Raw genomic sequence first — 115343 nt, 5'->3', positions numbered from 1 at the left:
CTACTGGTTTATGGACCGTTCAAATATCAAGGGGAATATACCAGCGACAGTAATGCCAGTTTTGATTCCTGGCTTAAAGCCCGGGACCCGGTCAGTGGGATCAGAGATTTTGAAGTTGTTAATGGCTATGCGATAACCGGCGGACTTGAGCTGCTGGAAGATAATGCCATGCCGGCCAATAATCAGATGCTCGTGTGGCGCAAGCAATAGCTCCCGGACACTCTTGATTACTTGCCGCACTGCATTATTGCGCGGCATCGGTACTTGCACGGAAGAATCCTCTTCAGGATTTCTTAAATGGCAATAGTTTACTGGCTTCCTGTCGATAGCGCTGCACGTAGCTCTGCTCCTGTTCAAGAAATTCTTCTATGGCATTTGCAAAGTCTGCATGTCGTATCCAATGGTTCGATACCGTTCTGATAGGTTCGAACCCTCTTTGTATCTTGTGTTCTCCCTGGGCGCCGGCATCAAACTGTTCGAGTCCGTGTCGTATGCAATAGTCAATTCCCTGGTAGAAACAGGTTTCAAAATGCAGAAACTGGTACTCTTCCAGCGAACCCCAGTAACGACCGAAAACTCGACGATCGTCGCGAAAAAAGAGTGCTCCGGCAATAACCTGTTCACCCAGAGTCGCCTGCACCAGGAAAAGATTCTCAGGCATGGTTTTACCGATTTGCACAAAGAATTCTTCACTGAGGTATCCCTGCATGCCACGAACCATGTAGGTGCTCTGGTAAAAAACGAAGAAATGTTTCCATTGTATCGGGGTTATATCTGCTCCACCGACGATGGAGAAAGAAATTCCCTGATCACTGACGGACTGCCGCTCTTTGCGGATATTTTTCCGCTTTCGGGAACTGAGTGCGTTAAGGAAATCACCGAAGCAGGAGTACCCCCGGTTGAACCAATGAAACTGGGTGCCTTCTCTGGTCAGCATGCCATTTTCAGCCAGAGTCTCGCTTTCTGACTCGGTAGGGAACAGAACATGCCATGAGGAGAGGTTCGTCTCTTCGGCATGGTGTCGAATAACATCGGCCAGCAGCGGGATCAGCTGCTTTTTAGAGAGATCCTCCCGTACCAGAAAGCGTGGCCCAACACTGGGAGTGAACGGAATCGCGGTCAGCAACTTCGGATAGTAAGGGATACTATGAGTTCGGTAAGCATCAGCCCAGGACCAGTCAAACACGTATTCCCCGTAAGAATTGCTTTTCCGGTATAGCAGCACCAGGGCGGCCAGGCTCTGCTGCTTATCCCAGACAGCCAGATGCCAGGGCTGCCACCCTGTTGCCTCGGTGGTACAACCGGTATTCTCCAGCGCCCAGATAAATTCATATCTAAGAAAAGGACTGGCCTTGCCGGCCAGTCGGTTCCAGTCTTCACTGCTGATCTCAACGAGACTGCTCAGGAACCTGAATTGAAAATCTTCTGTTTTCACCGCTGCGGACAAAACCTACGCCTGTATTCAAAGTCCATCCTGACCCCAAGACTACCCGTTCTTCCTGGGCTACTGCGCGGTATTGAATTCATCGGCGGTCCAAATTACTCGGCCTTGTAATCGTCGTCAAGAATACCCTTTTCTTTCAACGTTTTTACCAGCTTTTCCGTTCTCACAAGCGCAACCACCCCGACCAGGGAGAAGCAGAACGCTGCTGCTGCCAAACCTTCCATATCCGTTTCCTTTTGAATTGCTTATCGTAATTATTCTACCGTAACCGATTTCGCAAGGTTGCGGGGCTGATCTACATCCGTGCCTTTCAGAATGGCAACGTGATAGGCAAGCAGTTGCAGGGGAATTACAAAAATAATCGGATCGAGAATATCCGGTGATGTTGGAACGTGGATGACCTTGCAGTTTTTATCCCCTTCATAACCGATGCTTTCATCCGCAAAGACGAACAGTTTCCCGCCTCTGGCACTGACTTCTGCCAGATTCGCTTTCAGTTTGCCGAGCAATTCATTGTTTGGGGCTACCGCTATAACCGGCATGTTGCTGTCTACCAGTGCGAGAGGGCCATGTTTAAGCTCACCCGCCGGATAGGCTTCGGCGTGGATATAGGAGATTTCCTTGAGTTTAAGCGCTCCCTCTTTCGCCACGGGGTATTGAATGCCCCGTCCCAGGAACAGCGCGTGCTGTTTATCCGCAAACCTCTGGGAGAGTTTCTTGATTTCCCTATCCAGCTTAAGGGTGTTGCTAACCAGTTCCGGCAGTTTACGTAACTTGCGCACGATGCGCGCTTCCGCTTTCTCGCTGAGTCCGGTTCGACGACCAAGACAGATTGCCAACAGCAATAGCAGGCAAAGCTGAGTAGTAAATGCCTTGGTTGAAGCAACCCCTATCTCCCGTCCGGCATGAGTGAGTAAACAGAAATCGGATTCTCTGACCAGGCTGCTGGTAGCGACATTACAGATTGCGAATGTCGCCTGGTAGCCGGATTCATTGGCAAATCGTAAAGCCGCCAGGGTATCGGCGGTTTCGCCGGACTGGGAGATGCTGACGAAAAGAGTGCCAGGTTGCACTATCACATCCCGATAGCGGTAGTCGCTGGCTATATCAACCTGGCAGGGAATCCGGCCGATACTCTCGAGCCAGTATTTGGCCACCTGGCCGGCCAGAAAACTGGTACCACAGGCCACGATCTGAACATTTTTTATCTTGTCGAAGATACCCGGGGCGGTGACGCCAAACGCCTCTTCCAGTACCCGGCTGTTGCTTATGCGACCATCCAGCGTGTCCTTTATGGCGACTGGTTGTTCGTAGATTTCTTTGAGCATATAGTGACTGAAGGCGCCTTTGTCTGCTTCGGCCTGCTTGCTGCTTATGTTAGTGACCTTTCGGTTTACTTTTCGATTTTTGTTCCAGACCTCGATGCTGTCCGTCCTGATCCTGGCGATGTCCCCTTCTTCCAGGAACATAAACCTGTCTGTAACCTGCCCTAAGGCCAGGGGATCGGAAGCGACAAAGTTTTCGCCAATCCCTATTCCTATAACCAGTGGGCTGCCGCTTCGGGTGACAATAATCTGATCCGGTGTTTCCAGATCGATGACACAAATTCCGTAAGCGCCATCCAGGACTTTTATCGACTCTTTGACTGACTCCAGAAGTTCTACCTTACCGCCCTTCCTGTTTTTATGTATCAGGTGCGCAATGACTTCAGTATCGGTTTCCGTCTCAAACTTGTAACCGTCTTTCTTCAACTCACTTCGAAGCTTTTCATAGTTTTCAATGATGCCATTGTGGACCAGGGCAATCTGATTATTGGATGTATGTGGGTGAGCGTTCTTTACCGTAGGTTTACCGTGGGTCGCCCAGCGCGTATGTGCAATCCCCAGGTTGCCCCGTTTACTGCTGCGGGCAACCTGACTGACCAGCTTCTCAACTTTGCCGACTGCTTTAATAAAACTGAGTTTCGGTTTCTCGGTGTTAATGAGCGCAAGACCGGCAGAATCATAACCCCGGTATTCCAGTCTTTTGAGACCTTCGATTAAAATCTCCGACACTTCCCGCTGCGAAATCGCTCCTACTATCCCACACATACCAGTTACCCGAGTTTAGAAAATTACTGTTTTTTGACTGGTCGCTTCCAGCCGCTGATGTTTCTTTGCTTGCCTCGCCCTACAGCCAGTTCACCCTCGGAAACATCGGCATTGATTGTTGAACCGGCCGCGACAAAAGCACCATCCGCTATGGCGACCGGTGCAACCAGTGTACTGTTTGAACCAATGAAAACGTTGCTGCCAATGATGCATCGGTGTTTGTTGGCGCCATCGTAATTACAGAAGATTGTTCCGGCGCCAACGTTAACTGATTCACCCAACTCTGCATCGCCAACGTAGGCAAAGTGATTTGCCTTGGATCCTCTGCCGAGAACAGAGTTCTTTACCTCTACAAAATTGCCCACCCTGACGTTGTCAGCAAGTCTGCTTCCCGGCCGGATTCTGGCAAAAGGCCCAACACTACAATGATCGGCTATTTCCGCACTCTCTATAACCGAGTTGGCGAGTATACTGCTATTCTCTCCTATCGAGGCATCCTTAATAGTGACGTTTGGCCCTATTGTGACATTGTCACCAAGGCTGACCCTGCCTTCGAACAGTGCATTGATATCTATAAAAACGTCCTTGCCGCAAGTGAGTTCTCCTCTCAGGTCGAACCTGGCTGGATCCGCCAGGGTCACACCCTGTTTCATGAGCTGTTCGGCTGATTGCTTCTGATAGTGTCGTTCCAGCCGCGATAGTTGAAGTTTGTCGTTCACACCCAGCACTTCGAATTCGTCGTCTATAATCCGGGTATAAATATCACACCCCTCTGCTACCGCCATGGCAATCACATCTGTCAGGTAATATTCACCCTGGTTATTGTTATTCCCCAGTTTGTTCAGCCAGGTGTCCAGTTTTTCAGCCGGAAGAACCATGATGCCACTGTTAATTTCGGTAATTGCCCGCTCCGCTTCGTTGGCGTCCTTTTCTTCCACGATCGCCGTTACCCGGTGTTCGTCGTCACGGATGATCCGCCCCAGACCGGTTGGATTGGAAGTATTGAGAGTAAGCAGCGCCACGGTATCCGGACTGGCGTGTTGGATAAGCTCAGCCAGGCTTTCAGCCCGGATCAGCGGCACATCACCACACAGTACGAGTACTTTATCCTGCGCCGATGTCTCAATAAGGGCCATGGCCTGTGCTACGGCATGGCCGGTACCCAATTGTTGTTCCTGGGTAACCCAGATCAAATCTGGCTGCCCGGCAAAATGCGCAATTACGGACTCGGCCCCATGGCCAATAACGACATGAAGCTTTATAGACGACAATGATCTGGCCGTCTCTACTACGTGTTCCAGCATGGGTTTACCGCCCAATTCGTGCAATACCTTGGGCCGGTCTGAATTCATCCGGGTTCCTTTCCCGGCTGCGAGGATGACAACATTAACAGTCATTTTTTAACTCTTTACAATAACTTGTTGATTTGGCTTAAAAGCTTTTGGAAATACCCCAACAGAATAGCAAAAAAAAAGGTAGCTATTGCTACCTTTTTTGTGTCGCGGTTCCGCTTTTTAACAGAAGTTTACTTCCGCATCTGGCGAAGCGCTCGCAGTTGGGCAGCGGCTTCCGCCAATTGTGCGGCGGCCCGACCGTATTCGAAGTCGGCGGCCTGTTCAGCCATAGCTCTTTCAGCATCAGCCTTCGCTTCCAGAGCAGCGGCTTCATCCACATCGTGTGCTCGCAGGGCCGTATCGGCCAACAAAGAAACAATGCCGCGCTGAACTTCCAGATAGCCACCTGAAACATAGAAGACTTCTTCTTCTCCACCAGGTAACACGACTCTTACAGGGCCGGGATTCAAACCAGTCAACAACGGCGCGTGGCCTGGTGCTATACCCAGATCACCCATTGTTCCGGCGGCCACAACCATCTCAACCAGCCCGGAAAAAATGCTTTTCTCCGCACTTACGATGTCACAGTGCATTGTCATAGCCATAGTCTGATTCTCACCGTACTGGGTTAGGATTTCTTGAGTTTCTCAGCTTTCTCAACCGCTTCCTCAATGGTACCGACCATGCTGAAAGCCTGTTCTGGCAGGTGGTCGTAGTCGCCTTTAAGAATACCCTGGAAACCCGCGATAGTATCTTTAAGTGAAACATACTTGCCTGGCTGGTTGGTAAATACTTCGGCCACCGTAAAAGGTTGCGAGAGGAACTGGGAAATACGTCTGGCGCGGGAAACGATCAACTTGTCCTCTTCGGAAAGTTCATCCATACCCAGAATCGCGATGATGTCTTTCAGTTCCTTGTAGCGCTGCAATACGGTCTGTACACCACGCGCTGTATCATAATGCTCGTTGCCGATGACCAGCGGATCCAGCTGTCGAGAGGTGGAATCCAGTGGGTCCACCGCCGGATAAATACCGAGCGATGCGATATCCCGGGACAGTACCACCGTCGCGTCAAGGTGAGCAAATGTTGTCGCTGGTGAGGGGTCAGTGAGGTCGTCAGCCGGTACATAAACCGCTTGAATCGATGTAATGGAGCCAGTTTTGGTTGAAGTAATGCGCTCCTGAAGAGCACCCATTTCTTCCGCCAGTGTCGGCTGGTAACCTACCGCAGAAGGCATACGACCAAGCAACGCCGATACCTCGGTACCCGCCAGAGTGTAACGGTAGATGTTGTCGACGAAGAACAGTACATCACGCCCTTCATCACGGAATTTCTCGGCCATGGTCAAGCCGGTCAGGGCAACCCGGAGGCGGTTGCCGGGTGGCTCATTCATCTGGCCGTAAACCATCGATACCTTTGATTCGCCTTCCAGGTTAACAACGCCGGATTCCTGCATCTCGTAATAGAAGTCGTTACCTTCCCGGGTGCGCTCTCCCACGCCGGCGAATACGGACAACCCTGAGTGAGCCTTGGCAATGTTATTGATGAGCTCCATCATATTTACGGTCTTGCCTACACCGGCACCACCGAACAAGCCAACCTTACCGCCCTTCGCAAACGGGCAGACCAGATCGATAACCTTGATGCCGGTTTCCAGCAATTCATTGGTAGCAGACAGCTCTTCGTAAGTTGGTGCGTCACGGTGAATAGGCATTCTTTCCTTTTCACCGATCGGGCCTCGCTCATCAATGGGCCGACCCAGTACATCCATTATTCTGCCCAGAGTTTCGTGACCGACCGGCACAGAAACCGGAGCGCCAGTATCAGCGACGTTCAGACCTCGCTTGAGTCCCTCGGTGGAACCCAGTGCAATTGTTCGGACCACACCGTCGCCCAACTGCTGCTGAACTTCCAGGGTAATCTCGGTGTTGTCCACCGTCAGGGCATCATAAACCTGGGGAACCGCATCACGTGGGAATTCCACGTCAATTACAGCACCAATGATTTGAACGATTCGACCGCTACTCATGTCCGGTTCCTCTTAACTTGTCGCAATCTTGCTAGTCTTTGAATTCGAAATTCTTTTACAAATGAACCGCTATACGGCGGCCGCACCACTGACAATTTCCGAAAGCTCCTGGGTAATGGAAGCCTGACGTGCCTTGTTGTATACCAGTTCCATCCCTTCAATAAGATCGCCGGCGTTATCAGTTGCGTTCTTCATGGCGATCATTCGAGCGGCCTGTTCACAGGCGGCGTTTTCAACCACTGCCTGGTAAACCTGCGATTCCATGTAGCGCAGCAGCAGGCCATCCAGCAATTCCTTGGCATCCGGCTCGTACAGGTAGTCCCAGTGGTGCTGCAGATCAGCATCATCAGAAGGTAACAGTGGCAGAAGCTGCAGTACCGTCGGTTCCTGAGTCATGGTGTTAACGAAGTTGTTATAGACGATCATCAGCTTGTCGATCTCTTCGTTATCGAACTTGTCCAGCATCACCTTGACGGCGCCGATCACATCGGAAACTTCCGGTGCGTCGCCTATGCCGCGCTGGGAAGCGACCACCCTGCCGCCGTAACTCTGGAAGAAAGCGGCCGCCTTTGCACCGATTACGCAGATATCAATTTCGACGCCCTGGTCTGCCCAGGCTTTCATGGAGATCACGGTCTTTTTGAAAGCATTGACATTAAGACCACCGCAAAGGCCACGATCCGTGGAAACAACGATGTAGCCTACGCGCTTGATCTCCCGGGTATCGAAATACTGGTGCTTGTATTCCGGAGACGAGTTGGCTACGTGTCCCACCACCGAGCGAATGCGTTGGGAATACGGTTTGCCAAGCTGCATGCGGTCCTGCGCCTTGCGCATTTTGCTGGCCGCGACCATTTCCATGGCGCTTGTGATCTTCTGTGTATTTTTTACACTGGAGATCTTCTTACGTATTTCTTTTCCACCTGCCATCGGGAGCTGTTGCCTTTCTAGTAACTGTTATCTGTCAGTGAACTCTCAGTAAACGCTTTTTATTAATAAAGCTATTGCTTTACTATTTTTATGTTCAGCGCCTTACCAGCTGTTGCTGGACTTGAACTTTTCGATCGCTGCCTTGTACTGACCCTCAATGTCACCGTTCCAGTCACCTGTCTCGTTGACCTGCTTCAGCAGGGCAGCATGCTCACCGTTCATATAAGAAAGCAGCGCCGATTCGAAATCCAGTACCTTGTTCAGTTCCACGTCCTTGAGGTATCCCTCATTCGCGGCATACAGTGAAACACCCATTTCGGCTACCGAAAGAGGGGAATACTGCTTCTGCTTCATCAATTCGGTTACGCGCTGACCATGCTCGAGCTGGGCACGGGTTGCATCATCCAGATCAGAGGCAAACTGGGCAAATGCTGCAAGCTCCCGGTACTGGGCGAGGGCGATACGAATACCACCGCCGAGCTTTTTAATGATCTTGGTCTGTGCTGCACCACCCACTCGAGAAACGGAAATACCCGGGTTCATCGCTGGTCGTATACCCGAGTTGAACAGGTCCGTTTCCAGGAAGATCTGCCCGTCGGTAATGGAGATCACGTTGGTCGGTACGAACGCCGAAACGTCCCCGGCCTGTGTTTCAATGATGGGAAGCGCTGTCAGTGATCCCGTTTTACCCTTGACTTCACCGTTGGTAAATTGTTCAACGTAGTTAGCGTTTACTCGCGCTGCACGCTCCAATAGGCGGGAGTGCAAGTAGAAAACGTCACCGGGATAAGCCTCTCGACCCGGCGGTCGGCGAAGCAGCAGGGAAATCTGTCGGTAGGCCCAGGCCTGCTTGGTCAGATCGTCGTAGATGATCAGCGCGTCTTCGCCACGATCCCGGTAGTACTCACCCATGGAGCAACCGGAATAGGGGGCTATAAACTGCATGGAAGCAGGATCAGAGGCTGTCGCGGCTACCACAATGGTGTATTCCATGGCGCCGTGTTCTTCGAGCTTGTTTACCACGTTGGCAACCGAGGAGGCTTTCTGGCCTACGGCCACGTAGATACATTTGATGCCCTTGCCCTTCTGGTTAATGATGGCGTCTACCGCGATAGCGGTCTTACCTACCTGGCGGTCACCAATAATCAATTCCCGCTGACCACGACCGATTGGAGTCATGGCATCGATAGACTTAAGGCCCGTTTGAACGGGTTGATCCACCGATTTACGGGCGATAACACCTGGCGCCACTTTTTCGATCGGGTCGCTATGCTTGGAGTTGATCGGACCCTTGCCGTCTATGGGTTTACCCAGTGCATCAACAACCCGGCCTTCCAGCTCCGGCCCTACCGGCACTTCGAGAATTCGACCCGTGCAGCGACAAGTCTGGCCTTCAGACAAGCTCAGGTAGTCGCCCAAAACCACAGCACCTACTGAGTCTCGCTCCAGGTTCAGAGCCATACCGTAGATACCGCCTTCAAATTCGATCATCTCGCCGTACATCACGTCGGCCAGTCCATGAATGCGGATAATACCGTCAGAGACGCTGACGATAGTGCCTTCATTTTTGGCCTGCACCGATACATCCAGCGATGAGATACGCTGCTTGATAATTTCACTGATTTCGGATGGATTCAGTTGTTGCATGCTTGGTTCCTTTGTTCCCGACCTGTTCAGGAATTTATAGATTCGGCTAGTTTAGCCAACTTACCCCGGACCGAACTGTCAATCACGGTATCCCCCGCTCGGATAAGGGCTCCGCCGATAAGGGATTGGTCTACCCGGGTGGAAAGCCTGATTTCGCGCTGCAGGCGATCCTTCAGTGCCACGGCCAGTGCGCTGGATACTTCTGAACTGATGTCGAAGGCTGTTGTAACTTCTACATCCAGCGATTTTTCCTGGTTGGCCTTAAGTAATTCGTAGAGCTCGGAAATTTCGGGCAGCAAAGTCAGACGCTTGTTTTCTGCCAGTAGGCTGATCAGGTTCCTGCCTTTGTCACTCAATCCTTCACCGCACAGGGCAATGAATGCCTGGGACGACTGTTCCGCGGACAGGGAAGGTGTCGCCAGAAAAGACTTAACCTCCGCATTCTCGATCAGTGCGGCCGCCTTGCCGAGAGATTCGGACCAGCTCACCAGGTCGTTATCCGCCAACGCCACCTCGAAAGCCGCCTTCGCATAGGGTCTTGCCAATGTAGTCAGTTCAGCCATAGTTTTCTGCCGTTACAGCTCGTCGGCGAGCTTACTGAGCATCTCCTCGTTGGCTGCCTGATCGATAGACTTCTGCAGGATTTTCTCAGCACCGGCGATGGCGATTGAGGCAACCTGCGCACGGAGGTGTTCCTTCGCGCGGTTGATTTCCTGTTCAATCTCAGCCTGAGCTCCAGCGATAATCCGCTTTCCTTCTTCCCGCGCCTGTTCCTTGGCTTCGTCAATTATCTGTGCAGCCCGTTTGTTGGCGCTGTCGATAATTTCGGCTGCCTCGACCTTGGCTTCCTTCATTTGCTCCGTGGACCGGGCCTGAGCCAGCTCCAGGTCTTTCTGTGCTCGAGTCGCTGCTTCCAGACCTTCGGCGATTTTCCTTTTACGCTCATCCAGGACATTGGCAAATAACGGCCACACTTTGTTCTGGCAAAACCACCAGAAAACAAAGAAGGCAATTGATTGACCAACAATGGTAAGGGTTATATCCACAGCGCTTTCTCCCGCTTGTCAGAGCAGTGTATTTAGCCGGCGAGTTGTCCCAGGAACGGGTTGGCAAAAGTAAACCACATACCGATACCGATACCGATCATGGTGATCGCGTCGATAAGACCTGCCACCAGGAACATGCTGCCTTGCAGTTTGGGAGCCATCTCAGGCTGACGGGCAGAACCTTCAAGGAACTTGCCTCCCAGGATACCGAAGCCTATAGCTGTGCCCAGTGCGCCCAGACCGAGCAGCCAGAACACGCCGATGACCGTTGACGCGAGAATAATTTCCATTGTTTCCTCCAGGTTTTCTTCAGTTCAGAAGTATGCAGTGAATCAGTGAGATGGTGAGTCATGCGCGGCATTCAAATACACGATGGTAAGCATCATGAACACGAAGGCCTGCAGTGGCACCACGAGAATGTGGAAAACCGCCCAGATAAAGTGGAACGGCAGTTGATAAAGACCAAGTAACCCTGCGATAACCAGGAACAGAAGCTCGCCGGCATAGAGATTGCCGAACAATCGCAGTCCGAGAGAGATAGGCTTGGCCAGCAGGGTCGGGATTTCTATCAAGAGGTTGAACGGCATCATCCACTTGCCGAAGGGGTGGAAAGCCAGTTCGCTGAGGAACCCGCCCAGACCCTTGTTCTTGATACTGTAATAAATAATCAGAATAAATACGCTGAAAGACATGCCCAGGGTAACGTTGGGGTCGGTAGTAGGTACTACCTTGAAGGACATGTGCTCCTGGCCGAAAAATGTGCCGACCCAGGCAGCAAGGCCGGGTAACCAGTCAACCGGTACCAGGTCCATGGAATTCATCAGGATAATCCAGACAAATATCGTCAATGCCAACGGCGCGATAGTTGGATTCTTGTGGTCGAAGCCTTCCTGGACCCGGTTGTCCACGAATTCGAAAATATTTTCAACAAAGTTCTGCACACCGTTGGGGACATCCGCCGTCGCCTTTTTCCCGACATGACGGAAAAACAGCAAGGCGCCACCGCCAAGCAGAAAAGACCAAGCCATCACGTCCACATGGAACGCCATGAAACCCATTTCCTTGGCTTCTTCTATAGTGTGTGCAAATCCCCAGTGGCCGTCTGGATGGCGGCCAAAGGTTAAATAGGAAAGGTGATGCTGGATATATTCCTGAACAGTCTGTTCAGCGCCATGTTCCAGTCCGTGTTCGAGGCCTGCCGATTCCGCCATTGTTGACTCTGCGTCTCTCTCGTTTACAGTAATCTAGCCATTATTACTATTGGGACTGTAATTAATCAGTCCCGACATCATGGTGCCGCAAAACTGCACCACTACAAACCCGCTGATCAGGGCAATCTCATTGATCGTGGTTACCAGGGTAAACGTCAAGGCAAACAGTATTATGGTAATACCCAGTTTGCCGAAGTACCCTTTTCTAAAGCTTTTTACAACTTTATCCGCGTTTCTTGCGCCACGATACCGGAAAGCCTGCACAGCAAAGTACGCGTTGGGCAAGGCGCTGACCAGCCCTCCGATCAGGATCGAGTAAGCTGCTACGACATTCGAAAAGACCAGGAATGTTAGCGCCATCAAGGCTGTCGCTACCAGCTGCGCCACGATAATGCGGTGGACTGGCGGGGGCTTCAAATTGGACATGATCGCTATGCGGTAGACCCTGATTTGCAACCCCGTTTCGCTGGCAGAATCAGCCTCCCATTTACAGCGGCGATCTCCAAAGAACGCGCATTATAGGGACTTTAATTCCCCTAATCAACACAGAGGAAACTTCATTTGATATGGCCGAGGATACCCTCGAGCTCATCCAGACTGTTGTATTTTAGAATAAGTTTTCCGCGCCCCTTGGCCGTGTGCTGAATAAGCACCTTGGCACCAAGGCGGGATGACAGATCTTCTTCCAGATTTTTGATATCCGGGTCAGTAACCGGTTTGTTGTGCTTTCCGCCGGAACCGGCCAGCAGGCGGCGCACCAGGGATTCGGTCTGACGTACTGAAAGCCCTTTGCCGACCACGGTTCTGGCGGTCTCGGACTGCTGCAGTTCCGGCAACGACAGCAGTGCCCGGGCATGCCCCATCTCCAGATCGCCGTGTTCCAGCATCCTGCGCACATCCGGGTTGAGCCCGATCAACCGCATAAGGTTGGTGACTGTAGCCCGGGATTTACCGACGGCGTCAGCCACTTCCTGCTGAGTCAGTTCGAATTCGTCCTGCAGTCTCTTTAAAGCAAGAGCCTCTTCTATAGGGTTAAGGTTTTCCCGCTGTATGTTCTCGATCAGCGACATGGCAATTGCCGATTCGTCGCTCACCTCTTTGATGATGGCGGGAATAGAGTGCAACCCCGCTAATTGCGTGGCTCTCCAGCGCCGTTCGCCAGCGATGATCTCATAGCGATTCGGGCCTACTGGCCGCACTACGATGGGCTGCATAACCCCCTGCCGCTTGATGGAATTGGCCAGCTCCTCCAGCGTGGTTTCATGCATATCGGTCCGCGGCTGATATTTACCGGGCTGGATCAGGTCGACAGGGATGTTTTTAAGATCAGCGTTTTCATCGCGGCCGGTCCCGGTCCCAGCCGCAATAGGGGAATCAGGGCCGTCCGAAGAAAGGCCTTTGGCGACAGCCGACTCAGCACTGTCCTGCCGCGACACATTGCTGCTGCCAGTTTTGGACAGCAGCGCATCAAGGCCTCGTCCCAGTTTTTTCTTCGCTGTCATGCTGTTGTTACCGTTGAGCCTCTGCTCTTATCCGTTTTACCAGGCGTCTCAGATCCAGCCGCTCAGGCTGCTGGCTGCTCCGCCCTGTCTGCCTTATCCGCCCGTCGCAGCACTTCCCCGGCCACCGCCAGATAGGCGATTGCCCCGCGGGACTGCCGATCGTACTTCAATACCGGTAATCCATAACTGGGAGCCTCTGCCAGACGCACATTTCGGGGTACCACAGTACGGTATACGATATCGCCAAAATGGGTGAACAGCTGGCTGTTTACTTCTGTTGTCAGCTTGTTGCGCGGATCATACATGGTTCGCAGGATTCCTTCTATTTTAAGCCCTGGATTGAGGCTGTCCCGTATGGCATTCACTGTATCCATTAGCGCTGACAGTCCTTCCAGCGCATAATATTCGCACTGCATGGGAATCAAGACACCGTCAGCAGCAACCATGGCATTAATGGTCAGCATGTTCAGGGAGGGAGGGCAATCGATCACAACAAAATCGTAGCAGTCTCGCACAGCGTCGATAATCTGCCTTAAACGCTGTTCCCGCTGATCGAATTGCAGTAATTCAACTTCGGCGGCTGTCAGGTCGCCGTTGGAGGGGATAAGGTCGTATCCTAACCCTTCGGGTTTGACCACTACCTGGTCAAAACTGGCTCGCCCTGTTAACAGTTCATAAATGGAGAGTTCCAGGGAATTCTTATCGATGCCACTACCAGTGGTCGCGTTACCCTGTGGATCAAGGTCGATCAATAGAACTTTCTTGCGGGTTTCCTGTAAAGAAGCGGACAGGTTAACGGAGGTCGTTGTTTTGCCCACGCCACCTTTCTGATTTGTAACTGCTAATACCTTTGCCACTCTATCAAGCTCCACCGCACCACTCGGCAGGGTTTTCCGCCGGGGTTCAGCCTTTATCTATCGGCCAACCCGCTGGAAATTATTCAACCATATCCCGGGTAGCCGGCAACGGGATCTCAATCAGATAGCGGGATTCATTAACCCCCGGCACCGTCAACTCGACGGCTCGAGAAACCTCAACACCGGCAGGCAATTCCTCTATTTCTTCGCCAGGATAGGAACCCTTCATGGCCAGAAGGACCCCGTTCCCACCAGCCACAGGGCTTGAAAGCTGAACAAGTTTGTTCAGGGAGGCAAACGCCCGACTGATCACAATATCAATTTGACTGGGACATTGATAGTCTTCGATTCGCTTATTTTCCACTGTCACATTGGTCAGATTCAGCGCCAATTTTACCTGAAAAAGGAATCTGGTTTTTTTGCCATTGCTGTCCAGCAGGATTAATTGTTTGTCTGGATTAAAGATCGCAAGCGGAATCCCGGGCAAGCCGGCGCCAGAACCGATATCGAGAACTACTGCCGCAGTGGACAGGTAAGGGGAAACAGACAGGCAGTCCAGGACATGGCGCGTAACCATCTGCCGCGGGTCTTTGATCCCGCTGAGATTAAAAGCCCGATTCCATTTATCAAGCAGGGCCAGGTATTTCTCCAGCAGGACCAACCGGTCGCCGCCGGGATCCAGACCCAGACGGCGGATTCCTGTTTCCAGCTGCTCTTGTAAAGCTGTGCCTGTCAGCTTTCAGTCCCCATCAGCTTACTTTCCTGTTTACTGACTGGTACTTTTTCAAGTAGATCAACAACAGGGAGATTGCCGCCGGGGTCATGCCGGGAATACGGGCGGCGCGGCCTATATTTTCCGGTCGAGCCGCCTCCAGCTTCTGTTTCAGTTCATTGGACAGACCCTGCATCTGCTGATAATCAAAGTCTCCGGGCAGGGCTGTGTCTTCCTGCCGCTTGAGTTTCTCTATTTCGCCCTGTTGCCTGTCTATATAGCCCTGATACTTGATCTGGATCTCCACCTGCTGGGCAACCTGCTCGCTGTCTATCCAGGGGGCATGAGATTCTCCCAGCGTCGACTGCAGTCCCCGATAACTGACACCTGGTCGGGCCAGCAGATCAACGAGGTTGTATTCGCGACTGATAGGTTTTTCCAATAGCGGCTCTATCTGCGTGGCCGGCAAGGTAGCCGGCTGAATCCAGATAGCTCGTAACCTGCTCAATTCCCTGTCCACCGACTCCCTCTTTGTGCAGAAAACCTGCCAGCGGTGATCGTCCACCAGTCCCAGTTCCCTGCCTGTTTCCGTGAGACGCAGATCGGCATTATCCTCGCGCAGGGTCAGGCGATACTCGGCGCGACTGGTAAACATACGATAAGGCTCGTTAGTTCCCAGCGTAATCAGGTCGTCAACCAGCACACCCAGGTAGGCCTGGTCTCTGCGCGGGCACCAGGACTCTTTACCCTGGACCGCCAGTGCGGCATTGATACCCGCCAACAGACCTTGTGCAGCTGCTTCTTCATAACCCGTGGTGCCGTTTATCTGACCGGCAAAGTACAGGCCCTCTATATACCGGGTCTCCAGCGAATAATGCAGATCCCTGGGATCGAAAAAATCGTATTCGATCGCATAACCCGGCCTGGTAATGTGGGCGTTTTCAAATCCGCGGATCTGCCTCAGCATGGCTACCTGCACGTCATAAGGCAGACTGGTGGAAATTCCATTGGGGTAGAGCTCATGGGTGTTCAACCCTTCCGGCTCAACAAAAATCTGGTGCGAGTTCTTGTCAGCGAAGCGCATCACCTTGTCTTCAATAGAAGGGCAGTAACGCGGACCGACACCTTCGATGACCCCGGTATACATGGGAGAACGATCCAGCCCCCCGCGAATAATAGCGTGGCATTTCTCATTGGTTGCGGTGATAAAACAGGGAACCTGCCTGGGATGATCCTGTTCTTTTCCAAGGAACGACATAACCGGCAATGGCGAATCACCGTACTGAACAGTCATCACTGAAAAATCCACTGTCCTGGCATCGACCCTGGGTGGTGTTCCTGTTTTCAAGCGCTCGACACGGAAAGGTAATTCTCGCAGGCGTTGAGACAGAGCTATAGACGGGGGGTCGCCAGCCCTGCCACCGGAGGAGTTTTGCATGCCGATATGAATACGTCCGCCAAGAAAGGTACCCGTAGTCAAAATAACCTTTTTGGCCTTTATCTTCAGACCCATCTGGGTAACGACACCGCTGACCCTGTTACCTTCCAGCAACAGATCGTCCACTGCCTGTTGGAAAATCTGCAGATTGGGCTGGTTTTCCAGTATTTCTCGAATGGCCGCCTTGTAGAGCACACGATCTGCCTGGGCCCGTGTTGCCCGGACGGCGGGGCCTTTGCTGGCATTGAGCACTCGGAACTGGATACCGGCCCTGTCTGCAGCCAGCGCCATGGCTCCTCCCAGGGCATCGATCTCGCGAACCAGGTGGCTCTTGCCTATACCGCCAATAGCCGGGTTACAGGACATCTGCCCGAGGGTTTCGATGTTGTGTGTGATCAGCAAGGTTTTGACACCGGCGCGCGCTGAGGCCAGCGCAGCCTCTGTACCGGCATGTCCGCCTCCGACAACGATAACATCGACTGTTTGGTTAAAATCCATGGCAGTTCAGACTAAGTTCCAAAGGGTGGCTGTTAAGCAGGCCGGTAAGTATACGCTTTCGCTGCATTGAGACAATACCGACAGGACCTGGTATTCAGCTCGATCGTTGCACTAAGAAATAAAACTCAGCATTACTTATTTAAAATAAGTAGTTATATAAGTATAGGTAGTAAATCAGAGATAGATACAGTAGTTATAGGGACCCCACCTTTCTGTTGATAACGCCTTATTTTCTTTAATTTACAGAGAGTTGTCTATTGACTAAAGCGTTTGAAAAAGCCTGTTTAAAATGCGTATCGTGACTGTATGGAATGTGGGTAAAAAAACTCCCGCTGAAAACAGATCAGTTATCCCTGTTCATTCATAACGCTGTCCACAGCGAGGGTGGCTTTACTCACAACTTGCTAAGAAAATGTTTTTCCATGGCCTGCCTCTGACTATCCTGTGTATTGACGGTGGATTCGGGCTGGGAATTGTTACGCTGCCGGAGTAATAGGCTTCTTAAGGAACCTCTGATGAATTGCTAAACTCAGAGTATTCTGTCATTTACCGATACAGAAACTGGAAAATATCTGGCCCAGCAGATCGTCGCTGGTCACCTTCCCGGTTATTTCACCGAGGTGATTCTGAGCCTGGCGCAGATCCTCCGCCACCAGTTCCAGGTGATTGCGCGCTTGCAGTTGCATCAGCGCAGAGTCGAGAAACTCTTGCGCCTGGCCTAAGGCTCTCATGTGCCGCTCCCTGGCCATAAAGCTGCCTTCTTCACCGCTAGTAAAGCCGACTGCCTGTTTCAACCTGCCGCGCAAGGTTTCCAGACCCAGACCGGTTTTAGCCGAGACACTGACAAATTGAATCTCCTCGTTATTGATCCGATACCTATCGGAATCAACAGAGGCAGCAGTGGGCAATAGATCGATCTTGTTCAATATCAGCAGTAACCTGTGGTTTTTGAGGACAGAAAGGGGCAGGCGGGTTTCAGTAAACAGGCGCTCCAGGTAGCCCTTGTCACGGATCAGGGCCTGACTGTCCACTACCAGCAGGACCAGGTCTGAATCCTCAATTGCCCGCAGTGCTCTCTTGATACCTTCCTGTTCCACCAGGTCCTGGCTGCTTCGCAAGCCGGCGGTATCGATAATATGGGCTGGTATTCCGTCTATATCGATCAATTCGCGCAGCGTATCCCTGGTGGTGCCCGGGATATCGGTGACGATGGCCGACTCCTGGCCAGACAAGGCGTTGAGCAGGCTGGATTTACCTGCATTGGGATAGCCGGCAATAGCGACTTTGATCCCTTCCTGGAGAAGGGTGCCTACCCTGGCCTGCCTGAAGACAGCCGCGGTTTGAGCGATGACGGCCTGCAGTTTCTCTTCAGTACCGCCCTGGGTGATGAAATCAATATCTTCATCAGTAAAATCGATGGCGGCCTCTATAAAGACCCGCAACGCAGTGATATTGGTGACCAGCTCGTCAATACAGCGGGAAAATTCGCCAGTCAGTGTTCGATAGGCAGATCTGGCAGCCTGTTCGGTATTGGCATTGATGAGATCGGCGATGGCCTCTATCTGTGTCAGATCCATCTTACCGTTAAGGAATGCCCGTTCCGAAAATTCACCGGGTCTGGCTATCCTGCAACCGAAGTCCAATGTCACTTTCAACAACCGGTTCAAAACGAATGTGCCGCCATGGCCCTGGAGTTCCAGAACATCTTCACCGGTAAATGAGTGAGGGGATTTGAAAAACAGGGCGATGCCCTTGTCAATGGATTCTGAATTCCGGTCGAAAAATTCAGTAAAGTACGCTTTTCTTGGCTCCGGTTTGAAACCCAGTATAAGTTCTGTCAGCGCGGCGCATAGAGGGCCTGAAACTCTGACAATACCGATACCGCTACGCCCGGGCGGCGTAGCGATAGCACTGATCGTATCACTGTTCGTGATCGTCATAGGAAGGGATCACAAGGGTTTTTTATCCAGGGTCCGGTATTCAGGCCTTGGCTTTTCCTTCGGCGTAGGCAGCTTCTATTTTTCGCGTTATGTACCACTGCTGGGCCATACCGAGGAGGCTGTTTACCAGCCAGTAAAGTACCAGGCCGGCGGGAAACCAGAGGAAGAAAACTGTCATGATTACCGGCATGAATTTCATCACCTTGGCTTGCATGGGGTCGCCGGGGGTCGGGCTCAGGCTGGTCTGCAGGAACATTGATGCGCCCATTAATAACGGCAGTACAAAGAACGGATCCATGACGGACAGGTCTTCAATCCAGAGAAAGAACGGGGCATGCCGAAGTTCGACACTGCGCATCAGCATCCAGTACAGTGCAATGAAAACCGGCATCTGAACCAGCATGGGCAGACAGCCGCCAAAAGGATTGATCTTCTCCTTTTTATAGAGCTCCATGGTAGCTTTCTGCAGTTTGACCTTGTCGTCACCATAGGATTCTTTTAGTTGTTGTACCTTGGGCATTATGCGGCGCATTCCTGCCATGGACTTGTACTGGGTCTCTGACAGTTTATAAAAGATCCCTTTTACTAATATGGTGAGCAGGATGATCGCTATTCCATAGTTGCCGACTATGGGTTCAATGTGGGTAAGAAGCCAGTATATCGGTGAGGCGAGAAACCAGAGTATGCCGTAGTCGATTGTCAGGTTAAGGTTTGGTGCCAGTTCCGCCAGCTGGTTCTGATCTGTCGGTCCGGCGTAGAACCTGACGGTTTCGCTGGCAGTGGAGCCAGGTTCAACATTGAATGACGGGCTGACGAATCCACCTATATATTGATTGTTGCTGTTTTTTCGCGTTGAAAAATTATTGCGCTGGTCCTGGTTGGGTATCCAGGCAGTAATAAAGTAGTGTTGACTGAAGGCAATCCAGCCGCCGGTCGTGTCTATGGGCTGCACACCATCGTCTACATCGTCAAAATCAATCTTGATATAAGGATCGTCTTCTGAGGTTGCCGCAAACCCCAGAAACGTGCGTGAAAAGCCTCCCGCGTCACTTGGATCGGGAAAACCGTCTCGCTTGATCTGACCGAAAAAATTAGCTTGCCAGGCAGATGGACCGTTGTTGGTAACCTGGTAAGTAACGTCGATCACATGGCTGCCGCGGGTAAAGCTGAAACGCTTGATAACGTCGACCCCGGTTCCGGTCGAAGTAATCAGTTCGACTGAGAGGCGGTCCTGGTCAGCATTCATCGTATAAGCAGTCTGGGTGGACTGATAAGTGGCCCGGCTGTTTGAATCTACGCCGTTTGTACCGATCAGGCCGGACTGGGCCACGTAACTGCGGGACGGGTCGTTCTGAAGCAGGACAAAGGGCTCGTCCGGGTTGTCCAGTTCACGCAGGTGATCAAGCAATGCCAGGTAGACGATGTCTCCGCCATTGAGATCGATGTTCAGTCTCAACGTGTCTGTTGTGACGCTGACAATCCTTGACCCATTGGTTGTTGTCACGGTCTGCGGGGCAATGGGTGTAGAACTGTTGCCTGGCTGAGCTGCCTGGGCTGTCTGGGCAGGGGGAATCTGAGTCGGAATGTCCTCCAGGGCTTCTGAGGCGGTTCCGCTTTCAGGCAGGTCCGCGAGATTGGCAGCTGGCTGACTGACAGGTTCTGGAATCTGGTTGGGGTAGTCTTCGTTCCAGGCCAGCAGCATGAGATAGGAGACTACGGCCAGGGCGGCGTAAAGAAAGAATCTGGATAGGTCCATGATGACTTTATTTCCCAGTAACTGTTTCTTGTTCACCAGGCGTGGAACCTGGAACCGGATCGTAGCCCCCTTCATGCCAGGGGTGACAACGGGTAATGCGTCGGGTTCCCAGGGCTATGCCTTTACCAAGGCCATGGAGCTGAATGGCTTCCTTGGTATATTGCGAGCAGCTGGGATAAAAACGACAGCGAGAGCCGAAGAAAATGCTGATTCCGACCTGATAGAAAGAGATAAGTTTTATGACAAGTCTGTTTATCATCGAGAGGTCTTTGCCCAGCCTTTTCAGTCGCGTCGATTTTGGGGATTAGCCTTGGATTTTTTAATCAGGTCTAGCCACAACTGCTGGATTATTTCGTCGATCTGCCGGTTTTCTAACGGGTTCATGTTACTGCGCGCAAGAATAACGATGTCGAGGCCGCGGAGCAAATCCTGATTCAAGCGAAAAGAGGTTCTCAGTAATCGCTTGATCCGGTTTCTCTGAACAGCTTTAGGCAGGTGCTTTTTACCAATTACCAGGCCCACCCGGCCGTGTTCCAGTTGATTGTCACGGGCCAGTATCAGGAAGTAGCGATTGGAGACTTTGTAGCTTGCGTTGCCGAAAACTGCTTTGAACTGACTGGCATCAAGAAGCCTGAGCTTTCTGGGAAAGCCATAGCCAGGCACAGTAATCGGATTCCGTGGTTGGAGATTGACGGATTTTAAGCCGAAAGTCTGGCACGGCCTTTGGCTCGACGTCGCTTTATAACGAGCCTGCCGCCTTTGGTAGCCATTCTGGCACGGAAACCGTGCGTACGTGCTCGCTTGAGTACACTGGGTTGAAATGTTCGTTTCATGTTCTGGGTTCCAGTAAGTCGCTTTACAGAAGGTGAAGCCTCGCTGTAAAAAGGAGGGCGAATTCTATTGGTTTTGTGGGCAACTTGCAATCCTTGGCGAATTTCCGAGAGGATCCAGACAGCGTGTTGCCCGTGATTCTTATGGTCATAATAGAAACATGTTATCCACAGGTTATTAAGCCAGGATTTTTTCTTAATAGTGGAAAAATTTAAGACTGTATTTATCGAGCCTTTTTTCCTTTAGTTAATTAACTTATTGAATTAAATGAATAAATATAACTATCCAAGAGACACAAAGAATCGTCAGGGCTGTGGATAAGATTTTTGCGGTTGAGTTAGAATTGCATCCCTTCAGTTACCAATAAGAAAAACTTCTTAGAACACTATCGGGGAAGGCTACAGTGCTGGCAGTTAAATGGCAGAGTTGCATAGAAACGTTAAAAGATGAGCTTCCCCTTCAACAGTTCAATACCTGGATAAGACCCTTAAGAATAGAGGTGGATTCGCAATCGCTGACTCTGATTGCGCCTAACCGGTTTGTGAGGGACTGGGTTGAGGAAAAGTATAAGCAGCGTATCGAAGAATTGTTGAAGCGAGAAAGCAACGAGAAGAATATCGTCGTATTTGTCTCTGATAAGCGGGTGGATAGCACGGTTAACGGGTTTACAGCCCCGCAGCAGCGGGTTGCAGTTGAAACTTCAGAGCATCGATCGAATGAATTCGACGAGACGCCTCTGGCTGATGTCGGAGAGGCCCTGGATATCACTGACGGTCAAGGTCAGCTAGCAGAGCCGGTTCCGGGGGCAAACACAGGAATAACGCCGGCCAGGACCAGTCGACGTTCATTGATTGCCGGTAAAATCAGCCACAAGAGCAAGCTGAACAGCGACAGCACGTTCGATAATTTCATCGTCGGTAAATCGAATCAGCTTGCCCGGGCCGCGGCTTTACAGGTAGCCCAAAACCCCGGCAATGCCTATAACCCACTATTTATCTACGGGGGTGTGGGGCTGGGTAAGACACACCTGATGCATGCTATCGGTAACTACCTGTTACAGAGAAAACCCGACGCAAAGATTGTCTACCTGCACTCCGAGACCTTTGTGGCAACGATGGTAACGGCGCTGCAATTGAATGCGATCAGCGAATTCAAGCGGTTTTATCGATCAGTCGATGCGCTGTTGATTGATGACATTCAGTTTTTTGCTGGAAAGGAGCGTTCTCAGGAGGAATTTTTCCATACCTTTAACGCACTGCTGGAGGGTGGCCAGCAGATTATCTTGACCTGTGATAGATACCATAAGGAAATCAATGGCCTGGAGGAAAGGCTCAAGTCAAGATTCGGGTGGGGATTGACGGTTGCTGTGGAACCGCCAGAGCTTGAAACGAGGGCCGCAATTCTGATCAAGAAAGCCGCTCTCGTTCAGGTCGAACTGCCCAGCGAGGCGGCGATGTATATTGCCCAGCGGCTTCGCTCTAATGTGCGGGAACTGGAAGGTGCTCTGAAAAAAGTTATTGCCCATTCAAACTTTGTCGGCAAGCCCATCAACCTGGAACTTATCAAAGAAGCCTTGAAAGACTTGTTCGCCTTGCAGGACAAGATGGTATCAATTGACAACATACAGCGGTCCGTGGCCGAGTACTACAAGATTAAAATGGGTGATATGTTGTCAAAAAGAAGAAATCGCTCTGTGGCAAGACCAAGGCAGGTAGCCATGTCACTGTCGAAAGAATTGACTAACCACAGCCTTCCGGAAATCGGCGATGCTTTTGGTGGAAGAGACCATACAACTGTACTGCATGCCTGTCGCCAGATTAGTAAACTCAGGCAAACCACCACTGACATTGAGGAAGACTACAACAATCTGTTGCGAACATTGTCCGGATAGTAGTTATTTAGAAATTCACTAGATAAAGAGAAAAAACATGCGATTCACCGTTTCCAGGGATGCTTTGCTTAAACCCCTTCAACTGGTCAGTGGGGTGGTAGAGAGACGACAGACCTTGCCTGTTCTTGCCAATATTCTTCTGGTATTGAAGGATGAAGAACTTTCGCTCACCGGGACGGATCTTGAGGTTGAACTGGTTGGGCGAGTCCAGGTGGATCCCGGTGGGGATTCTGGCGCCGCAACAGTTCCCGCGCGGAAGCTGGTTGATATTTGTAAATCGCTCGCTGACGGCTCGGTTCTGGATTTTTCCCAAGCAGATGACAAGGTTGTTATTAAATCAGGGCGCAGCCGATTTACTCTGGCCACTCTGCCAGCTTCAGAGTTCCCTGTTACTGAGGATGAGACTGGGACTTCCTCAGTAACAGTGGAACAACATAAATTGAAGGAGTTGTTGGACAGCACCAGTTTTGCCATGGCGCAGCAGGATGTGCGCTACTACCTCAACGGTATGTTATTCGAGGTAGCGCCTGACTACCTGCGAGTTGTTGCTACCGATGGTCATCGTCTTGCCATGCAAACTATTACCCTGACTAATGAGGCAGATGGGCCGCAACAGCTTATTCTGCCTCGTAAAGGAATCATGGAATTGTCACGACTCATCAGCGAAGGTGAGGGTGAAATAACCTTGGTTTTCGGTAGTAACCATATCCGGGCCCGGATGAGAGATTTCACTTTTACGTCCAAGCTGGTGGACGGCAAATTTCCGGACTATAACCGGGTACTTCCCAAGGGTGGTAACAAAAGTGTTATAGGAGACCGTAAGGATTTGCGCCAGGCTTTTTCAAGAGTATCGATTCTTTCGAATGAAAAATATCGTGGTGTGAGGCTCATTCTTAGCAATGGTGAGCTGAAGATTCTGGCAAATAATCCGGAGCAGGAAGAAGCCGAGGAAGTTGTCTCTGTGGACTATGCGGGGGACCCGTTAGAAATAGGTTTTAATGTCAGCTACCTGATTGATGTGCTTACTGCATTGAATACCGCAAAAGTCAGGCTGACACTTTCTGATCCCAATAGCAGTGCTCTACTCGAAGCGGAAGACGGTGAACCGTCGGAAGCGCTTTATGTGGTAATGCCAATGCGGCTTTAGAGCAGCAAAGGCAAGGTTAAGGAAGGGTCCGGGAAGTCTTCGGCTTCCCCTTCCCGCCTTTCGTCATGTCTGGGTTAATTGCCTTGATTTCCATTCAGTTAACGCTTGCGAGCGGGCATGTCCACATTTCAGCGCCTAGAGTTCAGTCAGTTTCGAAATATAGAAAAACTCACTTTAACGGCAGACCCGTGCGTAAATCTGATTTTTGGCGCTAATGGCAGCGGTAAAACCAGTATTCTTGAAGCTATTCACCTTCTGGCTACAGGAAAGTCCTTTCGGAGTACCAAGACTGCCCCGCTGATTAACCATGTCTCTAACGAACTTACAGTATTCGCCGCGCTCGCTGGCGGGGTGAATATTGGTATGCAGAAGTTCCGGAACCAGAAGCCGGTTCTTAAGTTACAGGGGGAAAAACAACCCAACTGGGTTGAAGTGGCCAGGCTACTCCCCGTTCAGGTGTTGGATTCAACCACTTTTCGATTGCTCGAAGGTAGTCCTCGAGAACGACGACGTTTTCTGGATTGGGGTGTGTTTCACGTGGAACCATCGTTTGTGGAACACTGGAGAAACAGTCGGAAATGCCTGGCCAATCGCAACTATCTGCTTAAATCCAATCGGCCGGACAGAGATCAATTACGCGCATGGAATGCCGAATTGGCAAGAGAAGCAGAGCAGGTGGATAGAGCCAGAGCACGCTATTTTGACCATTTCCTGCCAGTTTTTACCAGTGTTCTCAAGGAGATCACTACCCTCACCGATTTAACTTTGCAATATCGTCGAGGATGGGACGCCGACCTGGGTCTAATGGATGTTCTGAGCAGGAATGAAAGCCAGGATATCAGGAGCGGTATTACACAGAATGGCCCTCACCGTGCCGATATAATAGTGAAGCAGGGAGGGGTAGCGGCAAGTGAAGTGCTTTCCAGGGGGCAACAAAAAATGCTGGTTAGTGCGTTAAAGTTGGCCCAGGGAGTGATTCAGTCTGAGACAGAGAACAGACGTTGTGTTTTCCTGGTGGATGACCTGCCTGCCGAGTTGGATGAGGCCAATCGCGGCAGTATCTGTCGGTTCCTGCAGAAGATGGGAGGACAGGTTTTTCTAACCTGTGTTGATGACTCCACTCTAAAATATTCCCTTGATTGGGAGGCTTCAGTGACTAAGTTCCACGTGGAACATGGTAAAATCAGCCACTAAGTTTGAATCAGTTCTCGAGGTAATTAATGAGCAACGAATCCAGCTACACGTCGGACAGCATCAAGGTTTTAAAAGGTTTGGATGCTGTCCGCAAACGACCGGGCATGTACATCGGCGATACCGACGACGGCACGGGGTTGCACCACATGGTTTTCGAGCTCGTTGATAACTCTATCGATGAGGCTTTGGCGGGTCATTGTGACCAAATTGATGTCACCATACATTTGGGAGAGACTGTAACGGTAACAGACAACGGACGTGGTATCCCTACCGAAATGCATAAGGAAGGCGTCTCCGCGGCAGAGGTCATTATGACCGTCCTACATGCTGGCGGTAAGTTTGATGACAACAGTTATAAGGTGTCCGGGGGACTCCACGGCGTCGGAGTCTCTGTGGTCAATGCTCTTTCCGAAGAGCTTACCCTGACTATTCGTCGGAACGGTAAGGTACACGAGCAGATTTACCGCCATGGTGTTCCGGACGCCCCACTTGCTGTCGTGGGGGATACAACCAGAACTGGCACAGAATGTACATTCAAACCCTCTAAAGAAACTTTCTCCAATGTGGAGTTTCACTTTGAAATACTCGCCAAGAAGCTGCGGGAATTGGCTTTCCTCAATGCTGGCGTATCCATCCGGCTAACTGACGAGCGGACCGGTAAAGCGGAAGTTTACAAATACGACGGTGGCCTCCGGGCATTTATTGAGTACCTGAATATTAATAAATCCACTATCAATAAGATGTTTTACTTCAGGTCGGAGCGAGAGGACGACGGCATCACCGTTGAAGTTGCGTTGCAGTGGAACGACTCCTACCAGGAAAACATTTTCGCCTATACCAATAACATCCCACAGAAGGATGGCGGTACTCACCTGGCTGGGTTCCGCGCCGCACTGACAAGGGTGCTGAATAATTACATTGATAAAGAGGTGTCATCAAAGAAAGGTAAAGAGGTAAATACCACCGGGGATGACGCCAGGGAGGGGCTGACAGCAGTAATTTCAGTGAAGGTGCCGGATCCCAAGTTCTCTTCTCAAACAAAAGATAAACTGGTTTCCTCAGAGGTAAAGTCCGTGGTGGAACAGGAGATGGCCAGCTATTTTACTGACTATCTGCTGGAAAATCCCCATGAGTCCAAGCTGATAGTTGGAAAAATCATTGATGCTGCGCGAGCTCGTGAAGCTGCCAGAAAGGCCAGGGAGATGACTCGTCGTAAGGGTGCTCTGGACGTGGCTGGCCTACCCGGCAAGCTGGCGGATTGTCAGGAAAAAGATCCTTCCTTGTCAGAAATATACATAGTGGAGGGCGATTCCGCGGGCGGTTCCGCAAAACAGGGTAGAAATAGAAAGAACCAGGCTATCCTGCCACTCAAGGGTAAGATTTTGAACGTTGAAAAGGCCCGCTTTGACAAAATGCTGAGTTCCGCGGAGATTGGCACACTGATTAAGGCATTGGGCTGTGGTATCGGTAACGAAGATTTCAACCCAGATAGCTTGCGTTACCACAGTATCATTATCATGACAGATGCCGATGTGGATGGTTCTCACATCAGGACATTGCTGCTGACATTCTTTTTTCGTCAAATGCGGGAACTGGTTGAGAGAGGGCACATTTTTATCGCCCAGCCGCCGTTATACAAGGTTCGTAAAGGCAAGCAAGAGCAATACCTGAAAGACGATGTAGAGCTCGCAGCGTATCAGACCCAGGTGGCGCTGGATGGAGCCAGCCTCTATATCAGTAAAAACTCCCCACCAATATCCGGGGATTCCCTGGAATCCATCGTTAAGGAATACAATGATGCTCACGCCATCGTCAATCGCTTGGGCAGGTTCTACCCGGCAGAGGTACTGGAATCGATGATCTATACTCCGCCGCTTACCGAAGAGATCCTTTCCGATAGGAACAAAGCCCAGGCCTGGATTGAGGAACTGGTCGAAAAACTAGCCGAAAAGAAGCCGCAAGTAAGCACTTACTATACGCTTAAGCTCAAAGAAGACGAGGAAAGGCACATATTCTTACCGGAGGCCGTACTGAATCTTCATGGCTTGCAGAAATCTTTTGCATTCAGCCGGGATTTTTTCAGTTCAGGAGAATACCGAGCATTAACCCGTCTGGGTAAAACCTTGGATGGACTCCTGGAAGCGGGTGCCTACGTTCAGCGGGGTGAGAAGACCCGGGAAGTTTCATCCTTCGATGAGGCCATACAGTGGCTGATCGCCGACGCCATGAAGGGGCACTACCTGCAGCGTTATAAAGGGCTTGGAGAAATGAATCCCGATCAGTTATGGGAGACAACAATGGACCCGGAAAACCGGCGCATGTTACAGGTAACTATTGAAGATGCTATCGGTGCTGATCAGTTGTTTACAACACTGATGGGAGACCAGGTAGAACCCCGTAGGGAATTTATCGAGGCCAATGCCCTGTCAGTTCAAAACCTGGATATTTGACAATAAGTTATCAATCAAACCTCGCTGGGGCTGAAAGCAATATGTTGTCGCGTCCACTGTTCGACTTGAGCTGTGAGGCCTGAGCTATCGGCATTCCGGGTACTCAGTGGCATGCCTATATAGACATGAATGGTACCGGGAAGTTTTAAAAATCTGTGGGCTGGCCAGCAATGTCCGGAATCATGGGCAATGGGCAGAATACGAACACCCGCTGCTATTGCCAGCTTAGCCCCGCTGCGAGAATATTTTTTTATCTTTCCTGGTAGTGCCCGTGTTCCCTCCGGGAAAATAAATACCGACCTGCCGCCTTCGAGCCGGTCCCGGCCCTGCGTGAGAATAGACCGGCTGGCCTCGTGAAGTTTGCTGCGGTCAATGGCGATCGGTTTCACCAGTCGCATTGCCCAGCCATAGACGGGAATGGCCAGAAGCTCTTTTTTCAATATCGGGCAGATCGGTGCCAGGTGTCGATAAACAAACATGGTTTCCCATTCGCTCTGATGATTTGCCAGGACGACAACTGGTTCGTCAGGGATGTTGTCAAGACCTTCTATCCGATAGGTTATTCCGCAACTGAAACGCAACCAGCCAAGCATCAGACTGCACCACAATTTGTGAAACAGATGCCGTTTAGAATCAGGAAACAACCAGACCAGTAACAGGGAGGCAAACGATAGAATAACGGTAACTACTATGTAACCGGCATAAAAACACAGGGACCTCATGAACAGGCTCAATTTCTTCATCCGCTCGTATGCTCTGTCAATACCTTAACCGCTTCCCGCAAATCCGCCACAACAGTGACATCTGACAACTCGGCGGGATCGCTGGTTTCGAGAGTCTGTCTGCCCTTACCTGTCAAAACCAGTATAGGCCGGCAACCTGCGTTACGCGCTGCCTGTAGGTCTTTCAGACTGTCACCCACAAAAGGTACCCCCTGTAAAGATACCTCAAATTCGCTGGCAATCTGTGTCAGTAAACCCGGTTGGGGTTTTCGGCATCCACAACCCTGATCGGGTCCGTGAGGACAAAAAAAGACACCATCGATAAGCCCTCCCGATTCTTCAGCCAGGTTACACATTTTCTGATGGATGCGCGCCAGTGTATAAAGATCGAACAGTCCCCGGGCGACACCGGACTGGTTGGTAGCAACGGCTACCTTGAAGCCGTATTCGTGAAGCCTGGCAATCGCCTCCAGACTTCCCTCGATCGGTAACCATTCCTCAGGGGACTTGATATAGCTATCGGAATCCTGGTTGATTACACCGTCTCTATCCAGAATGACCAACTTCACGCAATTGCCCCGAAAAGGTTAGAAGATCAACAGGCAGAAAGCCTGCTAGGACTGGTGCAGGCAGGAGATATCAGCTACCTGGAGGAACAGGGCTCGTAAGCGAAATAACAGAGCAATACGATTGTGCCTTAGCTCCATGTTGTCATCCATGACCATTACTTCATCAAAGAATCTATCCACTGGCTCCTTGAGAGCAGCCAGTTTTTCCAGCCCACTCTGATACTCCCGGTTTTTGAAATACGGAGTCACTTCGCCCACTTTCTCGTCAAGTATAATGCAAAGCGCCTTCTCTGCTTCAGCCTCGAACAGGGTTTCTTCTACTGTGTAAGCCGACACGTCACCTCCTACATCTTTAAGAATATTAGCCACCCTTTTATTAGCGCTGGAGAGAGCTGTAGCCTCAGGCAGTGAACGGAAATGATTCACGGCGAGAATTCGGCTATCAAAATCCAAAGGTCTGGAAGGCTTGAGTGCCAGAACTGATTGATAAACATCTACAGAGATGCCTTTTTCCTGGTACCAGAATCGAAACCGCTCCAGGAAAAATTCAAAAACCTGTTGACCAACGAGAGGCTCAGGGTTCAGGAACGAAAAGTTTTTTACTGCTTCATCAATGCAGTTCTCTAGATCCAGATCCAGCTTTTTCTCCACAAGTATTCTTAGAATCCCGATGGCAGCGCGACGCAAAGCGAAGGGATCTTTTGAGCCTGTAGGCGGCTGACCAATGACAAACAACCCGACCACCGTGTCGATTTTTTCCGCCAGGGACAGAATGCTCCCCGTCAATGTCTCCGGAAGGCTGTCTCCGGCGTGTCTTGGCATGTACTGCTCATTCAATGCCGCCGCAACTTCGGCGTCCTCACCATCGTGCAGGGCATAGTAAGATCCCATGATACCCTGCAGTTCGGCGAACTCCCCGACCATGTTGGTCACCAGATCACATTTGGCCAGCAGAGCTGCTCTTTCGCAAAGCGACGGATTGCCGCCAAGGTGGTTTGCGATTGTTTTGGAGAGAAATGCAACCCGCGTGGATTTTTCGAAAACAGTTCCAAGTTTCTGTTGAAAGACTATTTGTTGAAGGCGACCCCGACGGCTCTCCAGGGTTTCTTTCCTGTCTGTCTGAAAAAAGAAATCTGCGTCAGCCAGGCGAGGCCTTATCACCCGCTCATTACCCTCAATGACCTGGGAAGGGTCAGTACTTTGCAGATTGCTGACGGCAATAAAATTTGGTAGCAGCTCGCCGTTTGCATTGGTCAGGTAAAAACACTTCTGGTGAGTGGTCAACGAAGAGACCAGCGCCTCTGCAGGAATTTCCAGAAACCGACGGTCGAATTGACCGGTGAGTGCGACGGGCCACTCTACCAGGCTGGTTACTTCGTCCAGTAACGCCTCGTCAATCTGCACAACCGCTTTCAGCTTCTCTGCCTCAGCGCCGACCAGCGCGCGGATCTTTTCTTTTCTGTCTTCAAAATCCGCTACTACAAAACCGGTTTTTTCCAGTAACGATGCGTATTCAGATGGCTCACCGATCTCTATCCTATCGGGATGGTGGAACCGATGGCCGAACGTAAAACGGTCGGCGGACTTCCCCAAAATTGTCGCGGGCACAGTTTCAGTGCCAAATAAAAGCAAAACCCAGTGAGCTGGCCTGACAAACTCTACTCTGGAGCTCCCCCATCGCATTCTTTTTGGAATAGGCAGTTTTGAAAGCGCAGTGGCCACGATATCCGGAATGAGAGAAGCAGTGGCTTTTCCTTTCACATGGGAGCGGAACAGCAGCTTTGTGACGCCGTCCTTTTCACCCTGTTCAAGATCCTTTACCTCTGCATTGCAGGAGCGAGCGAAACCCTCGGCTGCGCGTGAGGGATTCCCATCGGCATCAAACGCTGCTTCCAGTGCAGGACCGAATCTCTCAACATCCTTGTCCGGCTGCGAAGTGATCAGATTCCTCACCAGTACAGCAAGTCGCCTGGGTGTCGCAAACCATTCAATTGAAGTGAAGGTCAACTGCTCGGACGAAAGGCCATCTTCAATGCCGGCCCGAAAGGCAAGGGCCAAAGATTTGAGCGCCTTGGGTGGGAGCTCTTCGGTGCCGATTTCTACCAGTAAATCTTTCTGAGACATCTTAGGTACAACCTGGAATGGATGGTTCAATTATCAAGAAATTCTTTGCGCAGCGATTCGGGCGCCAGTGGGAAGCCAAGTTTTTTACGACTTTCGAAATAGGCTTCTGCGACCATCCGGGAGAGCGACCTGACCCGCAGGATAAACCGCTGCCTTTCGGTTACCGAAATGGCCTGACGGGCATCGAGCAGGTTGAAATAATGGGACGCTTTCAGCACTTGTTCGTAAGCCGGCAGAGCCAGTCCACTTTCGATCAGCTTCTGGCACTGTGCCTCACAGTCATCGAAATAACGGAACAGCAATGTTGTATCTGCCTGTTCGAAATTATAGGCGGACATTTCAACTTCATTCTGTTTGAAGACGTCCCCATAGGTGACGACGCCGTTGGGCCCGTTCGTCCACACGATGTCGTAAATACTGTTGACGCCTTGCAGGTACATGGCAATTCTCTCAATCCCGTAGGTTATCTCGCCACTAACCGGAAAGCAGTCGAGTCCCCCGACCTGCTGAAAATAGGTAAATTGCGTTACTTCCATGCCATTAAGCCAGACTTCCCAACCCAGACCCCAGGCTCCCAACGTTGGAGACTCCCAGTTGTCCTCCACGAAACGAATGTCGTGAACAGATGTATCTATACCGAGACTTTTCAGAGAGGCAAGATACAAGTCCTGGATGTTATCGGGAGACGGTTTCAGGATTACCTGAAACTGGTAATAGTGCTGCAGGCGATTGGGGTTTTCACCATAGCGGCCGTCCGTAGGACGCCGACAGGGCTGCACGTAGGCTGTGTTCCAGGTTTCCGGGCCGATTGATCGAAGAAACGTGGCAGGATGAAACGTGCCGGCCCCAACCTCTATGTCCAGAGGCTGCAGCACTACGCAACCGTAATCCGCCCAATACTGTTGTAAGGCGAGAATAAGTCCTTGAAAGGTTTTCAGATCTGGCTGACTGCTCATTCAGAATTCCTGGAGCCGTTATCGGAAATGGGTACCTGGTTGTAAAAAAGGGCTGCAATTATGCTCGATTCCATTAAACATATCTATACCAGCGGGCGGCGCAGGCCATGTCGCAGGTCAGGGGACAAGTTGTTTGTACCGGGATTTTATGGTTCTATTCAGCCACAATTGAAAGGGCCGGGACTGGTTTCCGATTGTCAGCGCTTTTGCGGGCTTAGGCGAAACAACCTCTCTGCCCTTTAACTGCCTTGCCGGGCGACAAACAGCCTCCTACGCAAGCTGAATAGTTATCAACAGACTCCAGTACAGGTGTTGTCATAGACCGTTTGAAGTTCATAGTAGCCCGCTGTCTGTTACAGTTGTGCGCCTGGCTGCCGCTCAGCGTAGTGCAGGGGGTCGCCAGTTTTATCGGTACGGTGATGAATCTCTTTCCGACCCGGATGCGAGAAACCACGCGCCTGAACCTGCGCCAGTGTTTTCCGTCACTGGGTGAAAAGGAAATTCAGACACTTGCGGCGCGAAGCCTTCGGGAAACGGCGAAAACAGCACTCGAGATGAGTAAATGCTGGTTATTGCCCCTGGAAAGAGTATTGAATCTGATTCAGGATGTAGAGGGTGAGGAGATTCTCGAGAAAGCTAGGCGCCACGGCAAGGGCGTCATTCTGCTGGCACCGCATCTGGGCAACTGGGAGGTGTTCGGTTATTTCTTTACTGAACAAATTCCCTCCACTTTCATGTATCAGCCACCCAAGAACCTGTACTTTGATCAACTGATAAAATCTGCCCGCAGTCGTGGTCAGGCACGGCTGGCCCCGACCAATCGCCAGGGCGTGGCTATTCTGCTTAAAGCGCTCAACCGGGGCGAGCTGGTCGGGGTTTTACCCGATCAGGAACCCCCAGAGGAGGGTGGGGAATTTGCTGATTTTTTTAACACACCGGCTCTGACCATGACGCTGGTGTCCCGGCTGGTAGCACGAACCGGTGCCAGAGTAATCTGCGGGTTTGCTGATCGTCTGCCCGGAGGCATGGGCTATCGACTCAAGATTATCGAGGCAGACCCGGCGATCTATGATCCTGATCTGCAACGCTCGGTACAAGGCTTGAACAGAACTGTTGAGCGTTGCGTCAATCAGGCCGTTGATCAATACCAGTGGGAATACAAAAGGTTCAAGCGCAGGCCCGATGGATCGCGTCTGTATCGCTGACCAGGCGTGTACTGAGCTCCAAAAGGGGCAAAGTTCCGCTGCTGCGCGACAGGGAAGCCGAACCGGCTATTTACGCCAGAATGTCGGTGTAAACAGCACCAGCAGAGTAAAAACCTCCAATCGCCCCATCAACATGGCGAGACACAGAATCCATTTGGCAGCTACGGGAAGTTCCCCGTAATTAAGCGCGACATTCTCCAGGCCGGGCCCCAGATTGTTGATACAGGCACCCACGGCGCTGAAAGCCGTAATAATATCCAGCCCGGTCGCCAGCAGTGCCAGCAGCATGGCCATGAAAACCATGACGTAAACTGCGAAAAATCCCCATACTGCTTCTACTACCCGGCCTGGAACGGCAGTTTTGCCAAGTTTGATGGGAATCTCGGCTCTTGGATGAATCAATCGCTGAACTTCCCGCAGGCCCTGCTTGAAGATCAGCAGTATGCGCACCACCTTCATGCCGCCACCCGTGGACCCGGCACAGGCACCAATGATTGCGGCATAGAAAAGCAGATAAGGCAGGAAAGAAGGCCAGGAACTGAAGTCTGCCGAGGTAAAACCTGTCGTTGTGGCAATGGAAACGACCTGAAAAAGCCCTTTGACAAACGCCTCTGCCGGTTCATAGCTGCCGGTAAAGCTGAGAACGGAAATAGTTATCAGTGAAACCAGTAACAGGATGAAGGCATAAAATCGCAGTTCCGGGTCTGCCAGATAATGACGAAAGCTTCGCCGCCCCCAGGCCGTAAAATGCAGGGCGAAATTGATGCCGGCGATAAACATGAAAACCACCGCCACCAGTTCCACCGCAGGGCTGTTGAAGTACGCGATACTGGCATCATGGGTGGAAAACCCGCCGATAGCGATGGTTGCAAAACTGTGAGTGATCGCATCAAACAGATTCATTCCCACCACCCAGTAGGCAAGTGCGCACATGACCGTCAAGGCCAGATAGATATACCAGAGGGCTTTGGCTGTCTCTGCCAGTCGCGGCACCAGTTTGTTGTCTTTTACCGGCCCCGGGCTTTCGGCACGGTATAACTGCATACCCCCAATACCAAGCATTGGCAGGACGGCAACCGCGAGAGCGACGATTCCCATGCCACCGAGCCATTGCAATTGCTGGCGATAAAAAAGTATCGACTTCGGCAGATCATCGATGCCGCTTATGACGGTCGCCCCCGTCGTGGTGAGGCCGGAAAGAGACTCAAAAATCGCATCGGTCGCGGATAGCATGAGTTCCGGTGAAAATAGAAATGGCAGGCAACCGAATGTACCAAGTACCGCCCAGAAAAGGGTTACAATCAGGAACCCATCCCGGGTGTGAAGATCCTGCCTGGAACGAAAGGTCAGTAAAAAGAGAAGCAAACCCACGCTGAATGTTATGACCAGGGGGGCGCCGAATTCAAGATAAGTATTTTCCCGGTAAATTAAAGCCACTATTATCGGTGGCACATTACTGAGAAAGCTGAAAAGCATCAGCAGGATGCCGAGTATCTTTATTATTATTGAAAAATGCATACCGTCCTAAAAGAAGCTGAAGCCTACCTGGAATAAACGTTCTACTTCCGGTATCTGCTTACGGTCTACCAGAAAGAGGATGACGTGGTCGTCGGATTCCACGACGATATCATCATGAGCAATAAGCACCTGCTCGTTTCTGACGATCGCACCAATTGTAGCCCCTTCAGGCAATTCAATTTCTTCAATCGCCCTGCCTACAACTTTTGAGGAATGTGGATCCCCGTGGGCGATGGCTTCCATCGCCTCGGCTGCGCCGCGCCGCAGTGAATGGACATTGACGACGTCTCCGCGTCGAACATGGGCCAGCAGGCTGCCGATGGTCGCCTGTTGAGGGGATATAGCAATATCGATCTCGCCGCCCTGAACGAGATCCACATAGGCCGGGTTGTTGATCAGGCACATGGTCTTTCTGGCGCCCAGACGTTTCGCCAGCAGAGAGGACATGATATTCGCTTCATCGTCATTGGTCAGCGCAAGGAACACATCGGTGTCCTCGATATTTTCCTCAACCAGCAGTTCGCCTTGCGAGCATTCGCCGTTCAGAACGATGGCCTTATTAAGCGTTTCCGAGAGAAAGACACAGCGTTCTTTGTTGCGCTCGATGACCTTCACCTGGTAGCGTTTTTCCAGGTCCTCGGCGAGCCGTAAACCAATGTTGCCCCCTCCGGCTATCATCACCCGGCGGTACGGTTTGTCCATGCGGCGCAGTTCGCTGATTACCGCACGAATGTCATTCCTGGCGGCGATCAGGAAAACTTCATCATCCGCCTCGATAACCGTGGCTCCTTCAGGAATTATGGGTCTATCCCGTCGGAAAATAGCCGCCACCCGGGTATCAACGGAAGGCATGTGTTGTCTCAGCAGGCGTATTTCCTGGCCTACCAGCGGTCCACCATAGTGAGCCTTGACGGCGACTAACTGTACTTTTCCGTCGGCAAAGTCCAGAACCTGCAGCGAACCGGGCAGGTCAATGAGCCGGCTTATGTAATCGGAGACGATATGTTCCGGGCTAATGACGACATCCACTGCGATCCCATCCTGTCCACTGAGCAGCTTGTCGCTGACCAGGTAGGCAGTGGAGCGCAGGCGGCAGATTTTCTTCGGGGTATGGAACAGAGAATAAGCTACCCGGCAGGCGACCATGTTGATCTCGTCGCTTTCTGTCACAGCGATAATCATGTCGGCGTCTTCGCCCCCTGCCTGCTCCAGCACATCGGGGTGGGAAGGCATGCCGGTGATCGTTCCGATATCAATGGAATCTTTCAGTTCGCGCAGCTTGTTGACATCGGTATCAACCACGGTGATGTCATTACGTTCATTGGCGAGAGTCTCTGCCAGTGTCGATCCGACCTGGTTGGCGCCAAGAATAATTATTTTCATGTCTCGTGTCCTGTCCAGCTAACTCGCACACACTCGGCATGCCAGACAACAGTCCTGTGAGTTATTGCCGATGAGGGTCCGGGATGGCCGGAAACTGGGTGCACCCCGCACTATTCCCTGCGGTTTCTCTATTGGGAGTTCTCGCCGAGAGTCCCTGGTATTGACAGCCATCACTTCGCGGCCGTTACCGATTTTTTCAGCACCGCGAAATAGAAGCCGTCAGGTCCCTCCGGATCGGGAAGAAGCTGCCTGCCAAATTCACATTCTACTCCCCAATCGGCCTGAATGGCTTGATGTTTAGCATCCTGACACTGGTGCAGAAAGCGCCCTATAGTGTCCTGATTTTCCTGCCGGAGGACGGAACAGGTGGTATAGAGCATCAGGCCACCTGGTTCCAGGCAGCTCCAGAGACTGTTAAGCAGCACCTGCTGAAGATCGGCCAGCCGCGCTACGTCAGCCTCGGCGCGCAGTAACTTTATGTCCGGGTGGCGACGGATTACGCCTGTTGCAGAGCACGGTGCGTCGAGCAGAATACGCTGGTAAGGACTACCGTCCCACCAGTCTTCAAGCGCAGAGGCATCCGCCACTTTGACTTCGGCCCGCAGTTGCAGGCGCTGCAGATTCTGCTCGATACTGCGGGCTCGATTCCCCTCGATATCTACCGCGGTCAGGGTTGTCAGTAAAGGCTCACTCTCAAGGCAGTGAGCTGTTTTCCCGCCTGGAGCAGCACAGGCATCGAGCACCCGCTGGCCCGGGCTGAGTTCCAGCAGTGCGGGGACCAACTGGGAAGCCTCATCCTGAACACTGACCAGACCGTCCAGGAATCCCGGCAGTTTGTCCACCAGGCAGGGAGAATGAAGATAAATGGCGCTGCCAGCAAGCTGCCCGGGGCGCGCGCTGATACCTTCCTTCTCCAGCATCTGCAGGTAGTCAGTCGTGCTGATCCTGGAGATATTGACCCGCAGGGTCATCGGGGGGCGTTGATTATTGGCATTGAGAATAAGCTGCCAGTGTTCAGGCCAGTCATCCTTGAGCCGATTAATTAACCAGCGGGGATGCAGAAACCGCACTTCTTCCGGGCCCTGATCAAGGGACTGCTGCCACTCGGGTCTGGCATCCACCAGCTTACGAAGAATACTGTTGACCAGCCCTCCGGCCCAGGGTTTCTTGAGCAGCCGGGTGGCCTGTACCGACTCGTTGACTGCGGCGTGGTCCGGTATCCGCATGCAGTAAATCTGGTAGGCGCCGGCTAACAGCAGGGCGTACAGGTCCCGGTCCTTGGCTCGCAAAGGTTTTGTCAGCCGCTTATCCACCGCCTGCTGCAACGCAGAATAATACCGACAGACGCCGTAGCACATTTCCTGAATCAGCGCCGCGTCATCAAGGCCGTCACTATTGCTCGGCTGGCTGCCCAGCGATCCGCTACCGGACAGGAGCCGGCCAAGAATGCGTGCGGCAGCGGCCCGGGACCGGGCTCCGTTGCTCATCAGCGGGCCGTTGCAAGGCTGCTGAGCCGGGTGCCTGGCTGCAGAAGCTGCTGCCTCGCGTTCAAAAGGTCACGAATGGATACCGGGTTTTTCCCCGGCAGCTGGACAATTGATACCAGCAGCCGGCCCTCGCCGCAGCTCACCCGCATGCCTTCCTGGCTGAGGCTGGTGATTTCACCCGGTGCCGCAGTCTGCCCGCCGGATTCAGGCCTGGCTTCCAGGAGCCGCAGGCGGGTGTCGCCCACAAAGCAATAGGCGGGCTGACGACCGATGCCGGCGCGAATCTGCCGGTCAATCTGGCTGGCCGGGCCGTGCCAGTCGATCAGCGCTTCGGACTTGTCCAGTTTGGCTGCGTAAGTGCTGAGATGATCCTGCTGGGGCTCCGCTTTGTCCTGGAGTGCTGTAATATTATCCAACGCATAAGGCAGCGCTTCAGCTCCAGCTTCAATGAGTTTTTGCTCCAGTGACACCCGCGTGTCGGTAGCTTCTATGGGGACGGCCCGGCGTAACAGCATGTCTCCGGTATCCAGCCCGGCATCCATTTGCATTATGGTGATACCTGTTTCACTGTCTCCGGCCAGCAATGCCCTTTCGATCGGTGCGGCGCCCCGCCAGCGGGGCAGCAGGGACGCATGGACATTGATACAGCCAAGGCGGGGAATCTGCAGAATAGCCGGCGGCAGGATCAATCCGTAGGCCACAACGACCAGCAGGTCCGGCTCCAGATCCCTCAGACCCTGCTGGGCCTCCGGTGTTTTCAGGGAAACCGGCTGTCTGACCGGGATTGAGTGCGCCTCGGCCAGGCTCTTCACCGGGCTGGGGACCAGCTTCTTGCCCCGGCCGGCGGGGCGGTCGGGCTGTGTATAGACCGCCAAAACAGCGTGGGGACCGCCCAGTAGCGATGCCAGATGTCTGGCCGCGAATTCCGGTGTGCCGGCGAAAACTAGTTTGAGCGGCGGCATCGTCAAGCGGTGTTCTTGTGTTCTTTTTCCAGCTTCTGCCGGATTCGGTTCCGCTTCAGGGTGCTGAGATAGTCGACAAACAGCTTACCGTTCAGGTGATCTATCTCGTGCTGGATACAGGTGGCCAACAGCCCGTTTGCCGGCAGTTCGAATTGTTCGCCGTCCGCATTCTGGGCGGTGATAATAATCTCCCTGGGCCGGCATACGGTTTCATAAAAACCAGGTACCGATAGGCAGCCCTCATCGTATTCCGACACCTGGTCGTCAATTACTTTGAAATCTGGATTAATAAAGACTTGAGGACTATCTTTATTTTCCGATAAGTCTATTACGAGCAGGCGTTTATGCACGTTAACCTGAGTGGCGGCCAGGCCGATACCCTCAGCCTTGTACATGGTCTCGAGCATGTCTTCGATCAGCTGCCTGAGATCTGCGTCGAACACGGTTACCGGCTTCGCGACAATACGAAGTCGTGGATCGGGGAATTCAAGTATTTGTAAGGCTGCCATAGGTATAAGAGATATTTGATCAATAAAGAGGCCCTGGGTCCGGCCTGTCAATCCGATAATTTGGTTCTGTGAACTGGGACCGGTTCTGATTATACCTTATTGCTAAGATAATCAGCCTCGCAGCCCGTGGAAATTAAGCTATGAAGAGTCAATTGAGCAAAATTCTAGCCGCACTTGTAGTCGCTAGTCTGCTGGTACCCATTAATACGGCCAATGGGCAGGTTAGTTCAGTATTTGTGCGCAATTATCCACAAAGTTATACCGTGCAGGAAGGCGACACGATCCGGCAAATTGCCAGCAAGTTTCTGATAAATCCCGCAGATTGGTCCAATTTCTGGCAGCCTACCCCGTTTCTGGATAACGACCGGGACCTCCGTGGAGGAGACATTGTCCGGGTTGAGTTCATCAATGGTCGGGCCAGGCTCGTAGCCCAGCGGGGCAACCTGCGGATGCAGCGCCTGGAGCCGCAGATGCGGGTTGTCGGGGTAACCAGTGAAATCCCTGCGATTCCCCTGGAAGACATCCAGGCCAGTTTCACCAACAACCGCATCCTGTTGCGTGAGGTTTATGAATCCGCGCCCCATATCGTTTCACCCCAGGGCAACAAGCTGGTGATCGGAACTGGTGACGAAATTTACGCCCGTGGCGACTGGCCGGCTCAGGTCACCAGCTTTCAGATCTATCGGGAACTCAGAGAATTCAGCGACCCGGAAGATCGCAGTATCAACTCTGTGGAATTGTTGACTGTGGGCAGCGCCTCACTGGTGAGCGAGGAGTCCGAAGGAATCAAGCGGCTGCGCATCACCCGCAGCAGTGAAGAGATTAAAGTCGGCGACCGGTTGCTGGTTGGTGAAGAGCTGCGATTCAACTCCGAAATCTACCCCAGCGAGCCGGGCCGCGATATGAGTGGCCGGATTCTGGCCATGACCAGCACTGAGCGGATGGCTTCCCAGCTGGATACAGTGCTGGTTGATATTGGTGGCAGAGACGGGTTGAATCCAGGCGATATACTGGCGATCAGGCAGGTTGGTGAGCAGATTGTCGATGACACAGACCGGGAGAAAAAACCCTTTTTTCAAAGGCTTTTCGCTGTCGCTTCCAACCAGACCATAGAAATGCCTGGACAGGAAGTGGGTACGGTGCTGGTGTACCGGGTGTTCGACCACCTCAGCTACGGGTTGATTCTGACCAGTAGTGAGCCTGCCAGGCTGGGTGACATGGTGGTCAATCCCTGAGTAAGATCGATCAGGGGTTCGATCTCAAAAACCCCTGCCAAAGTTTCTGTCACGATCAGGGAAGATCACGATGGCTACACCTCTGCAATTGCAGTACCTGCAATTGTTCCACTTCGATGGGTTTCCCTATAACACCTACGCACGTCTGATTGGACAATTGGGGTCCATGGCGGCGCTGCGAGATGCCGATACTGAGATTTTTCTGCAGTCGGGTATTGAAGAATCCTGGCGCGAGGTGATCCTTGGTTGCCTGGATAGTGCACCCGCCAGCGTTAACAAGCACGTTTGCCCGACCCTGAGTTGGCTTGACAGAGATGCTCAACACGCGCTGGTCTGCTACGAAGATCCTGCCTACCCTGCTCTGCTGAAAGAACTCGACTGTCCGCCACCACTGCTTTTCGTGATCGGTGATACGACTCAGCTGGGGACCCCGCAGATCGCGATTATAGGCAGCCGCAAAGCCAGTAGAAACGGGAGCCAGATAGCCCACTGGCTGGCCCGTGAGCTGGCTGGTCTGGGTCTGACTATTACCAGCGGCCTTGCCGCCGGAATCGATAGTCAGGCCCACCAGGGTGCGCTGGCAGCTGGCGGGCATACCCTCGCTCTGATGGGCACCGGGGTCGACCGTATCTACCCAGGTCATAATCAGGCGCTGGCCAGGCGAATCTCCCGATGTGGCGCGTTGATTTCCGAGTTTCCTTTGGGCACACCGCCCATGGCCGGCAATTTTCCCCAGCGCAACCGCCTGATAGCCGGTCTCAGTCTGGGGGTTGTCGTTGTCGAGGCCGCGCCAAAGAGTGGTTCTCTCATCACCGCCCGTCTGGCTATGGAAGCAAACCGGGAAGTTTTCGCCGTGCCCGGCTCGATTTTTAACGGCAATGCCAGAGGCTGTCATGGCCTGATCCGGGACGGTGCAAAGCTGGTGGACAGCGTGGAGTCTATAGTGGAAGAGCTCATGTTGAGCGGAGTGTCCAGGGAGCAGGGTGCCGCCAGCCCGGCTTCGGTAGCCGCGTCTCGGGTTGGGAATTCCGGACAAAAGTCGCCCAGCTGTTTCGGCAGTTCATCCGGGGCCTCAGCAGCGAAACTGTGCCCCGAGGAAACACGGATACTGCTGTCGCTGGGGCATGACCCCTGTCCGGCCGATTTGCTCGCGGAACGTTGTGGATTCCCCATCGAAAAAGTGAACCGGCTTCTGCTGAGTCTGGAGCTGAAGGGGCTACTGGTACAGGGCGGCGGTCGTTACCAGTGTACGGACACAAGCCTGCCACCGCTATCGGGCCGGCCGGCAGGGTTTAACTCGTCAGAAGCAGATAATACCGGGAAACAATAAGGTACCTTTGATTAATTTCCGCAATTCTCTGGTCTGCAGGCGAACTCGCTGGCGAGAGGCTTTGCCCCAGGCGCGATGGCTGGCCAGGGCAGTGCAACGAAATCAGCAGGTTTGTCAGAAGGTTCCGCCCGGCGGTACCTCTCGGCCGTAAAAACATACCCGCCAGCCCGGCCTGGGTTACGCAGAAAGTTTTTCGGCAGTCTGTTAGGATGGCAGCCAATTTTTTGCGAGCTTCTGAGTTAACGGGCTTTTCATAGCTCCAAGGCATAGCGAGTGACATGTGGGGAGGCGGCCTGAACAGGCCACGCCGATGAAATCCCGAACCATGGCCAGGTGTTGAGTTCGTCTCCTGGCGCGCCAGTCTTTGCCGTTAACCCGCAAGCGGGATAAAAACTCGATCCAGATTAAAATCAGCCATTCAATTAGCCGATAAACTGGACCACCTCGTTTTACCGCAGAACCCGAAAACGAGGCGGATGGGGTACTGGGCAGAGCCCAGCGCCGGACCGGGTACCACGGTAAATATTTCAGAAAAAGTAAGGGGTTAACACAGTGAAAACCGAAGATATCGCCAGAGTGAAGGACTTTCTGCTGGATCTGCAGGAATCGATCTGCAGCAAGCTGGAACAGGCTGACGGCAGTACGACTTTCCACACCGATCAATGGGACAGGGACGCGGGTGGCAGTGGCATTACGCGCGTAATCCGAGGCGGTGACGTGCTGGAAAAAGGCGGTGTCAACTTTTCCCATGTATTCGGTAAATCCCTGCCTGCCTCGGCATCGGCTACCCGCCCGGAACTGGCTGGACGTGCTTACCAGGCCATGGGTGTTTCCCTGGTGATTCATCCCTTGAATCCATTCGTACCTACGTCCCATGCAAATTTTCGACTGTTTGTGGCGGAAAAAGAGGGGGAACAGCCGGTCTGGTGGTTTGGTGGAGGGTATGACCTGACACCTTACTATGGTTTTGACGAAGACTGTATTCATTGGCACACCACGGCTAAAGAATCCTGTGATCCTTTTGGTGAGGGTATCTACCCGCGCTTTAAAAAAGACTGTGACGAATACTTTTTCCTGAAGCATCGCGGTGAACCAAGGGGAGTCGGTGGTCTGTTCTTCGATGATTTCAACAAACTCGGATTCGAGGAAAGTTTCGCGCTGGTGAAAAATATTGCTTATACCTACACCGACGCCTACATACCAATAATCGAACGTCGGAAGGACACACCCTACAACGAGCCACAGAAACACTTTCAGGAATACCGGCGTGGGCGCTACGCGGAGTTCAACCTGATCTTCGATCGCGGCACGGTGTTCGGATTGCAGTCCGGCGTCGGTCGCACCGAATCAATCCTGATGTCTCTGCCACCGGTTGTCCGCTGGGAATATGACTGGCACCCGGAACCTGGCAGTGAAGAGGAGCGGTTGTACAAGGAGTATCTGGTGCATCGGGAATGGGTCTGACCGGAAAGCCAGAGCCGAATGCCCTGTCGGCCGCCACTCATGTCAAAAGCTGTGTCGCACCGAGACAGTTTGGTATTATCGGAGACGCCCTTATACTAGGCACTCGTAACCGACCTGCCACAAACCGCGGCGTCGGGGCTATTGCCAGTTAACCAGGATATTCATCGTGTTACGCTTTGCTGTAGTCGGCAATCCGGTCAGTCACAGTAAATCACCCGTTATTCACTCCCTGTTTGCCCAGCAGACAGGGATCGAACTTCAGTATACCCGTGAAGAAGTATCAGAAGCCCGGTTCGACGCCTTTGTGAAACAGTTCTTTGCCAGTGGTGGTCGGGGGCTGAATGTCACCGTGCCTTTCAAGGAAAAAGCCTTTCAGCTGGTTGAAAGGCTCACCGCCAGGGCACAACAGGCTCGAGCTGTTAACACGCTTTTTCTGGATGAGCAGAAGCGGCTATGGGGTGATAACACCGATGGAATCGGCCTTGTCAGGGATTTGAAAGGAAATCACAACATTCAATTGCGGGACAAGCGTCTTCTTATTCTCGGCGCCGGCGGCGCGGTAAGAGGCGCATTGGGCAATCTGGCCGAGGAATCCCCCCAATCCATCACCATTGTCAATCGCACCCTCAATAAAGCGCTGACATTGAAAAAAGAATTTGCCGGTCTGGTCAATATCGAGGCCCTGTCTTTTCAGGATTCTATAGAAGGGCCTTTTGACATCATCATCAATGGGACGTCGACCGGATTGCACGGAAAAGTCCCACCGCTGTCTCCTGTTGCGATCGGTCCGGACAGCTGCTGTTACGATATGACGTACGGCAATCAGGAGACTGCCTTCATGCGCTGGGCGGCGCAACAGGGTGCAGCCCTGACGCTGGACGGCCTTGGCATGCTGGTGGAGCAGGCGGCCGAAGCGTTTGCTGTCTGGCTGAATGTAAGACCCCAGACAGCGAGTGTTATTCAGAAGGTCAGAGCTGACCTGGTCTGAATATTTGTAGTACAAACCATTTATCGGGAAATTTATGAACAATCCTTTACTTTCAGAGGGACTCCTGCCCCCTTTTTCCAGGCTGAAGCCCGAGCACATCGAACCTGCGGTAAAACAGGTAATCAGCGAGAATCAATCACAGCTGCGAGAGCTGTTGAGTAAGGAGGATCCGACTCCTGACTGGGGCAGTGTAATTTTTATACTGGATGATCTGGAAGACCGGCTGGACAACCTGTGGTCTACGGTAAGTCACCTTTTTTCAGTCAATAACAGCAAGGAGTTGCGGGATATCTATGACCGTTGTCTGCCATTAGTGACTGAATATTCCACCAATTTATCTCAGAATGATGCGCTGTATAGACGAATTAAGGCACTGCGGGAAAGGGCCGGTGAGTTGAACCTTTCAGATGCCCAGGTCAAGGTGCTGGATGATTATCTGCGGGATTTCAAACTGGCTGGGATTACGCTGGACGAGGACCGGAAGCAGCGGTTCAAGGAGATAGAAAAGCAGCTTGGCCAACTGTCAATGCGCTTCAGTAATAACGTACTTGATGCTACCCATGGCTGGACCCGGCACTTCACGGAGACCGGGCAACTGGCAGGATTGCCTGAAACGGCGTTGGCCGTTGCCGAAGAGGCTGCGCGTCAGAAAGGTCTCGAGGGTTATCTCCTTACTCTGGATTTTCCCTGTTATCATGCTGTTACCACCTATGCGGATGATCACAACCTGCGCCGGGAAATCTACACGGCTTTTGTAACCCGCGCTTCGGATCAGGGGGAAAGTGGTAAAGAGGGTGATCAAGGTTGGGATAATGCACCCCTGATCGACGAAATTCTGGCATTGCGCAGAGAAAAAGCCGATCTGCTGGGGTTCGAAAGCTATGCTGAGCTGTCACTGGCCACCAAGATGGCAGACAATCCGGAAAAAGTTGTCGGATTTTTAGAAGAGCTGGTGGTGCGTGGAAAATCAGTAGCTGAGCGGGAATTCAAAGAGCTCAGCGAATTTGCCGCCACCCTTGGCAAGGACACCCTTGAGGCCTGGGACCTGCCCTACTACAGCGAAAAGCTGCGCACCCACCTTTATGATATTTCCCAGGAGGAATTACGGGCCTATTTTCCTGCCGGGCAAGTGAAGGCCGGCCTGTTCCAGATCGTCGGCAAGCTGTTCGGAATCACCATAGCGCCCAATGCCCAGTACGAAACCTGGCATGACTCCGTGGAAGCCTATGACATTTTCCGGGATGGAGAACTGATTGCCCGATTTTTTCTGGATCTCTATACCCGGGACAGCAAACGGGGTGGAGCCTGGATGCATGGCTGTCGTACCCGGCGGATTCTGGATGATGGCAGTTTGCAATTGCCGGCAGCATACCTGGTCTGTAATTTCAGCGAGGGCAAGGGGAGCAAGCCGTCGTTGCTGACCCATACCGAAGTCACTACCCTGTTTCACGAATTCGGTCATGGTCTGCACCATCTGCTTACCCGCGAGAAAAGTTTACGTGTTTCCGGAATCAACGGTGTCGCCTGGGACGCGGTGGAGTTGCCCAGCCAGTTAATGGAAAACTGGTGCTGGAATAAGGAATCCATCAAGTTGATTTCTTCCCATTATCAGACGGGTGATCCGCTGCCAGAGCAGATGCTGGAAAAAATGCTCGAAGCCAAAAACTTTCAGGCGGGCCTGAAAATGATGCGTCAGCTGGAGTTTGGCCTGTTCGATTTTGAATTGCATCGGGGCCTTGCCAATCTGGGGTCGGGCTACGTGCGTGACACCATGCAGGCCGTCCGGGATAAAACCTCCGTGATTCCCACCCCACAGTTCAACCGCTTCGAAAACAGTTTTTCGCATATCTTCGCCGGTGGCTATGCGGCGGGATATTACAGCTACTACTGGGCCGAAGTACTGTCAGCCGATGTTTTTTCGAAGTTCGAGGCAGCCGGTGTGCTTGACGAAAAGATCGGGCGCAGTTATCTGGATAAGATTCTCAGTCGAGGCGGTGCGGCCAGGGCCCTTCAGCTGTTCAAGGATTTCATGGGGCGTGAACCGCAGATCGATGCTCTGCTGGCCCAGAAAGGTATCCCGTAGCAAAGGATTTCCTGGGGGCACAAAAAAAGCCAGCTGTATGCAGCTGGCTTTTTTGTTGGACGGTCTGATTCAGCAGACCGATCGGGTCAGCCTAGTGAGCTTCTTCCTCTCCGTGACCGCCACCATGAAATTCCTCAATGGACAGAGGCTTGAGGTTAGGATCCTGACCCCGGTACTCAACTCGCGTACCCCAGGTGTACTGCCCTTCTGAGGCCATGAAACCAATAAATAGCAATAACACGAGTGGTGGTCCGAGGATGGTTAAAACCAGCGCCATTCTTTCCCAGAAAGCGTGCATGAAGATAGCGACAATGAACCCGGCCTTCAGGACCATGAAGGTCAGAATCAGAAACCAGCGAAATAAGCCTGGCTCCAGAAAGTCTGTTGCATAGGAAAAGGCACTGAGTACGAACAGGAGAATCCAGACCTTGTAATAGATTCCCAGTGGATGTTGTTGACCTGCTTCCGCTGACATTACTGTCTCTCCTTACCAAAGATAGAAAAATGCAAAAATGAATACCCAGACGAGGTCAACAAAGTGCCAGTAGAGGCCGGCAATTTCGACAATCTCGTAACCTTTCTTTTCGTAGTGTCCCAGATAGACTTTGCGGGCGACGATAAGCAGGTAGATCACACCACCCGATACGTGCAAGCCGTGGAACCCTGTGATCATAAAGAACACCGATCCAAACTGCGATGCGCCAAAAGGATTACCCCAAGGGCGAATGCCCTCCTCGGTGATCAGTTTGGTCCACTCGAAAGCCTGCATGCCGACAAAGGACAGCCCCAGCAGGCCGGTCGCCAACATCAGCAACGCGGTTTTCTGACGATCCCTGCGGTAACCGAAGTTCACCGCCAGGGCCATGGTGCCACTGCTGGTGATCAGAATGAACGTCATAATCGCGATCAGGATCAGTGGGATAGGATCGCCGCCAAAGGACAGAGCGAAAATTTCACTGGCATAGGGCCAGGGCTCAGTCGATGTCCAGCGGACATTCATGTAGCTGGTCAGGAAGCAGGTGAAGATGAATGTGTCACTTACCAGGAAGATCCACATCATCGCCTTGCCCCAGGGCACATGATAGGTTTGTTTATCGGCAGACCAGTCGTCTACCAGCCCGTCTAACCCTGACTTAGGAGCCAGGGCGTCTGTTGCTGCTGTGTCAGTCATGCATTTTTCCCTACAATTTGCCTTGATGTTAATTTAGTTGATTGTTTCAAGCGGCTCAGGTGTTGGCCAGTATTCCAAACAGAACCAGCCACACTACCAGCAAGGCATGCCAGTAAATGGTGCACAGTTCTACGCTGAGCTTGATGTCTTTGGGTTCGGCGCTACCGGACATCAGCTTGATTGAACTTTTGCTCCAGACCCACAGGCCACCAAGCATGTGCAAGCCATGCAGACCGGTCAGCAGGTAGAAGAAGGAATCAGCCGGGTTGGAGGTCATGGTAATGCCGTCCGCACGCAGCCCGCTCCAGACCATCAGTTGTGCGCCAATGAAAGCAATTGCGAAAACACCGCCGCCCAGCAGGCTGGTCTTCAGATTGCGGGTCTCGCCACGCTTCAGCAGGGTGCGGGTCCATTGGAACATAACGCTGCTGATAATCAGCAAGCCGGTGTTAAACCACAGCTGCGCAGGTACCGCCCGACGAGTCCAGTCGGGCAGTTCCATACGAATGAAGTAACTGACAGTGAACAGTGAAAATATCACCGCTACAACCACCAGGAAGAAAGTCAGAGCGACCATTTCCGAGGGTACCGGAAAGGTACCCTCCGGCCGCAGTGGGCCGATGATGCCTTTCCTTTCCCAGGGCTTGTTGGTTACTTGCTTGATGAGGCTCATACATCCGCCTTGGACGCGTCGTGGTCCGGATCGAAATGTGCTTCGTCAAAAGTTGGTTCTTCAGATTCCGGAGTGTTCTGCGGAATGAAGTCCTGGTGAGCACCTGGAACACTGTAATCGTAGGCCCAGCGATACACGGAGGGAAGTTGCGCGCCCCAGTTGCCGTGTGCCGGAGGAGTATCCGGAGTATGCCACTCCAGGGTGGTGGCACCCCAAGGGTTAGGATCGGCTTTCTTGCCGTTCTTCAGACTCCAGATGATGTTAACGATGAACAGCAGCTGTGCTACACCGACGATCAACGCGGCAATAGTAATGTTTGCGTTAAGGGTCTGAGCAGACTCTGGGATGAAGTCGGTGCTGCCCAGGGCGTAGTAACGACGCGGAACACCCAGAAAACCCAGGTAGTGCATCGGCAGGTAGATGGCATAGGCGCCCAGGAAAGTAATCCAGAAATGCCACTTGGCCATGGTTTCGTTGTACATCTTGCCAGACACCTTCGGGAACCAGTGGTAGACCGCTGCGAAGAACACCAGTACCGGAGATACACCCATCACCATGTGAAAGTGGGCAATCACGAAGTAGGTATCTGACAGGGGCAGGTCGATGACCACGTTACCCAGGAACAGGCCGGTCAGACCGCCATGGATGAAGGTGAAGATGAAGCCGATGGCAAAGTACATCGGTACATTCATGCGAATATCACCTTCCCACAGGGTCAGTACCCAGTTGTACACTTTCAACGCAGTAGGTACTGCGATGATCAGTGTGGTGGTGGCGAAGAAGAAACCGAAATACGGGTTCATACCGCTCACATACATGTGGTGGGCCCAGACGATGAAGCTCAGACCGCCAATGGCGATGATCGCCCACACCATCATGCGATAGCCGAAGATGTTCTTGCGCGCGTGGGTGCTGATGATGTCGGACACCAGGCCAAACACGGGCAGGGCCACGATGTACACTTCCGGATGCCCGAAGAACCAGAACAGGTGCTGGAACAGGATCGGGCTGCCACCATTATGGTCGAGGGCCTGGCCCGCCTCCATGATAGCCGGCATGAAAAAGCTGGTGCCCAACAGGGTGTCGAAAGCCATCATGACCGCAGCAACGAACAGGGCCGGGAAAGCAAACAGACCCAGAACTGTGGCAACGAAGATACCCCACACCGACAGTGGCAGGCGCATCAGGGTCAGGCCGCGGCAGCGTGCCTGCAGCACCGTGGTGACGTAGTTCAGGCCACCCATGGTGAAGGCCACGATGAATACTGCCAGGGAGGCCAGCATCATGACAATGCCCCAGTCGTGCCCGGGCGTACCCAGCATGCTGGTTTGCGGAGGATAGAGCGTCCACCCCGCACCGGTTGGCCCGCCGGGGACAAAGAAGCTGATCATCAGGATGATCACCGACACCAGGTAGACCCAGTAGCTGAGCATGTTAAGAAACGGGAATACCATGTCTCTGGCGCCTACCATCAAGGGGATCAGGTAATTACCGAAACCGCCAAGGAACAGCGCGGTCAGCAGATAGACCACCATGATCATGCCGTGCATGGTGACGGCCTGGTAGTAGGCGCTGGGGTCGATCAGGGAAAAACTTTCCGGATAGCCCAGCTGCAGGCGCATCAACAGGGACAACACCAGCGCCACCACGCCAACCGCGACCGCGGTGGTGCCATACTGGATGGCGATCACCTTGTGATCCTGGCTGAACACATACTTGGTTACCCAACTATGCGGATGGTGGAGCTCTTGCTCCTGGTCGGCTAAAGGTACGTAAGCCATTAAAACCTCCTAAAGTACATAAAAAGTTACAGAGGCTGGCGCGGCAGCGGGCCTAATACTGCCGCGTAGTCCTGTAATTGCTATCAAAATCTATCTAGTCTGTAAGTAAAAACCGTTCTTATCGCAATGAGTTCAGGTAGGCGGCGACGTCTTCAACCTCACCCTGGTTTGCCATTGCTGTCGACATCCAGACCATTTGCTCACCGTACATGTCGTTCTCGTGGGCGCCGCGAACCTTGTTACGGAATGCATTGATCTGTTTGACGAAATACCAGTCGCTCATACCAGCCAGGGCCGGTGCGTCGGTGTACCAGGTGCCTTCGGCGTTTTCCAGGTGGCAGGCCGCGCAATTACGTTGATAGATACGCTCGCCATTGGAAACATTGGCACCCGCAATAGTAGGAGTGGCCGGCGTGTCGGTCAGGCTGGCAATGTAAGCCGCCAGATTGCGAATGGCACCGTCATTCAGGCCCATGGCCATAGGGGCCATCATGGCACCGGCGGTGTCACCTTCGCCGCCGCGGACGCCGGTCTTGAAGTAGTTGAGCTGGCGTTCCACATACCAGGATTGCAGACCTGCCAGCTTGGGCGCGTTCAATGCCTGATTGCCCTCGCCGTTCTGACCGTGGCAGGTGGCGCAGGCTGCATAAGCCTGTTGGCCGGCATTTGCGCTCGGAGTGGCCATGGACTGGGTCTGCGCGAAAGTTGGCTGCTGGGCGAGCCAGGCTTCAAAATCGGCCTGTTCTTCAACCACTACGTTGCCACGCATCATGAAATGGGCGATACCACACATCTCTTCGCACATGATGTCGTATTTGCCGGTTTCGGTGGTCTGAAACCACAGGTAGGAAACCAGGCCGGGCACCATGTCCATCTTGACTCGGAACTGGGGGACAGTGAAGTTGTGCAGTACGTCCTTGGAACGCAGCAGGCCGCGAATATTCGTGTCAACCGGCAGGTGGAGCTGGTTTCCGTCGATGACCACGTCGTCCTGACCGTTGGGATCTTCAGGATTTACGCCCCAGGGATTGGCTTCGTTAATGAATTGGGTATCCGCGGTACCCAGAACGCCGTCGTTACCGGGGTAACGGAACTGCCACTGCCACTGGCTGCCGATAATCTCGAAATCGTAGGAATCTTCCGGTGGAGAGACGAAATTGGCCCATACAAACAGGCCCGGTGCCAGCATCAGTACAACACCCACCGCAGTTACGACGGACAGGCTGACCTCCAGCTTGTGGTTTTCCGGCTCATAGACAGCCTTGTGGCCAGGCGCCTGGCGAAACTTCCAGACACAGTAGGCCAGGAACAGGTTCACGGCGATGAACACAAAGCCAGTCACCCAAAACGTCACGTTTATCACACCATCAACCGAACCCCAGTCGGCGGCCAGATCTGTGAAGTACCAGGGGCTCGCAAAGTGGAAGATGATGGAGCCCACAACCAAAACAACAATAACAACTGCTAGAGCCATAATCGACTAGTCCTTAACTTTCAATCAGTAAAACAAGCATGATCCAGCGCACCGCGGAGCAGCCGCTGAGTTAAACCTGTCATTTCATTACTTCGTACTGCTGAATTTGCTCCCGAGCGGAGTATCATGTTGACATTCGACATCGGGTGCGGAAAGTGTAGTGAATTGCCTGATGAGTCATAGACAATCCCGAAAGAGTTGCGCAGCGTTTGCGGGAGCGGTGCCTGCTCGTAGCACCAGAACCCGCGCTTGTTGCCGTTTCCCCCGGCTATTCTTTTTACTTCAAGCTATTCTCTATGACTGCTGTAACTGGACGCACTTTTTGACCGGAAAACCCGAGGGACAATCCAGCGTGAAAAACGTCATTCGAAGCTCACTCACACACCTTGTAAATCCGCAGCAATGCTATAGATTTTTCATTTCTACCGCAAGTAAAGATGGGCGATAAAATGGCAATATGTTGCGATAAATCAACAGGTTTTACTCAAATCGGGATTATCCCCATCGAGGAGTCGCCGGGCTGAGGTGGAAAGGCTGTCCTGAAACGGCCGATGGGCCTGTCCCGGTATGTCGTAGCGTTCCAGATGAGGTGTTCCAAATCATGCCTCTGAGCCCAAGAATTTATGCAATGATTGGGTGAACTTGAGATCGGCACCAAAACGTGCTTGAATGCCCGCCGCCAAGCCTCAGACTCCACTGGCATTGTCCGGACCTGCAGGTGATTCAGGCAACGTCAAACTCCCAGGCCCCGCAAGGCCTTTCCGAACGAGAGATGCAGTGACTGAGATAACCAGCCAACAGTCCGCCACCTGGCGTGACTTCTATGAAATGTGTAAACCCCGGGTGGTCATGCTGATGATCCTGACCTCCGTGGTCGGGATGTTACTGGCAGTCCCCGGTATGGTCCCACTAGATGTACTGATCCTGGGCAACCTCGGCATCGCCCTGGTGGCCGGGTCCGGTGCCGCAGTCAACCACCTGATCGACCGCAAGGTTGACTCCCTGATGAAACGGACCCACAACCGCCCCCTTCCCCAGGGACGCGTGGATCCGCTGCAGGCCTCACTGTTTGCGACCGTAATCGGCGTTATCGGCATGACGATCCTGCTGCTGTGGGTCAATCCGCTGTGCGCCTGGCTTACCCTGGCTTCGTTCGTGGGGTACGCGTTTATCTACACCGGCTACCTGAAACGTGCGACGCCCCAGAATATCGTTATCGGCGGCCTTTCCGGTGCCATGCCACCGCTGCTTGGCTGGACGGCAGTTACCGGCACTATAGAGCCGGACGCCCTGATTCTGGTACTTATCATCTTTGCCTGGACCCCGCCCCATTTCTGGGCGCTGGCGATTCATCGCAAGGAAGAATACGCAAAAACCGGCATTCCCATGCTGCCGGTCACCCACGGTGAGTTTGTCACCAAGGTGCACATCATCATCTACACCGCGATTCTTGTGGTCGTCAGTATCTTCCCCTACCTGTCAGGAATGAGCGGTCTGCTGTACCTGCTGGCTGCCGTGGTGCTGGGCGCGATTTTCATGGGCTGGTCTCTGGTCCTGATGTTCAGGCCCGAGCCCAGAACGGCGATGGAGACCTTCAAGTATTCCATCGTCTACCTGGCCGTGCTGTTTGTTGCACTGCTGACTGATCACTATCTTTTCTAACCGGGTTTTATCGACACGCCCATGACCAGAAAACGGCTCGCTTTAATCGCTTTTGTGGTCTTCGACCTGTCACTCCTCGCTCTGGTGGTGGGGTTGTTCGTTGCCCGGGCGCAACTGACCGGTGATGAGAGCTTCAGTGAGCCGGGTGTAGCCAGTTTCGAGGAGCCCTTTGTTCTGCAGGACTTCCGCCTGACGGACCAGCACGGGCAGATTTTCACCCGCGAGAATCTCCTGGGCCGCTGGCAATTTGTCTTTTTCGGTTTTACTTCCTGTCCGGACGTCTGTCCGTTCGCGATGCAGGCATTGGAATCCTTCTACCGCGAGGTGGTCGAGACCGGATTGGGGGACGAGACCGGTGTGATCATGGTCAGCGTCGACCCGCTGCGTGACACGCCGGATGTCATGGCTGATTTTGTTGAATCCTTTCACCCTGATTTCATCGGCCTGACGGGCGAATACCCGCAGATTGCCGGCCTGGCCGGACAACTGTTCATCGCCTTTGCAGGCCCCCAGGAGCACGGCGGCAGCCATGGTGGAGACGGAGACTACCAGGTACCCCACAGCGATTACATCGCGGTAATCGACCCGGCCGGCAACTACCGTGGCCTCATCCATGCCCCCCACAACAGGCAGCGACTGATCCAGGCTTACCAGGCCTTTCGGGCCCAGTAAACCCAATCATTGCATAAATTGTTGGCCCGGGACCGCTGCGCTGCTTCCATAGCAGCCTTTCCAGCGCCGTACTCAATTTTTCTGTATATCACGTAGAGTAACTACGCTCAATCCATAAAATTCTCCGTGCGGCGCTGGAAATACTACTCTGAAGGCTCCTGACCTCAATAATTTATGCAATGATTGGGTAAACCCAGGCCGGGTCAGGTGTTTTTCTTAGCTGATAAAGGCAGCCAGTAAAATATCAGGAAGATGAATGCTGCGGTCATCACTATCGATGGACCGACCGGTGTATCGGCTGCGAAGGCGGCAAACAATCCTCCCAGAACCGACAGGATACCGATCAGGCTGGCGAGCAAGGCCATCTGTTCCGGGCCCCGTGCCAGCTGTCTTGCTGCAGCCGGCGGAATGATCAGCAGTGAAGTGATAAGAAGCACGCCGACTATTTTGAGGGCCGCGGCGGTGGTGACAGCGATCAGAATAACCAGTAAATACCGTAATTTTTTAACATTGACGCCTTCGATACTGGCGAGTTCTTCGTGAACTGTAAATGACAGTAACTGATTCCAGAAACCCAATAACACGGCGAGCACAATCGCGCTGACAGCGACGATAAGAAAAAGATCCGGCGTGCTGATAGTCAGCAATTCTCCAAACAGGTAGGCTTCGAGGCTTACCTGTGCAGAGCCCGAAAGAGCAAGGAGTACCACGCCCGTAGCAAGAGCGCTATGGGCCAGAATACCAAGCAGGGTATCAGTTGCCACAGTTAGTTGGCGGCTCATTGAGGCAAGAATTATGGCCGTCATTACGCAAATCAGGATGATGCTGAACTGCAGGTTCAGGTCCAGTAAAAGTCCGAGTGCGATACCCAGCAGCGCGGAGTGAGCCAGAGTGTCGCCAAAGTAGGACATGCGGCGCCATACAACAAATGAGCCCAGCGGCCCTGCCACCAGTGCCAGGCACAGCCCGGCGATCAGAGCATACCAGATAAAATCAGCCATGCTGGTCTCCCGAAGCTTTGATTACATTGCCGTGAATATCATGGCTATGGTTATGATTATGGGTGTAAACGGCGATGTTGTCGGCACCGCGTTTGCCAAACAGCGCCAGGTAAGCAGGGTCGCTGCTGACATGTTCCGGCTTGCCGTGGCAACAGACATGTTGATTCAGGCATACCACTTCGTTCGTTGCCGACATCACCAGGTGTAAGTCGTGAGAAATCATGAGAATGCCACAGGAATCCTGTTCGGCTATCGCTTGAATCAGCTGATAGAGCTCTGCCTGGCCGTTAACATCGACACCCTGGGCCGGCTCGTCCAGGATCAGCAGTGAGGGTTTGCGGAGCAGGGCACGGGCCAGCAGTACCCGCTGTAACTCCCCGCCGGAAATGTTACGCAGCTGCTGGTCTACCAGGTGAGCGACTTTCAGCTTTTCAAGTAGCGTGGTGATGGTGGTCCGATGCCTGATTCCGGTCAGTTGCAGAAAGCGCAGCACGGAAATCGGCAGGGTCGGCTCGATATGCAACCGTTGCGGCATATAGCCGATGGTCAGGCCGGAACTGCGCCGGATATCGCCGGCATCCGGCTTGAGCAAGCCCAGGATAACCCTGACCAGGGTTGTCTTGCCTGCACCGTTCGGCCCGATCAGGGTTATTATTTTGCCACGCTCGATTTTCAGAGACACATTCTGCAGGATCTGGCGAGCTCCGAAACCAACGCAGATATTGCTGGCCTGAATCAAGATGTTTTGCGAATTAGAAGTTTCCTGCATGCTGGTTTCCCGTCTGGCCACTGACTACAGGGCTGCCTGGACGCACCCGGTTCCGGTTACACCCGGCCCTGGCCAGTTAAGGAGGCCCCTTAAGACTGGCGTCTCTGAGTAAATCGATTTATTTCCCTGACAATTGATCCGGGCGCGGACTGATAAGAGCCGTCCGGCCCCGCCTGCCTCCCCACCGGCGTAGACACCTGATGGTTGCTCCCGACGGAGACTTACTGTCCGGCCAGCCCGCAGCAATCCGCGGCTGCAATGGTATATCATAGCGAACCTCTGGCACATGGAACCCGGTGGAAAATTATGGCTCGATGCGTGACAAGGCTGGTTATAGCACTTCTCCTGATGTCATCGGCACATGCAGAGGTAAGCCTGGTAGTGTCTATCAAACCACTGCAGCTCATCGCCGCCAGCATACTGGGTGACGAAGGCACTGTAAGAGTACTGGTTCCGGTCTCCGATTCTCCTCACCACTACACCATGACCCCCTCGGACCGGGTTGCACTGGACTCGGCGGACCTGGTCGTCTATGTGGGGGAACAATTGGAGACCGAACTGCACGAAGTATTGAACAAGCTGGCAGAGGACCAGCGGGTGTTGGAACTGATTCTGCTGCCTGGCCTTACGCGCCGACAGGTTACCGGCAGTGACAGCCTCGACCCTCATATCTGGCTGGATAGCCGTAACGGCTTGCAGATTGCCGCGGCGCTGCGCGATGCGCTGACCGAGATCGACGGCCGCAGAGCGCGGCAATGGGCGGACAACTATACTGCCCTGGAGCAACGGCTGCTGGCCGATGAGGCCCGCTGGAGGGGCCGGCTGCAGACGGTCCCGGATACCGCCTACGGGGTTTATCACGATGCCATCGGTTATTTCGAAGCCCGGTTCGAGCGGCGCCACAGTGTAGTGTTGGTAGAGGATCCGGAAACTCAGCCCGGGATCAGGCAGATGCTGCAGGTGCGGCGCCTGATCGACGAGCAGCAGCCCGTCTGCCTGTTCACCGATATCACGTCCCGGCAGACTACTATAGACACCCTGTTCGCCGGCCATACGGTGCAGCAGGTCCAGCTTGACCTGCTGGGGGACCGGCTGGGTGCAGGGGGAAGCTATTCCCAGCTGCTCGACAACCTGGTCAGCGATTTCAGTCGCTGTTTGAATGGAGAGATGGACTGATGCCGGAAGATACTAAGCAACCACTGGTTCTGGTCGATGGCTCCTCCTACCTGTTCCGGGCCTTCCATGCACTGCCACCTCTGGTGTCCTCCCGCGGTCATCCCACCGGGGCAGTGAAGGGGGTCATCAGCATGATTCGCAGCCTGATCAAGAATTACCCGGACAGTCACATAGCCATTGTTTTCGACGCCAAGGGGAAGACCTTTCGCAACGAGATCTATGCCGACTACAAGGCTCACCGGCCGCCCATGCCCGATGAGCTGCGGGTTCAGATACAGCCCATTCATGAAATCGTCCGGGCCATGGGGCTGCCTCTCCTTATTATCGAAGGTGTAGAGGCGGATGATGTCATCGGCACGCTTGCCACCCAGGCGAATGAAAAAGGTATCGAGACGGTAGTCTCCACCGGTGACAAGGACCTGGCGCAACTGGTTTCGCCCCATGTGACGTTGATCAATACCATGACCAGCGAGGTACTGGACGAGCAGGGTGTGAAGAACAAGTTCGGCGTCACCCCGGCCCAGTTCATTGATTACCTGGCCCTGGTAGGGGACAAGGCGGACAATATTCCCGGCGTGCCCGGCGTGGGGCCAAAGACGGCGGTTAAATGGCTGGAAGAATATCAAAGCATGGAGGGTATCATCGCCAACGCCGAACAGATCAAGGGCAAGATCGGCGAAAAACTCAGAGACAATATTGATCTGCTTCGGCTTTCCTATCACCTGGCAACCATCAAGCGGGATGTGGCGCTGGACATCCCGATCGATGGACTCATCCCCGACAAGGAGGACAGTCAGGAACTCCATCGGCTATTCAGCGAACTGGAATTCAAAACCTGGATTACCGAGCTGGAGAGCCAGGGTGTGGAAGGCCCATTGGACCAACAGTCGCAAACAGGCTCCGTTGGCAGTCTGGATATAGAAAAACTTAAAGTGCCAGAGGTAATTGAATACCGGACAGTTCTTTCCGAACCGGAGTTGGATGAACTGCTTGCCAGGCTGGAACAGGCTGAACGCTTTGCGTTCGAAATACAGCATGACGGAGGCCACTTTCTCGACTCTCAGATAATCGGAATCGCTTTCAGCTGTGAATCAGGGAAAGCCTGGTACATACCCTTAGGCCATACTGGCGAAACAGGCGGAGAACAGCTGGACAGAGACGCAACTCTGAAAAAGCTGAAGCCTTTACTAGAGAGCAGGCGGAAAGCCAAGGTTGGTTACGATCTCAAGAACGACGCTCATGTGCTGGCCAATTATGAAATAGAACTGGCACCGTTTAAGAGCGATATACTGCTGGCGTCCTATGTGCTTAATTCTGTCGCTATCAAGCATCAGCTGCCGGAGATGGTGAAATATTACCTGGATCAGAACCCCACTGACCTGGATGCACTGCTTGGAAAAGGGCGGGGCAAGCTGACTCTTTCCCAGCTGCCGTTCGAGGAGGCCACCCGGTTCGCTGCGGAAAACGCCGACATGATCCTGCGATTGGCTACATTGCTGGAGCATGAACTCGAGACAACCGGGCACCTGGCCGGGCTTTATCGATACTACGAACTGCCCCTCATTCACGTGCTGCAAAAGATGGAGCGGGAGGGTATCCGCGTGGACGCCGCCGTGTTGCAGCAGCAAAGTGCCGAGCTTGGCGCCCGGCTTCAGGAACTGGAACAGGAAGTATATAATCTGGCTGGAGAAGAATTCAACCTTGGTTCCCCCAAGCAGCTGCAACAGATTTTTTATGAAAAGCTGGAGCTCCCCGTTATCAGCAAAACCAAGACTGGCCAGCCCTCCACCGCAGAGCCGGTATTGCAGGAGCTGGCGGCGGACTATGAGTTGCCAAGGCTGATTCTGGAACATCGCAGCCTCAGCAAGCTGAAGTCAACGTATACGGATAAGTTGCCGCTGCAGATAAACGCCGGCACGGGCCGAATCCATTCCTCGTTTCAGCAGGCCGTGGCCGCGACCGGTCGCCTTTCTTCAACCGAGCCGAACCTGCAGAATATTCCGATCCGCACGGCGGAGGGGCGCCGTATTCGCAAGGCATTTGTCTGCCAGCCGGGCTACAAGTTGCTGGCCGCCGATTACTCCCAGGTTGAATTACGTATTATGGCTCACCTTTCCCAGGACCCGGGCCTGCTGAAGGCGTTTGCGGATTCACTGGATGTCCACACGGCTACTGCGGCCGAGGTTTTTGAGACCAAGCTTGAGGATGTTACTGCCGAGCAGCGGCGCAGAGCGAAGGCGATCAATTTCGGCCTGATCTACGGGATGTCTGCCTTCGGACTGGCCAACCAGCTGGGCATCGGGCGCCAGGAGGCTCAGCAGTATGTCGAGCGATATTTTGAGCGTTACCCCGGAGTTCGCCAGTACATGGATCAGACTCAGGCGCTGGCGGATGAGAAGGGCTATGTAGAGACCCTGTTCGGCCGACGCCTCTACCTGCCGGATATCCGGGCCGGCAATGCCGTGCTGAGGCGCGCCGCGCAGCGCACCGCGATCAATGCGCCGATGCAGGGAACCGCCGCCGACATTATCAAGCACGCAATGATAGATATTGACCACTGGCTGGCGGTCGCCGGACTTGATGCCCGCATGCTGTTGCAGGTACATGACGAGTTGATTTTTGAAGTGGCCACAGAGGACGTGGAACTGCTGGCAGACGGTGTCAGGTTTCGAATGGTGACAGCCGCCTCACTGGACGTCCCCCTGGTCGTTGATGTGGGCACCGGAGACAACTGGGATAAAGCCCACTAGGGCGATTTATCTGAAGGCCTGGCAGTAGCCTTACTCGCAGCGACTCTGTAGGATGGTCAGGGTTCCCCACAGAAAAGGTCTGAATACGGGGCCCAGGACCGGGTCCTGTAAACGGATCCTATACAAAGAGGAGAGTGTCGATGAGAATTTCAGCAATTGTGGCGTTGACCATGGTGTTAGGCCTGGCTGGCTGTGAAGAAGAAGGAACCGGAGAGCAGATCGGCGCGGAAATCGACCGCGTGGCGGGAGATCTTCAGGACCGGGCCAGGGATACTGCTGACTCGGTCCGTGACGCCGCCTCGGATGCGGCGACGGATGCCAGAAATGCCGTAGAAGATCTCTGCGAGGATGCAACCGACCGGGATTGCTGAAACCCGGCGTCGTTGCATCCACAGTTGAGCGGCCCTAGGAGCCTGTCGCTGCATCGGTGTCATCCGGCACCTGCAGCCAGCTGTCCAGCTGCCTCGCCAGGGTTCTGATGGTGTCTTCCTGGTTGATGGAAAAGAGCTGTACGGTGATGTCAGGCAGCTCTTTAAGTTCCTTGCGGATTGCCAGCAGGGTATTCCTGGCGGCGCCTCGTTTCAGTTTGTCCGCTTTGGTCAATAGCAGATGCAGGGGCAACTCGGCTTCTACGGACCACTGGATCATCATGCGGTCGAATTCCTTCAGCGGGTGACGTATGTCGCTCAGTAATACCAGGCCTGTCAGGGCCTCCCGGCGCCGCAGGTAGCGTTCCAGCTCCTGTTGCCATTTGTGCTTCACTGCCAGAGGCACCTTGGCGAATCCGTAACCCGGCAGATCCACCAGGTAGCGGCCGGGCTCCACCAGAAAGAAATTAATCAGCTGGGTACGGCCGGGAGTCTTGCTGGTTCTGGCCAGCCGGGGCTGGTTGGCGAGGGCATTAATGGCACTGGACTTGCCTGCGTTCGAGCGCCCGGCGAATGCCACTTCGACCTCGCTGTCGGCAGGACAGGCGTCCAGTTTTGCGGCGCTGATGACAAATTTGGCGGCGTGATAATCCATGATTCTGGCTGGGTTCCGTGAAATCGGGCGGGATTGGCGCCGCGCAGTTTAGCAAAATTGGCCTGACGGGTCTTGTGGATAGAGTCCGGAAGGGTTTTGCGTTATAATTTGCGGCCGCGTTTTGTCGCGCACGAATCTACCCAAGACGTCTGGCGAAGACGTTTTTACTACTGGAGCCTTAGGAATCCTGGAATTGTCAATGAAGAAATCAGCTACCCTCCTCTCCTGGTTAATCCCACTGGCGGCCCTGGCCGTCGTTCAGGCCGCAAATGCCCAGGGCAACGCTGCCGCCGGCGCCACCAAGGTGGCTATCTGCGCCACCTGTCATGGTAATGACGGCAACAGCCAGATTCCCATGAATCCGAGTCTGGCCGGTCAGAATGCCGCTTATCTGATCAAGCAGCTGGAAGAGTACCAGTCCGGAAGCCGTCAGAACGCCACCATGTCCGCCATGTCCGCCAGTCTTTCGGAGCAGGATATTGCCGACATCGCTGCCTACTATGCGGCTCAGCCTCGCCAGATTACGGGCGCGCAGGACGACCAGGAATCCCTGGACCTGGGTGAAACCCTGTATCGGGCCGGCAACAGCGACATCGCTTCCGCAGCCTGTACAGCCTGCCATTCACCAACCGGCAAAGGCAATGCCCCGGCCGGCTTCCCGGCAATCGGTGGTCAACATAGCGAATATACCCTGACTCAATTGCGGGCGTTCCGGTCCGGTGCACGCAACAATGATCTCAATGGCATGATGCGCACGGTTGTGGAAAGGCTCACAGATGCCGAGCTGGAAGCACTGGCAAACTATATTGCCGGATTGCACTGAAACACGGCAGCTGCATGAGCTCTGTCGCGGGAGCGGGCCTTACGGGTCCCTTCCGACCGGCGGAGTGAAGGTCTTTTCCCGTTAATCACCGGTTCAGTCTTGAATCGGTATTCTGCCAGGGTAGCAGAGACGAATAGCAGCTGACGAAGCCCCGCTGCTGTGGCACGCCGGCAGGCCCTGTGATAGTGTTCTACACTTACCAAGGCAGCAGTTTCGGGTGTTCCAGCCCTGTGCCAGGCAGAAATCCGGTAGTCGATGCCTGTGCCATGGGCTAACGGATCATGGAGGTTAACAACGTCGATGACGTTAACGTTGATGCTGTAAATGTTATCAAAGTTATTTAAAAACCGACGTTTAACACCTAAGACTGTAGGACTAAGGGACTAAGGGACTAAGGGACTATAGATAGATCGAAGATGAGAAGGTCGAAAGATAGCGCGACAGATAGCGCGATAGACAGACAGGATAGATAGAAAGACGTTAAAGCCAAGACAGAAAACCCGGATACCAAGATCAGCTAAATCAGTTACCGACGGAGCAACCTAATGAACAAGGCGATCAAGCAGCTAGTTGCGATTCTTTTTCTGGTGCCCCTGGCATTTTCAGCCTACGCACAGCCCGCACGTTATATTGCAGGTACCCATTATGTGGAACTGAGCACCCCGGTCAGAACTCAGGATGCCTCCAAGGTAGAGGTTGTCGAAGCGTTCTGGTACGGATGCAGTCACTGTTTCCGGTTCGAGCCGCTGCTCCACAACTGGGCTTCCAATCTCCCGGATGACGTGGACTTTGTCCTGTTCCCGGCCCAGTGGAACCAGCTGATGAAAATCCACTCACAGATCTTCTACGCCAGCGAAGCGTTACTGGCGGCGGGCAAGATCGACCAGGCCAAGTTCGACGAACTGCACGAAGCGGCATTCAACGCGATCAATATTGAAGGCAACCGCCTGCAGAATGAGCGACAGATTGGTGCGCTGTTTGCCGAACATGGTGTCAGCGAAGCAGACTTTTCTGCCACGTTCAATTCCTTCTCGGTTCGCACCAAGGTAAACCAGGGCGACCGTCGCATGCAGGACTACCAGGTTCGCAGTACGCCGAATATGATAGTCAACGGGAAATACCTGGTTGCCACTGGCCAGGCAGTAACCACTCAGCAGGAAATGCTCAATGTGGTGGATTTTCTGGTAGAAATCGAACGGCGGGCGATCACTGCTTCGTCGGGCGACTGATCCCCGATTCAGCGCCCTACCCTGCTGATAAGCCAGTTCCGCCTCCGCGGAGCTGGCTTTTTTGTTAGTCAAGTCCCGCCAGGGGAAAACTTCCTGCGACAATTTACAGTCTTACAGCAGAACCATGAGACACTTTCCCGGTTTGAGGTATCGAACTATTTAGCCGATAGTACAGTCTTAAGGGAAGTCCGGCTGCCGGGTGGATGCTGGCAGTCATGTAATTCAAAAAAATGAACTTAGACAAAGATGTTAAGTGAAACCATTGAACTGGGTCGCTGGCAGGACACGGTCAGGCGCTTCCTGCCCCGGGAGTTGAAGAGCGTCTTTGCCGGGGGTTCCCAACGGGAAATCCTCAAACAGGCAGGCGCGATGATCCTGGTCTTTGATGATTGCGTCATGGATCTGGCGTCCGGTCGTCAGTCACGGGCGTTGGGCGGGCCCGGCTTCAGCGCCGAAACCCTTGCCCAGACGGTCAGTGACCTGTTGTCACCGGACGCGGACGACAACTCCGTGGTGCTGTTACTGCCGCCCGGTGAATTCGCCGCCACCTCGGTGGTCATGCCGGGAATGGGCCGTGATTCACTGGTGTCTGCCCTGCAGCTGCAGGCCCCTACGCTGCTACCCTGTTCGACGGAAAGGCTCGCCGTGGTGGCCAATCCCCATGGCACCGACGACAGTCACCCCGATGTCGCTTTGTGGATCCCGGAGCGGCGCCTGGATGAGCTTTACCAGGCCTTCGAGCAGCAGGGCCTGTTTCTGAGTGGCGTGCTGCCTCGTTGTCTGGCCTTAGGCGGCGGCGCTGCTGAGCGGGAGATTCTGGACGAAGACGACCTCCACCTGACCCGGGTTCTGCTCAGGGATGGTGTTGTAATCCAGTGGTTGCACGTCAATAAGAAAGACCTGGAGCAGGAGATTTTTGCCCGCCAGTGGCGACAGGCTCTGGCTACCACAGACCCGGAGCGCAGACTTACCGTCAGCCGGCACAATAGCGAGGAGGTCTTTCGGGAAGCGATCGCACAGAAGTCTGCCAGCGGCGAGTATTTTTTCTTCCCGGCCGGGGCCCTGCAGGCCCGACGACAGGTGGAAAAAGGCAAGCGCGTCATGGTCGGTCTGGGTGTTGTGGCAGTACTGCTGCTGCTTGGCTGTCTGCCATTTTTGTTTCAGACCTTTGAGACGTTCCGGTTGCAGGCCAGGCTGAGCGATCAGCGGGAGCTCAGCCGCGCGGCACGGGAAGACCGGCAGGTGGTCCAGAATTTCGAACAGCAATGGGGGGTGATCACTAATTTCCCACGACAGGACCTGGTGCAGACGCTGTTTACCCTGCAGAGCGTGCTGAGCCCGGAACAGCTCACCTCCTTTGAGTTGAGCGAGGGAGTGATTCAGATTGAGGGCGAAAGCGCAGAGCCGCAGGCCATTCTACAACGTCTGGAGTCCCATCCGATGTTTACCGAGGTGGCGTTTGCCCGGGCCACCAACAACGCGCGCTATTACATCGACCTGCGCCTCAGCACCGTGAACTTTGAAGGCTACATGGTGCGGTATTTTCCGGGAAATTAGCGACAACTATGCAAATCAGTAAGCGCGAGAAAAATATCCTCATCCTGGCCGGCATTGTCACCACGGCTTTTATGGCGACCAGGCTGTTCCCGGCGCTGCAGGGTTATTATCAGCAGCGCAACCTGGCCATTGACGATATCCGCTTGCAGATCGATCGTGAGCAGAGACTCTTCGACGAGAACCTCACCTGGCGTAGTCGTCGGGCGGAGGTGGAAAGCGCTGAGGCGGAACTGGAAGGCCAGGTATTTTCAGGCCAGACCCTGCCCATAATTGAGGCCAATATACAGCGGGCGCTTACCCAGCGCGCCCGGGATACGCAGGTCAGCGTGACTTCGACCCGCCTGGCCGAGCGGCAGGATACCGATGACTGGGTGATGGTCCGGCAGGAAATGGCGTTTCGCACCAACGATGCAGCCAATACGATCCGATTTCTGCAGAGCCTCGATGATTCCACGCCGAGGCTGTGGGTTACGGATTTCAGTCTCGATCGAACCCGTAATCAGTACAGCGGCTCTATCACCGTGGTGGGTTTTGCCCGCAGTGAAGGGCTGATGGTGGCGCAGGAAAGGACCAGGTAGCCAATGTCCCACAATGAAATCACCATGCCGGTTTTCAACGAGTTGCTGGAGCCCCAGAACATCGCGCCGGCGCTGGACTTCAACGCCAGTGGCACACTGGTTTGTGCTGATGTTCCGGAGATCGAACTGCGCGCCAAAATTCGCTTCTTACTTAACGAAGAGGTGAATTTCTCCCTGGGCAGCGGTGATGAAGTGAAGCGACTGATGCGGCACTGGCGGGCGGAGCTGTCTCCGGAGATCGGCAGTACCGAAGACATTTTTGTGTCGGGCTTCGAGGATGATGAAGAACTCACCGACCTGGCGTCGGAAGCACCGATAATCCGGCTGGTAAATCACCTGTTTGCCCGGGCCCTGGACCTGAACGCCAGTGACATTCATTTCGAGCCCAGCGAGACCCACCTTGATGTGCGCTGCCGGGTCGATGGCATTATGACCCGCATCGAGCGCCTGCCGGTAAAAATTCATAACGCGGTGGCGTCCCGGCTCAAACTGATGGCCCGGCTGGACATCGGTGAGAAGCGTCTCCCGCAGGATGGTCGTATTGATTACCAGATAGGCAGTAAACAGCTTGATATGCGGGTATCCACCCTGCCAGGAGTACATGGTGAGTCGGTGGTGCTGCGAATCCTTGACCGCAGCGACACGGCTGTTCCATTGGAAGATCTCGGTATGCCGGAGCGGATCAGGCTCCAGTACGAAGAACTGGTTACCCAGCCCAATGGCATGGTGCTGATTACCGGCCCCACCGGCAGTGGTAAAACCACTACCCTGTATGCCACCCTGGAAAAAATAAACGACGAGGCCAAAAAGATCATTACCGTCGAGGATCCTGTGGAATACCAGCTGGAAGGTATCACCCAGATTCAGGCGAATGCCAGCATTGGCTTAAGCTTTGCCACCGGCCTGCGTTCCATCGTGCGTCAGGATCCCGATGTGTTGATGGTAGGTGAGATCCGGGATCACGAAACGGCGGAAATTGCCATCGAATCGGCATTGACCGGACACCTGGTTTTTTCCACCCTGCACACGAATGACGCGGCGGGGGCAGTCACCCGGTTGCAGGACATGGGCGTCGAGGGTTACCTGATCAGCTCCTCTTTGCTGGCTATTCAGGCTCAGCGCCTGGTAAGAAGAGTCTGTACCGATTGTTCCAGTCAGGTGGAGTTGACCGACGACGAGGCCCGGGTGCTGGAAATCGAAAAAGCCAGCTGTCCTGTCATCAACCGCGGCACTGGCTGCGATCGTTGTGGTGGAACCGGTTATCGGGGCCGGGTTGGGCTTTATGAACTGCTGGTGATGTCTGACGCCATTCGGCACCACATTGCCGTGGAAGCGGATGCCAATGTAATCAGGAATCAGGCTATCGAGGAGGGTATGCAGACATTGCGCGAAGACGCCTTGCGAAAACTGCGTGCCGGGGTGACCACACCGGAAGAAGTCGTGCGGGTGACCAGAGCACTATGAGCGCACTACATTTTAAATACCAGGCCTACGACAGTAACGGTAAAGTACAAACTGGGCAGCTCAATGCCGATTCCGAACGGGAAGTGGTCAGGATTCTGCAGGGCCGCAAGTTGGTTCCGGTCAAGGTCCAGCAGGCCAGGGCCGGAGAAAGTACCGGCCGGCGCAAAAAAATACGCTACAGCGATCTGCTGGATTTCACCAATGGGCTGTGCACATTGACCGAGGCACGGGTGCCCATCGACAAGGCCTTGAAGCTGCTGGAAGGCATTACCGAGTCCAGCGCCATGCAGAACCTGGTCATGAGCCTGCGCCGTGAGGTCAAGGAAGGCAAAGGGCTGGCCGATGCGATGGAAGCCCGTCCGGATGTGTTCTCCAAGATGTACATCAATATCGTCCGGGCCGGTGAGGAAGGCGGCATTCTCCATCAATTGTTACCCGATCTGGCCGAGTTCCTGGATTCCAGCGCCAAGAATCGGCAGGCGGTCATCAACGCGATGATCTACCCGATTGTCTTGCTGGCGGTGGGTGTCATTTCGGTGTTTCTGCTACTGGTTTTCGTGGTACCCCAGTTTGCGGCCATGTTCGAGGACGCCGGTACGGAGATTCCGCCTTCAGCTCAGTTCCTGCTGTCCGTGAGCAGTTTTATGCAGAGCTATGGCTATCTGCTGGTGGTGCTGGCAGTCGGCCTGTTTGCAGGCTGGAAGTACCTGGATCGGGAACCGGCCAACAAACTGCGCAAAGACCGGTTTCTGTTGACCTTGCCGTTGCTGGGTAATCTGATACTGTTCCGGGAGAGCGCTATTTTTGCCCGGACACTGGGTGCGTTGCTGGGAGCGGGTATACCTTTGATCCGGGCGCTGCGCGTGTCCCGGGAAGTTATCCAGAATACTGAAATTACGCGGCATCTGGTGCAGGTTGAGGAGGATGTTCGCGGCGGCTCCGGCCTGGGAAATTCCCTGGAGAAGACCCGCTGCTTCCCTACCCTGCTGCATCAACTGGTTACTGTTGGTGAGGAGTCCGGCAGGACGGCGGGTATTCTGATTAAAACGGCGGCGACTTTCGACAATTCGGTTCGGAATCAGATGGCCAGGCTGGTCTCGGCGTTACAGCCGGCACTGATTATTTTTCTAGCCGTTGCGGTGGGCGGCATCACCATTACCATGCTGTCGGCAGTGTTCAGCATGAATGCCGTGGAATTCTGACAGGGAGCTATGACAGTGAAGGATGAACAAAGTAATTTGCCCGCCCTGAGAGTGCTGGTCAGAGCCGTGAGCCTGGTGCTGTTAACGGGAGCTGGCTTCGGTCTCACCGCCTGCGCCACGGTGGAATCTCCGGCCGATCAGCAAACCACGCCGGATAACACGTCCAGTTCAACTTCGGTCAATGCCGCCAGCAGGCCAGGCACGCTCCCCGGCCAGATCGAAGTACCGGAATTGAGTGCAGGCAATCGCGAAGAACAGCAGCGGCTTATCAATGAGATCAACCGCGACGGCGATCCGCTGAGGTTTTCAGGTTTTCGCGAGCAGGCACCGGCCGCAACAGACCCCCAGGGGGGCGATGTTGTCGAGCTGAATTACGAGCAGGCGGACCTGCGCCAGGTGTTGGAAGATCTGGCCGACGCCATTGACATTACCCTGGTCGCCGACCCCAGCATTGATGCACGGGTAACAGTCAGAACCTCCCCGGATCGACCCCTGACCCGGGACGATATCTGGCCTCTCATCCGGGTTATTACCCGCCGTAACGGAGTAACCCTCGAGCGGCTTGGCAATTTTTACGCGGCTTACGTGGTGAGTTCGTCCCTGCCGACAGATATTGTCACACCGGATACGGTTGCCCAGACCTTTGGCAATCGGGTGATGCAGATTACACCGCTTACCTACATCGCATCGGATACCGCCATCGAAGTACTGTCACCGATGCTGGATGAAGGGTCTATCACCAAGCTGACCAATCGCAACGTTCTGGCGGTTTCCGGGTCCGCGTCGCAGCTGGAGCGCGTCAACGAACTGCTGACCCTGATAGATGCCGACCCGTTCGCCAATCAGGGGATCCAGTTGTTTCAGCTGAGCAATGCCAGCGCGGAAGAGGTGGCCACCGAGCTGGAGGAAATTCTGACTCTTATTGAAGGCTCGGCTCCCACCTACCAGGTGAAGGGTATTTCCCGTATCAACGGAATACTGGTGACAGCCCCGGCGACCCGGGGCTTCGAGGAAATCAACCGCTGGATTCGAATCCTTGATTCTGAAAACCAGGAGCAGGTGGAACAACTGTTCTATTACAAGGTTAAGAACCTCAGTGCTGTGGAGCTGGCCGAAACTCTGACCAATGTATTCGAAGAAGACGAAGACGACTTTGTCCCCAGAGCAGCTGTCGAAGACCGTGAGCCCAGACTGGATACAGTAGAGATTAGTCCGGATACATCGGCCTTCACTATTTCCTCCCCCACCGCGGTGTCGGCGAATCTGCGGGTAAGAATCGTCTCCGACGAGGCCACCAACAGCCTGCTGATCCGCAGCACCGCGCGGGATTACCGGCAGTTGCTAACGACCATCAATCAGCTGGATTCAGTGCCTCTGCAGGTAGTCGTCAACGCAGTCATCGCCCAGATTACCCTGACCGATGACAATCGCTTTGGTGTGGACTGGTCCCGGGTTGCTGCGAATGCCAGTGTCGACCCGATATCCACCGATACCAGTACCTCCTTTCTTCCGGGCACAGGACTGGGGGGGCTGATGTTCAATAAATCATTCGTGGATGGTTCTGCCCGGGTTGAGGCGACCCTGGAGGCAATTGCAACTAGCAATGATGTGAGGCTGTTGGCCCGACCCACGCTGACAGTGACCAATAACCAGGAAGGGCAGATTCAGATCGGCTCTGACGTTCCGGTTCAGGGAGGTTCAACCATTGGTGTAAGTGGTAATGAAACATTCAATGTTCAGTACCGCGAAACGGGTATTGTTCTGACCCTTACACCCCAGATAAATGCCGACGGAGTGGTAAACTTGACCATCGAACAGGAACTCTCTTCGGTGGCGGAGACGGACGGTTTCAATAACAATCCGATTTTCAACAGCCAGACCATCAGTACCAATGTGGTCGTCAGGGATGGAGAAAGTGTGGTTCTTGGGGGACTGATCCAGTCAGATAATCAGAACCTCAATTCCGGCGTCCCAGGTTTGAGCAGAGTACCCGTGTTAGGCGGTCTTTTTTCCTATCGACAGGATCTGCAGGAGCGCAAGGAGCTGTTTATCGTGTTGCGTCCCGAGGTGATCAACCTGAACGATCAGACTGCGCTGGACTATTCCGCGCTTCTAGAGCGTTTTGAGCTGGCAGCAGAGCTGTTCGAAGAAGCAGGCCTTTGAATAGAAGCTGACTCTAATCTTATGGTAACGACAATGTCTACACAGAAGCATTCAATCCAATTTACACGTTCGAAAGCGACCCGCGATATGCGCGGCTTTACCCTGATCGAAATCCTGGTAGTCATGGCCATCATCGGCATGCTGGCGGTAATGGTAGCGCCGAACCTGTTTCAGCAGCGGGTTGGCGCCATGAGAGATGCGGCCCTGTCACAGATCTCGTCCCTCGAAACCGCGCTGGATTCCTATCGGCTGGATTTGAACCGATACCCGGACAGCCTGGACGCGTTGATGGAGAACGAAACCGGCAGTGCCAGCTGGAACGGTCCTTACCTGCGGCGTGCTATTCCTGCGGATCCCTGGGGTAATGAATACGTGTATCAGAGTGATGGACGCAGTTTTACCCTGATTTCTTACGGTGCGGACGGCGCACAGGGCGGCGAGGATGACGACGCCGACATCGGGCTATAACGAACAGACAGGGGTTTGCGGGCAGAAAGCAGACCAGGCTGGTCATAAACCCTTGGTCTCTGCCACATGCCGGCGACAACTCGCGAAACCTTTGCGAATCAGCGGGTTTACCCTGCTCGAGATCCTGCTGGTGCTGGGAATTCTGGCCATGGCCAGCCTGGTAGTGTTTCCCAATATCACCGGGCTCGAAACCCGTACCTTCAATGCCCGGATTCGTGAGGCCCATACGCTGCTGAATTATACCCGCCGAACTGCCGTGGTCAGCGGTCAGCCGGGAGTTGCCAGCTTTACGGTAGTGCCGGAGGAAGAACGGGAAAGTGTGCCTTCCTCCCCGCTTCTGGTCGGCAGCTGGGATGGCAGCGGCATGGCGCTGCTATTTCAGGACAGCGCCGACCGGGAAATGGAAATCGAAGACACTCTGGAGATCACTTTTTATCCCGAGGGTGGCAGTACCGGAGGCATCCTGATTCTTTCCAGTCAGGAGCGGCAGGCCAGTATCACCATCAATCCCTTCACCGGCCGGGTGGAGACAGAGTTTCTAAACTGACCCCATTATGCAGCGCAGAACCTACAACAGCACTGAGGGTTTTACACTCCTGGAAGTGATCGTCGCCCTGGCCATCACCGGTTTCCTGCTGGGCGGCCTGTTTACCCTGCTGGCCGGCAGCAAGCAGCTTTCCTGGCGCTCCGAGGCTGCTCTGGTTCGTGCTATCAACAGCCGCGCGGCGGTCAACTTTGCCCTGCTGGAGAATGAGCTCAATGAGGTGGAGCCGATCCTGGAGAATGACCGCTATCGAGTCCGGGTGGGTGAGCTGCTCGAGGATCCGGAACGCAGAACCCAGGCCAGTATCTACACGTTGCAGACCTTCGAGATTGTGGATGAAGACCGCGAGGATCAGTTGATAGGTACCCGCTGGCTGCAACTGGAAGTGCCGAGATAGCAATGGCTGTGAAACGATCCAAATGGCCGCTCAGGAAACAGGGTTTCACCCTGATCGAAGTGATCCTGGCGCTGGCCCTGACCGCCACCCTGCTCGGGTTGCTCAGCACCGGTGTCTACGTCGTGGCGCAGGACTGGAACCGAAACTCCGACCGGCTGGACCGCCATCTTGACGAGGCACTGGCAATTCTGCAGATCGACAGAGCACTACATGGCGCCTTTCCCCATGGCTACACTGATGTGGAAAGCCTTACCCGCTATGTGTACTTTGTCGGTGAAGACGACTACCTGAGCTGGGTTTCCACCGTCTCTCCCCAGCGGCAGCCCGGGCTCATGGCCTGGGAACTGTTTTCCACCGATGAAGGCGTGCAGTTGACCCTGGCCCCGGCTTTCAGTGACTACCCCGGCGATCGACTGGAGCAGGCTGAACCGCAGCTCATTCTGTCAAACTACACCGCCAGTTTCAGTTATCTCTATGCCGAGCTGGATGAAACCCGACAGTGGCGGGATGACTGGCCTGGCGAAGACATGCAGAGTCTGCCCCTGGCAGTCTATGTCAGGTTCACGCCTATCGACGATCAACAGGGCAGCCTGGAGGAGCTGGAGGTGGTGGCCCGCATTGCCAACAACCAGCACCGCAATCTGCGGCCCAGCCTGTTTCAGGGCCGGTGAGGAGAGAACGGTTGAACGGACCACAGAGACAGAAAGGCGCGGTCATTATCATCGTTCTGTGGACGGCGGTGTTGCTGACCGTGCTGGTCACAGCCATGGCCAGCAAGGTCCGCCTGTCGGCCAACACCGCGTTTCACAACCAGCAGGCGGTGGCCCAGTGGACAGCAGTAACCGCCGCCGTGAACAAGGCCTATATGGAGTTGATGCTGGAAACCATGCCCAGGCCCCTGGGCGAGGTCCTGCCTACTGACGAAGACGGCGAGATTCTGCTGCCCGAATACCGGTTTAACGGGCGCCCTCTGGAGCTGGCCTATGCTGCCGACGAAGACATTGTGGTTCGTATCTATGATCACGGCGGTAAGATCAATCTGAATCGTATCCCCCGCCTCAACATGCAGACCCTGATCGAGAAGCGGCTGGGCGGGGAGGATGCCGATCCGGAGCAGGTCCAGGACCTGCTGGCGGCCTGGACTGACTGGACTGACCTTAATGACATTCTAAGTCTGAACGGTGCCGAGGCAGACTATTATCAATCGCTTGATCCGCCCTACCTGCCCCGCAACAATCCGGAGTTGGAAACGGTGGAAGAGATCCTGCAGATTCGCGGTTTCGACGAGCTGTTTGAGGGCGTGAACCTTGAAGCCGCGTTCACCATCTACGGTAATGACCGTTCGGTTAATTTAAACCTGGCCAGTCGGGAAGCCATGCAATTGCTACCCGGCCTGGATGACGAGCTGATTGAGAGGGTTATCGCCTACCGGGAAATCGAGGACATCAATAATCGCGCCGAGCTGCAGGAGATCATCCCGTTCGAAAACCTGGTTGAGCTCTCCAACTGGGTCGGTAATTCCACCAGTATCGTGTATTCCATTTTCGCCTATCCCCGTCTGGAGCCGACGGAATCTTTTCGGGAGCAACTGGCAACGGCAGAGGAGCAGGGTCTGGATATCAATCCTGATCCAGTGGTGCAGGCCTACATGGAAATCGTTGAGATCCGGGATTTCAGCACTCCACCCAGAGTGTACAAGGTTGACCCTTACGGGCACCTGCCGGATACTGCCCCAGCGCGAGTAAACGAGTACGATATCGAGTTCCGAAATCTGCGTTGACACGCAGGGCCCTGCAGGGCTTCAACTCTTCGGAGTTCCCGCCAGACGGCATGACCCAGCTTTCAAGTGACAGACTCCTGCTGAGCCTCGCGGTAACCAGTCACCTGTCACGTGAATTGTTTCTGGCGCCTGGGATTTAATCCGGACTGGTGCTCGGTGTGGGATTTCAATCACTGTGTATTGATGTGTAACAGCATCAATTTTAATGGTCGGAGTCTGAAATGTCAGACAGTGTCAGAATTCAAAGCCGACATAGCCGCTGCTCGATCCTACGACCGCTTCCGGCTTAGCGGTCATCGGGAGGCTGTAGCCAGAAGGTCCGCTATCACTCTTTGCGGTCATTAAGCAGACCAACGCTATATGAGACGAGTGACGCATCAGAGGGTGGCGGGGTGTCAGGTTTTTTTACAAGCCCCTTTGCTTTTTATTACGCTTTAATCGCAACTCATTGATTTCTTTGCCATGGCCTAAAATTTGCTTGCAAAAAAGTAGTAGTTGAACAGACTGCTCGAACGTAAAAACAGAACAAATGCGACTCGCGAGGTGACTATGAAAAACTGTATAGCCGTATTGGTAACCACTCTGGTGTGTGCAACGCCCTCATTTGCGGGCGTTTTGGATGTCCGAATCTGGGAAACACCGTTCACCGGTGGACCTGGCGGCGGCCGCTACACAATTTCCGTGGGTGAAGACACGCAGGTGTGGGCATTTGGTGTCACTACGACGCTTGATGCTGGCTCCGTGTTCGTAGAACGCAGTCGTTGGACTGGGGATCTTGTCACCAGTTCTTTGTGGAACGACGGCTATGAGTTCACACAATACGACCCTTTCTTTGATCCTATCTTGTCTGCGTCGACCGGGGAAGATGGGTTTGGCACTTTCATAGAGGTGTTTGGTGCTGGTTCTGTCGCGGCTCTATTTTGGGCCGACGATTACTTGGCAGATTATATTGGGCCCTTTGCGACTTCGAGCCAATTTGGCTGGGAGTATGGGCCACCCACAAGCACGGCATTTGCACTAGTAGCTGAGGGTGGCGGCTCGGTTCTACTCGTCTGCGATGTCGTGGGCAGCGATGAAAACACCAGTTCGCAGTGCACCCCATTCGAGACTCCGCCCTCGGGCAACGCACCCACACCCACCACTATTGCACTTTTCGGACTTGGCTTGGCCAGTCTTGGCTGGTCTCGTCGCACGAAAGCGTAACCAGAAACTTTGATTATTAGGCCCACTTCGGTGGGCTTTTTATTGACTGAGATTTCAGAATGCTAACGTCGCAATGTAGGCGAAAGCGGACATTGACATGGCTTCGTTGAAAGACTGCAACGGGTTCATATTTGCAGCCGGTCTTCGGGCCACCCATTAAGGTCGGCTTTTATGATAGCGGAAGTTGCCTTAGCCTGCCTCTACTTCCGAAATCGGCTTCAAGCGGACATTACAACAAGTTTGCGGTGATGCTGAGGACAGAAAATCTTTGCCTCGAAGGTTCAACTCAGCCCCTAAAGACCATCTTTATGACCTTCATCGCTCGAACAACTATGATGAAACCTTACACGTTTATCTATCTAACGCTTCATTTATCTCGCTAGAATTTGATTTTAGTAACTTCAATGTTGGTTGCTCCACACCCGGCTCTCTTCGAATCCATGCAAGCTTGGAATCCAGGTAATGAATCAAGCCCCTAATTTCGTCCAATCGCTCCAACAATTGTGCGCGCCGCTTTTCAACTCGAATTGCCATTTCGTTATTTCTTATAGATCCTGATCGCGAAAGTTCGAGAAGTTCTTTGATTTCCGAAAGCGTCATTCCCAGCAGCTGACAAACTTTCACTGTCTGAATATCTTCCAGATCGATCTCAAGAAAAATCCGGTAAGGGTTACTTCCACCTTTGTTTCCACAATGCGGTTTCAATATGCCCAGCTTAATATAGAAGCGTACCGTATCAACACTAATGCCTGCTTCCTGGGCAAACTCGGAAATCAACAATTGTCTGTTCTGCTTGACCATGGACCTTGCTCCAGCCTTATAGTGGGAACCATCTTAACGGAATCTTCCACACTGACAACCCTGTACACGGAAGCAATATCGATGCAAAAAGCGGATCAACCCATAGTATTGATTACTGGAGCCAATAAAGGCATCGGATTCGAGATCGCAAAGCAATTAGCGGCAAAAGGTTTTATGGTGCTACTCGGTGCTCGCTCCCGGGAATCAGGAGTGAAGGCCGTCGTTGAGTTAGCTGGAATCACTCACGATGTGCGCTTCATCCCTATCGATTTGAACGATGAGCGATCTATAACAGAAGCAGTAAATCCCATCGAAGCAGAATTCGGGCGCCTCGACATTCTGATAAACAATGCGGGAATTACTGATTCCTGGGACGCGCCCCCGGCAAAAGTCAGCCTTCAAACCGTTCGACGTATATTCGAGACAAATTTATTTGGAACTCTTGCTGTAACACAAGCCATGCTGCCACTTCTGAAAAAATCTGACAGGCCCCAGATTATTAATCAGTCGAGCGGTCTCGGGTCGATCACGTTGAATGGCGACCCAGATTGGGAATTTGCACAGTTCAAGTTATTTGGATACTGCGCATCCAAGGCAGCTATGAATATGATGACAGTACAGCTAGCAGCTACCCTGGCCGAAGAAAATATTATCGTAAACTCCATTGATCCGGGCTTTACTGCGACTGACCTGAATAGCTACAGGGGCAGACAAACAATATCCGAAGGCGCAGCAGCGGCCCTATCTCAAGCTTTAGATACGAATCGAACTAGAAGCGGGAAATTCTTCAGCGCCGATGAATCATTACCTTGGTAGATAGATAGCGCACACTGATTTCGCGCTTATAACTCATTGAATAAAAGAAGGGTTCGGTCACACAGTCTATTGAAAACCCGTTTGTCGGTTATTCGATACTGCCCGAGATTGATTCTTGGCTCGCACTCAGAAACACACTAATTTAGTAGAGTTGCTGACTGATAGTCGTGTCGTCAAGTGTCTGCTATGGATTTATTCGGCGAACTAGCCGCTATCTCCGAGTTGCGGCGATTTTCGCTTTAGTCTCGACCTGCTCAAACACTGTCTGTAAGATCGGCTCTGAGTTATTACACATTAAAGTGCTACACATCAATACCATTAAAATTGATCCAAGAGTGCGACAGCTTTTCCTCGAAGCCACCTCGCGTTCCCGCCCCTAAGGATGTGTCTGCTAAAAAGCCCCCTTACCTCCTCCTATCAAAAAGCTCTCAATCACCACTGACTAAAAACGTATCTGATCCGCAATAAATTTAAGCTGAGGTACTGAAGTCTGTAACAGCAAGGTGTTGGCGGTCAGCTTTGAGAGCGAGTCCGGTTGCAGAGGCTGTCGGCTGGCGCCGCGGCATCACCCGCTGCTCTTGACCACCTGCCAGTCACACTTCATGGCCAGCTGGCCGAGCCCTTTCGAGGTCGCCACGGTCAACGGCTTGCTGACCTTGGTTTCGTACCAAAGCAGACTGCTGCGATCGGCTACCCCACCGAGGATATAGAAATCGCCACTGCGCATGGCCAGGCTTTTTACAGTCAGAGAAATCTCGAAACGGTCGCCTTTTTTGAACGGTCCCTTGTCAATGTCCGCCTCGTCGGTGGTAAGCCAGGAAGCAATAATATCATCGCTGGTGCGCATGAAGGCGAAGCCGAAATTACCTTCCACGCCGTCTTTCAGGATTTCCACATCCATTTTGAGAACCACGTCTGACAGTGGCGCTACCCGGGTCAGTTCCTCTCCTTCAGGCGATTCCACCGAAATGCTGAGAATCCTGCTGTCTCTGCGCTTCTTCTCCGCCACTTCGTCCTCATCGGCATCCGGGGCTCCCGGCAGATCCTCGACGATGCTGTTATAGGCTTTCTTGTTGTTGCAGAAATCCTCGTAGCGGCCAACGATCTCCTCGCTGGGCCCTATATCCCGGATGCGCCCCTTGTCAATCCAGATAGCGGTGTCGCACAGCTGCTGAACGTGGTACATGGAATGGCTGCAGAACACCATGGTCTTCTGTTCTTCCCGAAAACGGTTCATGCGTTCCACGCATTTTTTCTGGAACGCCATGTCACCGACACTCAGGGCTTCGTCGATAACCAGTATATCAGGCCTGACCATGGTGGCGATAGAAAAGGCCAGCCGTACGAACATGCCTGAGGAATAGGTTTTTACCGGGCGATCGATGAAGTAATCAAGCTCGGAAAACTCGATAATATCCATCTCCAGCTCGGGAATATTGTCGTCCGGTACTCCCAGCAAAGAGGCATTCAGATAGATGTTTCTACGGCCCGTAAACTCCGGGTGAAACCCGGCCCCCAGTTCCAGCAGTGCGGCCACCTGGCCAGCCACGGTGATCCGTCCGGAGGTTGGTTGCAGCGTGCCCACCAGCAGCTTCAGCAGCGTGGATTTTCCGGCACCATTGTCGCCAATGATACCCAGGCTCCTGCCGTTTTCCACACTGAAGGAGATATCGCTCAGCACGTGGTAGAGCTTGTGTTTCGGCTTCCTGAAAATAAGCTCCGTCAGCCGGTCCTTAGGCTGCTGGTAGATTCTGAAATCCTTGTGCAGATCCTCTACCTGGACTCGGTACTGGGGGGTGATGGGTTCGCTCATGAAGGTAAAAATTATCCTGACTTACAGTACGTCGCCAAAAGCATGCTTGATGCGCATAAACAACCAGCCGCCGATCAGATAGGTCACCAGCGACACTACGACAGCAATCTGCAGATTAAGCACCGGTAGCTCTCCTGCCAGCACTATCTGGCGGTAGAGATTCACGAAGCTGTGCATGGGGTTGTAGTTATAAATACTCTGAATTGAGGGATCCTCAATGATCGAGAGCGGGTAGACAATCGGGGTCAGGAAAAACCAGCTGGTTATTATAAGAGCCACCAGCTGCTGCAAGTCTCGCAGAAAGACACAGAATGCAGAGAGAATCGCGACCAGACCCATGGTAAACAGGAACTGCAGAAAGAAAATAAAGGGTAACAACAGCCACAGGCTATTTAAATAGCCACTGAACGCCAGGTATACCAGAAGCAGGCCAAAGCCGATGCTGTGAGTCAGGTAGGGGATCAGTGAGCCCACTACCGGCAGGATATTGACCGGGAACATCACCTTGGTGATAAGCGGTGCTTTTTCAAGCAGCAGACCGGGGGCCTTGCCCATGGCATCGGCAAAGGCGAACCAGGGCAGGTAACCCACCATCATAAAAACCACGAAGCTGGTCTGACCGAACTCCAAAGGCGGCCTGACGCCGAAAACATAGCGGAAAACGAACGAATAAATGATGATGTTCACAACCGGAGTAATGAACAGCCACAGGATGCCACCCACCGAGCCGACAAACTGTCCGGCGAAATCCTGCTTCACAAAATTATGGAACAGTCGGTAGTTGTCGAAAGGCGTTAAGATCCAATGTCGCAGAAGTTTGCTGATCATCCAAGTATTGGCCTTTTTATATCTTCCCGGCAATTTTTTGACACAATGCTCGCTGTGTCAAAGTTTCTGCCCGCGCTCACAGTACCTCTCTTCTACTCCGAGAGTTCCGCCATTCAGTCGGCCATCCCTTGCCGTTCGGCTTTGCCGGTAATAGGGCTGGCAAAGCATTGCTATTCAATCCATTTCGGATTTTCATAGTAGTGTAACCCATCTCGGAAAGCTAAGCTTCTTTGCTAACCCCTTTCTTGGGAATTCTCTAGTTAGTATCTGTTCTTGACTCGTGGGAATCATTGCAATGCTTTTTCAGTGAGAAACAGCTTAGCACTCTGATGAAAAATTACTTGTTCGGGTAATAATCCTATTCGAGGCGAAAATTCCAATCTCTATCAAGGTCATAAGTTTGATGCCGACCGACAAATTGTTGGTGCCGAGTTCCACTCTCGATCCGTACCTGTCTCAGTCACTTCAGATTCGACAATAAACACGTCGCGATTTACGGTGAGCGAATGGCCCATATAGCTAAGCCTGGTTTTTTGATTCCTTCCCTTCCTGAACAGTTTGCTGTCTGGAAAACAATTGCTTGGCTGCATCTTGTTTCTTAATGGCATCGAACAGCAACTCGCCAATACTCGAAGTCATCAGCCGGTCCCAGTTTTTGCTGAAAGTAGGATGATTCCAGACAGGATCACCCTTACCAAGACCATTAAACCGGCGGAATATGAAATCGTGGTCAATCCGTTCACATAGCTGGCGTTCCGGGTGGATAGTGAACAAGATTTGCAGAAGCGTGGCTCGAACCAATTTCTCAGGAGGGATCGATGCCTGCCGGCCTCTGCATACATAGCATGAAATTCAAGCTCCAGATTTATCAACGTCTGAGCAATGAGTCTGACGGATCTTACGATTTGGATGTTGCTTGGGAATGTGACTTTCAAGATCGACGTAGCTAAACAATGAGAACTGAGGATCGCTATGACCGCGCATTGCATGACTTTGTTATTAATTTGAGACATTTTAACGAATTATGACTTTTGCAACAGGCTGACAATTGATCAGAGGTTCCTTTGAGTTTCCGTGCACGTGTTTAGGCTATAGCCTAGTCCATGGGACCGCCTGAAGGCCGGGTAATTGCGGCAATTAGCGATAGGTTCGTCAGTGAAAAGCATCGGTGCCGGGATCAGGGGGAGGCTCTACGTCTTTTATCCAGTCAGGCCACGAACTATTTGGCCAGCCGGCGTGTTTCCAGCCACGGTGTAATATGGTCAACCATTGACGCAATTGTGAGCTACTAAAGCGAAGCCCTGTTTGGCTCTGGTCAGTAAGTTTGAAAATTATCGTCAGTTTTCCTTGTCTGCTGGAAAGATCCAAACTCCGAACCAACAGGAAGCGGGTGTTATCTCTTAACACTACTGGGGGTTGGGGAGCTCGTGATTTCAGCCTATGTCGAGCCTCCTGCTGAGCAAAGCTCTGTACCAAAGTATTTGCCTGGTTCGAGTTTTCCGGCGTTGCGGTAGAAACCAAAGGTGTCTGCTGCTCAAGCCATCTGAACAGATAGGGTAGAGCTCGGATTAAGACTCGCTGTGTCAGCCAAAGTCCTATTACTTTCCCGTCTCGAGTTTCTCCTATCAACTGAATTCTGTCTTCGATTTCCAGGTAAGAGGACGTCAATCGGTGTATCTCTGGAATGGCTGCCACTTCAGTTTACTGGGCTTTCCAGCCAACTGCCGACCTCAACCAGATCTTCGGCTGTCAAGACCCCTGCTTCCCTTTTTAGTTCCAGCAGAAATCGGATGTGATTATACTTTGTCTGCTGAAGATCGCGTTCCGCTTGATACTGATTTCGGATTGCATTTAGCACGTCAACGCTTGTGACGGTGCCAAGTTCGAATCCGCGCTGCATCGCAGTAGCTGATAGAGTTGCAGACTCAACCAGGGACTGCGCCGCCTGAGTCTGGAGTTGACTATTTTGAAGTTGTAGGTGCGCTGTCCGCACTCGCTCGGTGACGTCGAGTTTGATCTGCCTCAGTTCGTTTTCGGCAATGCTTTGCATGCTGGCGGCTTCGCTAACTGCTGCTCTGTTTGACCCACCGGCGAATAATGGTACCGAAACATTTATTCCTACGTAGGTGATGTCGGTTTTAGGTAAAGGAGCATTATCGAAACCAACGTTTGTATTCTGTCGCTGGACCACCAGGCTTACTTCTGGCAGGTATACACCACGTCTTTCCGACACTAATTCTTTAGAAGCTTTCAGCGCATACTCGCGAGCCTGAATTTCGTAATTGGATTGTTGAGCAAGCCTTGTCCAATAACCCATTCCTTGTTCCACTTCAGCTATTTCGATATCACTCCGAAGCCGATATAAAGTGACAGGCTCAAGGCCAGTTGCTGAGCGAAGCGCTTGCCGGCTGATCTGCAATTGACTCTCGAGCTGAAGCTGTTCGGCCCGAACGGCGGCAAGACTGGCCTGCGTCTGGTACAGGTCTGTAATCTGGGTGAGCTGACGCTCATAAAGACTCTCTACCTGTTCCAGCTGGTTGCTGACAGCCTCGAACTCTGACTGTATCAGCCTCAATGCATCTTCCGATTGCAGGACATTCAAGTACCGGTCTGTCACGTCTGTCAAGACCGACGCCAGTTCACTGAAGTATTCGGCCTCGCTCTGGTCTTCGGACGCATAGGCTCTCTTACGTCCAGCAAAGGTCTGCCAACTAAACAGGGTTTGGGTCAGCTGAAGTGAATAACGATCCCCGTCAAAGTTTTGATCAGAGGGGCCGGTTTGGCGGCGGTTGTCGGAAACAGACGCCGTGGCAGATAGTTGCGGCAGTAATTGCCCATTGGCAGCTCGAACTCGGGCCGAACCGATGTTTAGATTTTCCTCTGCAATTCTAAGCCTGGGACTGTATTCAAGCGCCGCGGTGTAAAAATCTTCAAGAGTACTGCCGCCGACTAATGCGACACCAAACATGTTATCTGGATCAAGATTATCTGCGTCAATGGACTCGGCAGCACCAGCAAAATTGCAATAAGCAGTGCCCAAAGTGAGGCTCAGCGCGACCAGCCGTGCAATTGAGAGAGTCTTCACAATGACTATTCCTCGTTGAAGCTATTGGCAACCACATTAGTCAGAGGCTTTATAAGGTACTCCAAAAATGTCCTTGATCCGGTCGTAATATAGACATCAGCAGGCATTCCTGGCACCAGTACAAGGTTTCCAAGATCGCTCATACCTTCGGGGGTAACCTGAATTCTTGTCGTGTAGAATGAAGCCCCAGTGTTTTCATCTACAAAACTATCAGCCGAAACTGATATGACATTCCCATAAACAGTGGGCACCGTTTTGCTGCTGAAGCTGGGAAATCGGATTGTAGCATCCTGGCCAACGGCCACTCTGTCGATGTCCAGGGGTGAAATGCTCGCCTCAACGATCAGTTCATCACTTGACGGCACAATCTCGGCGATCTGCGTCCCTGGTGATATTACACCGCCTTCTGTATGAACTTGCATACCGTTTACTATACCGTCTACCGGCGACCTGATTACCGTTCTATTAACGATATCTTGAAGTGCGTTTACCCGCTCTTGTACATCCTTTAGTTGAGTTTGTGTTTGCCCAAGGAGATCCACAACCTCGGTTCGAAAGACCATGTTCTCTTGTAGGATTTGCAGTCTCGTTTCACCAATTTGCATTTGCGTCGAAGAAATAGTTGCTGCCAGTTCGGCGGATTCTCCACTGAAGCTGGCGTAGTTTCTTTCCAGTTCACGAAGTCGGAGCTTATCTGCAAACCCTTCTTCCAAAAGTTCTCTGACATCATTTAGCTCTTCGCTGTAAGACTCGGCGAGTAGTTCCTTGCTTTCCTTCAATGCCTTCAGGCCGACGATTCTTGACTGTAGTTGTTCGATGCGTTGCTCCAGCACTTCTATACTGCCTTCGAAAGCGTTCTTACGGGCTTCGAAAATTTCGTTCTGAGAAGCGATCTCCTCCTGAGCGTCGTAGACTCCGCTCAGTATGATGTCCGGATAGACAACTCGTTCAAGATCATCCCTTTCGGCCTGTAGTCTCGCCTCTCTGGCTTTCAGGGCAACGAATTGGCTATTGGCGATTTCAAGATCGGCCCTGGCCTGGGTGCTGTCCATTATGAGCAGCGGGTCGCCCTGATTTACGATATATCCATCCTGAACCAGAATCTGATCTACGATGCCGCCTTCAAGGTGTTGGATTACCTTGGTGTAAGAGCGGACGGTGACTTCCCCACCGGCATGGGATGCGCTATCCAGTGGTGCTACCGCTGCCCAGACTCCAAAAACACCAAAAACCAGTACAAGAGCGGTCAGACCTACTCTCTTGGGCGTTTCGATGCCGAACCCCATTTGCGTGGTAGTGCTGCTATTATCGATTTGCGATTCCAGCGGCTTTGCTTCTGAAGGCGGGGTAGTTTCGATCACGATTTTATAAATCCTTATTTAAACGTTCATAAATACCGTCGGTAAACGTTTATGAATCAACAATCTCATATCCGAAGGCGCTTTGAATTTCCTCAGGCCTGAGCTGCGGCCCCACTTGCGGACTGTTTGCTGTTCTTTATCTGAGCCATCATCGTTGCGAGTACTTTTTCTTTCGGGCCGTAGGCAATTGCCGTTCCTTCCTTCAAAATCAGAAGATTGTCTACAACTTGCAGAATCGAATTACGATGCGTGATGACCACAATGGAGCAACCTTTCGATTTTATTCGTTTCAATGCCTGGGCCAAGGTTTGTTCACCCTGCTCGTCAAGATTCGAGTTGGGCTCGTCGAGTACCAGCAGGCGCGGCGAATCATAGACTGCGCGCGCCAATCCGATTAGTTGGCGCTGCCCTCCGGAAAGCATGCCGCCAGTGCCGCCGATAACGGTGTCGTACCCTTCAGGCAACTTCAGAATCATTTCATGGACACCAGCAAGCTGAGCGGCCGCAATTATTTTTTCGGAATCTGTCTTACCGAACCTGCAGATATTTTCTGAGATTGAGCCGTCGAACAGTTCGATATCCTGAGGCAGGTAGCCCACGCTGGGGCCAAGTTCCTCGCGATCCCAGGCGGATACGTCTGCGCCGTCAAGCCGAACGGCTCCAGCACGTGTTGGCCATATACCGAGGATGGTGCGCGCGAGCGTTGACTTGCCAGATGCGCTGGGTCCCAGAATGCCGATAGCTTCGCCGGGTTTAAGTTCAAGCGAAATACCTTTCAGTACCGGTATCTGACTGCCGGGCGCTGACACTACTACATTTTCCACCAGAAGATGGCCTTTTGGTGCAGGTAAGCTCATTTTCTCCTCTTCCGGGGGTATTGTTTCCAACAGTTCTCCGAGCCTTTTGTACTGTGCCCTTGCTACTGAGAAGCCTTTCCAGGAGTTAACCAATAGATCGATAGGCGCCAAAGCGCGGCCAAGTAGCAGAGACCCAGCTATCATCATGCCGGGGGAGATTTCCTGTTTTAGTGCCAGCAAGGCGCCAAGGCCAAGCGCTAGTGATTGAATGATCACTCGGAAAGATTTGGAAAAACTCAAAAAGCCACCCGCCCATCTGCTGGCGTTGGTCTGGAGCGCGATGGCCTTGTCGGTCTTTTCTTGCTGCTTTCGACGCACATTTGACATCATGCCCATTGCCGCTATAACTTCCGCATTTCGCAGACTTCTGACGATCTCGTTGTTCACCCAGTTATTCTGAGTATTGGCATCCTGCATTTTTTTGTTTGTTACTATCTCATTGGCTAGCGCCAGACTGAACATAACAATTCCGGCAAAAATGGCGATTACACCAAACCAGGGATGGAACATGAACATAATGAATACATAAATTGGAAACCACGGGGCGTCAAAGAAGCCAAACACCGCGTTGCTTGATATATATTGCCGCAAACCAGTCAGGTCGCTGATCGGCTGGGCGCTTGAGCTGGCTCCGTTGGTGCTTAGAGCATTCTTGAACGTCGATTGAAAGACACGTTCACGAAGGTCTCTGTCCAGTTTGTCACTGGCTCCGATGAGAAACATGGACCGCACCCACTCAAACACCCCCATTGAGCCCATCAGGCAGACCAAAATAATGGTCAACATTGCCAAAGTGGAGAGACTCCCGCTGGATATCACCCTGTCATAAACTTGCATCATGTAGATGATCGGTACGAGCATCAGCAGGTTGACGGCAACGCTGAAAACGCCGGCGTAGATGAAATATTGCCGGACAGACTGAAGTGCCTCGTTGAGTTCAAGGAAGCGCGACTTCGAGTCTTTTTTGATTGCAGGCTTAGGCATAACTTTTTTACCAGGAGTTCGCCACCCGGTCCCAGGCCAGATTCGGTGGCCAGGACGGGTGATCAAATCTGTATGTTCGATTTCTCGATAAAAGGTGTTTTGAGTTGAAAGCGTTTGTGTTATCTAGGTGAAGTTCTTATGTTCAAGCTTGGGTACCGCCAGGCAGCTTCGATGACTACTATTTTCAGAAAGATTCCCAGGGCTTATACAGCCCACGCCTTAGTCAGTAGCTATATTTCCGTAGCTATATTATTGAGGCTGCTTCTATTATGAGGCTGCTTCTATATTGGGGCAACAAGGCTGTTTTCAAGCTACTGGGCCTGAATCCAATTCCACACCTCACGAGGATGCAATTGTACCTACCTCGGAGTTTACTTAACAAGCGCACAACTCGCCCCGGACATCGACGGTAAGGGAAAAGTTTTGTTCTTCGCGCTTAAAATCGTCACCTGAGTATGGTTTGTGGCCCTGATATCGGCTAACTGTCCGCTTCACCAGCAAGGCGGCGCAGGTGGAGTTCCGGAATATCATTGTCTTATTAGTATTGTCGTTCCCAAGGATACCCCCCTCTGCAACAGTTCCATGAGAGGGTAGAGTTTGTGCGCCACGAACTAAACGGGACAAACTGAGTGAAGCTCTCTTGGCAACAAGCACGGAACAGCAACAGATTGGGTTACACAGCCGCCTACAAAGAAATCACTAATCGCTATCAAGCGCATTCATTCGCTACCGATAATCTGAACAGGGGGCTAACGCTGCTAAGCGTTCACCCAGCAGAGCAATATATAAAACAAAATGAGAGGCTTACGTTAGAAACCTGAGTTTTCAGGTCGTAACAATTTGTATTGTATTGGTGCAGCAGAGAATGTAAGATGCGCGTTATGTCTGCACGAGGTGCGGGAATTTGCGTGTGCAGTACGCATTCTACCCGGTATTGGTGAGCTTATTTTACTCCGTGTGACTGTGGTCACAGGGAGCAAAAAAGGGCCTGTGTATGCTAAGCGCACTTAAACTAAGGCTAAGCTATTAAGTGAACGCATTTTTTAATTTTTTGAAAACCTATTTGGAACTGATCTAAGGAGCTCTAAGGTAATGGCGATAACAGCTGACGAAAGACAAATAATAATCGGTCTTCCGATTGTGACACTGCAGGCGGCAATACCCGGCGATGTGCTGGGTGGGCTGATCGAATCCTATGAAAACGGCGCTTCTTACACTGACTTAGCTCAGGCTATCGTCGACCACCCGGTTTATAAGTCGATTTACCCTTCGCTCCTGACCACGGAAGAGTTCGCCGAGCGCTGGGTTGGCAACGTTTTTGGTGGCGAAACCGCCGCCGCCGATATGGTTGTCGTGGAGGATTTGGTTGTTGGAATCCTCAATTCAGGTGTCAGCGAAGCTGAGTTGTTCGCTGCGGCAACCGATTTCCTGCTCAATCTCGATACTACTGACCCCGCTTTCGGAAATGCCGCGGCGCGGTTTCAGAATTGGGTAACCGTTTCGACCGAATACGCCAAGACCAGTCAGTCTGGCGACCTCAGTGCTCTGCAGAATGCCTTGGGAGACGTCAGCAGTGACCCCGCCTCTGTGCAGGCTGCCCTGGACAGCATCAACGCCTCGGAAAACCCCGGTACCACTTTCAATCTGAGCCAGGAATCAGCTGCCAGCGCAGATGTGATGAGGCTTACCGGTGATCAAGACGTCCGAATTGACATTACCGCCAATGATAACCAGATCCGCGGTCTCGATCTGGACGGCGATGGCTACATCAAGCCGGACGGCATTGAGAACAACAATCCTACTACTTTAGATGATGGTCTCGACTTTGAGATCGTTGATGCGTACCGACGTGATTTGCTCAGCGAATTTAACATCGTTGACAACTTTCTGGGGGACATCGATTTTGACGGCACAGGATTCTCCGGTGACGGTGTCAACACAGACGGCAATATCTTCCTTGGCGGCCTCGGTGCCGACACAGCGCTGGGCGGAATAGGTAACGACTTCCTCGTCGGTGGCGGTGTTGCAGATTCCCGCTGGATGGTCGATCTTCCCGAATGGCTTGACTTCCTTGCCCCTTTTGGCGGAGTAAACGGATTAATAGGTGGGCTTGGCGGCGCTGCTATTCCGGGATTTGCGCCCATTGATGCGCTGTATGGTGGTAGAAACGCTGATGGCTTCTTTGTCGAGCTGAGCCGCTTGGACAATGCTGATGGAAACCGACTCCTGATCGACGGTGGTTCTACATCGGACGACCTGCAGGCAGACGATGACGGCGTTCTGGAAGAAGCTTTTGTCGACGAGCAAGGAGAGTTTTACTCGTCTCAGGACAGCGACTGGGTATTCCTCGAAGTCTCCGATGACGAAGATGGGGTAAACGTAAACCTTGGTGGATTTCAGAGCCAGGTCATACAGACTGGCGTTGGAACTCTGCTTTCGTCGATGAATGAAATCGAGCATATCGATGCGTCAGGCAATCTCTACGGACTCATTGACGATATTGACGTTTCTCTTGGCGGCGGCGGTATGGTCGTGAACGGTGAAAATGTCGGCATTGGATCTACTGCTCAGTTGGAGATCGAAGGTTCTGACTCCGCCAACATCATCGTCGGCGGTCACGACAATGACCGTATCGAAGGCTTCGAAGGCAATGACCTGCTGTTCGGTGGTAATTTAAGGTACGCTCTCAACAACCCCAATACCCAGGACATCGTCAACGATGGTAAGGATTTTCTGGTGGGCGGCGACGGGGACGATCATCTTGCCTGGGAAGTTGATGGCGGTGTTTACGAAGGGGATAACACGCTCGATTCAGATGGAAGCGGCAACGACTTCCTCTGGTTGACCAGTCAGAGCCTTGGTACTCAATCGGTCAGCGATCTCACAAGCGACGATCGAATTCGTATTGACCTTGCTGTAGGCGAAGGCGGACTCGGCAACGCAGCTGGATACGGCGGTGCCGACCGCAACTACACGTCGTTCGGCTGGTATACTGCTGACCAGACCAACTATAACGACAACTCCGATCGCACCGCAGTTCAGGATGTTGAAAATGTTATCGCAACTGGATTGGGTGCCGTCGACTACAAGTGGGCAGGAACAAACAGCCCAGACTTGACCTTTAACAACCAGCAGAACCATTTTGGTCTGATGACGGATATGGATCTGCGCGGTTCCGACGGCGACAACACCCTTTACGCCTACACCGGTGACGATGTCATTGAAGGTCGGGAAGGTGATGACAATCTCTCTGGTGGTGAAGGTAACGACGATTTCATCTTCTCACTGGAAGATGGTGGCGACGGACTTGACGTTATTCATCGCCAGACAGACGCAGATAACGACAACCTTTGGGATGGCGGTTACTCGCGAGACTTTGGCGTGGACAGTGTCAGCATTTTTGGCCCGTCCAGCCTCTCGGTAGATTTCTCCGGTGCTGACCTGGAAGAAGTTAACAACGTAATGACTTCGTTCTCGGTCGATATTGGCGGTACCACCTTCGCGGTTACAGACCTGGCTGCTTTGAACGCAGTTACCAGCACTTCCGAACTGGCCGCGTTGGCAAATTCGGCTTTTCAGGCCATCGACTCGAATGTCACTGTCACTTCCAGCAACGATGTGTTGACCATCACCGACAGCACCCCGGGTGGCGGTCGTGAAATCTCCGACACCCAACCGGAAGGTTACGCAGTCACAATCAGCGTGACGGCCCCGGGTCAAGGTCAGCTGGGCCTGCCAGTTTACGTTGCACCCGGCCAGTCAGTCTCACAGGACCGCCTGATTTTCCAAAGCTATCAGGACCGACTGGATAATGAGCGAGTGGATGACGACGCTGACTTCGGTGGCGACAGCCTTGGTTCCGACGCCTACGCCCAGGATCTGGTCGTTGGCTTCGACCAGGATGGCAGCACAGTGCTGGCTGAAGATCAGGGTTTCGAAATTAAATTAACCAACCTGGCGGTGCAGGACGAAGTCACCCTGACGGTTAACGGTGTAAAGTACACTCTGACCGTTGGTCGCGACTTAGACGGTACCTTGATAGCCAACGAAACTACTGCTGATTTTGCGGAACGCTTTTCGGATTACATCAACAACTCCGTTCTTGATGACGACACCGCTGCTGGTGATATCGATGCGGATTACGATGATGACGGCTTCGATATCGGATTCGTCTATATTGAGCAGAATACTTACGCCGGCGAAGAAGTCGTGTTCATGACTCCTAGCATCGACGTAACCGACAACAGCTCACTGGGCGAGCCGGCCACTGCGTCGATTACAAACTACACCCAAAGTGAAGTTACCCTGTTCCAGTTCGACGGACGCAACGGTGAGCTTAACGAAGATAACGTGTTGTTCTGGGGTGATCAGGAAATCAATCGGTCTCGATTGCAGACTGCGGAAGATGCCGGTGACACGCTGTTGGGTACCGACGCGATTGTTGTCAACGTAACGCCGGACATTAACATTACCGGCAGTGCGGCTGAAGGTGTCGATGGCGCGGAAATCTTCTACAACACTGTTGAGAATCCGACTACCGGCAATAGCAGCAATTATGCTGTCCACGGCGACGACCAGCAGTTCGGTGGTGATGGTGACGACTTGCTGGAAGGCGGAACCGGTGATGACCGATTCTACGGGTCTTTCGGTAACGATTTCATCGATGGGGGCCAGGATCTGTATGAAGAAGACGGTGTCCTGCGGGTATTCAATGCCTATGAAGCCAGCCAGTCTACTGGCCTGGTAGTCAACATGGTTACCATGGGTGGGTTCGAAGATACCCTGGTTTACCAGCAATCTGACTTTGGCTCTGTTGGTGCCGGTGGCTCTTTCTTCGACATAACGCTGGATCTTTCTGAAGATCAGATGTACGGCGGTGCCGGTCGAGTCGTTGTCGACAATGACCCGATCGACAACACCAGCTACTTCGTCGACATGGAGAACCTGCGTACTGTTTCCGGCGACGGAACATTGGCTGGCCAGGGCAACGATGGCCTGGATCTCAGCGTTAGTGTCAATCCAATGACCGGTGCAGAAACAGCCAATAACGAAGACACAATGTACTACCTGACTAATACCGGCAACGCCGGACGGGTCATCGTAGACGGAACATGGATCCAGACCGTTGACGGGCCAGAGAACGTCTGGTTTGGCGGTGGTGAGGACTACCTCGAAGTCGACGAAACCGAAGCCGGGAAAAACAATTTGTTTGATGGCGGATCTGAAGGCGCTGGCGAAGCCGATACCCTGGAGTACAGTTTCAGCGTTAACGGGGATAACGACTTCAACCCAAGTGTCGTGTTCGCGGTAGAGGGTGGCGGTGCCAACACAGATACCGCTACATTCAGTGGTGGCTTTCTGCTGGCTGATGATGTGCCAGTAGATACCATTATTGACTTCGAACAGGTCAATTTCGGTGACACGTTACATAATCCGATGCTGCGTGACACACTCAATACAGAAAGTGTACCGGGTGCCACTATCGACTTTGTCGAGGGTGAGGTTCGTAATGCAAGTGGCAACGTATTGGTTGGCATTGGCAACATGACCGATTTCGAGAACGTGGTCGCGGATTCAGCGGGCGATACCGTAATTGTTGCTGATTTCATGCTGGGCAACAGCAATGCAAGCAATTCCGAGTCAACGCTCTTCTCTAACTACGTACTGCCGTTCGACCTGGTCGATGAAGACGACTTCAGCCGTCGCAGCGTGTCAGAGATTATTGCTGATGGCGACATCGGCGACCTTCCTGAAGCTGAGAATATTGGCCTGTTCAATTTCGATCTGGGTGAAGGCAGCGGAGATACGGTCGACTACAGCCATGAGACCGGCTTAATCCATGCTGTTGTCAGTATTGACGGTACATCCGCTTCGGTAGGCGCGGTTGTGGTGTCCGATGACAACGACCTGGATTTCGCGGACGATGGTAACCGTGTCGATCTGATCTCCAACAATGAAAACCTGGTGGCTTCGCAGGGCAATTCGATCATCGATTTGACCAATGCCACTACGGGTCTGAACCTTCGATTCAACGTCGATGATGGTCCCACTTCCAGCGATGCCGCCTTGGACCGGGATGTATACCGCGTTCAATTGACTGTGGCTGACAGTTTGAGCCCCATTACGGGCACAAACTTCCTCGAGTACGAGGATGCCGGTGGCTCAGCAACCATCAACCAGCCGGGCGCTTACTGGAATGGCGTGGAGTTTGGTGATTTCGACGACAGTGTCGAGTTCACCGATCACGAGAGCACTGTTGATCACACTATCAACATGCGCGGTGGCGCCAACGAGGCTAACTTCAACGAGCTGACCCGCTCCATTGAGGCAATTCTCGATATCGATGCATTTGACTCGATGAACCCGACTACGACTGGCTTGGTAGAGGCTGAAGTAACCTTTACCGACGGTACTGGGAATCCATTACCTGGTGGTGGTACTAAGACGATCACGTCTTACAGCGCTCAGAACCAGGTAGCTGCCGGCTCGCTGCGGATCGAGGCTTCCCAGGACGCCGAAGATGCATTCGGTTTCGCGGGTGGTATCAATGACAAGGTGATCATCGCAGGTGAGGTGGTTGCCGGTTCCGACCAGACCACTGTACAAATCGGTTCCGGTGCGAGTCAGAACAGCATCATATTGACCGGATTTGAGCGAATCCTGGATGCGGCCACCGATGATGTCTACCGCATGTTGGACCTCGAGCGAGTGCAGGATAACTACACGCTGGTGGACAATATCAGTGACCGGGATACCATTGAGGTCGGCGACGACGCCATCGATTATGACGGCGGCCCTGCCGCTCTGGACACGGCTACCTTCAATGGCCCAGACACTATTTCGCTGGAAGTGTTGAACGACGTGTTCGGCTTTGACTTCGACATCCTTGATATTACCGCTGTCACTGATAGTGGATTAACAATCGTGGGCGACGATGACGATCAGGACGACGACGCGACTCTGAACAGTGCCGAAACAGACTACGTCTCAGCGCCGAACTCATTGAATGATGCGGACGAAGACCTTGCGACCGACAACGCTCGCGACCTGTCTGACGCGCTGGTCATTGGTGATCAGGGTCTGATTGATGACATCAGCCTGTTCGAAGAGCTGTGGGTAACCAACGCTCTCGACGGTGACACTTTCGAAATCAACACAAGTGTCAACGAGCTGCAGGATGGTGGTGGTTCCACGGAGCTGACCTTCGACGCGGTGCTGAATACCTTCAATGCCAGCCTGGTTGATGATCGTGACCTGACCTTGTCAGTGACCGGTGGTACCGACTTTACCGTAGTCGGTGGGGCAGGCGACGACACGATCACCGGTGGTGGCGGTAACGACACTATCATCGGTGGTAGCGGTGCGGATGCGCTCGACGGCGGTACAGCAGCGGAAGTGCGGCAATTCAACATCACTGGGGTACTGGCAGCTGATGGCAATAATGCGACCTTTGATTGGCTGAGTGCGGGTAATCTGGTCCTGACTGAAGGCACGGATTTCGTATCCGGCGCCGGTAACGATGCGGTCGGTGATGCCCTCGCACTGCTGCTTAACAGCGATCTGACTCAGGTCAATGCTGACTGGCAGGCTACCTATGCTGCACCAGCGGAAATCATCACTCGCGTTACCTATGACGACGACACCGATCAACTGCTCTTCGAGTTTGCTACCGGTGTTGACGTAACTAACGCGGTTGATCTGGGGTACGCGGCTAATGGTGACGGCGGTACGTTGGGTGTCTCTCTGGAGACTACACTGGTCGAAGGCAGTGACGGCGCGGCGGACGAGTTCCAGTACAACCTGTCGACTGACGGTGGTGATACCATCGATGGTTTCCAGAGTGGTCAGGACCAAATCACGTTCGCGTGGACTGCAGCAACTGACGAAGGGCCTTTGTTGGGTGATTTGATTGATGACTCGAATGGTTTCGGACTCAGCTTTTTCGCAGCTAGCGATCTCAATGGGGCTGCTGCACAGACTGGCGAAGACGAAGCTTACTTCATTGATGAAGATAACAATGGAACCTTTGCTGCAGCTGATTTGACTGACCTGACGAAGGTGGCAGCTGTATTCGAAGCAAACTTTAACGTCACTGTTAATGGTGGCGACGAGCGGGATGCTTTGTTGGTTCTTGAGTCTGATACAAGCGGTACTTTTGGTGTCTACGCCTATGTCGGCGATACTGACCTCACTTTCGAAGCCAATGAGCTTACGCTGCTTGCAATAGTGACTGGTGACGATGTGGCTACCGGTGACTTCAGCTTCATAGACGTGGGTTAAGACTTGGCTTTGTAAAGGCTGAAGTGAAAGTCAAAAACCCCCGAAGTGAAAACTTCGGGGGTTTTTACTTTCCAATTCCTGCAAGAATACAGACAATTTTTTGGGCTGCGCTAGATCTCTGAGGTCGGTGCTTGAGGTTTATGTTAAACAACAATAGAATTCGCGGCTGCTGACCGGTTTTGATCAGTTCGAGCTCAAAAACAATGGAGATATAGATAGAATGGCTACAGTGACAATTGATGGAAAAGAGTATTCGCTAGAAGATCTTTCGGACAACGCTAAGGGCCAATTAAATGCCCTGCGGGTATGTGATGGTAAGATTCAGAATCTACAACGGGAAATTGCCATAATTCAGACCGCCAGAGCAACTTACGCCAAGGGTCTGGCGGCCAATTTACCGGCAGAAGAAGGTGAAGCGCAATCCAGCTAGTAAGACAAATAACTAGACAGTTAACTGGAGGCATTCGATTCTGAACTAAGCGAGTCCCAGTGGTTTGGTTATTCCGTTTACACGACGCTGGAATAACAGTGGCGGGGTAGCCTGGCTGCTGTATCGTGCAGGACTTGAGATCGAGCTGTATCCGATTGGTAATTCGTCTGGACAGTGGTTTGAGAAGAAAAATGAGCGGAGTTGGCGTTTACCACCTTGAATCAACAGTGCCATCTTCCAACTGGCGGCGCATCATGAACCAGTTGCCTGGCACTGAGTCGTCGGCGCTGTTACCCATCACTTTGAATTGACTCTCTTCAAGGTAAGCTATCCGGCCGGCTCTAACTTCGATCCACACTTCTTTTATAGCAAGACGGGTTGCCATTTCGATACGCAAATTATCCAGTCGGGTCGCGTAGCCTCTGCCACGGAATCGTGGAAGTACGGCCAGGCGGCTCATTATGGCCAGGGGGAAATTCATCGTCTCAGCGAACCGCTGGTAACTTTCTGGATCGGGTAACAAATCAAAAGTTGAATGGGCGCTCAGTCTGGAACAGGCGATAAACTGGTCATGAGCAGTGTCTCTGAGGCAGAAGTGCCAGGCAATCCGGTCCGTCGCGTCCAGTTTAAACCGACTCTTGGCGTCCGTGGGCGACAGGATGGGTTGCCATGCGCAGACTCTCAGCGTTTCGATTTCCTCGAGCTTTTTCTGGTTACACTGCCCGGCAAAAACTTCTTCAATCATATCCATAATCGAAGGGATTTCTCCGGAAAATAGCTGATAAAACCTCCGATAGTCAGTCGGTCGGAGACTTGATCGACAGCATGAAAATTCCTCGAATTAAGCACCAGAAGCTGACCATCAATCGGCCTTATTCGCAGTGGCTCCAGGTCGGCCACTACGGCGTCCTCATAGTAGTAGTTGTCGCGCACCAGATAGCGATCAATTTCAGGTTGCCATTGCCGGTCCCACAGCATCAGCTCTCCACCGATAGCAGGCATATCAAGATAAAGGTTCCAGGCCAGTTGCACGGGGGCGGCGCCCACTTCCCAGTCAGCGGAGTCCTGGGCGGCAAAGTCCACGTGAATGGGACTGAAGCCGTTGCGCAGTTTACCCGCGCAGGGGGCATAGCTTCCGAAGCCAGGCTCCTGCATGACGCCTGCGTCGAACCCAGAGGAGGAAAGTGACGTTATGAATCGCGACAGCGGGTCGAAGCTGCTACGAAACGCTTCTGCAAGTTCCTTCATGACGCCAGGTACGAGGTGGAAGTAATTGGCTTTGGACTGACAGATGCCCTGGGCGTATTGGCTGATGCCAAGGCGAGTCACCTGCTTGATGCTGTGAGTTCGACGGGACTGGTCAAGCAGTGTCTGTTTGAGACTCTTTATCTCTGCAGGCCTGGCAAAATCGGCAATCTGGACCGCGGGAATTTCGTTGCGAATCAACGCCATCAGGGAATCGTTCGAAAGGTCAAAAATTTTTTTGGTTGCCCACATGGTCGACGTTCCGGAATGCTCCGCTCAGACTTCAGTGTTGTATGAGATGTCGCGCGAGAAGTTATGTGAGATTTTGAGCGCTACTTAGCCCGCTAGTTTGTTCGCTACATTGTACGCTGCACCAGGCGCGGCTATGATAGCATTCAACTCCCGAAGTGGGACAAAGACTTTTTATGAGTTGGCTCCAGCAATCCTATCAGTCCCTCAATACTCCTTTACAGGGAAGCCTCTGGCCCGTTGTGCCCACACGAGAAGCCGCGCTGGCGTTATCCCTGTTGCAGCAGATGGAGTTTGCCGAGCGCCTTGCCCCGGGCACTCTGGCTTTGCAACAAAGCGTGCAACTATCGCAGTTGGTCAGACATGCGGCGAAGACCGTCCCGTTCTACGCCCGGCGCCTAGGCGCGGTTCCCAGCTCCCCGCAGGAGTTCAGTGACTATTGGAACAGTGTGCCGATACTGAGCCGGGACGAACTGCAGGTGGCCGGCGAAAAAGTACTGTCTCAATCGCCCCCCAGGGGCCACAAGTTACTGGGAACCCGATCCACCTCCGGTTCTACCGGCATGCCAGTGAAAGTCTACACCAGCAATGTGGGAAGGCTATTCTGGATGGTCAATACTGTTCGGGCTTATCTGTGGCAGGGCTGGGACCTGAACAAAAAGCTGGCTTCAATACGGCCCGAGCTGGAGTCAGGCATTGGCAAAGGCGTGCGGGCTGGCAGCTGGGGCAAGTCCAGTTCCCTGATCACCCGCACCGGCCCCGGTGTAGCGCTGAGCGTAAGAACGCCCATCAGTGAGCAGATCGAGTGGCTGAAAAACGAACGGCCGGACTACCTCCTGTCGCTGCCGACGAATCTGCGTGCTCTCAGGGAAGCGGGGGCGGACCTCTCGTCGTTGCAGGGAGTTCAAACCTATGGCGAGCTGTTGGATGACAACACCAAGGAGTTCGTGGAGGCCGGCATGCCATGGCGTCTGTTCGACGGGTATTCGTCCCAGGAAGTCGGTTATATCACCCTGCAATGTGAAAAGCACAGTCACCATGTCATTTCCGACTGTGTCTTGCTTGAAGTGGTTGATGACAACGGACAGCCCTGTGCGCCGGGAGAAACGGGTCGGGTTGTGGTAACTACTCTGCAGAATTTGGTGGCACCATTGATTCGTTATGCCATCGGTGACTACGCTGTCCTTGGCCAGGCCTGTTCCTGTGGGCGCAGCCTGCCCGTGGTCGGCAGAATACTGGGTAGAAAACGCAACATGATAAAGTTGCCTGATGGCAGTTCTCATTGGCCCAGTTTTCCCTATAAAGACTGGGCCGAGGGAATAGCAATAAAGCAGTTCCAACTGGTCCAGTCCAGGCTGGACGCCATCGAGGTCAAAATTGTCGCTGCCGAAACGATAACTACCGAACAGGAAAAGCAGATGCGGCTCGGCCTGCAGGCAAGGCTGGGGTTTCCGTTCGAAATCGGCTTTTCCTACGTGGAGCATATACCCAGGTCCAAAGGCGGCAAGTACGAGGATTTTGTCTCATTGGTCGTCTGAATTCGAGAGTTCACAGGTTAGTTAGTGATTACTAATACTGTTATTAAGACGGACAAAGACACCAGAATTCAGGGCCTGCGAGAATCCTTAAAACAACACGATGGCCAGTAACCTGATGCAAGCAAACCCAATTGACTCGCAGCGACCTCTGCAGTTCTCCACCAACTGGTACCTGTTTCGGGGTATGGCGTTTGGCATGCAACAACCCACCATCCGGGGTGAACTGTGTATCGGTCGGTCACTGGGTGGGCAACTTTCTCGGCTCGAAAGCATCATTTCCAGCCACATCAACGAGCAGGCTCCAATAATTGATGACCACGACGAATACCAACGCTTTGCCCAGCTGGTGGTTTTCTGGATCGGTGCATTGCAACGGCAATGTGGTATCCCGGTTTCCGAGCGCAACCTCTGTTTACCAGAGGCCAGAGCTAGTGGCTCGAGTGATCAGCGGTACCTGGTATTCGATGTGATTATGCCCTATCTGCACGAGGCGGCTGTTGCGATCGCCATGCGTTGGATGACCACGCTTTTCAGGCTTGCCGCGGACACGCAGGCGAAAGGCGCGCCTGGCACCGAAACTGACGAGTTGGCCGATCGCGTGGTACTGGACAGGATCTACCAGGATCTTAAAGCCTACGGTGAGGAAGGGATAAACACCTACCACATCATGCAGGCGGCAAATCGCCTGGATATTCCCCTGTTCAGGCTGGGGGACCGGATGTTCATGCTGGGGACGGGTCAGTATGCCTGCAGAATGGATAGTACACTGACCGACCAAACCTCACCGCTCGGTATTCACATTGCCCGCAACAAAATGCGAACGGCACGCTTTCTCAATACCATGGGGCTGCCGGGAGCCCGCCATTCCCGTGTCACTTCCAGAGAAGAGGCCCTGGGCGCCGCACGGCGAATCGGGTATCCGGTCGTAATCAAACCGGCCGATCAGCAGAGAGGCAAAGGGGTCTGTGCCGACATCAGGGATGAACAGACCCTGACCGAGGCCTTCGACGCCGCCCGGCAATACTCGGAGAATATTCTGGTAGAAAAGTGGGTAGACGGCTTCACGCATCGGCTGACGGTGTTTCAGGGCCAGGTAATTCGAATCACTAAACGGGTTGCTGGCGGCGTGGTCGGCGATGGTACCGGCACTGTGTCGGATCTCATCAAACGCTGGCAGGAACAGGAAGACAACCGTGACCGGGCCAGACGCCTGGGCAGGTTCCTCCTTGAGTTGGATACAGAGGCAAGAGGGTTGCTGCGGCAGCACGGAATCGATGAGCAGCACGTGCCAGCGGCGGGTGAATACATTCGTCTAAGGAGGCGCGACAACATAAATGCCGGCGGCCATAACGAATACCTGTCGGTGGCTGACGCCCATGAGGACAATCTGCGGCTGGCCGTTGCTATCGCCAGGCTGTTGCGCCTGGATTTCGCTGGTGTTGATCTTATTATCGGTCAGATTAATCAATCCTGGCTTGCAACTGAAGCACTGGTTTGCGAGGTCAATGCACAACCTCAGATGGGGACAAGGAACAACGAGTCGATCTACCAGGAGGTACTGACCGGGTTGATGGGCGATAGATGCCGTATTCCGGCCTGTCTGGTAATCGGCTATACCGATAGCGAAAATACCCGCCGTACCGTATCCAGTTTGCTGGAGGGAGGAAGCTATAATGGCCTGTCCCTGGCAACTGGGTTGAAAGTGGATGGACATCTGGTGACAAAGGGGTTCTCTGACAGTTTTCTGGCTGCCCGGGCACTGTTGCAGCGGGTCGACGTCCGCGCGGCAATCTGTTGCATGAGCCCGGATGACGTAGTGCGCTTCGGGTTGCCGCTGGACCGCTGGGATCGCATCGAGATTGTGGTTGCTGACAAGGCGCGGCAATCAGAAGCGGGTGTTTTCGCAGAAGTCAGGTCGATTGTGCAGGAGCATGGGGATCGTCAGAGCCGGGGCGGGGAGGAAGTAAGCTGCACAGTGTAAACAGGCTAATCAGGTTGAACAGGGCAAAAGGAAGGAGAAAGAGGATTACAGATTTCTGCACAGGGATCCAAGGTTGCTGCCGGCGGTTGTTGCTGACAATTGTTGGTTTGCTCCCTATCGCCGGGCAGGCCGCCAACATTTCGGAAAGCTGTGAGCAGGCTTTGCAGTCCCGGCGAATTGTCATCATTGTCCCTTATGGGCCCGGAGGCGGCTACGACAGTTATGCCCGGGTATTTGCGCCGCTTTTAGAACAGCTGACCAACTCGCGGGTGCTGGTCAGAAACATGCCAGGCGCCGGGAGTGTAGCCGGAATCAGGGCGGTTGCAGCCGCCCGGGGTGATGAGGCTGTGCTCGGGCTGTTTAACCCGGTAACCCTGATTGCCCCACAGCAGTTGGGTGTCCCATTGCCGGGCCCTGAGGCTTTCAATTTTCTCGGTTCATTCCTGACCGACACGGCGGTCATTGCCGGGCGGCAGTATCCAGCGGATCTGCCGGCAGGTCAGGGCGTCAGTGTTATTGCCGCCGACACCGAGCTGGTCAGGCTCTATCTGGCGATCACTGCGCTGGGCTGGAAGAGCCAGCTGATTCGGGGATACAGCGGTTCAGTGGACAGATGGCTGGCGCTCTTGCGCGGGGACGTGGATTTTGTATTTGGCACCACGGAATCCATTGCAAGATCGCTCGCGAGCGCTCCGGAGATTCGCCCCCTGCTGTCTTTGACTGACGCTCCAAATCAATATTTTACCGGCATCCCTTACCTGGCCGGCCCAGGCAGCAGGGTAGATAGCCTGACTCAGGAGTTACCCCGTTCGGAACGTGAGGAACGCATGGTCATTGCCAGCCTGGCGGTAGATTTTTCCCTCAAGTTCAGAACCCTCGCGGTGTCGCGGCAGGTTGATTCCGTGCTGCGCGAATGTATGAAAGAAGCCGTTGAGTCGATTTTCAGCGGTGGCTCCTTGAGTGAGGCGCTGCTGGCCAGGAACCTGTCTTTCGATCCCCTCGACGGCGAGGAGATTCGCCGCCGCCTGAACCAGATGGGCCAGCGAATGGAGTCCAACCGAGTGCTGATTGACCAGTATTTACAGGCGGGTCCATGATGGCTGGCCGCCTGACTTTTCAAGCCTTCCAGTGATGAATAGGCGGGTATCTGGCAGATGAGCTGGCTGGGCATAGTAGGGACGGGATTCGGCGAGGTGTTTTCCTGGCCAGCCATCCTGATTCCGGTTGCGGGCACACTCCTGGCCATGGTCACGGCCTTTCTGCCAGGTATCGGTAATGCCAGTCTTGCTGCCGTCCTGTTGGTCATGACTGCAGACTGGAGTAATGAAGCGGTTCTGATGCTGTTTGGGGCATTGACTGGCGGCGCAACCTTCATGGGCTCGGTCACTGCAATCCTTTTTAATATCCCCGGTTCGGCATCCAGCGCACCTTCGTTGCTGGATGGTTTCCCCATGAATCGAAACGGTTATCCGAAGACTGCTTTGGCCTGCGCGGCGACGGCATCGGCCGTGGGTTCGGTTATAGGGGTAGTGCTGCTCATCAGCCTGTTACCGATAATTCGTCCTTTTCTACTTCAGTTCGGGCCGCTGGAACGATTTCTGGTCGGATTATGGGGCCTGTTGACGATCCTCAGCCTGAAGTCTCACAATCTGCTGAAGTCAACACTTATGGCCGTGTTGGGTCTGGTGGTCGCGCTGATCGGACTTGATCCCCGTTCCGGAATCCCCCGGTTCAGCTTCGGCTCCCTTGAACTGTCCCAGGGTTTCAGTCTGATTCCGGTACTGCTGGGTGTGTTTACCCTGTCCGAACTGTTGACCTGGGCCGGCTCGGTCAGAATGGCTGGGGGGAGAGTCGCCAGTCCGGCTCGAGACGATTCTGTGTTGAGCGGCGTGCGAGCGGTATTCAGGTATCCGGGGCTCACGTTGCGCTCTTCACTGATTGGCACGCTGGTGGGCATGATCCCTGGCGTGGGCGGCACAGTCGCGGGATTCGTCGCGTATGGTCAGGCCTCTGCAGGCTCACGCCGTAGTGACGGCACATTCGGCCAGGGTGACATCAGAGGAGTGATTGCCCCGGAAGCGGCCGTGGACGCCAAAGATGGCGGGTCGCTGTTGCCGGCCCTCGCTTTTGGCTTGCCCGGAAGCGAGGCTGGGGTCATGCTACTGGCAGTGTTTTCCGTGCACGGGATCGTTCCCGGTCTGCAGCTGCTGGATACTCAGGCCTCTCTGGTGGCTACCCTGATCATTGCTCTGTTGGTTTCGAACCTTCTGACATCGGTTCTTGGTTTGGGGCTGACACCTGCGCTTGCGAAAGTCAGGAGTGTGCGCCTTGATCATTTCGCCTTCCCCTGCCTGCTCATCAGTCTACTGGCTGTACTGCAGCTGGAGAGCAGGCTTTTCGACGGATACACAGCCCTGCTATTTGGGCTAATCGGCTACTTCTGGCGAATCAATGACTGGCCTCTGGTACCCTTTGTTGTGGCATTTGTACTGGGCGAATTAATTGAGACCAACCTGGTACTCAGCCTCCAGCTTGTGGAACTGGGTCGGATAGTGCCCTGGGATCGAGGTGGTTCTCTGTTACTGATAGGGCTTATCTGCAGCACGCTGTTCTGGCTGCTGCGACGTAAATCGAGCGAGCCGGCCCGCAGTGGCCAGTATGCTTCCGATTTGATATTCAGTCTGGCGATACTCTTGTTCATGTCATCTATTACGCTGATAGCCTGGCTGGGAGAGGATCAGTACTCATTCTACAGCAAAGGGATCGTGGCTATTGCCGCGGGCCTGGCGCTGTTAACCGTCGTTCGCGGATTTGGCCATCCTGCCATGGCTGAGGTGGGGCAAACCGCCCGAAAAGTGGCAAAAAAGCCTTTCATGCCTGCCGCACATACTCGACATCTGATTTCGCTGGTCGTTCTCCCTTTCTTCATATGGGCTTTTGGCATCACGCTCGCCGTTGGGCTTATTGCCTTGTTGTGGTACCTTGACAACAAGCGCGCTGGCATACGTTATTATCTGTATCCTGGACTCTTTGCAGGCTTCAGCAGTTTATTGACCTACTTGGCTGTGGACGTCTGGGGAGCACTGGTATTGCCAGCAGGTATAGTCTGGCGATACTTGGGATAACCCTGTCTCACCGAGCGGACATCAGGACAGGCGTGTGGGAAATTTTAAGCAATTCAATCCAGATGAACCATTACCAAATTTGGCACGATTCAGCTGGGACTGGGCTCCGTTGCTCTGTGATCCTTTTCATGGCTGCCTCGATTATCATCGCTGTTGGTCCATGATTCGCTGGTTAACCTTGGATGGGAACCTGCCTTCAGGTTCCGGCTTTTTCAAGCGCGAGCTACAACGTCTGAAATTGACGAAAGACGCCAGAATTCTAATTTCCGGGGCCGCGGATACTGGCATTCTTGCAATGGTGATCGGTGCTTTTGAGGCCGATGAACCTATTCCGCAAATCGCGCTTGTCGACCAATGCAAGACCACTGTCATTCAAAATCGATTGTTCTGTGACTATCTTGGGCTCAATGCTGAATGTATCGAGAGCAGTATAACGAACTTAAACTACGAGAAAGTTGACGTCATTGTTGCTCACTCCTTTCTGCTTTTCTTCCCCGGGCCCGCTCGACAGGAAATTGTCAGATGCTGGAGAAACCTACTCAAGCCCGGCGGCATTGTTCTATTGTCGAATCGGGTTTGTGAAAGTGAGGCAAAGGGGCCTCCGAAGAAGGACCAATTAGAAATAGACGACAGTATGGCTCGCCTGGTGAGGTTGGCGGAAAAAGCCGGGTTTTCGGCTGGCAGCGCCCTTGAACTCGGAGATTCGGCGAAAGTATTCTGGTCTGGTGAAAGGTGGCGCCAGCCCTATCTGACAGCCGAAAACCTGCAGCAGTGCTTTGCCCGGGCCGGACTAAAGATTCAAAGCCTCCATATCAGGGAGAAGAGCCGATCCGGTCCAGCAAGGTCGTTTATACAGGGTCAAGGCCCTGACTTCCGAGCTGAATTGGTTGCCTATAGGTAAGCAGGAGCTAGCAAACAGACGTTTTCCCTCCGGGGGGGCGATAAACCTGGCACAATCAGCGTGCTGAAAACTTTTGTGAAACTTGTTATGCATCAATTTGCTCAAAATTATCCACAACTTATGAACCAGGCGCTGGCTGCAAAGTACACAGTTTCGGATCTGGTGCTGCTCCGGGATGCATTCCTGTTTGCGCAGGAAATGGCCAATGGTTACTACCGTGCTCAAGCAATTCCATTGCTCAATCATCTGGTAACTACTGCTAGTATAGCCATGGCGGAAAAGGCCGACTCGGAACTTGTTGTGGTTGCACTTCTCCATGCGGCCCATGTCATGCATCATTTTGACGGGCCCGGACAAGAGCATGATAGCCTTGACCGCAGAGCCCTGTTGCGTACAAGGTTTGGTGAGCGCATAGAAACCATGCTTTGGAACTATGAGCATATGCGCTGGTGGTCGAGGGACAGTGTAATCGAGTATTTCAACCACGCTTCAGATCTCAATCAGGAAAGCAGAGATCTGTTAATGATAAGGTTAGCAAATGAACTGGATGATCACCTTGACGGAGCAATGGGATATTCGTTCAAGGGTAGGAAGGATGAAAGATCCGGAACGATGATTCAGTTATATCAGAAATTGGCCGAAAGATTGGAATTCAATGTGATTAGTAGCTGTCTTGTCGAAGAGATGAAAAATGGAATAGATCCACCCGCTGAACTTCGCTGGAATCGTGACCAGGGATATCGATGGAACCCCGATGGCGACTGACTGATTGGTTGAAGGCAGGTATTTTTACTGATTGTGAAACAATATCAATGTTGGTTTTTCGAGCGGAACTGTCAGTCAGGCGGGCCTGACTCAAAAATTAAGCCCCATCGAGGCTCTAAGGTGAACAATTAAGCCGGTGGCTAAACCTGAAATGCCTGAGAAATCAGATGTTCCCAGAGGGGTTTCCTCCGCTTTCTGCATGCCTTTTTCCGGACTCAAAGTGATTTTGCTGGCACGCGTAAGCATGAACTCGGCAAGTCGCCGGTCAGTTTCAGGATCCCCGGAATCCGCATGGACCGGGTTGACTACAAGGATGTCACAGCCATCCACTCCCAGTCCTGAACGACAGAACTCTTTAGAATATACCTCGACCACCACCGCAGCAGCGCTTGGCTCTCCCACGGCAGCCCTGACACCCGCAGCGGTTGAAAAGCTGCCCACCGCCAGGTTTTCGTTACCCCGCCACAAGCCGCGGCAGTCTGCTACACAAACTGGTGATATTTGTTGCTGTACGAAACTTACAACAGCCTTTGTCAATCTTCCTTCGGTATCAGGGTCCAGTATTGCCACGATAGGAATATTCCCGCGGTTTTGCTCCGGGAACAGCTCTGATAAGATTTGCTCCTCCTCATTGAATATAAGGCCAGGTGTCACATTTATTTCACAAATGGCCCCATTTGTTTCATGCCAGGGTCTGGTAATATCGGTAGTGATGTAATCTATTCCAGCAATATCGATATCCACAATCGCAGCAGCTCGCTCAGCCATTACGATATTGTCGGAGTGTATTACGTCCGTCATGACTTCCATGGTACCGCCCGTTGAGAGGTTAGCCTGTGAGCGAAGTCTTATCTCAACCCCCCGGTCAGGGATGCTGCCCGGCTGTAGCCCCTGCTGGTCCAGCACGAATTCTGATTCGTCGTCTAGTGGGATAGGCTTCCAGCCGTTCCTCAATCGCTCCACATTTGCCTTGTTTACAAGCCCAATGATGGAAGTTTTACCGTCTCCTTTGACATGGGCCGGTTTATGCCGGCGAGCAGATCTAAATTTACCATTGATTACCATGAGTCGGTGTTGGTCGCCGGCGATCTGCTCTTCAATCAATACCTTACCGTGCTGGCGAGCGTTGGTGAATGCTTTGCGAACCGCCGTCTCGTCCTTCAGATTGAGATGAACGGCTGTACCAAAATCTGTAGCAGCCGGCTTTACTACCAAAGGAAAGCTAAAATGACGAAGGGCCGGAGCAATTTCACGCTCATCAGATATCATTACCTGGCTGGGTACGGGTAGCCCGTTGTTTCGGAATATCTCTGCAGTTATCTGCTTATTCGAGGAAACTACGCTGGCTATATGGCTTGTCGCACTGGAGAAGTTTTTCCAGATTCTTTTTTGATATTTTCCATGACCAAATTCCAGAAGCTGACCAGCAGTTGTTAGCGGGTGCCACGGGATACCTAACTTTTCCGCGCCCAGGATGTAGCGAATCTGCTTCTCGCGGTCGTCGAAATAATGCTTCACGAAGTCTTCCAGTAAAGCTGACAGCGACTGCGGATCACTCTCGCGAGAAAATCCCTGCAGGACTCGCGCGGCCAGAGACCACGCGGCAAGGGCAAGCGGAATGATCCGATACTCGAGCGCCACTAACTCGTTGTTTGAACTTCCATTTGCTCTAACTCTGGAATAGTGGCTAACCGGAAGTCCACACCAGCGCTGGAAGATAATCGCCGCCTGGGCGAGAGAAATACCGGTGGTCAGCTGCCCTTGTTCTCTTTCATACCGGTCATAGGGAGGAAGAAGATCTGCAAATTGGGCACTGACTCTTTCCGGTTCACATGAATTTAAAAATTGGATAAAGCGCTCGTGATGCGCATAGGAAATATTCTCGTGGCCAAACTTCTGGTCAAGTCGCATGATCAACACTGAGCTGGTGTGTACGCAATTGGTGCCGACAAGGATTCTATGGACGCTGAATGGGTCTGCTTTCATTGGATGTGGGAATGAGTTGAGCTAATTGCAGTAGAGGTCCTCGCGAAGAATACGAGTACGCAACAGCGTTGTCCAGCGCCCAGAGTCTGTTAGGGACGAAAATAGCGGGGCCGGGAAAACTCGCTACAGCCGGCACTGTTACATGCCTGTACGATCCATGAATAACTGCGCTCCAGTGCCAGAGGAGGGGCGGTAAATTCCGTAAATCCGTATAACATGGTGTCCGCAGTAGTTTGTTCGGTTAGCAGGTCCTTCAACACGACACGATAGTATTCAGCTTCAGGAACGGGCTCCCAGTCAAGCATTGGAATGATTGAGCTCAGTTTAGGCCCAGGAGGAGTTAGCGAGCCTGGAGTTGCAACGGTCGGAAGTGATGGGATGGGCTCAGTCGAGGGGACAGTTAATTCGATTTCCTCGGATTCCGGGCTGAGCTTTCCGGAAGCGTCGTAAGACCTAAGGCTTAGATAAATTATGCCGGCACCGACTTCGGCAGAGACCTGTGAGACGTTACCCAGGTCCAGGTCGGCTTTGTATAGTCCAGACTCCACTCCGTAAAAAGCCTTAATACCGGCAATGTTGTCAGGGTTGGTCCACTTTATCGTTACAACATAGTTCTCTACGGTGTGGTGAACCAGAGTCGGCGGCGGTACTAAAGAATCCTGAATCGTAAAATAGTAATCAGGGCTGTAATCACTGCAACCGCTGGCGTTACAAGCCCTGACCCTCCATCTATAGGCATGACCCGGAATCAGTGGAGGCAGGGAGTAAACTGTCGACTTAAGGTCGGATAATTCGAGGATTAGATCGCTTTCAGTCAGGTTATAGAAATCTACCTGATATCTTGAGGAGCCTGGAACACTGGTCCATTCAAGCACTGGTGTCACGCTTTTAATCGAGGGCCCCGGCGAGCCAGTCGAACCAGTTCGCTTTACCTGTGGCACGCTAGGTAGTGAGGTTGGAGGGTCGAAACTTACTACCAGTGTAGAAGAGTAGTCACTCGTCCTTCCTATCGCATCGTAGGCCTTCAGTGCAAAATAATAAACCCCGACTGGAAGTTCCACAGAAAATCGGTTTGTGTTCCCCACGTTCTGACCAGAACCCGGTATTGATGAAGAGTTGAAATTGCTGGGTTCATCGTTGAAGTAGATAAAATAGCCTGCTGCGTCATCCCCAGAGGAGTTCCACTGTACCGTAATGACATTGTCAGTGATGGAAAAATTCAATCCACTTGGTGGCAGTGGCAGAGGAGAGACAGAGCACTCGTACTCGCTTTTCCATCCTTGATCGAGCCCGTAACCGGATATCCAGCGCCAGGGGCCATAGTTTTCTGCGGTTCCATAGAGATTGACACCCTCAGTTCGTGGCTGGCAACCCTTGTACGGGTCGAATGGTGGGTGGTTGGCCAGCGCCCAGGCAGAATCTCCCGAGATGTCCTTTCGATAGCGAGGGCCGAAAGGTGCTGCGACTTCGAATGCTTCCAGATCATTTCCGCCACTATTACCCCAGCGGCCCTCAAACCAGACCCAACTATCGCTGCTTACCTCTAGTTCATCCAGGTTCGATAACGCGTAGTCATCAAGCGGGATTAATTGCTGTCGGTCCCCCGTATGGTTGACGGTCAGAGACTCATCGCCGTTGGGTCCCGAGCTGTATGTTGTTGTGCCAGGCTCATTGTAGGAACCATGATATCCATTGGCCACATAGACTACCGGGTGAGATATGTCGTAGGTTTCCACATTACGCCAGGATATACGGGTTGTTCCTGCATGATTCAGGAAGGCTGCTTCTGAAGCCTGTTCTGACTTATTGAGGAAAACGGTTATGGATTCCCAATCTCCCGGATGCTGCAATTGTCCATAGTGGTAGAAGTAAAAAAACCAGTATTGGATAGCAGTGGGATTTTGCTGTTGAGGATCTCGGAAAACCTTAAAGTAGACCGTTGGGTTAAGAGAAAGTGCTTTGTAGCTGTTCTGCACAGCTGGCGAGTTTACCCAAATCGGTGCGAACAACAGGCTGTTGTCGGCTGAGCGGATGGCCGGCGAGCCAAGTATATCCAACGCTCCGTCCGGAACCGGATAGCGGGCAGCCGGGAAAAGAGTTTCGTTTAGCAATGTGTCAGCGGTGAGATCGAGTTCGATAGTAGTTTGAGGAGCCCTTGACGTTAGGTCATGAACATCCATTGGAATGTAGTCTATGAACGGGTATTCGGCGCTTGTCAGAAAAACGCCGGTTGTCCCCGGGCTGGATAGTCGGAGTTGAGGCGCAAACTTACTGGCAAGCTGATAGTCTCCCAGCTGATCGCTTGATTGGGCCACTGCGTCGCTAAAACTGGCAATAGTAAGCAACAACGCAATGACGGGTAGGTAGCGGTTGGGAGCTGAACGCAAAATGATAATATGCCTTTAAAGCAGTGGGTTACAGTCTTAGCTAAATGGATACTTATCCACCAAGCCTACCACAACCCTCTAGCTGTAAAAGCGATACTGATCACGAGAACGAATATAAATGCTTTTATCAGGGGGGCTGAAAAATGAAATCGCGTCGCCGGCAGGGTGTTGCAGCATGTACTCAGTAGTTATTTAGCGTTCTAAGTAATTTTCGACTGCATAAATCTCTGAAGATCCTTAATCCGCCCTGGAAGCAAGAAGCAGCTCATTCAGATTTCTTCATTGCCTTCAGCGAAGGCCTTAAGCGTGGCAAGGTCGATAACCATCAGACGAGAAGGACCGTCCCTTCGCACTATGTTTTTGGTCTGCAATGCCTGAAATACCCGTGTCACACTCTCCCTGCTCAGGTTGAGCATAATGGCAATTTCCATGTGCGTAGGAGGATTGTTTATTTCCGTTGGGGCCATACGAACCCTGTCTCTACTGGGGACAAGTAGCCACAGTTGACAACATACCCGCTGCATAATGTTCGGAAGTCCAAGTAGAGATCTTTGCCTTGTAAGCTGCCTAACCCGCGAAGCCAACCTGGCACCGAGCAAGTTTACAATGCCTGGTGAATCCAACATTACCTTTTGCATGGCTTTAACTGGAACATTGACGACGATTGCGCGGGTCAAGGAAATGACAAATTCCGGCTGTGGCCCCTCGTCAAAAAGGTACAATTCCCCACAAAAATCCCCTGGTTCAACGAAGTATAGTCCGACTTCCCGGCCATCTATGGTGAAATCTACCCCTTGTAGTCTTCCCTCAAATAAAAAGCACAGACTGTCTTCTTTCTTGCCTGCGTGCAGGACTATTCCTCTACGCATGAATTTGTGCATTGATGAACAAATTGCAAGTTCTTCTAGCGTTTCTTGCGGTAATGGTCTAAGAATCGGGAACCGGGATAGTAATTCAGGTGTAATTGCCATGATTTAGCGAGCCAATTGACGGGTTTTACATTGGATTTTAATTGTCACCCAAAATGTAACTATCTGAATTTATGATTATTATTTTGGCATCGCAAGATGATGTGACTACAATCACTCGCCCAAAAACCAGCTTGAGCTAATCTTTGACATTAACTGGTACACTAGCGGGGTTTTAATCTAACTTTGCATTCTAACCTCATCCGAAGGCTTTGTATGGCTTTATCTGTTTTTCTAAAACTCGTCAGATATTCTGGATACTTTAACAATCGATACCAGGGTAGGCCAGTTTTCGTGTCGGCTTTATGTTTGATTTTTGCGTTTGCTTCCGCCGCCCAGGCTCAGGTCAGTGACAAAAGAGTTGGAGAAGTGAGCCTGGTTTTGGGGAAAGCCTTTATTAAAGCCCCAAACAGCTCCCCCATCGAAATCAAAGTCGGGCAGGTTGTACGCGCGGCCGACAAAATAGTTACTGAAGCAAACGGCCATGTCCATGTGCGATTTGTAGACAATGCCTTGGTGAGCATCCGTCCAGGTAGTCAGCTGGAGATACTGAGCTACGAATTTGAAACAGAGAATCCCGAAAAAACGACAATAAAATTTAACCTTATTGAGGGTGTTACACGATCTATTTCTGGCGAGGGAGCAAAAGCTGCCAGAACCCGGTTTCGCTTTAACACGCCTATTGCGGCTATCGGAGTCAGAGGTACAGATTTCGTAGTAAGAGCCACTGATGAGTCAGTTAGGGCACTCGTTAATGAGGGAACGATTGTTCTCACCCCTTTTTCTGATCTGTGCGATGCCGACTCGCTGGGCCCATGCGAAACTAGTGAAGCCATAGAGCTTCACGGTCAGTCTTTCCAAACGGTGGAGTTGAACTCTTCTCGGGCACTGCCGTTGTTGACTCCGCTGGAAGCCGCCCAAGAGGATTTGCAACAAAGAACGGATTTGACACAAGCTAATGATGTAAACCTTGAACGGGACGCGTCAGAAACCAAGGCTACAGATAGCGAAGCATTTGTTGAGGCCAGGGCAGTTTCAGTAGCAGCAGAATTGGAAGACGACGACAGCGCACCGAAACCCGAGATTGACCCATTCGTAACACTGCCCGATTACACACCCACAAGCGCCGTTACGGATGAGTTGCTGGCACAACGCCAACTTATTTGGGGTAGATTCGCCTGGAATACGGATACGCTTGAAGAGGAGAAGATAGCGTTATCCTATGATCTTGCCAGGCTGGATCGCGAAGTTACAGTAGCCGACAATGATTACGCGTTGTTCAGGGTTGAAGACGGAACAAAACTGGTTGATAGGGGCTTGGGGGTAATCAGTTTTCAACTTAATAGCGCTCAGGCTTTCTATTACTCTGATTCTGGTGTCGTTGCGATGCGAGTGCATAGTGGCGATCTAGCTGTTGATTTTGGAAAAAGGCTTTTCGAAACTCAGCTTGACCTTAGCAACCGGGATACGGGCATGGTTAATTTTGAGGCGTCAGGCACTATCAACAATAGTGGATATTTTTTTAGTAACACGGCCGACCAGCGAGTGGCTGGTTCTACGAGTCTCGATGGGTCAGAAGCAGGGTACTTTTTTGAAAAACAGCTGGAGATTGGCAGTATTAAAGGCCTTACTCTATGGGATAGCAAGTAGCTAAGCTATGCAGAAGACCCTGGTTCCAATAAGCCGCTTGTTCCTTTTATTAGGGAGTAGGCCTGTCATAGGGCGAGTGGTCATTTTGTTGTTGGCTATGCTGATAAGCTTAGTTATGTATGCCCTGTTTGGCGCAGGCTTGAAAAGCCTCGAGGAACGATTTGGTGCATTGGGATGGACCTTCAATCCCGACCAGGAATTGGAACAACGTGTATTGCTCATTGGTATTGATGAAAGGAGCATTGCTGAAATTGGCGCTTGGCCTTGGCCACGAAGTGAGATGGCGCGCCTTGTAAACGCACTAAATGACTATGACGTTCAGTTGCAATTGCACGATATAGTCTACTCGGAACCCAATTTTTCCGATGATGCCCTGATAGGAGCTTTGGATCGATCTCGTGGCGCTATCATTGCCCAGTTTCCCCCGCTGCAATCCACTCAACAGCTCGAAGCGGGGGAGTTGACTCACCCGGTTTATGGAGTAAGTTGTAATGCAGATCTTGCCGCAACCGACAGCTTCATAGCGCCACATAGCGGTTTTAGAGACATCCCCAAAGGGCACATCACGGCAATAATTTCCCCGGATGGGGCAATTCGCAAAGTACCTGCCCTGGTCTGTGTGGGTGCCCAGGCATACCCTGCGTTGGCGCTCACTGCCTTGTTGCATAGCGTCGGAAGCGACCGTTGGTCGGTTATGCTCTCGGAGCAGTCCAGTTTTTTTGGTTCACCGAAAGTACTTGAACTCGGCGGGTATCCTGGGCTGCGAATACCATTGGATAAGAACGGAAATCTAAGAATTTCTTACAGGAGGGCGCCGGAGACTTATAGCGTCATATCTGCCTTAGATGTGATGAAGGGAACTGCGGACCGGGAATTGCTCGCTAACAGCTGGGTGGTTGTTGGTGCAACAGCTTTTGGTATTGGAGATATCGTGCCAACTCCATACTCTGGAGCTACACCCGGCGTGGAACTTCAAGCCCGCATATTGACAAGCCTTCTCGATTCTAAAATCCCTTACACGCCAGCTGGTGCGTATTGGATGCTGCTGGCATTCTCCATCATAGCCGGGGCTTTATTGCTCATAGTAGCTGGAGCCAGAGAAAAAGTATCACTTTACGGGCTGCCACTAGCGGGATTGCTTCTTCCCCTTGTCGCATTTGGGCTTCACATTCTGCTTCTTGCAAAAATGCAAATATGGCTTGGCTTCATATTCCCGGCAGTATTCTCTCTTTGTGCAGTGAGTATGTTGTTATTGCTTGAACAGGGGGTTCTCCGGAGTGAACGAAGCCGGGTTTTTGCTAATCTAAACAGTTTCCTCCCTGGTGATGTGGCGAAAGAAATAGCCTACAACCTGCCGAGCTCCAATATTAATGCAAAACGCAAAGATGTAACGTTGCTGTGCGCTGACTTAAGAAATTTCGCGGTATTTGGCGAGGCGAGGCCACCCGAAGAGTCTGCCGCGATATTGCATTTTTTTCTTGTAAAAGCTAGCGAGTTGACACAGAAATATGGGGGTAGAATTCAGGAATTCAGGGGAGATGGGATTCTCGCGGTGTGGGATGGCCAGGATAGTGAGACGGCCAGGAGTGCATTGAACGCAGCGCAGGAGATGCAGGAAATCATCACCCCTTGCCTGCTTACTCAGGATCTTCCAGAATGGTTGGCACCACTTGCTTTAGGTATTGGGATTGAACAGGGCCCGGTATTAACTGGTTTGATTGGTCCCGCCAATCGAAGGGCTCATACCCTTCTCGGAGACACTGTAACTATTACCCTGAGAATTCAGGAGATGACGGCTGAGCTGGCACAGCCAATTCTCATTGGTGAGTGTGCCGCCAGGCAGTTGAGTAAGATCGGGCTTGAATCTCAAGGCAGCTATCTGCTCAGCGGATTGCGATTACCCCACTTGTTGTTTGCGCCTCCTTTTAAGGAGATGCCATCCAACAAACGCGCTTCGGCTCGTAAGCTAAGGATAATCAAAGGCGGATTGGGTTAGTTTCTCGCTGCAAGCCTCATTGAAATTCAAAATAGCCCTTGCCTGCAAGGCGCGCCTTGCCAGGAACCTTGGCTGGCACGCTGAAATGCAACGAATTAACCGGACAGGACACTAGGTGGTGGTTGAAATATCACCACCCTTCAGAAAGTGCTGACGTAAATAGGGTTTGAGTATTCTCAATCATTCTCATGTTCCTGAACCTTGTTCTGCTGTTCAGATTTTTTAATTAGTGAGAACTGTTCGTATTGCTGACGGGGGGCTTTATCTTGCCTGTGTCCATCAGCTAAACGCGTTATCTGCCCGGGTCATTAGTCTCGGAATCCTGCCTTGCGGCGAAGCTCCCGGCAGATGATTGATTTGTGGCGTCCCAACATCATGGGGAGCACTTTTTGAGCATGCATTGCTTTCATCAGCGCTTTAATCTGTTATGGTTCTTCCTGGCTAAGCCGCGCCCGTTGTACTCCTCATACTAGCGGTCTGACAAAGCTTTGAATGAAAGCGTATTTTGCCTTCCAGCCAACTCCTCAAGAGTTGCGGATTCAAGTCGAGCTTGCGCGCATTCGTTGCGTCGTTCCAGGTGATTTCAGATAATGCCCTAATGGTGATCTCCATTCTCAAGAAGCGTTTTGCTTGCAACCTGAACAAGTTCGCAATGTTTGGCGGGCGCTCAGTATTTCTTAGTTTGTTTCTCTTGTTTTCGTCAGCAGTTCAGGCCTGTCCTGAATTGCTTATGTATTATCAAGGCGAGGTAACTGAGGACGCTTCCTTGGAGCAGGAGCTTATCAAGCTCATGCCCTTGTGCCTTGAAAGCTCAGAGTATTTTGCACTTCTTGGCTCGATACAGCTAAGAAATGGCAAAATTCCTGCCTCTCTCGAAGCATTGGAGCGCGCCCTGCTACTGGAACCACGGAACGGTGCTGCGCAGATTGATTACTCCGAAGCTCTTTTTTTACAGGGCGATTTATTTGCGGCGATTGAATTGAATGAAAACCTTTTGCAACGAGAGGATACACCGACCGCCCTACTACCGTTGCTGGAAGAAAGGCAGGAAACTTGGCAATCTTTTACGGAACAACGTCTATTCCAGCTAGAGTTGCTGACGGGTTATGATAGCAACTTGAACACAGCTCCCAATTCCGATCAGGTTACATTGACTCTGTCCGGCGAACCCGTTGTCCTTGAATTAAATCCAGATTTCCAACCAGTAAGTGGACCCTACATAAACTTCGGGCTTGGGGGACGGTTACGGCAGTTGAGGCCGGGCTATCAGCATGATTGGAGGCTCGAGGCGAGTGGGCGTATCAGTGAGGAGAAAAAGTCAGATTTGCTGCAGCTAAGTGCACGCTACTCATTTATACGCCCGTCGACAAGTAGCAGTTGGCAGGTGAATGGCGCACTTACCAATTTATTTTTTGGCGGCCGTCCTTTGTATACGGCCTCGGAGGGTATCGCAAGGGTTCAAGTTGGAAGCGTGGTTGGTTGCGATCCATACTATGATCTGGCGCTGCAGCACCAACTTTTTCATGAAAGAAGCGAGTTAAATGCGCTGGAAACCAAGCTTGCTGCTGGATTGTCATGCCCGATGACAGTAAAGGGGTTTTCACACCAGCTGGTTTTCGAGCTTGGATTACTGAATAACTTTAATCTGCAAAGCGGTCGGCCAGGCGGTGATCGCCATGGTTGGCAGGCAAATCTTATATGGCGTCTGGGAATAGGAGGGGGTGAGCTCATAAGTCAGTTTAATTATACGACCATCGATGACCAGGAATCATACAGTCCGATTTTGGCTGGCGGAGCTTACCGTTCCATCGCGCGAAACTATGTGTTGTTTCAATATAGACGACCGTACTCGAACTATGCCGCCTTTATTTTCAACGTGTTCCATCAAGAGCAACGCAGCAACATCGAACTTTTCAGGAATAAAGGTACTTCTATCGAAATTGGCGTAGGATTCATTTTTTAGTCATACTATTGTTGTTAGCTTGATAGCCATTTCAAGCCACCTACTAAGATAGTGTCGTCAAGGCTGGCGTGACAATTGTGCTAGAATGGAAAGCCATTTGTCCCATTAATTTAATGGCTTGGCAATATAAGCTTTGGACGATACAAAACCATTTTGTTGATAAATTAGTCTTAATACACGACACAGTTATTATGTCTATGAACAACATACTAAGCTGCAAGTATATATCCGTTGTACCACTTTCAACTTTTATTGGGGTGCGGCTTTTGCACAATTTTAAATATCTATTCAGTGTTTGGATGCTGTGCCTGACCCCGAATTTCGTTTTCGCACAGGGAGTAGACCGCGAAAAACTTCCTGTTGAAGCTGAGGAGTTCCAGCTATTCGGCTCGTTAGAAAATGAAACACAAGACGATGCCTCGATAAAGGATGCGCGCGCAACTCGGCGCCAGGCGTCCGCTAATCGTGAGCCCGAATTCACATTGATAGGTACCTCCCGTATCGGCGACCGCTACAGTGCTATTCTTAGAAACCAGGATGGGAGTGAGGTCGTCGTCACTACTGAAATGGGGCGTAACACCCGCATTGAGGGCTACGGTGAGTATTCCGTTGTGGATGTAGGAGCGGGCAGGGTGTCTGTTCAATTTCCTTCTGGCAGCGACTGTATTGAGTTCCGGGATCAGGGGGTCAGCTGTAACGGGGCTGCCAATATTGCTTCGCTGGAACTGACCAGGGCCGATCCCATCCCTCGACCGATGATTACTGCCGGTAACGGGGATACGGAAGTTGAGGATGAAGGCGAAGTAGTTGTGTCGGAAGAAGGAGCTGAGGAGCCCGAGAATCCATTTGCCGCCTTGCGTGCGCGGGCACTGCAGCGCAATGGCGATGCACCGGTAGCGCCAGCTTCAGCGCCACGCCGCAGCTTTACACCCAGGCGCATAGATCCGGCGGATGTGCCCCCAGGTATGCGCGTGGTTTCCACCCCGTTTGGGGATCGGCTGGTGCGTGAGTAGGCCAGTGCTTCGGCCGTGATCGCTAATCCTGACAACGCCCTGACGGTTTCCGTCGTTATATATGACTCTGAACAGCTGGAATTGCAGGCTATGCTGGAGTCCCTTCTCACAGCCCTGATGCGCCTGCCTGTTGTTGGTTTGCATTTTGCTGCCCATGTGAGCCTGGTAGATAACAGTGAAACCCACCTGCTTCGGACCATGACCTTCAGCGATCTGGAGTCACGATTCCTGGCCAGAGGTGCAACTCTTAATGTGGTGAGCGGGCACGGCAACGTAGGC

General features: G+C 52.8%; 93 protein-coding genes (2 of these 93 running past the window's edge). 43 read left to right on the top strand and 50 right to left on the bottom strand.

Going from position 1 to position 115343, the window contains the following annotated elements; genetic code table 11:
• Positions 1–210, top strand: the 3' portion of a protein-coding gene (locus R3F50_06575; protein ID MEZ5489969.1) for a DUF938 domain-containing protein. The gene continues 387 nt to the left of window position 1, outside the view; 210 of the gene's 597 nt are visible here — the last part of the coding sequence; the start codon falls outside the window, past its left edge; the stop codon is at positions 208–210.
• A 73-nt stretch (positions 211–283) separates the two neighbouring features.
• Here R3F50_06575 and R3F50_06570 read toward each other — a convergent pair whose 3' ends face one another.
• The 22 genes from R3F50_06570 to rpmH form a co-directional block, all read right to left on the bottom strand.
• A complete protein-coding gene (locus R3F50_06570) occupies positions 284–1435 on the bottom strand; it encodes a GNAT family N-acetyltransferase (protein ID MEZ5489968.1) in 1152 nt (383 codons plus the stop codon).
• Positions 1436–1539: 104 nt separating this feature from the next.
• Positions 1540–1668 carry a hypothetical protein gene (locus R3F50_06565; protein MEZ5489967.1) on the bottom strand — a complete coding sequence of 43 codons (129 nt, stop codon included), beginning with the start codon at positions 1666–1668 and terminating at the stop codon, positions 1540–1542.
• A 30-nt stretch (positions 1669–1698) separates the two neighbouring features.
• Positions 1699–3534 carry a glutamine--fructose-6-phosphate transaminase (isomerizing) gene (glmS, locus tag R3F50_06560; GenBank protein ID MEZ5489966.1) on the bottom strand — a complete coding sequence of 612 codons (1836 nt, stop codon included), beginning with the start codon at positions 3532–3534 and terminating at the stop codon, positions 1699–1701.
• A 23-nt stretch (positions 3535–3557) separates the two neighbouring features.
• Positions 3558–4931: a bifunctional UDP-N-acetylglucosamine diphosphorylase/glucosamine-1-phosphate N-acetyltransferase GlmU gene (glmU, locus tag R3F50_06555; GenBank protein MEZ5489965.1), complete on the bottom strand. Its 1374-nt coding sequence runs from the start codon at positions 4929–4931 to the stop codon at positions 3558–3560.
• A 128-nt stretch (positions 4932–5059) separates the two neighbouring features.
• A complete protein-coding gene (locus R3F50_06550) occupies positions 5060–5473 on the bottom strand; it encodes a F0F1 ATP synthase subunit epsilon (GenBank protein MEZ5489964.1) in 414 nt (137 codons plus the stop codon).
• A gap of 23 nt (positions 5474–5496) precedes the next feature.
• On the bottom strand, positions 5497–6897 hold the full coding sequence (gene atpD / locus R3F50_06545) for a F0F1 ATP synthase subunit beta (protein ID MEZ5489963.1): 1401 nt from the start codon (positions 6895–6897) through the stop codon (positions 5497–5499).
• A 69-nt stretch (positions 6898–6966) separates the two neighbouring features.
• Positions 6967–7827 (bottom strand): F0F1 ATP synthase subunit gamma, encoded by an 861-nt coding sequence (atpG, locus tag R3F50_06540; GenBank protein ID MEZ5489962.1) that lies wholly within the window; start codon positions 7825–7827, stop codon positions 6967–6969.
• A gap of 102 nt (positions 7828–7929) precedes the next feature.
• Positions 7930–9474, bottom strand: a complete 1545-nt coding sequence (gene atpA, locus R3F50_06535) for a F0F1 ATP synthase subunit alpha (GenBank protein MEZ5489961.1) — start codon at positions 9472–9474, stop codon at positions 7930–7932.
• Between the two features lie 26 nt (positions 9475–9500).
• Entirely contained in the window at positions 9501–10037 is a 537-nt protein-coding gene (locus R3F50_06530; protein MEZ5489960.1) for a F0F1 ATP synthase subunit delta, read from the bottom strand.
• A gap of 12 nt (positions 10038–10049) precedes the next feature.
• Entirely contained in the window at positions 10050–10520 is a 471-nt protein-coding gene (locus R3F50_06525) for a F0F1 ATP synthase subunit B (GenBank protein ID MEZ5489959.1), read from the bottom strand.
• A 32-nt stretch (positions 10521–10552) separates the two neighbouring features.
• The gene (gene atpE / locus R3F50_06520; protein ID MEZ5489958.1) at positions 10553–10810 is read right to left on the bottom strand and encodes a F0F1 ATP synthase subunit C; all 258 of its coding nucleotides are present in this window, start codon (positions 10808–10810) and stop codon (positions 10553–10555) included.
• A gap of 42 nt (positions 10811–10852) precedes the next feature.
• A complete protein-coding gene (gene atpB, locus R3F50_06515) occupies positions 10853–11731 on the bottom strand; it encodes a F0F1 ATP synthase subunit A (GenBank protein ID MEZ5489957.1) in 879 nt (292 codons plus the stop codon).
• Positions 11732–11764: 33 nt separating this feature from the next.
• Positions 11765–12157, bottom strand: coding sequence for an ATP synthase subunit I (locus R3F50_06510; GenBank protein MEZ5489956.1), 393 nt, complete (start codon positions 12155–12157; stop codon positions 11765–11767).
• A gap of 131 nt (positions 12158–12288) precedes the next feature.
• Positions 12289–13233: a ParB/RepB/Spo0J family partition protein gene (locus R3F50_06505; GenBank protein ID MEZ5489955.1), complete on the bottom strand. Its 945-nt coding sequence runs from the start codon at positions 13231–13233 to the stop codon at positions 12289–12291.
• Between the two features lie 62 nt (positions 13234–13295).
• The gene (locus R3F50_06500; GenBank protein ID MEZ5489954.1) at positions 13296–14090 is read right to left on the bottom strand and encodes an AAA family ATPase; all 795 of its coding nucleotides are present in this window, start codon (positions 14088–14090) and stop codon (positions 13296–13298) included.
• A gap of 79 nt (positions 14091–14169) precedes the next feature.
• The gene (gene rsmG / locus R3F50_06495; protein ID MEZ5489953.1) at positions 14170–14751 is read right to left on the bottom strand and encodes a 16S rRNA (guanine(527)-N(7))-methyltransferase RsmG; all 582 of its coding nucleotides are present in this window, start codon (positions 14749–14751) and stop codon (positions 14170–14172) included.
• 88 nt (positions 14752–14839) lie between these two features.
• Positions 14840–16738, bottom strand: coding sequence for a tRNA uridine-5-carboxymethylaminomethyl(34) synthesis enzyme MnmG (gene mnmG, locus R3F50_06490; protein ID MEZ5489952.1), 1899 nt, complete (start codon positions 16736–16738; stop codon positions 14840–14842).
• 542 nt (positions 16739–17280) lie between these two features.
• Entirely contained in the window at positions 17281–18672 is a 1392-nt protein-coding gene (mnmE, locus tag R3F50_06485; protein ID MEZ5489951.1) for a tRNA uridine-5-carboxymethylaminomethyl(34) synthesis GTPase MnmE, read from the bottom strand.
• A 46-nt stretch (positions 18673–18718) separates the two neighbouring features.
• A complete protein-coding gene (gene yidC, locus R3F50_06480; GenBank protein ID MEZ5489950.1) occupies positions 18719–20434 on the bottom strand; it encodes a membrane protein insertase YidC in 1716 nt (571 codons plus the stop codon).
• Positions 20435–20441: 7 nt separating this feature from the next.
• A complete protein-coding gene (yidD, locus tag R3F50_06475) occupies positions 20442–20690 on the bottom strand; it encodes a membrane protein insertion efficiency factor YidD (protein ID MEZ5489949.1) in 249 nt (82 codons plus the stop codon).
• 26 nt (positions 20691–20716) lie between these two features.
• Complete coding sequence (gene rnpA, locus R3F50_06470; protein MEZ5489948.1) at positions 20717–21097, bottom strand: ribonuclease P protein component; 381 nt, start codon at positions 21095–21097, stop codon at positions 20717–20719.
• A 35-nt stretch (positions 21098–21132) separates the two neighbouring features.
• Positions 21133–21267, bottom strand: a complete 135-nt coding sequence (gene rpmH, locus R3F50_06465; protein ID MEZ5489947.1) for a 50S ribosomal protein L34 — start codon at positions 21265–21267, stop codon at positions 21133–21135.
• Between the two features lie 404 nt (positions 21268–21671).
• Between rpmH and dnaA the strand changes: the two genes are divergently transcribed.
• The 4 genes from dnaA (at position 21672) to gyrB (ending at position 27947) form a co-directional block, all read left to right on the top strand.
• Complete coding sequence (gene dnaA / locus R3F50_06460) at positions 21672–23156, top strand: chromosomal replication initiator protein DnaA (protein MEZ5489946.1); 1485 nt, start codon at positions 21672–21674, stop codon at positions 23154–23156.
• Positions 23157–23193: 37 nt separating this feature from the next.
• The gene (gene dnaN / locus R3F50_06455) at positions 23194–24303 is read left to right on the top strand and encodes a DNA polymerase III subunit beta (protein ID MEZ5489945.1); all 1110 of its coding nucleotides are present in this window, start codon (positions 23194–23196) and stop codon (positions 24301–24303) included.
• Positions 24304–24420: 117 nt separating this feature from the next.
• Positions 24421–25497, top strand: a complete 1077-nt coding sequence (gene recF / locus R3F50_06450) for a DNA replication/repair protein RecF (protein ID MEZ5489944.1) — start codon at positions 24421–24423, stop codon at positions 25495–25497.
• A gap of 26 nt (positions 25498–25523) precedes the next feature.
• The gene (gene gyrB, locus R3F50_06445) at positions 25524–27947 is read left to right on the top strand and encodes a DNA topoisomerase (ATP-hydrolyzing) subunit B (GenBank protein ID MEZ5489943.1); all 2424 of its coding nucleotides are present in this window, start codon (positions 25524–25526) and stop codon (positions 27945–27947) included.
• Between the two features lie 14 nt (positions 27948–27961).
• On the opposite strand, the gene R3F50_06440 is transcribed toward gyrB, so the two are convergent.
• From R3F50_06440 to glyQ, 4 genes are read right to left on the bottom strand one after another with little or no spacing between them, the layout of a single operon-like run.
• Positions 27962–28690 carry a lysophospholipid acyltransferase family protein gene (locus R3F50_06440; GenBank protein ID MEZ5489942.1) on the bottom strand — a complete coding sequence of 243 codons (729 nt, stop codon included), beginning with the start codon at positions 28688–28690 and terminating at the stop codon, positions 27962–27964.
• Positions 28687–29238: a D-glycero-beta-D-manno-heptose 1,7-bisphosphate 7-phosphatase gene (gmhB, locus tag R3F50_06435; GenBank protein ID MEZ5489941.1), complete on the bottom strand. Its 552-nt coding sequence runs from the start codon at positions 29236–29238 to the stop codon at positions 28687–28689. Before gmhB ends, R3F50_06440 begins: the two co-directional genes overlap by 4 nt.
• A gap of 45 nt (positions 29239–29283) precedes the next feature.
• Complete coding sequence (gene glyS / locus R3F50_06430; GenBank protein ID MEZ5489940.1) at positions 29284–31362, bottom strand: glycine--tRNA ligase subunit beta; 2079 nt, start codon at positions 31360–31362, stop codon at positions 29284–29286.
• A gap of 26 nt (positions 31363–31388) precedes the next feature.
• The gene (glyQ, locus tag R3F50_06425; GenBank protein ID MEZ5489939.1) at positions 31389–32318 is read right to left on the bottom strand and encodes a glycine--tRNA ligase subunit alpha; all 930 of its coding nucleotides are present in this window, start codon (positions 32316–32318) and stop codon (positions 31389–31391) included.
• Positions 32319–32644: 326 nt separating this feature from the next.
• Here glyQ and R3F50_06420 point away from each other — a divergent pair, with 326 nt between their 5' ends.
• Positions 32645–33523 (top strand): lysophospholipid acyltransferase family protein, encoded by an 879-nt coding sequence (locus tag R3F50_06420; protein MEZ5489938.1) that lies wholly within the window; start codon positions 32645–32647, stop codon positions 33521–33523.
• Positions 33524–33589: 66 nt separating this feature from the next.
• On the opposite strand, the gene R3F50_06415 is transcribed toward R3F50_06420, so the two are convergent.
• The 5 genes from R3F50_06415 to def form a co-directional block, all read right to left on the bottom strand.
• Entirely contained in the window at positions 33590–35041 is a 1452-nt protein-coding gene (locus R3F50_06415) for a TrkH family potassium uptake protein (protein MEZ5489937.1), read from the bottom strand.
• Between the two features lie 6 nt (positions 35042–35047).
• A complete protein-coding gene (gene trkA, locus R3F50_06410; GenBank protein ID MEZ5489936.1) occupies positions 35048–36424 on the bottom strand; it encodes a Trk system potassium transporter TrkA in 1377 nt (458 codons plus the stop codon).
• 170 nt (positions 36425–36594) lie between these two features.
• Positions 36595–37911, bottom strand: coding sequence for a 16S rRNA (cytosine(967)-C(5))-methyltransferase RsmB (gene rsmB / locus R3F50_06405; GenBank protein ID MEZ5489935.1), 1317 nt, complete (start codon positions 37909–37911; stop codon positions 36595–36597).
• Entirely contained in the window at positions 37911–38873 is a 963-nt protein-coding gene (gene fmt, locus R3F50_06400) for a methionyl-tRNA formyltransferase (GenBank protein ID MEZ5489934.1), read from the bottom strand. The genes rsmB and fmt overlap by 1 nt, the downstream gene beginning before the upstream one ends.
• A 2-nt stretch (positions 38874–38875) precedes the next feature.
• Positions 38876–39382, bottom strand: a complete 507-nt coding sequence (def, locus tag R3F50_06395) for a peptide deformylase (GenBank protein MEZ5489933.1) — start codon at positions 39380–39382, stop codon at positions 38876–38878.
• Positions 39383–39522: 140 nt separating this feature from the next.
• Between def and R3F50_06390 the strand changes: the two genes are divergently transcribed.
• From R3F50_06390 to R3F50_06370, 5 genes are all read left to right on the top strand, one after another.
• Positions 39523–40617, top strand: a complete 1095-nt coding sequence (locus R3F50_06390) for a LysM domain-containing protein (GenBank protein MEZ5489932.1) — start codon at positions 39523–39525, stop codon at positions 40615–40617.
• A 70-nt stretch (positions 40618–40687) separates the two neighbouring features.
• Complete coding sequence (gene dprA, locus R3F50_06385) at positions 40688–41947, top strand: DNA-processing protein DprA (GenBank protein ID MEZ5489931.1); 1260 nt, start codon at positions 40688–40690, stop codon at positions 41945–41947.
• 552 nt (positions 41948–42499) lie between these two features.
• Positions 42500–43411, top strand: a complete 912-nt coding sequence (gene hemF, locus R3F50_06380) for an oxygen-dependent coproporphyrinogen oxidase (GenBank protein MEZ5489930.1) — start codon at positions 42500–42502, stop codon at positions 43409–43411.
• Positions 43412–43577: 166 nt separating this feature from the next.
• A complete protein-coding gene (gene aroE / locus R3F50_06375) occupies positions 43578–44399 on the top strand; it encodes a shikimate dehydrogenase (GenBank protein ID MEZ5489929.1) in 822 nt (273 codons plus the stop codon).
• Positions 44400–44433: 34 nt separating this feature from the next.
• Positions 44434–46482, top strand: a complete 2049-nt coding sequence (locus tag R3F50_06370) for a M3 family metallopeptidase (GenBank protein MEZ5489928.1) — start codon at positions 44434–44436, stop codon at positions 46480–46482.
• Between the two features lie 91 nt (positions 46483–46573).
• Here the strand turns inward: R3F50_06370 and R3F50_06365 are convergent, their stop codons facing one another.
• The 5 genes from R3F50_06365 to coxB form a co-directional block, all read right to left on the bottom strand.
• Positions 46574–46957: a cytochrome C oxidase subunit IV family protein gene (locus tag R3F50_06365; GenBank protein ID MEZ5489927.1), complete on the bottom strand. Its 384-nt coding sequence runs from the start codon at positions 46955–46957 to the stop codon at positions 46574–46576.
• A 12-nt stretch (positions 46958–46969) separates the two neighbouring features.
• Positions 46970–47653 carry a heme-copper oxidase subunit III family protein gene (locus tag R3F50_06360; GenBank protein ID MEZ5489926.1) on the bottom strand — a complete coding sequence of 228 codons (684 nt, stop codon included), beginning with the start codon at positions 47651–47653 and terminating at the stop codon, positions 46970–46972.
• A gap of 55 nt (positions 47654–47708) precedes the next feature.
• Positions 47709–48326, bottom strand: a complete 618-nt coding sequence (locus R3F50_06355; GenBank protein MEZ5489925.1) for a cytochrome c oxidase subunit 3 — start codon at positions 48324–48326, stop codon at positions 47709–47711.
• A complete protein-coding gene (locus R3F50_06350; GenBank protein MEZ5489924.1) occupies positions 48323–50107 on the bottom strand; it encodes a cbb3-type cytochrome c oxidase subunit I in 1785 nt (594 codons plus the stop codon). Before R3F50_06350 ends, R3F50_06355 begins: the two co-directional genes overlap by 4 nt.
• Positions 50108–50225: 118 nt before the next feature.
• A complete protein-coding gene (gene coxB, locus R3F50_06345) occupies positions 50226–51581 on the bottom strand; it encodes a cytochrome c oxidase subunit II (protein MEZ5489923.1) in 1356 nt (451 codons plus the stop codon).
• A 777-nt stretch (positions 51582–52358) separates the two neighbouring features.
• Here coxB and cyoE point away from each other — a divergent pair.
• On the top strand, positions 52359–53243 hold the full coding sequence (gene cyoE, locus R3F50_06340; GenBank protein MEZ5489922.1) for a heme o synthase: 885 nt from the start codon (positions 52359–52361) through the stop codon (positions 53241–53243).
• Positions 53244–53264: 21 nt separating this feature from the next.
• Positions 53265–53915 carry an SCO family protein gene (locus tag R3F50_06335; GenBank protein ID MEZ5489921.1) on the top strand — a complete coding sequence of 217 codons (651 nt, stop codon included), beginning with the start codon at positions 53265–53267 and terminating at the stop codon, positions 53913–53915.
• Positions 53916–54118: 203 nt separating this feature from the next.
• On the opposite strand, the gene R3F50_06330 is transcribed toward R3F50_06335, so the two are convergent.
• Together R3F50_06330 and znuC are read right to left on the bottom strand one after the other, a co-directional pair.
• Positions 54119–54916, bottom strand: coding sequence for an iron chelate uptake ABC transporter family permease subunit (locus R3F50_06330; protein ID MEZ5489920.1), 798 nt, complete (start codon positions 54914–54916; stop codon positions 54119–54121).
• Complete coding sequence (znuC, locus tag R3F50_06325) at positions 54909–55685, bottom strand: zinc ABC transporter ATP-binding protein ZnuC (protein ID MEZ5489919.1); 777 nt, start codon at positions 55683–55685, stop codon at positions 54909–54911. Before znuC ends, R3F50_06330 begins: the two co-directional genes overlap by 8 nt.
• Positions 55686–56033: 348 nt before the next feature.
• Between znuC and R3F50_06320 the strand changes: the two genes are divergently transcribed.
• From R3F50_06320 to R3F50_06310, 3 genes are all read left to right on the top strand, one after another.
• Positions 56034–56861: a zinc ABC transporter substrate-binding protein gene (locus tag R3F50_06320; GenBank protein MEZ5489918.1), complete on the top strand. Its 828-nt coding sequence runs from the start codon at positions 56034–56036 to the stop codon at positions 56859–56861.
• Complete coding sequence (polA, locus tag R3F50_06315; protein ID MEZ5489917.1) at positions 56861–59611, top strand: DNA polymerase I; 2751 nt, start codon at positions 56861–56863, stop codon at positions 59609–59611. The genes R3F50_06320 and polA overlap by 1 nt, the downstream gene beginning before the upstream one ends.
• A gap of 140 nt (positions 59612–59751) precedes the next feature.
• On the top strand, positions 59752–59982 hold the full coding sequence (locus R3F50_06310) for a hypothetical protein (protein MEZ5489916.1): 231 nt from the start codon (positions 59752–59754) through the stop codon (positions 59980–59982).
• A 34-nt stretch (positions 59983–60016) separates the two neighbouring features.
• Here R3F50_06310 and yihA read toward each other — a convergent pair whose 3' ends face one another.
• Complete coding sequence (gene yihA / locus R3F50_06305) at positions 60017–60634, bottom strand: ribosome biogenesis GTP-binding protein YihA/YsxC (protein MEZ5489915.1); 618 nt, start codon at positions 60632–60634, stop codon at positions 60017–60019.
• Between the two features lie 199 nt (positions 60635–60833).
• Here yihA and R3F50_06300 point away from each other — a divergent pair, with 199 nt between their 5' ends.
• The 13 genes from R3F50_06300 to R3F50_06240 all read left to right on the top strand — a co-directional run bounded on the left by R3F50_06300 (position 60834) and on the right by R3F50_06240 (position 74042).
• On the top strand, positions 60834–61457 hold the full coding sequence (locus R3F50_06300) for a c-type cytochrome (protein MEZ5489914.1): 624 nt from the start codon (positions 60834–60836) through the stop codon (positions 61455–61457).
• Positions 61458–62002: 545 nt separating this feature from the next.
• Complete coding sequence (locus R3F50_06295; protein ID MEZ5489913.1) at positions 62003–62686, top strand: thiol:disulfide interchange protein DsbA/DsbL; 684 nt, start codon at positions 62003–62005, stop codon at positions 62684–62686.
• Positions 62687–62932: 246 nt separating this feature from the next.
• Complete coding sequence (locus tag R3F50_06290) at positions 62933–64243, top strand: hypothetical protein (protein MEZ5489912.1); 1311 nt, start codon at positions 62933–62935, stop codon at positions 64241–64243.
• Between the two features lie 8 nt (positions 64244–64251).
• Entirely contained in the window at positions 64252–64821 is a 570-nt protein-coding gene (locus R3F50_06285) for a hypothetical protein (GenBank protein ID MEZ5489911.1), read from the top strand.
• Positions 64822–64824: 3 nt separating this feature from the next.
• A complete protein-coding gene (locus tag R3F50_06280; protein MEZ5489910.1) occupies positions 64825–66285 on the top strand; it encodes a GspE/PulE family protein in 1461 nt (486 codons plus the stop codon).
• Entirely contained in the window at positions 66282–67487 is a 1206-nt protein-coding gene (locus R3F50_06275) for a type II secretion system F family protein (protein ID MEZ5489909.1), read from the top strand. The genes R3F50_06280 and R3F50_06275 overlap by 4 nt, the downstream gene beginning before the upstream one ends.
• Before the next feature lie 15 nt (positions 67488–67502).
• Entirely contained in the window at positions 67503–69650 is a 2148-nt protein-coding gene (gene gspD, locus R3F50_06270) for a type II secretion system secretin GspD (protein ID MEZ5489908.1), read from the top strand.
• A 33-nt stretch (positions 69651–69683) separates the two neighbouring features.
• On the top strand, positions 69684–70118 hold the full coding sequence (gspG, locus tag R3F50_06265) for a type II secretion system major pseudopilin GspG (protein ID MEZ5489907.1): 435 nt from the start codon (positions 69684–69686) through the stop codon (positions 70116–70118).
• Positions 70093–70665: a prepilin-type N-terminal cleavage/methylation domain-containing protein gene (locus tag R3F50_06260; GenBank protein ID MEZ5489906.1), complete on the top strand. Its 573-nt coding sequence runs from the start codon at positions 70093–70095 to the stop codon at positions 70663–70665. Before gspG ends, R3F50_06260 begins: the two co-directional genes overlap by 26 nt.
• A gap of 7 nt (positions 70666–70672) precedes the next feature.
• Positions 70673–71059, top strand: a complete 387-nt coding sequence (locus R3F50_06255) for a prepilin-type N-terminal cleavage/methylation domain-containing protein (protein MEZ5489905.1) — start codon at positions 70673–70675, stop codon at positions 71057–71059.
• 8 nt (positions 71060–71067) lie between these two features.
• Positions 71068–71730, top strand: coding sequence for a prepilin-type N-terminal cleavage/methylation domain-containing protein (locus R3F50_06250; GenBank protein MEZ5489904.1), 663 nt, complete (start codon positions 71068–71070; stop codon positions 71728–71730).
• 11 nt (positions 71731–71741) lie between these two features.
• Positions 71742–72839, top strand: coding sequence for a type II secretion system protein GspK (locus R3F50_06245; protein ID MEZ5489903.1), 1098 nt, complete (start codon positions 71742–71744; stop codon positions 72837–72839).
• A gap of 495 nt (positions 72840–73334) precedes the next feature.
• The gene (locus R3F50_06240; GenBank protein MEZ5489902.1) at positions 73335–74042 is read left to right on the top strand and encodes a PEP-CTERM sorting domain-containing protein; all 708 of its coding nucleotides are present in this window, start codon (positions 73335–73337) and stop codon (positions 74040–74042) included.
• A gap of 351 nt (positions 74043–74393) precedes the next feature.
• On the opposite strand, the gene R3F50_06235 is transcribed toward R3F50_06240, so the two are convergent.
• Complete coding sequence (locus R3F50_06235; GenBank protein MEZ5489901.1) at positions 74394–74843, bottom strand: MerR family transcriptional regulator; 450 nt, start codon at positions 74841–74843, stop codon at positions 74394–74396.
• An 81-nt stretch (positions 74844–74924) separates the two neighbouring features.
• On the opposite strand from R3F50_06235, the gene R3F50_06230 reads away from it, so the two are divergent.
• Positions 74925–75659 (top strand): SDR family NAD(P)-dependent oxidoreductase, encoded by a 735-nt coding sequence (locus R3F50_06230; GenBank protein ID MEZ5489900.1) that lies wholly within the window; start codon positions 74925–74927, stop codon positions 75657–75659.
• Positions 75660–76224: 565 nt separating this feature from the next.
• On the opposite strand, the gene R3F50_06225 is transcribed toward R3F50_06230, so the two are convergent.
• The 5 genes from R3F50_06225 to R3F50_06205 all read right to left on the bottom strand — a co-directional run bounded on the left by R3F50_06225 (position 76225) and on the right by R3F50_06205 (position 84587).
• Positions 76225–77472 carry a polysaccharide ABC transporter ATP-binding protein gene (locus R3F50_06225; GenBank protein ID MEZ5489899.1) on the bottom strand — a complete coding sequence of 416 codons (1248 nt, stop codon included), beginning with the start codon at positions 77470–77472 and terminating at the stop codon, positions 76225–76227.
• A gap of 21 nt (positions 77473–77493) precedes the next feature.
• A complete protein-coding gene (locus tag R3F50_06220) occupies positions 77494–78300 on the bottom strand; it encodes an ABC transporter permease (GenBank protein MEZ5489898.1) in 807 nt (268 codons plus the stop codon).
• Between the two features lie 1696 nt (positions 78301–79996).
• Positions 79997–81385 carry a TolC family protein gene (locus tag R3F50_06215; GenBank protein ID MEZ5489897.1) on the bottom strand — a complete coding sequence of 463 codons (1389 nt, stop codon included), beginning with the start codon at positions 81383–81385 and terminating at the stop codon, positions 79997–79999.
• Positions 81386–81390: 5 nt separating this feature from the next.
• On the bottom strand, positions 81391–82746 hold the full coding sequence (locus tag R3F50_06210) for an HlyD family type I secretion periplasmic adaptor subunit (protein MEZ5489896.1): 1356 nt from the start codon (positions 82744–82746) through the stop codon (positions 81391–81393).
• A gap of 92 nt (positions 82747–82838) precedes the next feature.
• A complete protein-coding gene (locus tag R3F50_06205) occupies positions 82839–84587 on the bottom strand; it encodes a type I secretion system permease/ATPase (protein ID MEZ5489895.1) in 1749 nt (582 codons plus the stop codon).
• A gap of 1092 nt (positions 84588–85679) precedes the next feature.
• On the opposite strand from R3F50_06205, the gene R3F50_06200 reads away from it, so the two are divergent.
• Together R3F50_06200 and R3F50_06195 are read left to right on the top strand one after the other, a co-directional pair.
• Positions 85680–92867 carry a hypothetical protein gene (locus R3F50_06200; protein ID MEZ5489894.1) on the top strand — a complete coding sequence of 2396 codons (7188 nt, stop codon included), beginning with the start codon at positions 85680–85682 and terminating at the stop codon, positions 92865–92867.
• 220 nt (positions 92868–93087) lie between these two features.
• Positions 93088–93297 (top strand): DUF6447 family protein, encoded by a 210-nt coding sequence (locus R3F50_06195; protein MEZ5489893.1) that lies wholly within the window; start codon positions 93088–93090, stop codon positions 93295–93297.
• A gap of 208 nt (positions 93298–93505) precedes the next feature.
• On the opposite strand, the gene R3F50_06190 is transcribed toward R3F50_06195, so the two are convergent.
• Complete coding sequence (locus R3F50_06190; protein MEZ5489892.1) at positions 93506–94048, bottom strand: GNAT family N-acetyltransferase; 543 nt, start codon at positions 94046–94048, stop codon at positions 93506–93508.
• A complete protein-coding gene (locus tag R3F50_06185; GenBank protein ID MEZ5489891.1) occupies positions 94039–94794 on the bottom strand; it encodes a hypothetical protein in 756 nt (251 codons plus the stop codon). The genes R3F50_06190 and R3F50_06185 overlap by 10 nt, the downstream gene beginning before the upstream one ends.
• 173 nt (positions 94795–94967) lie before the next feature.
• Here R3F50_06185 and R3F50_06180 point away from each other — a divergent pair, with 173 nt between their 5' ends.
• The 6 genes from R3F50_06180 to R3F50_06155 all read left to right on the top strand — a co-directional run bounded on the left by R3F50_06180 (position 94968) and on the right by R3F50_06155 (position 103101).
• Positions 94968–96329, top strand: a complete 1362-nt coding sequence (locus R3F50_06180) for an AMP-binding protein (protein MEZ5489890.1) — start codon at positions 94968–94970, stop codon at positions 96327–96329.
• A 115-nt stretch (positions 96330–96444) separates the two neighbouring features.
• Positions 96445–98310: a cyanophycin synthetase gene (locus R3F50_06175; protein ID MEZ5489889.1), complete on the top strand. Its 1866-nt coding sequence runs from the start codon at positions 96445–96447 to the stop codon at positions 98308–98310.
• Positions 98311–98396: 86 nt separating this feature from the next.
• Positions 98397–99407, top strand: coding sequence for a hypothetical protein (locus R3F50_06170; protein MEZ5489888.1), 1011 nt, complete (start codon positions 98397–98399; stop codon positions 99405–99407).
• A gap of 57 nt (positions 99408–99464) precedes the next feature.
• Positions 99465–101435: a tripartite tricarboxylate transporter permease gene (locus R3F50_06165; protein ID MEZ5489887.1), complete on the top strand. Its 1971-nt coding sequence runs from the start codon at positions 99465–99467 to the stop codon at positions 101433–101435.
• A gap of 34 nt (positions 101436–101469) precedes the next feature.
• Complete coding sequence (locus R3F50_06160; GenBank protein MEZ5489886.1) at positions 101470–102336, top strand: methyltransferase domain-containing protein; 867 nt, start codon at positions 101470–101472, stop codon at positions 102334–102336.
• 60 nt (positions 102337–102396) lie between these two features.
• Positions 102397–103101 carry a hypothetical protein gene (locus R3F50_06155; protein MEZ5489885.1) on the top strand — a complete coding sequence of 235 codons (705 nt, stop codon included), beginning with the start codon at positions 102397–102399 and terminating at the stop codon, positions 103099–103101.
• 90 nt (positions 103102–103191) lie between these two features.
• On the opposite strand, the gene R3F50_06150 is transcribed toward R3F50_06155, so the two are convergent.
• The 3 genes from R3F50_06150 to R3F50_06140 form a co-directional block, all read right to left on the bottom strand.
• Positions 103192–105012: a hypothetical protein gene (locus R3F50_06150; GenBank protein MEZ5489884.1), complete on the bottom strand. Its 1821-nt coding sequence runs from the start codon at positions 105010–105012 to the stop codon at positions 103192–103194.
• Between the two features lie 164 nt (positions 105013–105176).
• Complete coding sequence (locus R3F50_06145; protein MEZ5489883.1) at positions 105177–107063, bottom strand: fibronectin type III domain-containing protein; 1887 nt, start codon at positions 107061–107063, stop codon at positions 105177–105179.
• A gap of 680 nt (positions 107064–107743) precedes the next feature.
• On the bottom strand, positions 107744–108445 hold the full coding sequence (locus R3F50_06140) for a Crp/Fnr family transcriptional regulator (GenBank protein ID MEZ5489882.1): 702 nt from the start codon (positions 108443–108445) through the stop codon (positions 107744–107746).
• A gap of 213 nt (positions 108446–108658) precedes the next feature.
• On the opposite strand from R3F50_06140, the gene R3F50_06135 reads away from it, so the two are divergent.
• From R3F50_06135 to R3F50_06115, 5 genes are all read left to right on the top strand, one after another.
• Complete coding sequence (locus R3F50_06135) at positions 108659–110092, top strand: FecR family protein (GenBank protein MEZ5489881.1); 1434 nt, start codon at positions 108659–108661, stop codon at positions 110090–110092.
• A 7-nt stretch (positions 110093–110099) separates the two neighbouring features.
• Entirely contained in the window at positions 110100–112088 is a 1989-nt protein-coding gene (locus tag R3F50_06130) for an adenylate/guanylate cyclase domain-containing protein (protein ID MEZ5489880.1), read from the top strand.
• Between the two features lie 550 nt (positions 112089–112638).
• A complete protein-coding gene (locus R3F50_06125; protein MEZ5489879.1) occupies positions 112639–114051 on the top strand; it encodes a hypothetical protein in 1413 nt (470 codons plus the stop codon).
• A 266-nt stretch (positions 114052–114317) separates the two neighbouring features.
• On the top strand, positions 114318–115064 hold the full coding sequence (locus tag R3F50_06120; protein ID MEZ5489878.1) for a hypothetical protein: 747 nt from the start codon (positions 114318–114320) through the stop codon (positions 115062–115064).
• A 15-nt stretch (positions 115065–115079) separates the two neighbouring features.
• On the top strand, positions 115080–115343 hold the 5' end (the start) of the coding sequence (locus R3F50_06115; protein ID MEZ5489877.1) for a glycosyltransferase. 582 nt of this gene lie beyond the right edge of the window; the window shows 264 of its 846 coding nt (coding positions 1–264); it begins with the start codon at positions 115080–115082; its stop codon lies beyond the right edge, outside the window.

It is taken from the genome of Gammaproteobacteria bacterium (assembly GCA_041395725.1).
Classification (GTDB): Bacteria; Pseudomonadota; Gammaproteobacteria; order Pseudomonadales; family Pseudohongiellaceae; genus NORP240.
The sequence above is the reverse complement of the archived record's forward strand: the minus strand, read 5'-3'. Positions and strand labels throughout refer to the sequence as shown.

Coding starts and splice junctions, on each gene's coding strand:
- fmt (MEZ5489934.1), bottom strand. CDS start 38,873: ATGCCGCCGCTCAAACTAGTTTTCGCCGGCACACCGGAATTCGCGGCC.
- R3F50_06350 (MEZ5489924.1), bottom strand. CDS start 50,107: ATGGCTTACGTACCTTTAGCCGACCAGGAGCAAGAGCTCCACCATCCG.
- R3F50_06165 (MEZ5489887.1), top strand. CDS start 99,465: ATGAGCTGGCTGGGCATAGTAGGGACGGGATTCGGCGAGGTGTTTTCC.
- R3F50_06285 (MEZ5489911.1), top strand. CDS start 64,252: ATGCAAATCAGTAAGCGCGAGAAAAATATCCTCATCCTGGCCGGCATT.
- znuC (MEZ5489919.1), bottom strand. CDS start 55,685: ATGCAGGAAACTTCTAATTCGCAAAACATCTTGATTCAGGCCAGCAAT.
- R3F50_06530 (MEZ5489960.1), bottom strand. CDS start 10,037: ATGGCTGAACTGACTACATTGGCAAGACCCTATGCGAAGGCGGCTTTC.
- glyQ (MEZ5489939.1), bottom strand. CDS start 32,318: ATGAGCAGTCAGCCAGATCTGAAAACCTTTCAAGGACTTATTCTCGCC.
- glmS (MEZ5489966.1), bottom strand. CDS start 3,534: ATGTGTGGGATAGTAGGAGCGATTTCGCAGCGGGAAGTGTCGGAGATT.
- R3F50_06510 (MEZ5489956.1), bottom strand. CDS start 12,157: ATGTCCAATTTGAAGCCCCCGCCAGTCCACCGCATTATCGTGGCGCAG.
- glmU (MEZ5489965.1), bottom strand. CDS start 4,931: ATGACTGTTAATGTTGTCATCCTCGCAGCCGGGAAAGGAACCCGGATG.
- R3F50_06150 (MEZ5489884.1), bottom strand. CDS start 105,012: ATGCGACTTGACCAGAAGTTTGGCCACGAGAATATTTCCTATGCGCAT.
- gyrB (MEZ5489943.1), top strand. CDS start 25,524: ATGAGCAACGAATCCAGCTACACGTCGGACAGCATCAAGGTTTTAAAA.
- R3F50_06255 (MEZ5489905.1), top strand. CDS start 70,673: ATGCAGCGCAGAACCTACAACAGCACTGAGGGTTTTACACTCCTGGAA.
- R3F50_06180 (MEZ5489890.1), top strand. CDS start 94,968: ATGAGTTGGCTCCAGCAATCCTATCAGTCCCTCAATACTCCTTTACAG.
- gspG (MEZ5489907.1), top strand. CDS start 69,684: ATGTCTACACAGAAGCATTCAATCCAATTTACACGTTCGAAAGCGACC.
- atpE (MEZ5489958.1), bottom strand. CDS start 10,810: ATGGAAATTATTCTCGCGTCAACGGTCATCGGCGTGTTCTGGCTGCTC.
- R3F50_06370 (MEZ5489928.1), top strand. CDS start 44,434: ATGAACAATCCTTTACTTTCAGAGGGACTCCTGCCCCCTTTTTCCAGG.
- R3F50_06320 (MEZ5489918.1), top strand. CDS start 56,034: ATGTCATCGGCACATGCAGAGGTAAGCCTGGTAGTGTCTATCAAACCA.
- R3F50_06130 (MEZ5489880.1), top strand. CDS start 110,100: ATGCAGAAGACCCTGGTTCCAATAAGCCGCTTGTTCCTTTTATTAGGG.
- R3F50_06355 (MEZ5489925.1), bottom strand. CDS start 48,326: ATGAGCCTCATCAAGCAAGTAACCAACAAGCCCTGGGAAAGGAAAGGC.
- atpD (MEZ5489963.1), bottom strand. CDS start 6,897: ATGAGTAGCGGTCGAATCGTTCAAATCATTGGTGCTGTAATTGACGTG.
- rpmH (MEZ5489947.1), bottom strand. CDS start 21,267: ATGAAACGAACATTTCAACCCAGTGTACTCAAGCGAGCACGTACGCAC.
- coxB (MEZ5489923.1), bottom strand. CDS start 51,581: ATGGCTCTAGCAGTTGTTATTGTTGTTTTGGTTGTGGGCTCCATCATC.
- def (MEZ5489933.1), bottom strand. CDS start 39,382: ATGGCAGCCTTACAAATACTTGAATTCCCCGATCCACGACTTCGTATT.
- rsmB (MEZ5489935.1), bottom strand. CDS start 37,911: ATGAGCAACGGAGCCCGGTCCCGGGCCGCTGCCGCACGCATTCTTGGC.
- R3F50_06565 (MEZ5489967.1), bottom strand. CDS start 1,668: ATGGAAGGTTTGGCAGCAGCAGCGTTCTGCTTCTCCCTGGTCGGGGTG.
- R3F50_06310 (MEZ5489916.1), top strand. CDS start 59,752: ATGAGAATTTCAGCAATTGTGGCGTTGACCATGGTGTTAGGCCTGGCT.
- polA (MEZ5489917.1), top strand. CDS start 56,861: ATGCCGGAAGATACTAAGCAACCACTGGTTCTGGTCGATGGCTCCTCC.
- R3F50_06415 (MEZ5489937.1), bottom strand. CDS start 35,041: ATGCATTTTTCAATAATAATAAAGATACTCGGCATCCTGCTGATGCTT.
- mnmG (MEZ5489952.1), bottom strand. CDS start 16,738: ATGGATTTTAACCAAACAGTCGATGTTATCGTTGTCGGAGGCGGACAT.
- R3F50_06205 (MEZ5489895.1), bottom strand. CDS start 84,587: ATGCCTAAGCCTGCAATCAAAAAAGACTCGAAGTCGCGCTTCCTTGAA.
- R3F50_06135 (MEZ5489881.1), top strand. CDS start 108,659: ATGGCTTTATCTGTTTTTCTAAAACTCGTCAGATATTCTGGATACTTT.
- R3F50_06140 (MEZ5489882.1), bottom strand. CDS start 108,445: ATGGCAATTACACCTGAATTACTATCCCGGTTCCCGATTCTTAGACCA.
- R3F50_06220 (MEZ5489898.1), bottom strand. CDS start 78,300: ATGATCAGCAAACTTCTGCGACATTGGATCTTAACGCCTTTCGACAAC.
- dnaN (MEZ5489945.1), top strand. CDS start 23,194: ATGCGATTCACCGTTTCCAGGGATGCTTTGCTTAAACCCCTTCAACTG.
- R3F50_06260 (MEZ5489906.1), top strand. CDS start 70,093: ATGACGACGCCGACATCGGGCTATAACGAACAGACAGGGGTTTGCGGG.
- dprA (MEZ5489931.1), top strand. CDS start 40,688: ATGGCTACACCTCTGCAATTGCAGTACCTGCAATTGTTCCACTTCGAT.
- R3F50_06235 (MEZ5489901.1), bottom strand. CDS start 74,843: ATGGTCAAGCAGAACAGACAATTGTTGATTTCCGAGTTTGCCCAGGAA.
- R3F50_06195 (MEZ5489893.1), top strand. CDS start 93,088: ATGGCTACAGTGACAATTGATGGAAAAGAGTATTCGCTAGAAGATCTT.
- atpA (MEZ5489961.1), bottom strand. CDS start 9,474: ATGCAACAACTGAATCCATCCGAAATCAGTGAAATTATCAAGCAGCGT.
- yidC (MEZ5489950.1), bottom strand. CDS start 20,434: ATGGACCTATCCAGATTCTTTCTTTACGCCGCCCTGGCCGTAGTCTCC.
- R3F50_06230 (MEZ5489900.1), top strand. CDS start 74,925: ATGCAAAAAGCGGATCAACCCATAGTATTGATTACTGGAGCCAATAAA.
- atpB (MEZ5489957.1), bottom strand. CDS start 11,731: ATGGCGGAATCGGCAGGCCTCGAACACGGACTGGAACATGGCGCTGAA.
- R3F50_06390 (MEZ5489932.1), top strand. CDS start 39,523: ATGAAGAGTCAATTGAGCAAAATTCTAGCCGCACTTGTAGTCGCTAGT.
- atpG (MEZ5489962.1), bottom strand. CDS start 7,827: ATGGCAGGTGGAAAAGAAATACGTAAGAAGATCTCCAGTGTAAAAAAT.
- R3F50_06300 (MEZ5489914.1), top strand. CDS start 60,834: ATGAAGAAATCAGCTACCCTCCTCTCCTGGTTAATCCCACTGGCGGCC.
- R3F50_06280 (MEZ5489910.1), top strand. CDS start 64,825: ATGTCCCACAATGAAATCACCATGCCGGTTTTCAACGAGTTGCTGGAG.
- glyS (MEZ5489940.1), bottom strand. CDS start 31,362: ATGTCTCAGAAAGATTTACTGGTAGAAATCGGCACCGAAGAGCTCCCA.
- R3F50_06275 (MEZ5489909.1), top strand. CDS start 66,282: ATGAGCGCACTACATTTTAAATACCAGGCCTACGACAGTAACGGTAAA.
- R3F50_06505 (MEZ5489955.1), bottom strand. CDS start 13,233: ATGACAGCGAAGAAAAAACTGGGACGAGGCCTTGATGCGCTGCTGTCC.
- R3F50_06335 (MEZ5489921.1), top strand. CDS start 53,265: ATGACCAGAAAACGGCTCGCTTTAATCGCTTTTGTGGTCTTCGACCTG.
- R3F50_06365 (MEZ5489927.1), bottom strand. CDS start 46,957: ATGTCAGCGGAAGCAGGTCAACAACATCCACTGGGAATCTATTACAAG.
- R3F50_06185 (MEZ5489891.1), bottom strand. CDS start 94,794: ATGTGGGCAACCAAAAAAATTTTTGACCTTTCGAACGATTCCCTGATG.
- R3F50_06360 (MEZ5489926.1), bottom strand. CDS start 47,653: ATGACTGACACAGCAGCAACAGACGCCCTGGCTCCTAAGTCAGGGTTA.
- R3F50_06550 (MEZ5489964.1), bottom strand. CDS start 5,473: ATGGCTATGACAATGCACTGTGACATCGTAAGTGCGGAGAAAAGCATT.
- trkA (MEZ5489936.1), bottom strand. CDS start 36,424: ATGAAAATAATTATTCTTGGCGCCAACCAGGTCGGATCGACACTGGCA.
- R3F50_06290 (MEZ5489912.1), top strand. CDS start 62,933: ATGTTAAGTGAAACCATTGAACTGGGTCGCTGGCAGGACACGGTCAGG.
- R3F50_06330 (MEZ5489920.1), bottom strand. CDS start 54,916: ATGGCTGATTTTATCTGGTATGCTCTGATCGCCGGGCTGTGCCTGGCA.
- R3F50_06175 (MEZ5489889.1), top strand. CDS start 96,445: ATGCAAGCAAACCCAATTGACTCGCAGCGACCTCTGCAGTTCTCCACC.
- R3F50_06295 (MEZ5489913.1), top strand. CDS start 62,003: ATGAACAAGGCGATCAAGCAGCTAGTTGCGATTCTTTTTCTGGTGCCC.
- R3F50_06200 (MEZ5489894.1), top strand. CDS start 85,680: ATGGCGATAACAGCTGACGAAAGACAAATAATAATCGGTCTTCCGATT.
- R3F50_06440 (MEZ5489942.1), bottom strand. CDS start 28,690: ATGAAGAAATTGAGCCTGTTCATGAGGTCCCTGTGTTTTTATGCCGGT.
- R3F50_06225 (MEZ5489899.1), bottom strand. CDS start 77,472: ATGAGCGAACCCATCACCCCCCAGTACCGAGTCCAGGTAGAGGATCTG.
- yihA (MEZ5489915.1), bottom strand. CDS start 60,634: ATGGATTATCACGCCGCCAAATTTGTCATCAGCGCCGCAAAACTGGAC.
- R3F50_06190 (MEZ5489892.1), bottom strand. CDS start 94,048: ATGGATATGATTGAAGAAGTTTTTGCCGGGCAGTGTAACCAGAAAAAG.
- recF (MEZ5489944.1), top strand. CDS start 24,421: ATGTCCACATTTCAGCGCCTAGAGTTCAGTCAGTTTCGAAATATAGAA.